This window comes from Amycolatopsis sacchari (assembly GCF_900114035.1).
GTDB classification, from domain to species: domain Bacteria; phylum Actinomycetota; class Actinomycetes; order Mycobacteriales; family Pseudonocardiaceae; genus Amycolatopsis_E; species Amycolatopsis_E sacchari.
Genome location: NZ_FORP01000023.1, coordinates 1 through 111,589, shown reverse-complemented (window position 1 = coordinate 111,589; position 111,589 = coordinate 1). Strand labels below are relative to the sequence as shown.

Below are 111,589 nucleotides of genomic sequence, written 5' to 3'. Positions count from 1 at the left end.
CTCATCGGTCAGGACTTCCTCGCGCACGCCGTGATCCTGGAACATCCTGCACCGCAAGCAAAGCCGACACGCCAGCCCATTCTGAACTGTTCACTTACAGGGTGATCGAAGGCTGGGACATCGACGACTGCCTGGACGAGCTCGCGGACGACCGCGCGTCCGCTTCCGACTGGATCGACTTCGGGCGGCTCTACGTCGCGGAGTTCAAGCCCGAGCACCTGCTGCACAAAGCCGAGTAAGGCGGCACGCGGGCGATCAGCGTGTCCGCGAGCTGAAAGTCCTGATCGCTCCTCCGTCGGCCAAGGTTCCTCATGACCCGCGGGAGTTCGGCCTGTGCGATGCCGTCGAGGCCGGTGGCGTGGGAGCCGGAACGGACGATGATGCCGAAGACCAGTACCAGCCGCTGCGCGAAAGCCCGTGCCCTCGCCCTCGGGCAGGGGGATTAGCTACGCCGAAGCAGACGCGAAGCTGACCACCTCGTCTCCGGCCCTCGTGCCTGAGGACAACATGGCGGCGGCGCAGCGCCAGCATCACTCCCGGATCGTGGACCGCGAGAATCGCGGCTGGCTCGCCGGCGGCGACGGTAAGCGCGAGGGCGCCGGCTCCACCGTGTCGCTCGCCCGGCCGTTGACCGATGAGGCGCTGGAGTAGCTGGGGTGCAGTGGAACAGGTCCATGTCGAGGCCCGCGACCAGATCGTCGAGGTGCTGCGCCGCTGGACCTCCAGCACCGACCGCGACACCGAAGTCCCGAGACGCTGGACGGGCTGGTCCTGGCGTAAGTGGACGTGTTGCACGGACCGTCGAAGGTGTGCGATCGAGTACGCACGTTAAGGGCGACGCCCCGCTCGAAGCCTCGTTGTCGGCGCCAATGTGCCGATATGGCCATTACCGCGCTCGGATCCATCGAGCCGCGGGCGAGGACGATCTGGTTGGGCTGGTCCGACAGCACACCATGCTGAGGCCGCTCGGTGCTGGGCAGGTGCCCGTTCTACCGGTCGCAGGCATTTTGCGTCCGGCCGGCACACGGCACCTATCGCTGCTCGCGCTGCGGTGACGCTGGCGACGCGACGAGGTTCCGTCGCCGGATCAGCGCGACGGGTTGACATCAAGGAGCACCGGCCAGTGCGACGATCACTCCGGCGACGAGATAGGGCGCAAGTGGAAGCACCACTCCCTGAGATCCGCGAGCGCGCACTACCGCGGCGCCTACTGCGGCGAGCGCCCAGCCGGTGATGGTGCCGACCAGCAGGGTGGGCCATCCGTGCCACGCGAGCACGAATCCGAGCTGGCCGGCGAGCTTCACGTCTCCGCCGCCGATGTCGTCGCCTGCCAGAAGGTAGAGGGCAACGAAGAAGGCGGTCAGCGCTGCGGCTCCGGTGACCGCTCGCAGAGGAGAAACGAAGTCGCGGCTTGCGCTTCCGGCGGCCGCTGCCGCGGCGAGCAGTAGGCCGTAGCCGATACCGAGGAGCCAGTTGGGCAGTCGGCGCGTCTTCGCGTCGAGGACCGTCAGTGGTACGGCAGTCGCGAGGAACGAGCTGGGTACGCAGAGCGTCGGACTGAGTCCACAACGGACTGTCAATAGCGCGATGGTGGCGGAGACAAGGCTGACGACCAGAAGCACGTGCCCCGCCTTGATGGCGCGCTCGCGATGGCGAACTGCAGCCATGACGGCCAGAGTGGCAACCGCGCCTGCTGTCACCCAGAACAGAACGAATGTGCCTGTATTCGTTGCTTCCTCCAGCGTGATTCCACAGAGTGACTATGAAGTCATCTCGATCTACGAAAGCTCGGCCGAACGAGTGATTTACGCGGATTCGTCCCGGTTTTTCCTTGAAATGCTCGTGGTCCGGTTGAGGTGACCACGGGGGTGAGAGGTACACGTTATAGACCGCGTCGGGGCGCGGCACAAGACGGGGAGGGACAGGAACGTGAAGGCAGACGGACGGCGAGCAGTCTTCTTTCGAAGAACCTGCGTACTCGTCCTATTCGGAGTGGCTGTCACTTCGTGTACTGGCAACGGGTCAACACCGCCGCCTTCAACCGCTACCACCGTCTCCGCAGCTGCTCCGCCACCGACGACGATCTCACCCGCGCAGGAGGCGGTCCAACAGGCGAGCGCAAGCTATGTGCAGATGTGGCAAGCGATGGCGCGCGCCGGAGAGACATCGGACTGGCAGGCGCCGGAACTGGCCCGTTACGCCACCGGAAACGCCTTGACCACAATCACTCGCAGTCTCTACGCCGACCATTTCAACCACGTCGTGAGCAAGGGAGCTCCGCGGAACAACCCGGCTGTGACGGCCGTGGATCCGCCGGACGCGCCGACGACGATCCGCCTCAGCGACTGCGGTGACTCCACGAACTGGTTGCAGTACAAGGAAGGCACGAACGAACTCGTCGACAACTCGCCAGGCGGCCACAGGCGCATCTACGCGGAGGTCAAGAAGCAGGCCGACGCCACTTGGAAGGTCGAGCAGTTCGCGGTAGAGGGGCTCGGCTCATGTTGACGAAGCTTCTGACCATCGCGAGCCTGGCCTCCGCTGTCGTTCTGACCGCTGCTGGCGCGGCTTACGCCGCAGATCCATGGGGGAACGTCGATTGCGGACAGACCTCGTACACCGGTTGTCAACTCGGTGCCGGCGAAGGGGGATCCTCTGGGCCGGAGCGGCCCGCCCGCCCGAATCACTCGGGGACACAAGGAAACCACGGTAACGACGCGGAGAGCCCGCAGCCCGGCGACCGGATAACCGACGCCCCGAAGGATGCGGCGGACTGCAGCTACGTACGGAGTGACTACCAGCCTCCCGCGTCGGGCACCACCAACGTGTCCCACCGGCCGAATCCGGGTTCTGGCGGCACAACCCTTGTCGCATACCGCCCTGCTGCAGCGCAGTTCATTCAGCAGGGAGGCCAGCCAGGAGGAGCGTGGTACGTGTGGAGGTGCTCCGGCCCGGGAACCGCCGACGCGCTGTATCGGCTGCCGGTCTGGATTCCGGACGGGCAGGCGCCCGGTGCTCCTGCCCTCCCATCGCCTCAAGAGCTGGCGCAACAGGCGTACAACCAGCTTCGACTCCCGTCTCCGGGGATACGGGCGAATCCCGTGGGGGACCAATTGGTCAATCTGCCGACCTGGCTGTGGATCGACGGGAGCACTTTCGGTCCGCAATCGGCAACGGCGTCGGTTCCCGGAGTCTCGGTGACGGCCACCGCGACTCCGCAGACTGTGACGTGGAATCTCGGCGACGGGACCAGCGTGACCTGTCGTGGTGCGGGCACCCCGTTCCCCAGCGGCGGCGATCCAGTGGCGTCGTCCCCGGACTGCGGCCACACCTACAAACGATCGTCCTTGGGGAGACCGGGCAACGCTTTCCCCGTTTATGCCACAGTTCATTGGAGCGTGACCTGGAGCGGTGCCGGACAGGGTGGCACGTTCCCCGGGCTCACCACGGCAGGAACGAGCTCTTTCGTCGTGCTGGAATCACAAGCACTGAACAGGAACTAGAGGTGCGCAGATGTCGGCACCGTTTTCCACGCAAAGCCCAGCGCAGGATCCTCTGTCGTCCAGTCGACTGTGGGTTCGCGGCAAGGCCGCCTCGCCATCGCGACTGACCGGAGTCCGGCGCAGACGAGTGCCGTACCTGGTGCTCGGCGCGCTGCTCGTGGTCCTTTGTGCCGGCGGTGCGGTGATCACGGTGTTGGAAGGCGGTCACCGGCAGTCCGTACTGGCCCTTGTGCACGACGTTGCGGTCGGCGACCTGCTCCACGCACAGGACGTTCGCCAGGTCTCCGTGAGCGTCGACGCGGACATGGATGTCGTCCCGGCGGATCGGGAGGCGGCTGTGCTCGGGCAGCCGCTCGCTTATTCCCTGCCTGCAGGAACGTTGTTGTCTTCCAAGGCTTTCGGTGCCGCTCAGCTTCCCGAGCCGGGTCAGGCACTGGTCGCGGTGTTCGTCAAGCCGGGGCAGTACCCGCCCCAGCTGAACAGCGGTGCTCCTGTGTCGGTGATCTTGTCCGCTGGGACGAACGGATCTGGCCAGCCGTCCTCCGGCGGCCCGTGGCCCGCCACCGTCGTGACCGTGGAACCTTCGACCAGCGATCAGGCGAGCGTCGTCGCGCTGCAGATGCCGGTCGCCTCGGCTCTCCAGGTGGCCGCGCTGCCGGCCGGGGAGGTCTCCCTGGTCGCCTTGCCCATCGGAGGCCGCTGATGCTGATCACCGTGTGCTCCGCGAAGGCATCGCCAGGCGTCACGGTTACCGCGCTGGCATTGGCGGCACGCTGGCCAACGGCGGAAGCCGTGATGGTCGAGGCCGATCCGTCGGGCGGGGACCTCGTCGCCCGCTTCAGGCTCAGCGCGCACCCAGGTCTGGTGTCCCTCGCGGCCGCGGCACGACACGATCCGGCTCCAGGCCTGCTTCTCACACATAGCCAGCAACTTCCCGGGGGTCTGCGTGTCGTGCCGGGTCCGGTCACGGCCGAGCAAGCACGAGGGGCACTGGATGTGCTCGCGTCACGCGGGATCGCCGCGCTCCAGCCAGCGGCGCGTGATCCGAACCTGAACGTGGTGGTCGATGTGGGTCGGCTGGACCGGACCTCGCCGGCGCTGCCCCTGGTCCGGAGTGCGAATGCGGTGCTGATGCTGGCGAGGCCAAGGGCGGATGAGCTGTCCCATCTGATGGGTTTGTTGCCGATGGTGCCGGTCTGGACCGCCGCACCTGCCCTCGTGCTGATCGGCTCCGGCTACCCCAGGGCCGAGATCGAAAGGGAGCTGCGCATACCCGTACTGGGCGTGCTGCCGGACGATCCTCGCGGTGCCCGGACGATGTGCGGCTCCGCACCGGGGCCGGGCCCGGATCGCTCACGGTTGGGACGGGCCGTTGCCGCGTTGGCCGGAGTTCTGCACCGCGAGGTCGAGGCGCGAATGGCGCAGGCGAACGGTCAGAAAGGTGCCTGGCCGGTGCCCAGCTCCGTCCTGAGTTCGAACGGAGGCGGCCCGCGATGACGGCCGTCTCCGCCCTGAAGGACGAGCATCCTGCTGCTGCCGCCTTGCGCGAGCAGGTACGCCGCGCGGTCTCAGCTGGGCTGACGCAGCGAATCCGCGACGACGAGACAGCGAACCGGCCTCCGATGGACTACCGCGGGCGCCGTGCGCTGGCGGAACGGCTGGCAGCGGATGCCGCGAACGCCTACGCCGCCTATCAGCTTGCGCATCCCGGTGGGCCTGGCCTCTTGTCGGATGAGGATGAGGCCAAGCTCCTCACGGCGGTGCTGGATGACATGTTCGGCTTCGGGGGACTGGAGCCGTTGCTCGCCGACGAACGTATCGAGAACATCAACGTCAACGGCTGCGACAACGTCTTCGTCCGGTACTCGGACGGGGAACGCGTCCGAGTCGGGCCGGTCGCCGCGTCCGATTCCGAACTGGTCGATCTCGTCCGTTCGATCGCGGCGAGGGCGAGCGTCGAGGAACGCCGGTTCGACCGCGGTTCTCCCGCCGTGAGCGTGCAGTTGCCGGACGGTTCCCGCCTCTTCGCGGTGATGGCTGTCACCGGGCGGCCGTCCATCTCGATCCGCCGTCACCGCCACCGCACGATCACCCTGGCCCGGCTCCGTGAGCTCGGCACGATCGACGCGGCCTTGGAATCCCTGCTCGGCGCGGTGGTGCGTGCACGGTTGAACGTCCTCATCTGTGGCGGAACGTCGATCGGCAAGACGACCATGTTGCGTGCCCTGGCCTCGGAGATCCCGCCCCACGAACGGTTGGTGACCATCGAGGACGTTCTCGAACTCGGGCTCGACCAGGATCCCGCGCATCCGGATGTGGTCGCGATGCAGAGCCGGCAACCCAACATCGAGGGCAGAGGCGGCATCAGCCAGGCGGAACTCGTGCGGTGGGCACTCAGGATGTCTCCCGACCGGGTCATCGTCGGAGAGGTCCGCGGTCCCGAGGTCGTGCCCATGTGCCTGGCGATGTCCCAGGGCAACGACGGCAGCATGGGAACCTTGCACGCCTCCGACACGCGGGTCGCGTTCCACCGCCTCGCGTCGTATGCGGCGCAGAGTGCCGAGAAGCTCTCCGTTGAGGCGACGAATCGGTTGGTCGCGTCATCGGTCCACCTGGTGCTGCACCTTGCCGAAGCACGCGATGACCGCACACGGGTGGTCTCGTCGATCCGCGAGGTCGTCGACGCGGACGGCCAAGCGGTGATCACCAACGAGATCTTCCGCCCCGGCCTCGATGGCCGGGCCGTGCCGGGCGTGCCGCTGCGGACGGCCACCACCGAGCGACTGATCGAAGCCGGATTCGAACCGCGGTTCCTCGAACGCGCCGACGGGTGGTGGCGAGCATGACCGTCACGAGCCTCACGGCCGGTGCCTGCGGCGCAGGTTTCGCGCTCGGCCTGATTCTGATCGCGGCTGGGCTGCGCCGACGCGAGGTGTCGGCAGCCCCCGCGCCGAGTAGGCAGTGGGCACGGTTCCGCGCGATGGTCTCGTCGCGACGAGCCGCCGTCGCACTGGTTGCCGGCATCGGGGCTGCGTGGCTCACGGGGTGGCTGGTAGGCGGAGTCCTGGTCGCCGTCGCGGTCCTGTCGCTGCCGCGCTTGCTCGGCCGCGACGTCGAACACGCGCATCAGGTCGCTCGCATGGAAGGCATCGCCGGCTGGGCCGAGATGCTCAGAGACACGTTGACCGCGGCCGCCGGCCTGGAACAAGCCATCGTGGCCACGGCCTCCACAGCCCCGGAGGCGATACGACCGGCCGTGCGTGAACTGGCGCTCCGCATCGAGCGCGGCGACCACCTCACTTCGGCGCTGCGCGACCTCGCGGACGACCTCCACGATCCGACCGCGGACCTGGTGGTGGCCGCGTTGGTCCTGGCCAGCGAGCAGCAGACCCGGCAGCTCGCGGACCTGCTCAGCGAGCTCGCCGCCGAAGCCCGTGAACAGGTGACCACCCGTCTCCGGATCGAAGCAGACCGGGCCCGGACCCGTGCTGGTGTCCGGGTGATCGTCGGTACGACCCTCACGTTCGCCCTCGGGCTGGTGATCTTCAACCGGGGCTACCTCCAGCCGTTCGACGACGCCGTAGGTCAGCTGGTCCTGCTGTTGGTCGGTGGGCTCTTCGGATTCGGGTTCTGGTGGCTCCGTCGCATCGCCGAACACGAAGTGCCCGAACGCTTCCTGACCCAGTTCGTACACGACCGGGAGGCGCTGACATGATCCTCACCGCGCTTCTGCTCGGGGTAGGGATGGGCGCGGGCCTCTGGGCGTTAGTGCTCTACGCGCGGCCCCCGCTCCCTCCGCTGTCCCACCTCCGCGCGGTTCTCGAGCCACCGTCAGCTCCCGAACCGGTTCTGCCTGTGCAGGACCAGCGCGGATGGGCCGCACGGTGGGGACGGCCGGCGGCCAAGGGCCTGCGTGCACTCGGCCTGCCGACCCCGCGCACCATCCGGGATCTCCAGGTGATCGGGCGCCCGATCGACGTGCTACTCGCCGAAAAGGCCACCCTCTGCGTCGTCGGGCTCCTGCTGCCGGCCGCCGTGCAAGCCGTGCTCCTTGTCGCGGGACTCGCGTTGCCTTGGCAGCTCCCGCTGGCCGCCGGAGCGCTCTGTGCGGTCGGCGGGTTCTGGTGGCCGGATGCGGACGTACGGCATCAGGCCGCCCGGAAGCGGGCCGCGTTCCGGCATGCCCTGGCTGCCTACCTCGATCTCGTTCGCGTCTCGCTCGCGGGTGGCGCCGGGGTCGACGCCGCTCTCAACCACTCCGTGGCCATCGGGCAGGGCTGGGCCTTCGGCCACATCCGGCGGGCGCTGAACATCGCGCAGCTGACCCGCGGTACTCCGTGGACGACCTTGCGGCAGCTGGGGGAGGAACTCGGGGTGCCGGAGTTGGTCGAGCTGGCAGCGTCGGTCTCGCTCGCCGGAACGGAAGGCGCACCGGTGCGAGCGAGCTTGGCGGCGAAGGCCAGCGCGATGCGCGCGCGTGACCTTGCCGAGTCGCTCGGCAAGGCGCAAGCCGCGACCGAGCGCATGAGCCTCCCGGTGATCTGCCTGATGACGGGTTTCCTCCTTTTCATCGGCTATCCGGCCGCAGCGCACGTTTTTCAGTCCTTGTAGAGAGGAAAGCTCCATGCTCGCGCAGATCCAGACACTGTTGCTCATCGCCCGCGCACAGACGCAGAGGCTGAAGGCCGACGAACGAGGAAGCACCGCGGAGGAGGTCATCCGCATCGCCGTGCTCGCCGCGGCCGCGTTGACGGTCTTGGGCATCATCGTGGCCAAGATCATCGCCAAGGCCCAGAGCATCGACTTGCAGTAGCCGTGCGTCGCCTCCTTGCGGACGAGAGGGGCTCGGCGAGCGTCGAGGTGGTCGTGACCACCCCGCTGCTCATGCTGCTGGTCCTGCTCATCACGCAGTTCGCCCTTGCGCTTCACGCACAGCACGTCGCCCAAACAGCGGCGACGCAAGGCTTGGCCGCCCTGCGTGTCGTCGGCGGCAGCACGGCCGCCGGCAAGGAGGAAGCTGTGGACGTGTTGAGCCAGCTGGGATCTGGTCCACTGAAAGAGCCTACTGTCTCGCTGAGTCGCACCGCCTCCATGTCCACAGTAGACGTTCGAGGGGAAGTCGTGAGCATCGTTCCGTTCCTGCACCTCACGGTGAGCGGGCGAGCTGTCGGTGTCACGGAGCGCTTCCAGCCCGCGGGTCAAGAGCGATGAGAAGCCTCCTGCCTCGCGACGATCGAGGCTCGGCGACCGTCGAGCTGACCCTTCTCACACCCGCGTTGATACTGCTCCTGCTCTTCGTCGTGTACTGCGGGCGGGCGGCAACCTTGCGGGTAAGCGTCAACGACGCCACGCATCAAGCAGCGCGCGCAGCGACCATCGCCCGAAACGAATCGGAAGCTACCCGAAATGCGCGGGCAACGGCCGAAGCCGCGTTGTTGCAGGCAGGTGTGACGTGCCGCGGCTTGAGTGTCGAGACCCAAGCCGGATCGGTGCTGCCCGGCAGCACCGTGACCGTGACGGTGAGCTGCCGCGTCGACAACGCCGACTTGGCGCTGCTCAGGGTTCCGGGAGCGCCGGTCGTCAGCGCTACCGCGAGTTCGGTGGTCGACAGGTGGCGTGGGGACGGCCGAGGGGCGAATGAGCCATGACAGGCAGAGCGAAGCACTGGTTCCGAGATGACGCAGGTTCGGTGACCGCGTTCGTCGTCATCATCGTGACCGCATGCCTGATCCTTGCCGGACTCGTGCTCGACGGGGGACTGGCGCTCTCCACGAAAGCCCGTGCGATCGGCCAGGCCGAAGAAGCAGCACGTGCCGGAGCGCAGGAGCTGGACCTCCAGGCTTACCGAGCCGGCCGCGGGGCCAGGCTGCAGCCCAGCGCGGCTGCCGCTGCTGCCTACCAGTACCTGCGCGCTGCCGGCGCGAACGGCACGGTGACGGTCTCGGGCAACACGGTCACCGTGTTCGTGACCGCCCAGTCCTCGACGCAGCTGCTGGGCCTGGTGGGGGTGCGCGGCTTCACGGTCACCGGCAGCGGGCGCGCCGAGCCGGAGCAAACTCCTGGAGCGGCACCGTGATCACTCTGCCACGCCTCCTGCGTCTCGCCGGTGCGTCTTGTGCGTTCGCCCTGCTCGCGCTACTCCTCGTCGGAGTTCCCTGGGGACTGTGCCACTACATCGGGTGGCCATTACCCGATCACGTCCCGACCCTCGACGAACTGAAGGCGGCGCTGCTGAATCCGCTGTCGGTGACGCTCCTGCTCGACGTCCTCGCGTGTTTTGCGTGGTTGCTCTGGCTCGTCTTTACCGTCGACACGCTCCGCTGCCTACTCGACGCGGTCCGGGGCGTCCATCCCGTCGCTGCCGGCCCCCTGCACGCCCTCGCCGCCGTACTCGTCGCGACTGTTGTCGCAGGGCTGCTCAGCCGTTCCTCACCGCCATCGACCGTGGCGATCAACGAGATGTCGTTCTCAACTCCTGCTCTGGCAAGGATGGAGGAGAGTCCACGCCAACCTGCCGAGGTTGTCGTTCGCCTTCCGGAGCACGGCGTGCACGACAGCCTGTGGCGCATCGCCCGACGTGAACTCGGTGACGGCGCCCGGTGGCCGGAGATCTTCGAAGCGAACAGGGGCAAACCACAACCCGACGGCCGGGCGCTCCGCGACCCGGATCTGATCCGGCCCGGCTGGGTCCTTCGGCTACCCAGCACACCACCAGTCGCGCCCGCCGAACCGATCACACCACCGTCAGCGCCTCCAGCCTCAGTACCTCCGGCACCCGCACCTCCGTCCGAGGGGCAACCGGTGACTAGGCCCACTCCGGGCAAAGGGATGGACCTCGCCACGGGCGCATTCGTCCTGGCGGGACTCGCCGGCACAGTCGCAGCTGCCCTTCTGCTCCTGCATCGTCGTCGACGGCGCGCTTACCGGCCCGGCAGCGATGACCAGGAACCCCTGCCCCCGCTCGCTCCGGTGGTACACGCACTACGACTCGCCGACGACCAGACACGGATGGAGGACGAGGCCGGCTCCGCAGGAGCGTCCGCTCCCGACATCAGGGGCGTGCGCTCGCCCGAGGTGGAGCTGGCCGTGATCGATGGGCACGCTTCCGCCGCGGACGTGGCGGCTCTGCACGGGCTTGGACTGACCGGAGCCGGTGCCGAGGCGGCCGTCCGTGCCTTGCTGATCCATCTGGTCGCCGACACCGGTCCCACCGTCTTCATGCCTCGGCCCGACGCCATACGGTTGCTCGGGCCGGACCTCCCCGAGTCCTCCCGCCTTCGGATCACGCCCGACCTGGACACCGCGATCGCCGCGATCGAGGACTCGCCGCCCGGCTCGACCGCCCTGGTCGCTTCCGTTTCCGGCCCCCACCCTCAGCTTGAGGCTTTGGTCGCCGACGCCGACCGTCACGTCATCGGGGTCCTACTAGGACACTGGCCCGCGGGAGGAACCTTGCGGATCGGTGCCGACGGCATCGTGACGGCTGCCAGTCCGATTCTCGCGAGCTTGGTGGGTGCCCGCATGTTCCACCTCGACGCCCAGGACACCCGGGACCTCATCACGTTGTTCGCCGAGGCCACGGGTCCTACTGAGGAGCCGCCTTCGACTCCGGAAACGACAGAACCGTCTCGCCAGGAACAGTCGGGGCCTGCCCTCGACGACGTGACGGACGACAGCTCCGATCACGCCAGGAAGCCGTTCGCCCTATCGCTACTCGGCCAGGTTTCCCTGTACTACCGGCAGGAAGCAAACGGAGAACAAGACCTGACGGAGCGGCTGGCGCCAAAGCAACGCGCACTGCTCGTCTTCCTCGCACTGCATCCGCAAGGGACCACCCGCGAGGTGGTGCACGAAGCGCTGTGGCCACAGGCTGGAGGACGCCGCCCGTTCAACGCGTACTACGCCACGCTCTCCCAGATTCGCAAGGCGCTGAAGGACACTACGGGAAACGAGGACGACCTACTCATCCAGCACGGCGAGCACATTGGCCTGAACCCTGAAGTCATCGAAGTCGACTACTGGGATTTTGAGGAAGCCAATCACGCTCGGCGTACCGCCAGAACGGATGAGGAACGCGTCGCGGCCTGGGCGAGGCTCGCCGCGCTCTACCACGTAGATCTGGCCGAGGACCTCACCGCGCTCTGGATCGAGGGGCCGCGTGAGGCCGCGCATCGCAGCGCGCTGGACGCGCTCGCGGGTCTCGCCGCGCACTACCGGACCAGCGATCCGCACCGTCGGCTCCAGCTCCTCGAGCACGCCCGACTCCTCAGCCCGGAGAACGAAGAGATCTACCGGGACATCATGCGTGTCCAGGCCGAACTCGGAATGACCGACGCGATCAGCCGGACTCACCATCTACTCGCAAGCATGCTCGCCGAAACCGGTGACCGGCCGGCCGCGGCTACCACGCTGCTGGCCCGTGCCCTGCAGACCGAGGGACAGCGGAGGCGGGCGGAGACCTCGTCAATCCCGAATCACCCGTCGTGACCCGAGCCCTCCTGCCGACGACGGCGAGCCCGTTCGAGCAAGTCCTCGTGCTCGACAGCCCACTCCAGCGCAGCCCAGGAACGCCTACCGAGGAGATCCTTCAACTCCGGGCTCAGCTCGTACCACACCGACCGCGGAACTGACGAGTTGTCTTCGTTTCGCGTCAGGAGGCCGTCAGCCTCCATGCGATGCAGCGTCTCGGAAAACACTTCCCGCGACAATGTGCTGTCCCTGCGCGACCACCGGTGGATGAGCTTCAATTCCCGCGCGCTCACGAATAGGTCGTTGAAGCGTTTAGGCCCGTTCCACAGTGCGACCACGATATCCGGGGCCCATTTTCCCTGGAGCCATTGGATCAGGTCGAAACCTCTGGATAGTTCCTCCGAACCGACTTCCATTCTTCCCCTCCGATGTTCGCGACGGTACGCTGATTGGAGAAGGCATTCGTCCGGTCCCCGCGCCGAGACCAATGCCAACAGCGCCAGCTGAGTGCCCCATGATCGCCGCTCGCGGCCGTGAAGACACGAGTATTTCTACTCAGAGGCGCGAGAATCACCCAGTTGCGTGAGATCTCGACGAACACACTGTCCTCGGCTCGTGCTTCTTCGCTTGCCGGTCCATCTTCCCAGCCTTGTGGCTGTGGACCTGCCGATTAAGCGGGAAGCCCCTCTGCGTGGACAAGACGCAGGTCAGGTAGGACCCGTCCCTCCTATTGTCTCCAAGCCTCGGTATCCCCCGGGAGGGGTATCAGTACTGGGACTAGGTTGGGTGGCGGCAGTCGGCCGGTTCGGCTCGTGTGGGTGTTGATGTCGTGTCGGCCGAGTCGAGCTGGTCTTGTTTTCAACATTCGGTTCGCGTCGGTCTTCCTTTGTGTGCAGACGGAGCTGCCAAGTCCTGACCCTTGTTCATTTCGCTGTTGGTTCTATTTGCCTGCGTAGCGACTTCCGAATTTGCCGTCGTGTGCAGCGCATCTACGATTATGGAGACGTGAGGTTGCCGAAACGAGGCTAAAATACCTGGTAGTAGCCTTGTTTCAGGTTTCCCTTCGGCGCTAGTCTTGGTTTATCGGAAAGATCAGTGATCGAAGAAGGGCTGATCAAATGTCCATGGAGCGTTTCGACGTCGTCCTTGAGGGTTCGGACTTGTCATTCCCAGCTTGGATCGAACCTGGCACTCGGTGGAATGGTTGGATGCGGCCTTGGTTTGATCGAGATGTCGCGGAACGAGTGGTCAACTGGCTGAATACGACCGCAGACGAGCTGCCTCCGGACGACGCTTGGGTTCGCGCTCGCTGGGAGGGCGACACGATTGTGCTCATTGAAAGTGACGGTGTCGAGCAGCAGGAAGTCCGGTGCCCTCCGGACGCATCCGGTCGCTACCCGATCGGTGCGGGCGGTTGGACGTGGAGTCTCGTCGAGGAATGAGAGGTAGGTCTGAAGGGACATGGCGACTCATGCTGACATAGCCGACCGATTTGCGCAGGAAGCCGGGAAGCCCGACGCGAACCTGCTGCTCGCGCGCTCGGGGAATGTGTTCGTCTCCGGTGAGGGGAACCGTACGCTCTACAGCTACGGCAAGCATTTCCCCTTGGTTCACCTGATGCTCGACCGTCAGGGCAACCGATCATGGTGGTTGCTCAACGGGGACACCTACTCCGTGTCCACCGCCAGACATCAGACCATCACACGCAACGCGTGCAAGCGTACGGGACTGCCGATGTTGACAGTACCGTTCAGCTGCCTCACGGAGGCCGGCATTCTGAAGGACACCATCGAACCCGTGGACGTCGAGCCCGAGCGGTGGGACACCTCTGTTCACGTGGTCGACTCGATCGAGAACGTACCGTCCTCTGCGGTGTACACGGCGAAGAAGCTGTCCGACGGCCGGTATGAATACCGCACCTACCGGCATTGGCTTGGTGCTGCGTTGTTCCGTGCGACCTATCGGGTCAGCGAACGTGAGCTTGGCGCCTACTTCCTGTCCGCGTTCGACGAACAGGAGACGACGCCGCACTACTTCCTGTGCGAACTCCCGGGCGACGCAAGACCCCGCACCGTTCGCGATGCGTTCCTAGCTTTGAAGCCACCCGAGGTGGTTGCGGCAGAAGCTGCGGGAGTGATCTGCACCCGCCAGGGCGACGTGTTCGCCGTTCCGACGCGGCTGACTACTCGGGAGCTGGCCAAGCTGACGCCTAAACGCGAACGAGGCGCGCACGTCCTGCACCTGAGCCACAAAGCGACTGAGGTCGCGATCGCCGACGACGGTACAACCTACGCCCGCGGCGTCCTCCATCACGCGCCGTTCGAGTCGTGGCGTCGGCCGGAGCACCGGCGGCGTTTGATGGGAGATCGTCGCACGTGGCACCTTCTCGTCAAGAACACAGTCCCTGTGGACTCTCTCGGTCGGTCCCGCGCGTGGTCGCGCGGCGGTAACGTCGACTGATTCTGAGAAATTAAGTCTTGAATCAATTCAGCCAAAACTCGGCGTTGATTAATCGCGCCTAAAAATTGGAGTAGATCATGTCTACTGAATTCCCCGAGCGGTCTTCGGTCACCTTGTCCGCATTCGACGAAATCGTGGCCGCAGTACCGGCGCTGCTGGGCTTTTATCCGTGTGATTCACTGGTCGTCATAGCTGTGCGCGAGCGGCAGTTGGTGTGCTCGGCTCGGGTGGATCTGTCGGTAGCGCGGTCTTCGGCAACAGAGGTGTGCAAGCGCATGCGGGCCTCTCTTCGCTCGGAACAGCTGACCGGACTGGTCCTGGTCGTGGTGACCTCCGGCAGCGAAACCAGCGAGCCACCGCCAGAGGCTGAGGTGGTCAACGCGGTACGCGACGGTTTCGAACGTCGCGGATTACCGGTGAAACACTGCTTGTGGACGGCAGCGATCCGGCAGGGTACTCAGTGGCGGTGCTACCACCACCCCGACTGCAGCGGGTTCGTTGCTGATCCGGGCAACAGCCCACTTGCGGCCGCCGCGGTCTTGGTCGGCAAAGCCGCCCATGTGAGTCGCGAAGACCTTGCCGCGTCACTCGCACCCGCGGACGAAGGCGTCCTTGTCCGGCGCGGTGCCGAGATCCTGGCCGCGGCTCTGCGGGCTGATGGTCAGCAGCGGGAGCCGGCCGCGCTTCTGCGATTGGTGGACAGCGCGATCGAGGACGCCTGCTCAGACAGGTTGCCTCAATCGGACGCAGAGATCGTAGAGCTGGCTGTCGCCTTGTCGGATCCTGCGGTGCGTGACGCGTGCCTGGTTCAGGCAGACGAGGCTCGCGCGAATGCGGCCGAAGCGCTTTGGGCGCACTTGGTGCGCGAGCTGCCAGCACCCGAACGTGCGGAGCCGGCCTGCCTGCTCGCGGTGGCCGCCTGCCTCGGTGGCAACGGTGCGCTCGCCCGGATCGCCTTGGAGCGGGCAGTGGAAGCCGACCCGGAGCACACGCTCGCCCGACTGCTCACCGCCGCCTCGACCCTGCCGCCGTGGAAGGTGCGCCCCGTCCTCGAACGGACCAGCAGTGAGGCCCGGGCTGCGCTGCAACCCCGAGCAGGGTGCTCGCGATGACCACCAGGGGCGCCTCGGCGACTGCGATGCGTGTCGCCGAGGCGGTTGCCGGTGAGTGGTACGGCGCGGACAGCTCCGGTCGCCTCAATGTCCCTTTCGGGGTGGTGGCCACGCTTGCCCTGGTCAACCTTCCTGTGTCTGATCACGACGTGGCCGGGCAGCTGCGGGCTCTGGGGCAGCGAGATTTCGCGTGCTGGGCCCGGGCGGTCTGGCGGTCAGTACTGAACGCTCGTCCTGACCTCGTGCATCTGGTGTATCCGCTGATGGGATGGCTGTTCGATGCCGACGAGCCTGTCGAGGCCATGGCGAAGACCGTCGGCGACGCCGCACTGACCGCCGGGCAGCTCGACGTGACCGGCACACTCGAACGGTTCGACGTTGACCTGCTCGGGATCGTGCTGACCACTCTGAAGGCCGGCGGTGCGACCAAGGCCCGGGCGCAGATCTACACCTCTACCGACGTCGCCGACGCGGTCGCCGCACTCCAGTTCGCCGACGCCGAGATCCGCTTCGGTCAATCCGTATGCGATCCCGCCGTCGGTACCGGAGGCTTGTTCAGGGCCGCCGCGAAAATCCTTCTGTCCCGAGGCTTCGATCCGGGCGATTTGGTGTGGATGGGGTGTGATGTCGACGAACTCGCCGTCGCGGGAGCAGCAGTCAACAGCCTGTTGTGGGGCCTCGGCACCGATGTGCTGCTCCACGTCGGCAACTCCCTGCAGGGCGACTGGATCAAGGAAGCTCAGGAACGACGGGCGGAAGTCCTGGGAATCGCGTCTTCGACACGCCAGGTTAAGTCGATTCTGGAGATCTTCTCACGTGACGAATTTTGGAGAAAAGTATGACTCGGCCAACTGAGGAGCACTACCAGCATCAGGTTGAGCGTGTCTTCTGGCTGATGGGCCGTATGGAGGCGGAGCAGACCGAACTCGATGATCTCGCTCGCCGTGGCGTGCCGGCCTGAGTCGGGGCAGTTGCGGAGACCGGCTTCGCCGATCGTGTGGCGCTACGCGTACGCGATGCCTGGAGTCGCGGTGTTCTTGTGGTGTGTAGCCGTTAGGTGGTCTTGAGCGGGCACGAGTTGATGCCGTCGGATCGCCACCGGAGTCCAGCCGAAGCTGAGGCACCGGCGGCTGGACACCTGGTGGACTCGGGCCTGCCGACCAGCTGGTGCGCTGACGAGTATCAGGCTTCAGGCGGCGCCCCGGAATCATTCGTAGCATGGCAAGATCAACTATGACCTAGCATGGGTGCAATTGTCCTCTTGTCAATAGAACATCCTCTTCAAGGGTGGTTGACTGATTTAGTCAGCGTGCCTAAGCTTTGCTGTACCTACTGAAGGAGCTGGGGGCTTCAACGAGGTATTGCGGCGATGGGTCCTGCGGCAGGTACCTCGCTTCAAAATCACCCTGTTCCCGCATTCTGGTAGGTCTATTGAAATAGATCACCGTTATCTGATAACGATAGGATGTGGCACAATTGCGAAGATCCGCGTTCGTCGTGTCCCTGGTAGCTGCGGTGCTTGCTCTCACCTTCGCGGCGGCGCCCGCCGGGGCAACCGCCATTACTGCTCCTGGCGGCGTAGTGGCAGTTCCAAGCCACAAGTTCAAAACATTCAAGTCGAGCAGCACGGCGAGAGTGGGAATAAGGCCTGCTCTCTCCACGCTCGACGATCCGCCTAGTGGTGGTTGTCAGGAAGATGTAAATGCAAGTACTACGGGAGAGTATGATGGCACTACGCTAGCACTCATAGCGACTGAGACTTCATATACGGGTACACTTATATGCGAGGTCGGAACGCCGGGCCAGACGATGCGGTACCTGTGGATGCAGTCGTCGATGTTCATCAATGGAGGACTTCGGGAGCCTCAGCCAGGACCGGGGGAATGTTCGCACGAAGTTCCGACTGACGCACCCTGCACGGAGATTGACTCGGTCGGTTCCGCATTTTGCCTGGCGGCGAGTGAACGTTGTGACGGATTCTACGCGGCCACGATAGAATACGACATGCTGTTGCCGGACGGCTGGGTCTACACTGGCTGGCCCTCTAACTGTCAACAGATTGGTCCTCCGGAACTAGCATGTCATGCGGGAACTGAAACTTACACGATACCTCCTGTTTATCCTGCGTAAATCACGTGGCTGTCAGTGTGGCTCGGGGTTATCCTGCTTAGGGATAGGATGACCCCGAGTCATGTTGAGTCCAGGAGGGAAGGATTGAGTGAGATAATGGAATTTTTCGACAGTGTGGAGTTGGAGCCCGCAAATCTTCCAAACCCAAAGTCTCCTCGCTCTAACGCCCTGGCGCCGCGAACTATGTTCATCCCAAAACGGCTTCCTAACGATAGGCTGATCACTGGGAATGAATCAATACGGGTTGCGATAACTTCCTTCGAATGCTGGCCAAATAATATTACTCTGGAGTTCAGTATGTACTTCAGAACTCCGCCGGAAAACTACGCTGATTGTCTTCTCTACGCCGATGGACAATCGGCCATTGGTCATGTGAGAAGCTTGAATCAACCGCGGCTGGCTTGCATCTTTTCTGATGGTAGGTACGCTACGAATCTTCGGGCGCCGGGTTTTCCACGGCCCCACGACCGAGGGTTGTCGGAGATGTACCCTGTCATCTCAGTGGTGAGTTCGGGTGGTGGCGGAGGTGGGAGTTCGACAAGTGGCTATTGGCGGCATGTTCAACGAATCGACATGTGGCCGTTGCCGTCGGGTGGATTGTTCACGATCATTTTTGATTGGCCTGCAAAGAATATCAAACCAGCGCGTTTGGAATTTGACGGTGATCAAATCAGGGAAGCCTGTAAATATTCTGTTGACATCTGGGGGGCGTCAATTGTTGATTGATTAGCGTATCGTGAACGTGGAACTCTGTGGCAAGCATGCATACTGATCGCTGAGCGAGTGTTTGTTTTCGCGCAGTTGTCGGTGCTGCAGGCCCGCTGGCTGAGGTAGGCGAGCGTCGCTCGCGATAGCACTGGAAACCGTGTGCCCCGAAACGGCCCTGTTCACAAGTGCACGTGGAAGCCGCGCACGAAGAGGTGAACGCGGTGCTTGACCGGGACCTGTCTCTAGCCCATGACCTGAAAGTGTCCTTGGTGATCATTCCACGGCCGACTGGCCCCGACAAAGTCACCGAGGGTGTGGAAGTCCTGCTGTACCTGGATGGGCTTGCCGAAGTCCGGCGCATGGATCATGGCGGTGCCGCCGATGAAGATGCCCACATGATGAACCCGGCTCGGGGTGCCGAAGAACAGCAGGTCGCCGGGAGCCAGTGGGGCACCGGCGGGGACGAGCGGTCCGGCGTTGTACTGCTGTTGGGCGGTGCGAGGGAGTTCGATGCCGGCTGCTTCGTAGGCGGCATGCGTGAGCCCTGAGCAGTCGAAGCCAGCGTCCCCCGCAACGGGGCCGTCGCCTCCCCACACGTAGGGGAGGCCGAGCTGGCCTCGGGCGTAGTTGATCGCTGCTTGCGCGGCTGGGGACGACGCCGGCGCGAAGGTCGGTGCGGCTGAGCGGTAGTCCTGCGCCTGGGTGAGGACTTGGTTCACGTACGCATCGGAGTGGTTGTAGGCGAAGATCGCGGCGTGGATGTCTCGGCCGTCGCGGGCGCCTGAGTCGCAGAGGTAGGCCGCGGCGGTGTAGATCGCGTCATGGGGGTTGTAGCGGGAGGGCGGAGTAGCGCCGCCGGGCGGGAGGGGGTGGCGAGCCGTCACCTGGTCCCACGTCGCTTGCAGGAACTGCATGGGGCCGCCCGCGCCGGCGAAGTTTTCTCCGGTGAGGACGCCGGGAAGCTGGCTTCGGCCGTGATCGCTTTCGACCTTCCCGATCGCGGCGAGGATCGTCCAGTCGAGTCCGGGGCAGGTCGCGGCGGCAAGTTGATAGAGCTCGAGGTAGTCGGGCGGGATGTCGGCGAGCGCTGTGGTGCTCGGCTGGCTGCCGCTGCCGGAGCCAAGCACCGCGGACGCGGCCCCGCTGATCGCCGAGGCCGTGAAAGCGGTGAGGCCGACGATGGCGACCGCGGCGGCGAGCAGAGCCTTGATCATCGCGGGTCCGTGGGCTGCTTCCGCCAGGTCAGCTCGGCGGTTTGGTCCCACGGTGGCATGGCGGGTGGTGGCCGCAGGCGCACCGGATCGCCGCTTTCGGCATCGTCGGAGGCCGCTCCCGTCGGCGGGGCGAGATGCGGCCAGGCAGACGCCAGCTCGGATAGCCGCAGTCTGCCGGGGACGTGTCCGTCGATGGGTAGCCAAACCGCGGCGGCGGCCGTGTGCTGCTGATCGATCAGCACCGCGTTCGAGGTGGCCACGGGGACTTCGTCCGGCCGGGGCAAGTCGCGTAGCGCTGCCGCAAGGATGCTCCGGGCGTGGGCCTCGCGCCGGGGGCTGGTGAAGCACATCAGCACGGGTGTGACGATCTTGGTGGCGGACGTCAGCCGTGCGTAGTCATGGAGTTTCGCCGCGAGGCGGGCCAGTTGGTAGTGGCCGGTGTCCCATTCGAGGAACCACTCGATCCCGCGGCGGTCTTCGCGCCACCGGCCGTACGCATCAGGGCGGACAAGGTCGCCGAAGTGACGGGTACAGCGTGTTTCCGGCCACCAGGCATCCAGGTGCGCGGCCGGATTCGAGCGCGCGTGGTGGATGAACGGGGTGAAGAAGCTGTTGACGCCGTGGAGGTGCGCCAGCCTGTGGGAGTGGGAGATGCCCAGTGAGCGTTCCGGGCGGAAGCGGAGTGCGGCCGGGTCCATGCCGTCTTCGTAGGCGAGCATGTGGGCTCCCGCGGCGTCCAGGACGTAGAACATGGGTGCCCGTCCGCGTCCGATGTAGGGCTGGAACCGGTCAAGGACTCGCCAGCGGAACAGCTGGTGCAGGCGGAGGTTCGCGGCTCGGCGTGAAGGGAAGGCGATTTCGGTGATCTGGGTCGAGGTGAGAACCCGGTGCTCGGCGACCATGCGGGCGATCCAGCGATCCCGGACGGTGAGGTGGGCGGAGAGCATCGCGTGGTGACGGGGTGAGACAGCGGCTCGAAGGTCCGCTCGCCGGGGAATCGGCGTACGGAGGTCGTGTTGCGGGGTGCGGGAGTTCAGCATGAGGGTGCTCCGTGAGTTCAGGCGGCACGCCGCGGGTCGGGTGCCCGTTGTGCGGTGCTGCCGGGGTTCGGAGGTGTACGGATGTTGCGCGCGGCGGCGAGACGAACCTGCTTGGCCCGGCCGCGGACGGCAGGCGGCATCCGGTTGGTGATCGCGGTGAAGGCCGGTTTCTCTTCACCGTCGACGACGAGCCGGATGGCGGCGTGGAAGGCTTCGAGGTGAGCGAGGTCGTAGTCGGTCAGCCGGGGCGCGGTGTGGCGGGCGAGTTCCCGGGCATCCTCCGGGGAGGACGAGAAGTAGATCTTGGTTCGCGCGTTGGCGGAGACCCCCTCCCGGAGTTCGCGCGACAGTTGCGCGAGGTTCTGGTGCGCCAGCACCATCGACAGCCGGTAGGCCCGGGCTTCGGCGAGCATGTCGTCGATGGTGTAGGGCAGGTTCAGGAAGTTGTGGGCCTCGTCGACGTAGAGCGCGGCGTCCCGTCGCTCGCGTTGAGGGGTGGCCGATCGCGCCGTGACGGTCTGCCAGACTCGGCCGACGACGAGCGAGCCGATGAGGCGGGCGGTGTCGTCGCCGAGGTTGCCTTTCGGTATGCGGACCAGGCAGAGGCCTCCGTCGAGTACCTGCCGCATGTCGACTGTGGATGGTCCGGCGGCGAGCGCGCGCACGACGAACGGCCGCAGCAGCAGTGCCCGGAGCTTGTTCAGCAGCGGGGCGATCGCGTGCGCGCGACTGCCGTCGGAGAGCTGTTCGTACCACTCCCAGAAGCCACGCAACACGGGATCGTGCCGGACAGCGGCGCGGTGTCGGCTGCTGCCGGCTGGGTTCGTCAGCAACCCGGGTAGTGCCGTCAGCGCGGGGCTTTCGTCCGCCGCGCGGAGCGTGAGACACGCGGCTCGCAGGATGTCCTCGGTCCGTGGTCCCCAGGTCGCGGAGAAGACGCGGGCGAACACGGACACGAGGTTTTCGACGGCGATGTCCTTCGGGCCTTCCAAGGGATTCAGGCACGGGACAGGTCCCGGTGAATCGCTGTCGAAGAGCACGACCCGGTCGATCGCGCGCTCGGGCACGCGCATGAGCAGGTCCGTGATCAAGTCGCCCTTGGGGTCGATGACCACGGCGCCGCGGCCGTGTTCGGCATCGGCGAGGATCAGGTTCGCCAGGAGCGTCGACTTGCCGCTGCCCGTGCTGCCCAGCAGGTGAACGTGGTGGCGGGAATCCGAGACGCGCAGCCCGACCGGGCGGGCATGCCCCACGTCGGAGATGCCGAGGGGCTTGATCGACGGTCCGATGGTCGGGGTTTCCGGTGGCGGTGACACGGCGCGCGCTCCGGCTCGCCGTATGCCGGGTAGGGCCTCGTCGAGCGGGAGGTGAGCGATCGCGGCGAGTTCGGGGATCGACAACAGGTCACCCCCGCGGAACCGACGCAGGTTTAGCGCCTTCAGCGGCGCGCGGAGCCGCCGGCGGCGGTAGTAGTTGTGTCCGGCGAAGCCGGCGAAGGCCGATGCGATCGCATGGGCGCACCCGCGAGCCAGCCGTCGTTCAGTGGCGACGACGACGTAGCGAATTGCCGTGTCGAACATGTTGCCCCGGTGCTTGTCCACGATCGCCCGGTCTTGCGCGTTCGTTTCGAGCCTCACCCGCGGATCTCGTGCCGGCTTCGGGGAGGCGCCGGGCGTGAGACCGTCGAGGATCCGGCCGGTCAGGCTGCTGGACTGACCGCGTTTCGCGCGTCCGACCCGGCGTCCGGTCACTGGCTTGGCGAGTACCTGTACGTAGATGTGCTCGTCGGAACCGAGCCCGGTCGCGGCGCCGAGGAGCGCGCGCAGCGGATCGGCGGGGAAGTCCGTGCGGATGGGCAGGGCCTGCGGTCTCCCGAGCCGAAGTGTGCCTCCGACGACGACAGCGTGGCGAGGGACGGAGAGGTGCGGCGTCGCCGGAGCAGTGGTGGTTCGGGCACCAGGCCACGCCGCTTCGACGGCGCGCTCGACCAGGCCGGGCGGTAGCGATCCAGGCACCCACAGCCGGATCTGCAAGCCGTCATGCCCGAAGCTGAACTCCATGGCGACATGCGGTTGTCGCCCGAGAAACCTCGCCCACCGCGGACGCAGCAGCCCGACGAGGTTGGACCAGAACGCCTGCGCGTCTGCCGGAGCGACGGCCGGTGGCGTGAGGACGGTGATGAGCCGTGCGTTCCGGCGCAGAGCCGCCTGGAAGCGGCGCCACCACCAGAACCGAAGGAGCGTCAGGGCTCCGGCGGACGCGGTGAACACCAGAATCGCGTGAACTGCGGTCCACGGGTCAAAAGGAGGCATGGGCGACCTCAAGAAGGGGGCGGGGCGCATGTCCCGGTCAGGTGTGCTCCTCGGCAGGACCGAGGTCGATGACTGAATCACTCCAGTCGGCCGTGTGCTCAGGCCTCGCGGCGAGTTCGGCGGGGTCGGTGGTGATCAGCGCGTGTTCACCCTCGGAGGCGACTGCCGCGAACGCGACCCGCTGTGTCCCGCCGGCGAGCAGCCCGGTTCCGCGTTCGGCGGCGAGGAGGAACTGCCGTTCGCCCTCGGACAGTACGAAGGTGCGTACGATGTCGTCGATCGCTTGCGGGGCTTGCCGCAGCAAGATCTGGGTGGCCGCGTTGCTGATCACTGCCTTGCCGAGATCGGTGGCCAGGACGTCGGCGACGTCCTGGCTCACGACTGTCAGGCCGGTCCATCGTTTGCGGCTGGACTTGGCCATGCGCCAGAGGTATTCCGCGCCGCTGGGTTCCTGCATCAGGAGCCACGCCTCGTTGACGACGACCAGCCGTGGGCGGCTCAGTGCGGGATTGCTCACCTTGCGCCAGATCGCGTCGAGCGTGAGCAGGGTGCCCACCGGCTTGAGTTCGTCGGCCAGGCGCCGCAGCGACAGCACCAGCAGATGGCCTTCGAGTGCCGTGGTGGTGGGGCCGTGGAAGAGACCTCGGAACGCGCCGTCCACATACGGATGGAGCCGCTCCGCGATCGACGCGCCGGTGTTTCCGTGGTCGGCGAGCGTGTCCCGCAGGTCGCGCAGCAGCGGCGCCGGACGGGTCCAGGTCCGGGAGTCATCGGTGATGCCCGCACTCCGGTAGGTGGCGCTGATCGCCTGGTCCGCCGTGGCGCGCTCTTCCGCCGACAGCTTGTGTCCGAACAGGACTGACAGGAACGTGTGCAGGAACAGGCTGCGCTGGGTGAGAGCGTCGGCCGGGGCGGTTCTGCGCCCGTCCGAACGCGTGTGGACGGGGAGGTCGAGGGGGTTGATCCGGATGCCTTCGGTGCCGATCGGGAGGTAGGTTCCGCCAGCGGCCCGAGCGGTGCGTGCGTACTCGTCTTCCGGATCGATGATCGCGACCTCGACGCCCTGGTACAGGCTTCGGAGGGCTTCGAGCTTGACCAGGTAACTCTTGCCCGATCCGCTTCGTCCCAGGATCACCGAGTTGTAGTTGTCGCACGAGAAACGGTCCCAGTGCACCAAACCCTGTGAACCGAGGTTGTAGCCGTAGAGGACGCCCGACGGCGCGGCGAAGGATGTCGGGTCGGGTGGGGGGAGATCCGGGGAGGTGAAGGGAAAGGCGGCGGCGAGGGCCTGGGTGTCGAAGGTGCGGGCCATACCGATGAGGTCGAGGCCCATGGGCAGGGACGTGACCCACCCTTGCAGGCTCCGGTAGGTCGTCGGTTTCGCGTCCATGAGCAGTGACGCGCACAGCGACCGCACCGCGCTGGTCTCCTCGGCGAGCTCGGCTTCCGTGGCCGCGTGCACCGCGACGTAGAGCCCGAGCCGGAACAGGCGTCCCTCGCCGCGCGCCAGGCGGGAGGACAGGTCGTAGGCGTCCTCGGTCGCGGCTTCGACGTGCGGGTCGAGCAGACGACCGTGCTGTGCGGTGTGCTGGCGGCTCGACTCCAGCCGGGCCAGCTGTTTCTTCAACCGGCCTGCCGCGACGGCGGGGTCGATGGGCTCGATGTGGAGCGACACGTCGAGCCGGGCGGGATACGAGAGCAGCGGCTGCAGCCAGCCGGCGTGGACTTCCCGGGGATAGCCGACCACGGCGAACGAGGCGATCCACTCCCCGCCGACCTGCACGTGCCTCGCGCCGACCTCGACCGCGTCCGGAGTGAACACGCTCGAACGCCCGGACCTCGGACGACTACGTCGAAGCATGCTTCCTCAACCCCTTTCGGGCTCCCAGGGCAGATCCGGCGCAGTGGTGATCACGTCATCGGCTCCTGCAAGGCCGGCGGTGGGGTTCAGCAACCTGTCGGGGTCGCAGGCCGCGGCGAGCACCGCCGTCGCCTGGCCCGCGTCGAGCACGGTGACCGCGACGCCGGCTCCCGACAGCAACTCGGTGGCCTCGTTCACGCGGCGGACAAGCCGTTGCGCAGCGGACCTGCGAGCAGCGTCGCTGATCGCGGCCGGCTTGCGCCGAGGCCGTGTCATGGCGTCGACCTGGAGGGGTTCCCGGACAACGAGCAGGATCTGTCGTCGCAGGAGGTCGGCCTGCTCCCCGAGCTGGGACAGGAACCGCGCATGGTCGCGGGCGGCTTGCTCCAGCGCGGGATGCGGGAGGGTAGGCGCGCGCTGCTCGAGGTTGTCGATCTGCTCGGACAGGTCGAGACGCGCTGCTCGGACGAGGACCTGCACGGGCGCTGCCAAGGAGTCGAGGTAGCGGGCGAAGGCCGCCACCAGTGCCTCTTGCTCAGCGGGCGTCCGCAACGCGAAGTTCACCGTCGAACAGACAGCGATCAAGGCCGCGCCGTCGGACCCCAGGTCGACGATGCCCGTCTCACCGATTCCGGTGGCCGGCAGGTCGAGGCCACCGGTGGCGACCTGCGCGGTCTCGCCCGCGGCGTCGGCCAACCACTCCGGCACCGCCTGGGGCGGTCCTTCGGTGACCCGGCGGCGGGGGCTGAGCCGTTGCCGGACGGCTGCCAGCAGGAGCCGGTCCAGCGGCAGCCCATCGCGTTGCAGGACGACCACGGCGATGACCGCGATGCCGACCGGGACGGCGACGACGAGGTACGCCACGGTGGGAAGGAAGCTCTTCGTCACGAGCCACCCGCCGTAGAGCACGAGCCCGGCCACGGCGAGCACCGCGACCTGGCGGGCCGTGAAGTTGGCGAGGATGTGGTCGTCGCGGTCGACGTCCGACGGAATCCTTACGGGGTGGGTCATGGTCACGGGTCCTCAGGAAGCGTCGTCTGGGCGAGTGCTCGGCCGGGGCGGGTTGAGCTTTGGCAGGTTGAGTGGGGCCGCGACGCGACGGAGCGGCAGCGCGGAGCGAGTGGGCTTCCCGCGCTCGTTGAACAAGGCGGGCTGTCGGGGCGCTACATGCGGGCGGCGGCGTTCTTCGGTGGCCCGAGTCTGCGGCGGCGACTTCGGCTGTCGCAGGGTGAGCGGCAGCATGCCCGGTTCCGGAGGGATCAACGGGCGATCCAGCCGCTGCGGAGGACGAGCCGAGGGATTGATCCGCCCGTTCCGCAGCAGGAGGCCCGGGTCGCGAGGGGACGTGGACGGGCGCCGAGGCTGGGCCAGGTCGTCCGCCAACGAGCGTCGTCCGGGGTTCGCGCGGTAGGGACGCGTCGGGAGGTTCGGGCGCAGGGTGAGGGGGAGCATGCCTGGTTCCGGCGGGATGAGCGCCCCCTCGACGCGGCGCGGCGGCCGGGCGTCCTTGTTGATCCCACCCCGTCGCCCGAACAGTGCGGGGTCACGCGGGTCAGCCGGTCGCTGATACGGCATGACCCGGTTCGGATCGTTCAGCTTGTCCGCGAGTGAACGTCGGGATGGCGAGACCGGCTGGGTGGGGCGACGCAGGCGCAGGGGCAGGGGCAGGGGCAGCATGCCCGGCTCGGGGCGAATCCAGCGGTCGGCCCGCTGTTGCCGCCATCGTCGTGCTGCCGCGACTGGACGAGTCCAAGGCGCGGACGAGCTTTGCGCATCAGCCGGTCCCTTTCCGTGACCGTGCCGGGAGGTGCCTGTCTGTGGGGTCCCGCTCTTCAGCAGGCCGAAAGTCTTGTACGCGAGCCAGGTCCGGGCAACCGATCCGACCAGGGAACGACCGTTGCTGACCCGCAGGGAGGACAGGAGCCAGAACGGGATCTTGTAGAGGATGTACAGGATCGCCAGCGCGATCAGCAGGTTGACCAAGCCGCTGACGGTGGGGCCGAAGATGGTGAAGCCGCCGGGGGCCAGGAACACGCGCAAGGCGGTGATCAAGGTCAGGGACTGGACCACCTGGATCGCCAGGCAGGCGCCCACCGCCTTCCACCAGGTTCTGGCGATTCCCTCGGTCTGCGGCAGGGCGTGGAACATCAGCGCCAGTGGTGCTCCGGCGACCAGGAGCAAGGTCAACGCGACCCGCACGATGTAGGACACCAGCAACGCGACGAGCACTCCGACGAGGGCGATGCCGATGAAAATGACGAAGAACCCGCCGTTGAGCGGACTCACGATGAGGTTCTTCAGAGTCTCACCCGCATCGGATTCGACGCCGTCGGCCACTACCGCCTTCGCCAATGCGTTGGCCATGTCAATGGCCTTGGTGCAAACCCACAGGGACAGTGCGCCGGCCAGGAATCCGACGACAATTCGCGGCGCGATTTCCTTCACCGATGTTCGGGTCTGGAGTGTTTCGTACCCCATGAGCAGAATGCCCGCGATCAGCACCAGCATCCCGTAGACCGCGAGAAGGATCTCCCACGAGGAATTCCACAGCTCGCCGATTCTGGGTAGCTGATCGGGTGTCGGGGTGGTCAGCAGAGTCTTGGACAGCAGGTCCAAGAGCGGGTTCAAGGCGTCAATGACCACGCCTCGAAAGAAGGACGTCAACAGGTTGTTCAGACACCCGGGCCACGAGGACGGGCTCCACAGACTGCAGTCGCTGTCCCCGGAGGTTCCGTTGTCCGGAGCTGGGCCGTTGGTTTGCGGCGGCGGGGTCGCCGAGGGTTGCGGAATACACCCCTCGCCGACGCAACCGGACGGCGGGGCCGTCGGTTTACTCGGCAGATGGCAGAACGAGACCGGCGAGTCCGGCGGGCACGGGTCCGGCGTGGGAGTGGGCGTCAGGACCGGCGGCGAGGCCGGCGCGCAGGCGAGTGGCGGGTTCGGTCCGATGCAGGGGTTCGGCGGTGCTGGCTGAGCCCGCGCAGTCACCGCGGCCACGATGCCGAGCACGACCACCAGGCTCACGAGCAGCATCGTCACGATGCCGCGGCGACCGGGACGAGGTGCCATCTCAGGCCCCCACCAGCTGCTGGAGGATCGTCACGACGACGGGTGCGAGTGCGGCGAGCCCGTAGCCGATGCCCGCGTTCTTGAAGGCGTCCTTGGCCTTCTGCACTTCGCCCGGGTCGCCGCTGGCCATGAGGTAACGGACGCCGCCGATGGTGAGGAACACGGTGGCTATCAGCGCGAGGATGCCCATGAGCCAGTTGCGGATGTTCGTCAGTACGGTGTTGACGTCTGCGGCCAGAGCGAGCACCTGAGCCGGGTCGGCGAACGCCGTGGAGCTCGTGACGACCAGCGTGGCGAGTACGAGTTCCGCGACCATCGCGGACCGGCGGACGATCCGGGGGCGACCTTGCTCCGAGGCGTCGCGACGGGGTGAACGGCGCACGGGAACCTCCTGGCGGTCGAGTGGCGAGCACCACGCGGGTGGCTCACCCGCAACGAAGAAGTCCTGATCGGGTGGCTCGATCAGACCGGCCGCCGTCGTTGTTTCCTGGCGAAGTCGGGGAGCGGGGGATTGGTGACGGCGGCGGTCGCGGTCGGATCGGTCTGATCCGGCTGTTCGCTCGTCTCCGCCAGCCAGATCGCGAGCCGCCGCTCGGCCCGGTGCCGGCCGCGCTGAACCTGGGCGTAGGAGAGGTTGTAGGCGGCAGCCCACTCGGAAAGGGAGACGCCCTGGAGGCGGGTCTCGCCGATCAACTCCGCTTCGGCAGGCCTAAGGACACCCGCTTCGACGGCTCGGGCCAGCACCAGGTCCGGGTGCCCGAACGGCGGCTTGGGCTCGCGCGACCGGAAACCCGGCGGTAGTGGCACCGGGCCGTCCATCGCTTCGAGGAGGGCACGGTGCCCGGCTCGGTAGGTCGCCCAGCGGAGCCGCACCATGATCCGGCCCTGATCCAGGTCGACCGTGGAGAGCGCGTCGAGGAAGCCGCGCAGGACCTCGCCGCAGATGTCGTTCGGGTCGCCGGCGTAGTCGGCGGTCAACCGCATGGATACGTTCGCCAGCATGGGCAGCGCCAGTCCTACGGCGGCCACCGTCCACGTGCCCTTCCGCAATCGGGACTTGATGATCACGTGCGACCACACCTGGTCCCAGACCGCACGGGGGCAGCTCTTGTTCAGCAGCAAGTCCCGCAGCTCGTCGACGGGGATGTCGCGGTCCGGCAAGTGATCGAACAACCGCCCGTCCACGGTGACCGGATGGGGGCCGGCGGTCAGCCAGGCGAAGGCCGCTCCCGCAGCGGCCATCGGTGTGCCCGCCCACTGGTCATCGCGGATGGCGGGCGCCTTGTGATTGGGCATGGGGTGACTCCTTCACGATCGACGGCACGGCCGCCCTCGAGAAGGCCAGACACCGGCTAACCCACCGCACGCTCATGGCACGCCCCGTGCTTACGGGTGGCGCCGCAGGACCGCCCTGAAGATCGATTCATGAGGGCTCGTGCTGGTCGGGCTGGCTGGCCGCAACGGGTCCTGAAGTGCAGATTTAGTGGCTTCTTAGCGCCGCGTTGTGCCGGGCTGGCGGGCGCGCGGAGCGCAAGGGAAAAGATCTTGACGAGTTTTGCGGAGAGCGCCTTGACGTCCTCCGCGCTGCGACGTCGGGTCTGTCTGATCGCGACGCGGTTCCCGGACTTCTTGCGCGTCCTCGTCCCTTCCGACAGCGCCCGGGAGTTCGCCGTGCGACCCACTGATACGCCATCCCCGTACCCCAGCAAGCGAACCCGCTCGCGCGCGATGGTGCGATCCTGTCCCGTCGCCGCTCCGCTGCGTCCCGCCGACGCCACTGCGGCCGCCGTCCGCGCCGTCGTCACCAGCTACAGCAATCCCGGTGACCGCATCCTGCTGACCATCTCCGTCGCCGACAGCCGGGTAGCTGAAACCGTGTTCCGGCTCGGACGCCGAGCCACGACGCCGTCTCGACGAGGAGCGCTCGCCACCGCGGCTGCCGCCGACCGGTTCGACCTCATCATCGGCGACCGTTCGACGGTCTTGGACTGGGCCGATTACCTCGCCCGAACCGGGAGACTGGTCGTCCTCGCTGGCCCAGGTCATCACCCAGGCGCTTCGGGAGGGCGGCCGTTCGCTACCGGGTCGGGTCTCGTCCTGGTCGATCGGCTGGTCCTGGTGCACCTGGCGCCGAGTCCCGCGCCTCCCCGAGGCCGAGGCCGCCTCCGTGTCGTCCTCGGCAGCCATCGCCGCATCCACACCGACGCCCTGATCTTCCGGCCGGCAGGGGGCAGCCGTGCCTGACTCGTTCACGCGGGCCGGAAGCGTGTGGGACACGGGGGCACTCACCGTGCGGCAGCAGCTGAAAGACCGCTACCTCGGTGTCACGATCGCGGACACCTCAGCGCTCACACCCGCCGTCGCCCGCTGGATCATCGCCACCTACACCCGCGCCGGCGACACGGTTCTCGATCCCCAGCCGGGGGCCGGGGTCGCACTGTGCGAAGCACTCCGAGCGCGCCGCCACGCCGTCGGCATCCGACCTGGCTACCGCTGGCAGACCACCTGCGAAGCGAACCTCACGCTCGCCCGCCGGGCTGGCGCAAACTCCAACCACACCCTGCTCGACCACCCCGGTGACACTCGAGTCGCCGAGCTCCCGGCCGCGGTCGACCTCGTCCTTACCAGCCTGCGCCATACACCAGCCGCAGACCCGTCCCGGGCGGTGAGCCGCCTGCAGGGCGCCCTCACACCTGTCGCGAACTGGGTGTGGCCCGGCGGACACGTCGTGATCACCTGCCGCCCCTGGCGACAACGAGACGAACTCGTCGACCTTGCGGGGCGGATCGAGCAGGTCGCCCAGGCATGTGGGCTCGTCCCGGTCGACCAGTGCGTCGCGCTCACCAAACCTCTGCGGACTGCCGCAACGCATCTCGATGTTCTCGTGTTCGCCGCACCAACCGCTGCTGTTCGCAGCGCGGCAGAACCCGCTCCCTCGCAATTGGCGATGGCTGTATGAATGACGCCATCGTTCCGCGAATCGGATCCCTCTGCACTGGTTATGGCGGCCTCGACCTCGCCGTCCTCGCCGCACTGGACGCAGGGGAAATCGTATGGGTCGCGGAAAACGAACCCTACGTTGCAGATCTGCTCGCTGCTCGAGTTTCCGCTCCGAATCTGGGGGACATCACTGCCGTCGACTGGCGCGAGGTGCCGCGCGTTGATGTCATCACCGCCGGTTTCCCATGCCAGGACATTTCCACTGCAGGTAAACGAGTGGGAATAAGGAAGGGTAACCGAAGTGGACTGTTCTACCATGTCCTGGACGCCATTCGCGTTCTACGACCGGCTCTCGTCGTGTTGGAGAACGTGGCCGCACTCCGGTGGAAGAACGGCGGGTTCGACAAGGTTCTCGGCCACCTGGCCGAAGCAGGGTATGACACGCAATGGACAAGCCTTCGCGCCGGTGACATCGGCGCGCCCCACCGCCGGGAAAGGCTTTTCGTACTTGCCCACGCCCGTAGCAGCCGACGCCTCCCGGACTGGCTACGCACCGGCTCGTCGCCGAGCCGGGAATCAGGAAGTCGACCTCTGCGACGCGGTAACTCTGTTCCGCACTCCGACCAGTTCGGATGCCGATCACACCGGCTGCGATCCTGTCCGGCGGAAGGCGCGAGGTCGCCAGGTGAACCTGCGCGACGAGGCCACACTCTTCCCGACGCCGACCGCCAGCAGAGCGGGCAGCAACGGCTCGCCGGGTGGACCACGCAGGCCATCCCTCGACACGCTGGCTCGGCGTTGGCTGCCCACCCTGACGGTGGCGGAAGCGATGCAGGAGCCGCCGAACGGGCCGAGTTCGAGCGGGACGCCCGGTCTCACCGCAACAGCGAACAACCTGCTGCCGACACCACTGGCCTGCGGCAACCGCAAGAGCCGGGACGCAATTCTGCGAACGCACTGCGGGCCGGGTCTGGAACAGGCCGTCGAGATGATCCTGGGCACGATGCCGCGGGAGCTGACGACCTGGACCGAAGCACCCCGATCATGGACTGGGGCGACTACACCACCGCCATCCGTCGATGGGAACTGATCCTCGGCCGCCCAGCCCCGCCACCGACCGAACTTGGCCGCACCGGCCGACCCCGGCTGTCGCCACGATTCGTCGAATGGATGATGGGCCTCCCCGATGGCTTCGTCACCGACCCGGCCCTGGGACTGCCGCGGAACGCCCAGCTTCGAGCGCTGGGCAACGGCGTCGTGCCTCAGCAAGCCGCCCACGCCATCACTCTGCTGATCGACGAGTGGGTCCGTCACTTGGAGTTCGCCCGTGAGGCCAGCGGTCCGACCGAGACTGCTGCGTGAAGTCCGCCGCGCTCAACCTGTTCATCGCAAGGCCGACAAGACAGTCTTATTGCTTACAGGCGCCGCGACGTCGGATCGGCTCCGAGCAGGTGTGTGTCAGAACCGGAGTTCGGGCAAGGAACCTAGATCTATGCCGTACCGCGCGTAGACCTTGATGGTGTTCTCGGCCGTCAGCTGATCTTCGTCGTAGCCGAGCAGTGCGATCGTCCGGACGACCTCTGCGGCGCTGTCGGCTTCGATCTCCAGGTAGGGCGGGATGCGGGGCCACTCGTCGATCTCGAGTCGGGCGCCGTCGAGGTGGAAGCTGGTGCGGCGGTTTTCCTGGTATGACTTGGGGTGGAAGCCGAGGAGGCCGAGGAGTTCGTTGGTGGCAGCGAAGTCGTCGACGGTGACTTCGACTTCGTGGGTGCCGTCGATGGCGTCGCTGCGGATCTCCTTGACGCACAGCGTGATCTCGGTGCCGGTGTCCCGCAGCCGGATCCACTTGGACTGGTCGCCGGGGGTGATGTCGTAGACGTAGCGGCGCATCAGCCGGGTGGGGCTGACCTGCTGGCCGCCCTTGCTGAGGATGAGCGCGGTGGTGGCGGCCGGGTCGATGTCGAGGACTTTGGCTTCGTGCTCGATGGGCACTGCTCGTTCTCCCTTGTCGTGTCGGGCTCGAGGCTAGCGGCTGCTCGTGGTCAGCTGGTCGTGCTCTTGCTGCCGTAGCTGGCGGATTTCTTCGGGCAGGCCGGAGCGGAGGAAGTCGTCCAGGGGCCGGCAGAGGTCCATGCGTTGGATGCAGACGCCGACCTGGTAGTCGCCGCGGCGGTCGCGGTAGAGGCGGACGCCGTAGAAGCCTTCGTGGCAGTCGGTGTCGTTGTTGAACCGGCAGCCGGCGCAGGTGGCGGGGAGGCGAACGCGGCGGATCTGCTTGAAGTACACCCGGCGCCCGTCGGGCAATACCGCTAAGTTTAGGCGAGTTTCCGCAGCTCAGAGGCGTTTGGAGGCGTCGCCCACAGAGCGGTCACACCCCGACAGAACAGTTGCCTCAATTGAAGATTCCCCTCAACCGCAACGGCGACTGTCTCAAGTGGAGAACCGCCTAACCGGCGGGAACGACTGAACAGAGCCTCCGGTAACGCCCTGACCAGGTAAAACGTACTAACTTAGCGGTATTGCCCGTCGGGGAGGCGGTAGGCGGTGCGGGAACCCGAGACGCCCGCGGTGAGGTAGCGGGCTTCCGGCACGGCGCCCCGTTCGGCCAGTGCTTGCTCGATGGCTTGGATCGAGGCGTGGCCGTGGTCGAGGGAGTTGAGCAGGCGCACGGACAGCCGTGGGGAGTACTCGTCCAGGAGCCGGTGGACTCGGGCGATGTGGCCGTGGTCGGGCACGACAAGGTTGGCGTTGACCCCGATGCCGGCCGCGATCGCCGCCTCGATTGAGCTTTTGAGGGCGTCGAGTTTGCGGGTGGCGCGGCCCGGGTGGCGGTAGCGCTCGTGCTGGACCGCCGCGAGTTCGTCCGGGGTGGTGCCGAACACGGAGAAGTTGATCCGCTCGAGGCCGGCCTTGGCGCAGCGGTCCATCTGCTCGGCGCCACGCTCGCCGTTGGAGGTCATGCGAACCGAGTAGCCCGCGTCTCGGGCCAGGGCCACCAACCGAGGCAGGCCGGTGTGCAGGGTGGGCTCCCCGCCGGTCAGGTGGAGTTCAGTGACGTCAAGGGCTTGGCGCAGGGCGACGAGGGCGTCGTGGAAGTCGGTGTCCGGCAGCACGGGGGCGGGCAGAAAGCTGGCTCCGTTGGTAGCGGTGTAGATCGAGACCCGACCGGTGCGGCCGGAACCCGCGAAGCTGCCGGCCTCACGCCCGAGGTTGTCCGCCGTGACTGGTGTTCCCTCGTTGTGGCAGAAAGTGCAGGTCATGCCGCAGGCATCGATGATTTTGACGCGGAGCGTGCGATCGCGGTCGACGTGGACCGGTAAGGCGGCGGTGGCCGTCACGAAGTCCTCCTTCTTCGAACTCAGGACAGGCAGGGGCTAGAGGTTGCGCAGGCCTTGTAAGACGCGGGCCAGGAGGTCCGGGTCAGGCCGCCGGGGTACCGCGACGGTGGCGAACTGGTCCGTGGGCTCGCCGTCCGGGAAGCAGGTGGAGCACCAGGCGCGGCCAGGCTGGGGTCGGGCGGGCACGCAGGCCTTGCCGCAGTCCGCGGCGCCGTAGGTGCGCCCGCCAGCCTTGAACCGGCCGGCGTTTTCCGGCCGAACCCGGTGCAGCTCGTCGTTCCACAGACCCGGCCACAGCTCCGGGGATGCCTGCCGTTGGGCGGGGACGGTCATTGATCCGGACGGTCATGATTCGGCCAGTCCAGGACGCGGGTGAGGAACAGTTCGTCGACGAAGATGCCGCGCTGTGCCCGGTGGCGCAGAGTCTAGGACACGTAGGACATCGGGCTGACGGCGGCAACTTCTGTGGCGAGCCGTGTGGCCAGTGACATCGGGATCTCCGTTTCTGGAAACACGAGGTGCGCAGCGCAGGCGCTGACCGAGGGCGCGCCGCCGAGGACCAGGAGAGGACGGCCCGTCAGCGTGATTCGCCGGCCTGCCTTAGGGGTGAGACGTAGCTTGCGGAGGGGTGGCGTAAGAGCCAATCGCAGCGCCCCATATCGGCGGTCGCGATATTGCTCCGGGCGATATTGGCAGGTCACGCGGCTTGCTCACCCGGTGTAAGCTGATCCGCACCATCAGCGAGGAGAACCGCAGATGCCCAGTCCATTGCCGCCTCGCCGCGCTCGGTGTGCGTCATGTGGGGCGGTGCTGGCAGCGGATAACCGGACCGACCGGTGCGAGGCGTGCGCCCGCAGCAGCCGCCTGCTGGAACCCCCAGCGCCTCCGGAGAATTTCTTCCAGCAGCCGGAGGTCCGGGCCGCGCTGGAGACGCGTCACTTTGGTCGGTTGCTCCGGCTGTACCGCCGGGCGCACCGGCCCGCCATCACGCAGGTCACCCTGGCCGGATGGCTCGACATCACCCAGGGGTGGTTGAGCGAGATCGAGCGTTCAGCCCGGCCGGTCACCGACTTGGCCAATCTCGAGCGCTGGGCGGCGATCTTGCACTTCCCCGAGGAGCACCTGTGGTTCTCCTTGCCGGAGCATCGGACAGAGCGATACGCCGGGCCGGAGACCGGTTCTACGCTGCCGCCGACCGCCCAGGCGACGGGAGACGACGTGCAGCGACGGCAGGTGCTCAAGACCGCGGGAGTCGGTGCTCTCACGGCCGGGAGCGCGCTGTGGCTTGGACCCGCCGCAGGGGCAGCTGCGGTTGCCAGCCGACCTGACGAGGGCTCGGTGGCGGACATCCGCCGGGCCACCGCCGCCTTCCGGCAGGCCGACAACCGCTACGGCGGTGGGCACAGTCGCAGCGCGTTGGACCGGTATCTACGGGAGACGGTGGAACCGCGCTTGAGGAGCGCCGGCAACGTAGGGTCCGCCCGCACGGAGCTGTTCAAAGCAGCCGCGGAGCTGCGCCAGCTCGCCGGGTGGATGGCCTACGACGTCGGCCAAGCCGGCGAAGGGCGGCGCCATCTGCGGGCGGCGCTGAGTTTGGCAGAGGAGGCCGGGGACGACGCCCTGGCGACCGAGGTTCTGGCGGCCATGAGTCATCACGCGGCTTTCCGGGGGATGGTGCCGGAGGCCGGGGGAGTGGTGATGCAGGAGGCGGCCGAGACAGCGGTGGATCTCGCTCTGGCCGCCCGGAGCTCGGCCAAGCGGGCGGGGTTGCCGGCGCTGGGGGCCGAGGTGGCGGTGATGGAGGCGCACGGGTTGGCCCTGCAGGGCGACCACCGCGGTTGCCTGGACGCGCTGCACCGCGCGGAAGCCGCGTTCGAGCGGGCCAACCCGGACAACACGCCGTCGTGGCTGAGCTACTTCGATGGCTCGTACCTGGCGGCCAAGTTCGCCCACGCCTTCCAGGGACTGGGGCGGCCGCAGGAGACCGAGCGGTACGCCCGCCGGTCCTTGGACATGAGCGAGGGCTACCAGCGGGGCAAGCTGTTCAACACCGCGCTGCTGGCCGGCGCCTTGGCCGACCAGCGCCGCGTCGACGAGGCCTGCGCGGCGGGACGAGAAGCTGTGCGGATGGCCGGCAGCGTCCGGTCGGTGCGGGCGGTCGCCTACCTCGGCGACATGGGTCGGCGGTTGGCGCCGTTCTCCACGGGCGAGGTCCAGGCGCTGTACCGGGAGCTCGACGACATCGGGGTGCCGACGCCGCGGCTATGACCGCTCGGGCGGAAAGGCCAGGACGTGAAGGAGGCCGACCTGCGAGGACGCGCCGACGATCTCCCCCTTCGCGATCCGTTCCCGAACCGACGCCAGCGGAACCCACGCCACCCGTTCAGCCTCGTTGATGTCGACGGCGTCGCCGATGTACTCCGCGCCCCGGGACAGAAACAGCAGGGTCTCCGCGTCAGCACTGCCGACCGTGGGCTGGAGCGACACGAGCGGCTCGACGGTGCGGGGCCGCCAGCCGGTCTCTTCTTCGACCTCACGGGCAGCGGTCACGCCGGGCTCCTCACCGGGGTCGACGTAGCCGCCAGGCAGTTCCCAGACCCACCGGTCGATGATGAAGCGGTGCCGCCACATCATCAGGACGTTCTCGAGCGCGTCGTCGAGCACCACCATGATGGCGGACTTCGGCATCCGCAGGACGTACTGCTCGAAGCGCACCCCGTCCGGCAACTCGACTGAGGCGATGCTGAGCTTGAGCCGACGGGTGTCGTCGATGACCCGTTCGCCGTGGATCGTCCACTTCGTCTGCTCGTTGGTGCGCTCTGGATCCATGAGGCGAACTTACCGTGAGCACGATGACGAGACGTTGTCGTTCCCGCAGAGGCGGCGGCGTTACGTGGGTGGAAGTGGATGAGCGGCCTGTTGGGCGGCCCGGAGTTCAAAGTACAGCCGTCCGCGCTCGCCCCAGTAATGCCGAAGGTCGCGCGTGCTGAACCAGCCGGCGGTGGCCTGGCGGGTTTCGGGGGTCGGGGTGATGTAGGCCCAGCCGTCCTCACCCTGACACGAGCTGATCGTTTCGCACACCGCCCACAGCTCCGGCAGGAGGCCGGCCAGTCCGGCGTCGACGCAGGCGGCCTGCCCGTGCGCCGTGATGTGGCGTTGGGGGTGCTGGGCGTGGAGCAGGCCGCTGTTGCGTTTTTGGCAGGCTGGGCAGAGGGCGAAGGGACCGAGGCGGCTCGTCACGGCGTTACCTCCGGCTTTTGCTTGTGGGCTCGAAACTCCCGGCCGACGCCCTCAAGCGCCGGGCCGGGAGCGGTGCGGGCGCAGCTCGGGTGTGGTCGTTCCGGGTGAGCTGACCCGGGTATGAGCATGGCGGCCCGCTGAAGAAGGCTGTTCCCGGGACGCTCCGTGGCGCGCCCAGCCGAGCAGGGCCGTGCCCCGGTCGGTCCCTCAGACATACGTGCTGGGCACGATGTTGAAGAGCGCGGTGAGATTGGCGAAGGCCGAGAGGGTGGTATCCAGCGCCGCTACGACGGCGAGGTACTGGCGGTCCTCCTGCTGGAGCGCGGGGGTGGCCTCGTCGAGGGCGGCTCGGGTGGCGGTGAGTTGGTCGGTCTGGGTGGAGATGAGTTCGGATACTCGGGGGAGAAGTGGCTGGTCGGTCCGGCCCTTGGCCGCGATCGCTGCGGTGGCGACGGCGGCCTCGAGGTCCGGGCGGTAGAGATCGACCTCGCTGAGGACGGCGAGGCCCATTTCCAGGAGGTAGACCCCAAGATCCAGTAGCTCGCGTTCCCTGATCTTGCCCAGGTCTCGCACGCTCGTCAGGGGCCGGAGGGTCTTGTCGAGTTGTTCGTCGAGGTGCTCTCGTAGCCGTTGGTGCGGGCTCCCCACGTCCTCGTTCACGGAAGGCTCAGTCCTCTCTGGCCTCGGGTGCGGGTGGTTGCCGCCGCGGGAGGCGCCGCAGCCCTAGGCCCCGAACGAGTTCGCTGGAGTCCAGCTCCAGGGCGGTGGCGACGAGAACCAGCTTCTCGACGGGCCCGGACTTGAGGCCGCGTTCCAGGAGCCACACCTGGGGCGACCACACGTCGGAGCGCTGGGCCAGCTGACGGCGGCTCAGGCCCAGGGCCTTACGGCGTTGGTGCACGCGGTGGCCGAGTTCGCGCAGGGCTGGCCGTGCATGCCAATACCGGAGCAGCTGGCTCATGCGAGGCCTTCCTTGTCGTCCGGTTCGGGAACGTGGCTTCGTTCGGTAATGACGGTGAGCGTCAGTGGGCCGAGGCGGAGTAGCCGCACGCGGCGGTGCGGTAGGTCTGGTGGGGTGGCGGGCCGGTCGAGGGTGGCCGCGACGACGCCCATTAAGGCGTTGTCCAGCTCGGCCAGGTCAAGATCAGGGGCATGGGAGAGTAGGTCGACCGATAGCTCCAGGAGGCGACGGCCGACGACGACGAGGTCGTCGAGGGCGCGCTCGTTGTGCCGGTGTCGGAGGAGGTCGGCGGTCGCCGCCTCGACGGCCTGGTCGATGCGCCGGAGTCGGGTGTTGAGGTTGTGGTGGGCAGCGTCGTTCACGGCGGTTCAGACCTCTTTGTCAGCTGTAGGGAGTTGGGGCCAGATCCGCCGGTCGGCGACGTAGGTTCCTTTGCTGCGCACGGTGATGACCAGCCCGCGGAAGCGCAGGAGCCGGGTGGCGTGGCGGGCGGTGCCGAGGGAGACACCGTACTCGGAGGCCAGCCGCCGTTCCGATGGCAAGGCGGTGTTCGGTGCCAGCTCGCCGGAGGTGATGCGGGCGGCCAGGTGCGCCGCCACGTGTTCGTAGAGGTAGCCCGGCGGCACGTCCTCAGGGTTGAAGTCGGTCATGACTCGCTCGCTGGTGGCGGGTTCTGACGGTCGGGGGCGCGGGTCGGCCAGCACTAGCCGAGGCTTCACAGTCCGAAGTAGACGAACGCTCACAGCCCGCCCCGTCTCATGGGGTGTCATGGCTTCCCTTACCTGACTCGGGAGCGTCCACGGACACGGGACCCGTGGTCTCCTGGTGGTCGGCCAGTTCCTGGACGTCGGCGGCGAACTCGTGCAGCTGGTCGCCGAACAGCAGCAGCTCACTCGCGAGCCGGCGATGCTGGTTGCCCAGCTCGGTTACGCGCGTGGCGACCTGGTGCAGCCGAGCTACCAGCGCAACGGCCTGTTCCAGCAGGGCGGCCGGGTCAGGAGGTGGTGGTTGCTCGTTGGTGGCCCCGGATTGTTCGCGAACTCGGACGGTCATCGCGTGGGCACCCGGCGCACGTGCGGGTACGGCGGAACAGTTCGGAATGCTGGCGTACTCATAGCTTTCTCCTGCAGACTTTGAGCTCTGGACCAGCGGAGCGGTCCTGAGCAGGAGCGTATGGACGCGGTCAGGCGCGGGTCGAGGAGCTTTCCCGCGCTTTCTCGACGTTCCTCGCACGATGCCGTGAAGATCGAAACTACGAGCCATCTCGCGCAGGATCAGGCGCAAGGTCGTCGATGGCCCGTATGATCAGAGTCCGGGCGCCTCGACCGTAGCTGGCGACCGTAGGTGCGGCCAGTTGTGCGAAGATTTGGCTGTAGAGCTGGATTTCCTGGGGCTGCCGCAGGTTCAGCTCCGCTGAGTAGGTCTCGACTTGCACGAGGTCGTCGTCGAGCAACCAGAAGCCGTGGCGGGGATCGATGCCGTAGGGGGCGTCGAAGCCGATGATGCCGAGCTTGACGTTCGGCAGGGCTGAGAGCGAGATGAGCCGGTCGAGCTGGCCGAGCATGGTTGCGGGCAAGCCAAGGTGGTAGCGCAGCACGGCTTCGGTCAGGATGAAGTGGAACCGCCTGTCTGGGCGGTACAGCACGCCTTGCCGCTGCAGGCGGCTCTGTACGGCCTCGTCGACGTCGGTGACCGTTTGGTAGAGCCGCCGGGCTTGCTCGAACCGGGCACGAGCGTAGGCCGGGGTTTGGAGTAGCCCGGGGACGACGGTGTTCTCGAACGCCCGGTAGAAGTGGGTCTGGTGATCCTGTGTGGACAGCCTGATTTGGTGATGACGCAGGCCGGACTTGAGCACCCGTTGCCACTCGGTATATTGCAACTCAAGGGTGCGGAGCGAGACGAGGAGAGCCTCGGCGAGATCCTCGCGGCCGGTTGCTCGCGTCCACGCCCTCAGGTCGTTCTCGGTCGGGGTCTGCCGAGCGTTCTCGAGCTTGGAGACTTTCGACGGCGGCCATGACAAAAGCTCCGCGAGCTGCTGGCCGGTCAGGCCGGCCTCAATGCGGAGCTCGCGGAGCCGTTGGCCGAGTGCGCGCCGTGCTTCCTGCATGACCGCTGCACTGGCGGTCTTACTCAGGTGCGAACTCATCTCGTTTGGTGGCGTAGTGCCAGGCGGCATCCCGCCAGTAGTTGTGTTGAACGATCACGGCTGGGTCGTCGACGATCTCGGCGCCGAGGAACTCGTCAGCGTCCGTGAATCGCATGAGGGCTAGAAGGCGCGAGTCGAACAGCCAGTAGTCGTGGTCCGGCAGGTCCGCGGCTTCGGCCCGCTCGCGGGTCAGGTAGCGGATGTCGTCGCCGGCTTCGATGGTGAACTGTGAGGCCCAGAAGCCGAACCGGTTGTAGTCCGACAAGGGCAAGCTGACAACGCGGACGCGCGAGAAGCGCCGGCCCGCGGTCGTAGCTTCACGGACCATGTCGAGCCAGCCCTGGTACCAGGCGAGGTCGTCCGGCTCGCCGGCGAGGAACTTGCGGAAGGATTCGGCCTCGCGGGGCGCGTCGTAGCGGTCACGCACCTCAAGGCGGAAGGCGGTGTGCTCGAAAGTCCGGAAAAGGTCGGTGAACTCAGGCCCGGGTTCGATGAAGCGGCTCAGCGGTCTTCCTCCTCGGGGTTACGCGCATAGAACGCGAGGACGTCCTCCGGAATCTCGATGAGGGCTTCGCCCGGAGGGACGGGACCGACGTCGGCCAGCGCGTCCGGGTCGGTCACGACCCAGCCCTGGGCGATATAGGTCTTGCGATCGGAGCGGTCGGTGGCGAACAGGGTCGGTGAGTTGCCCTCCAGCGAGGAGGGGTCTTTACCGAGAAAGTGAGCTCGCATGCTGCTCCCTTCTCGAGGTGGCGCAAAACATGTCACGATGCTGACCTGCGACGATGACGCAGTCAATCGGGCGCACCGATACCGGCCGCTGGAGGACGCGCCAGGAGTTGTCCACAGCCGTGGCAGCTAGAGCTCGACCTTCATTGCCGATCCGCCACTTCAGATGGCGAGCGCCGCGCGACTTTCTGCTGTCTGATCGACCGACTGCTCGCGGACTTCTTGGACATGTTCAGCACACTGGATGCTCGCCCTCCTGACGTCGCCTGGTCGACAGTCCGGATGCGGACTGCGTGATGGCCATGGGCCGGAAACTGACCATCGTGCCCGTGACGTTCCGTGAAGCTGCGGAGTTCATTCAGGCTCACCATCGGCATCACAAGCCACCGCGGGGGATGAAGTTCGCGCTCGGGGTAGCGGCCGGCCACGAGCTGGTCGGGGTCGCCACTGTCGGGCGCCCTGTCGCCCGCCACCTGGATGACGGCCTGACGGTGGAGGTTACTCGCACGTGTACCGACGGCACCCGCAACGCGAACAGCGCGCTCTACGGAGCGGCGTGGCGAACGGCGCGCGCTCTTGGATATCGAAGACTGATTTCCTACACGCAGGACGGAGAAACGGGAGCGAGCCTTCGCGCTGTCGGCATGAAGCCTGTCGCTGTACTCCGGGCCCGCGCGGGGTGGAACACTCGGAGTCGGCCGCGCGAGAGTCGGGATACGGACTGGGTTCCCCGAGTTCGATGGGAGATCGGACTGCGACCGGAGAAGTCGGTCCGGCGGGACACCGGTGTGGAGACGGACGCGGTATAGGAGCGGATCGCTTGCGTGCCAGCTGCTTCAGCTGGTACAGCTGGCAAAGTCCAGCACCGGCCGAAGAAGTTCGACGCCCTGGGCTGGAGATGTACTGATGGCAGGTGAGACCACCCGCCGTGACGAATCGACCGGTCACCTGGCCCGGGATGAGCCGCCTGAGGTCGTTGCGGAGTTGAGGGTCGTCCGAGGCGCCGAGGGAGAACGGCTGGCCGAGGTGCAGGCTCGGGTGCTGTGGGAGGTGATGGAGTGGCAGGCCCGGAACAGGTCCGCAAGTGGACGGGAAAACGCGGCGTAGGCCGTGTTCGGAGTCCATACCGTCACTCCCGGTCACGGGACGGAGCGATCCCTGTCGCGTCAGCGCCGGTCGTCTACAGGTTTGCCTGGCTGGGACGTGTGTCTACAAAGGATATGCAGGATCCTACGTTGTCCTTGCCTCGTCAGCTCGGTGTGTCTCAGCGCGCGTTGCCGGAGAACGCGGTGATTGTCGCGAACTTCTACGACGTCGAGTCGGGACGGATGGACCTGGACGCTCGCGGCGGTGGGCATGCGCACGAGCAGTTCGACATCCCCATTCCTCGCGACGGTGGGATTTCCGATCTTCTCGCCGCGGCTGAACGCACGGACCGGCACTTCGACTACGTCATCTGCGAGTCCATCGACCGCACGGCGCGCCACATGTACTACGGAACCAGCATCGAACACCGGCTTGAGCGCGCCGGAGTGCGCCTGCTGGCTGCCGACGAACCGTTCGAGCTATCCACAGTAGACGGCCGTAAGCCGAAGATCGCCACCCAGTTGCTGACCCGGCGCGTCAAGCAGAGCATCTCCGAGTACTACGTCGTGGACATGCTGGAAAAGGCATGGGATGGCTACGCCGTGCACGCCGAGGCCGGCTTCAACATCGGCAAGCCCTGTCACGGCTATCGGGCCAAGCACGTGCCGCATCCGGTTCCTGCCAAGCGCGCCAAGGGCATCAAGAAGACCTTTCTCGAGCCCGACCCGACGGACAATACCGCTAAGTTAGTACGTTTTACCTGGTCAGGGCGTTACCGGAGGCTCTGTTCAGTCGTTCCCGCCGGTTAGGCGGTTCTCCACTTAAGACAGTCGCCGTTGCGGTTGAGGGGAATCTTCAATTGAGGCAACTGTTCTGTCGGGGTGTGACCGCTCTGTGGGCGACGCCTCCAAACGCCTCTGAGCTGCGGAAACTCGCCTAAACTTAGCGGTATTGACCCGACGGAGACCCCTGCCGTACGCAAGATCTTCGAGTGGCGGATCAACGAGCGCCTCAGCCGCCGGGCTATCGCTGATCGGCTCAACCGAGACCTCGAACGGTATCCGCCTCCCATTCCCGTCGACCCCGGCAGAGCGGTGGGGCACTGGACGGATTCCAATGTCCGGGACATCGAGACCAATCCCAAATACACCGGCTACATGGTCTGGAACCGGCGCGGACGAAAGAACCGCGGGAACCGGATCAACCCCATCGAGGAGTGGATCTGGTCCGCCGAGTCGGTCCACGAACCGCTCGTCGACCTCGAAATCTGGCTGCGGGCCCAGGAAGTCGGCCAGCACCGCTTCGGCTCCCGGAGCACCAGCAACACCAATGTCAGGCACCCGCAGACGAAACGCTCGTACCTGCTCCGCACGTACCTCTTCTGCGACAGCTGCGGCCGCCGGATGAACGGAAAAACCCGGCGCGGCCACGCGTACTACGTTTGCGCGCCGAAGAAGGGCTACGTCCCCGAGGGCCACCCCGCCCCGGGCTCGTTCTGGGTCCGAGAAGACGCTCTGGTCGCCAAGCTCGACGAGTTCCTCTCCGCCCACGTGTTCGGGGCATACCGCCGCAGTCTCCTCGCCTACAACATTCAAGAGCTGGGAGTCAAGGCGCAACGCGAACGCGAAGATCACATCACTGCGCTCCGGCACCGGATCGACGACATCACGGTCAAGATGAAGCGCGTCACGCGCAGTCTGGAACTCTTCGACAACCCCGACCCAGATCTCATCCGAGACATCAACGACCGCCGGACGGAGCTCCGCGAACGCAAGGCCGCCCTGGAGACGCAGCTCACCGAGGCCGAGGAACAGCACGAACAAGCACCCAACGCGGACCTGCTCGACGTCATGCCTGTCGGTGACATCCAGGTAGATCAACTACCGGAGGAACTCGCCCGGCGACTCTTCGAGGCCCTGCGGCTCGAGCTGCACTACGACAAGGACACCAACCGACTCCGAGTCACCGTCACACTCTCCGGCGCAACCGCACTCGCGGCACGTCAGAGGGGCGCAGAAGCCATCAACGTGCCTGGTCAGCAGAGCAGGCACGCTCACGCACAAGTCGAAGACAAGAACGAGGAGGATGTCATGCCGACCATCTCTCCCGTTCCCATCCTTGGAGTGCCCTCGGCAGGATTCGAACCTGCGACACCTGCCTCCGGAGGGATGGGACCGAAGGGGGACGTATCGGCCTTTGACCGGCGAAAACAGCGCGCAGGCCGACGGCTGAGGCGCCCGATGTCCGCGCATTGTCCGTAGCGCAGCGTGTGAGAACGTCTGAGAGCTGGTGGGAGGCGCGCCAGGCCTGTCAGTCGGATACAGGACCGCCGCGGCTTCTGCGGCCATCTCAGGGCTCAACTTCTGACTCGATCGTGCCGCGCCGAGCGCTTCGCGGAGCTCCGACGCCCGATCGGCGGCCAGTGGTCGCTCTTCCAAAGGCGGTACCGTGCAGGACATGGGTCTGATTGAGGATGCGCGCGAGGTGGCCGAACGCTTGATGGCGCCGCTCGGGCGCCGCTGGCAGCACGTGCAGGCAGTAGCCGCGCGGGCTGCCGAGCTGGCTGGAGCAGTGCGTGCCGATGATCGTGAAGTGCTCATCGCCGCTGCCTGGCTGCACGACATCGGCTACTCACCCGAGATCGGCCACACGAAGTTCCATCCGCTCGACGGCGCCCGCTACTTGCAGGAGAACGGTTGGCCGGAGCAGGTCGTCAACCTGGTCGCGCACCATTCCGGCGCGCGCTTCGAAGCTGAGCAACGGGGGCGGGACGAGGAACTGCTACAGGAATTTCCCTTCGAGGACAGCCCCTTGCTGGACGCACTTGTGACCGCCGACTTGACGACGGGTCCGGGTGGCGAACGCCTTTCCTATGACGAGCGGATATCCGAAATCCTCAGCCGTTACGGCAGCGAGGACCCGGTTCATCGAACTTGGGTGAAAGCTGCGCCGGTGGTTCGTGAATGCATCGAGCGTACGGAGGCTCGGTTGCGAGAGCGTCAGCCCAGGTAGGGCTGGGTTCGCGTTTCATCGAGCGCGTGCGCGAGCCGGAGTCGCATTGAGGGATGCATATTGAGCCGGTCCGTGTCGCTCGGTTCTACCCACCGGACAGCTTTCGTCTCCACTCCGTCCTCATGGGGGGTGCCGCCCACAACCCTCGCTTCGAAGCACAGCGAGAACTGCTGACGAACCTCGCCGTCGTCATAGGCCATGACGTGCTTGGGGTTGGTGTACGTTCCGACCAGCCGGACGACCTCGACGTCCAGCCCGGTCTCCTCGCGAACTTCGCGAACCACCGTGTCCGTGATGCTTTCGCCGATATCGTGGCCGCCACCAGGGAGCGCCCAAAGGTCGTTGTCGACCTTATGGATAAGCAGGACCCGTCCCTGGTCGTCTCGGGTTACCACCGAAACGGAGGGGACGACACTGTTTGCCTTGGGTGCGTTCGGGTCGTCCACGTAATCCACGCGAGTCATTTTGGTTCTCCTATGATTCGGGTTGGGCTTCGTTCCACACTCGCTCAAAAGACTTCATGTAGTGCTGCCACATCGGGCCGTTTGGCATGCGCTTTAGGAACAGGACTGGACTTTGTCCGGCCAGTGCACCGTGCGCATGGCCGTTGACCAAGAGTCGGTCATCAAAGCGGTAAATGGAGTTGTAGAGAATGGTGCCGTGAGTTCGCACCTCGACGCCCGGCAGGTGGGTTACCTCGCTGAGATACCGCCGCATCAACTGCACCCGCCCCTCAAGTCCGCCGGGCGTGCCTTCGTCGATCGCGCGCTGGATCACGGCCGGCGCCTTCTCATCGCCGACGAGTAGGCGGAACCGGACGCCCTCTGCGGCCTTGGACTGGATGATCGGCACAAGGTTGTACTGCTCGACCAGGAACGCGCCGGAGAAGACCAGCACGTCCATCTGCTCACGAACGCCATGGATCAGCTCTTCCCACGTCGCGCCAGTGATCGCCGAGCGGGACGGGTACAGGTAGAGGAGTTCGGACTCGGGAGCTGCGGGCCGAGGTCCGGTCCCCAGCGACGGCCAGAGGTCGCCCTCGTTGACGCCGAGCAACTTCGTGAGCTTCTGCCGCGTGCTGCGGTGCGGCACACGCTCTTGGCCGATCCATCGCTCTGCGGTCTTCGGGTCAACCCCGACCTTGGTCGCCATCTCCTCAACGGTCAGGCCCGCCGCGAGCATCGCTGTACGCAGACGATCGTTTGCCACCCCCGTGTCACCTCCGGCCTGGGACGTTTCGGGACGTTTTTGGGACTCCCGCCAGCCAATTCGGGCCGCCAGGACGTCCTAAAAGGTCTTGCGAAGTGCGGTGTTTGTGTCCTCTGACCTGCGGTTTCCTAGATCCATGAGCGCAGCAGCTCAACCCGAGAACACCGAGACAGGAGGCAGTCGTGCCTAGCAAGAACACCATGGTGCCGTTGTCCGCTGGCAGGGGAGGCGTGCTGACGAAGCTGATCGGCACCGCCGTAGTGGTGGCGCTGTTGGTCATCGTTGTGAAGCACCCCGCCGACGCAGCGGCGTGGTTGAAAGACTTGATCGGCTGGGGAACCGGCATCGTGGACGGCATTGCCTCGTTCATCCGACAGGCGGCCGCGTGATGTGCCGCTCTAGATCGGCGACCCGCTCTTCGATCGCAGAGACCGAGGCGCGAAGCTCCGTCAGCGCCCGCCGGAGCCCCGCCATCGACGCCAACGGGCGTTCCTTAGGCGGGGTGTCCGAGACGTACACGCCGACCGAGGCCCGGGACACGAGCCAGCCTTCTTCCTGGAGCAGTGCAACCGCTCGCTGCAAGGTCGGGAGCGAAACGCCGTGCTGCCGAGCGAGTTCGCGGTTGCTCGGCAGCCGAGTACCTGGTGCCAGCTTGCCGGTCAACACGGCTTTCCTGATCGACTCGGCGACTCGCTCGAAGGGTGCCAGACCTGCGGTTTCGCTTCCCATGGTCACGAGCATAGCTAGCTGACCAGGGCTGACCAAGCTTTCACTCGGACGGACTAGCGACAGGACGACCAAGGCTGACTATGGTCGGCATTGGTCAGGAAAACCAACTACGAAGGGGAGACCGATGAGGTCCGCACACATGAGTCGTCGGCAGGCGGAGGCCCTGTTTGGGGAGCTGGATGCCGACTACGACGAGGTTTTCGCGGTTCAGGGCGAGGCGGCCCGGCGCGCGGATGCTGTCGAGTTGGCCGAGCTGGCCGAGCTGTCGGCGTTGCTGGACGAGTTGGACGCCGAGCTGGAAGCCGCCGAGCAGGTGGCAGCGGTGCGGGTGCCGCGGTTTATCGACCCGCAGCGGGCGGGCCGCTCGCGGCGCCGGGTGGAGCGGTCGGTGTTGCGGTCGCTGCCGACGCGGCTGGACCTGGCCGATCTCGCCGAGCTGGGCGAGGCAGCGGAGGGGGAGGCGGCGTGATGGAGGCGTTCGGGATGGACGCGCCGCCGGTGGTGTTGCGGGCGCACGAGCAGGTACGGGATGAGCTGCGCCGGGCGGATACCAAGGCGACGACGTTGCTGTCGGTGGTCGGGGTGGCCCTGGCCGGGGTGGTGGCGCTGGCCAAGACCGGGATGCCGGTTCCGGCGCTCGCGGCGCTGTGGCTGTCGGCCCTGCCGATCTTCGGGGCGGTGCTGGTGTTGCTGGCCACGATCCGGCCGAAGCTCTCGCAGTTCCCCACGCCGGGCACGTGGCTGGACGCCACGCTGCACGGCCCGCAGGTGCTGTTGGAGGTGGGCAGCTACGCCGCCGCGTCCGTCGCGGAGGACGTGTGCCTGCTCGGGCAGCTCGCGGTGGACAAGCACACCCGGGTCAAGCACGCGGTGAACCTGCTCATCCTCGGCACCGGCGCCCTGGCCGTGGCCCTGGTCCTGTCCGTTCTGGCCTGAACCCAACCGTCTGGAAAGGAAATCTGCGATGTCGTTGACGTTGACGAACAAGCCCGCCGGTGACCTGCGAGTCGGGGACTGGGTGGTGCTGCACGACGGGCTGCCTGCCCCGGTGACGAAGCTGACCCACACCGCGGACCGGGTGACCATCCTGACCGACCAGCTGCGGGTGAGCTGGCCCGCAACGGCGCCGGTTCCGGTGATCGGCGGTGGTCGCCGGTGACCCGCTTGCTGCTCGCTGACCCCGGCGCGGCGGCCCACTCCGCCAAGAACGCGCTCGCCGCGCCGGGACTCCCCAACCAGCCACGAAACGACCCGAAGGGAAGGACTGTCATGGTAGGCACGACCACCGAGCCGACGCTGTTTGCGCCGGTGCTGGAGCTGATGGGCCAGCGCCCCTCGGCCGCGGCGCCGAGCGAGGACCGCACCCGCTGGCTGCTGCGGATGGCCGAGGCGCTGGGCGAGGCCGGGCTGATCGAGGCGGCCGACACCGCCCGCGAGGCGGCGGTGGAGATCGTGCGGGAGACCGTCGAGGCCGTGGCCGGGGGTGGCCGGTGATGCTGCCGACGAGCCTGAACCTGCCACTGACGGCCGAATGGGAGGACTCCCGCGGTGCGGTGGTCGTGCTGCGGCCGGTGCCGGTGAAGTTCCGCTACAGCGTGGCCGATCCGTTCGCGGTGGTGCTGGACTTCGCGACCGGCGCCGAGCAGTGGGTGCGCTGGACCTTCGCGCGGGACCTGCTGGCCGAGGGGCTGGCCGATTACGGCGATGGTGTGGGCGAGGGGGATGTGTTCCTCGGCCCGGACGCCACCCTGCCGTGGCGGGTGTGGCTGACGGTGTCCTCGCCCTCGGGGGTCGCGGCCTTCGCCTTCCGCCGCAGCGACCTCACCGCCGCTCTGGGCCAGACCGAAGCCCTGGTCCCGCCCGGCACGGAATCGGAGTTCATCGACTGGAACCGGGAGTTCGCGGTGCTCGGCGGTGAGGCCGCATGAGTGCCCGCCAGTACCCGTGGGACCTGCGGGAGGTGCCGTGGTCGGACCGCCCGGAGTTCACCCGCGGCCTGCTCGATGGGACGCCGTTGCTGTCCTGGGGGATTGGGCCGCGGGACAAGCTGGCCACCCGCCGGCAGTTGCGGGCAATGGGGTTGCGGCCGGGTGGGCAGGACCCGGCGGCGGTGCTGTACTTCCGCTGCCGCAAGGCCGGGAAGAAGGTCTACGCCGAGCTGTTCCTGATCGAGCGCGCCAAGCCGGTGCGGCCGATGACCCCCGGCCGCGCCGCCGCGCTGGACAAGGCGATGACGGCGCGCCGTACCTGCCGTCAGTGCGGCGAGACCGGGTGGGCCGAGTTGCCCAGGGCGCACCGCACCTGCGAGGCCTGCCGCTACAGCCTGGGGCTGCCGCCGGATGACTACCTGCACGACTACCTGTCCGGCACCCCGACCCTGACCGCCGACGAACACGCCGCGCTGGACGCGGTGCCGGACAACGTGATCCCGCTGCGCCGACCCTCCGCTGTGGACGGTTCCTGGACCTCCCGGAAGGGGGTGGCCTGATGAACCACACCGTGCTCTACGCCCTGGGTGGGCTGGCGCTGGTCGGGCTGTTCGCCACCTGGCGCTCGGGCCGCAAGTCCGCCTTGAAGGCCCGGCAGGGGGTGCGGGAGGTGACCCGGATGACCGGCAACGCGGTGCGCACCCTGCTCACCGCCGCGCTGATCGTCGGCATCCAGTGGGCGGTGATCGCGTGGTGGCGCAACACCACCGCCCTGCTGATCGTGCTCATCGTCCCGGCCCTGTTCGCCGGGGCCGCCGTGGCGCGGCTGCTCGCCGTCACCGAGATCGTCACCACCACCCGAGGAGGCCGGTACTGATGACCCGCAACCCCGAAACCGTCTACACCGGACTCTCGCCCTTGCAGGCCGACGGGCTGGCGTGCGTGACCTGCAACCGCAACTACCTGCACTCCCGTGTGGCGCACGTCCCGGTGGGCCGCTCGCACACCGGCTCACAGGTCTTCGCCTGCCTCGGCGCCTGCCTGACCGCCCTGCTCGACGGCGCGGCCTGCGAGTGCAACGGCGGCCCGTCCTGCGCATGCCCGGACTGCGACTGCCTCGACTGCTCCTACCGCCCCGCCCTCCGGCGGGCCGACCACGGGGAGGACGACCAGTGACGAACACCAGGACAACCGGCCAGAGCGTGGCCCTGGCCGCACTGCTCACCGTCGCCGCGGTCGCCGTGACCGGCTGCCACGACCCCGGCAGCCCCGGCCACTCGACACCCGCCCGCACCGCGTCGGCGGGGGCCGTGGTCACCGGTAGCGCCTACAGCGGCCAGCGCGGCCAGGGCACGCACTACGCCGAGTGCACCACCCCGAGCGGGGACCGCTACCGCGTCGCCGTCTCCGCGGCCACCGCGCGCCAGTTGCGGGACGGGCAGCCCTGCCCGGCCGGGCAGCACCTGCCGCTGCCCTCCGACGAGCACCCCGAGCTGTCCCAGGAGATGCAGAAGCGTCTGCCCTACGGCGGCGGGGATCTCGACTCGCCGTGTGGGGAGTGGCAGACCGCCGACCGCGCCGAAGCCCGCCGGTTCGCCGCCCAGTGCCCGCCGTTGAAGTGGGGGACCCTCTGATGACCAACACCGTTGCTGCGCCTCAGGATGCTCGTCACGTGCCGCTGTCCACCGCGGACAAGCTCGCGCAGGACGCGGCCGCGGCCGCGCAGGTACGGGCGCTGTCCAACCACCCCGACGTGGTCGCGCTGCGGGTGGAGAAGGTCCGCACCTTTGTGGACACCCTGGTATGGGTGGGCATCTTCCTCGGGCTGGCGTTCACGATGGTCAACGTCCAGGGCTTCGCCGCCGCCGGTGCCCCGGCGTGGTCGCTGCCCTGGCTGGCCGCATGGCTGCTGGACCCGATGGTCTCGCTCGTGCTCGTGGCGGTGCTGCGCGCCGAGCAGATCACCGCCCGCTACCAGGTCCTCGACGGGATGGCGTGGGCGCACCGCACCAAGTGGTTCGCCTTCCTGGCGACCTACGTGATGAACACCTGGCAGTCCTGGACCCACCTGGACCTGGCCGGGATCGTGCTGCACTCCGTGCCGCCGGTGCTGGTGTTCCTGGCCGCCGAGACCGCCCCCGTGCTGCGGGACCGGCTCACCGAAGCCGTCACCCGCGCCGCCTCCCCCGCGTTCACCGGACACACCCCGGCGCCTGCCGACGCCACCGCCGAGGCCGCCCCGCAGCCCGTTCAGCAGAACGCCCCCGCACCCGAGCGGGAGCGCGCGAGAGAGTCGGTCCCGGCGACCCGGCGCTCGGAGCGGCGGAACCCGAGCCGGGCGGCGGCGAAGCCGCGCCGGAAGTTATTGGCCGACTACCTGGCCGAGGCGCGTACGGCGTGGGCGCCAGGTGTCGAGATCACCCCGGCCTGGGTGCGGTCGGTTGTGCCCGACGTGTCCCGCGGCACGAGCAAGAACGTCGCCGACGCCCTGCGCGACGAGCTGACCCCGACCCCCGCCACTGTCCCGAGCCACCCCGAGCCCGTACCCGCCGAGCGTGAGGAGGCCGCCTGATGAGCGTTCCCGCCGACCACCCCGACCGTGACCGTGAACCCGACAGCAGGGAGACCATGAACACCCCCGAGCACGACCCGGTGAACACCACCCCCGACACCCCCGTGAACCCCGAGCCGAACGACGACGTGAACGGCCGGGTGCTGCCGTTCACGCCCCGCCCCGACTCGGCCGCCACCCCGGACGAGATTCCCGTCCAGGACCGCCGCGAAGTGGCGCCGAGCGAGGTGCTCGACGCCGAGATCGTGGACGACGAGCCCGCCCGCCCGCCGGTGCCGGTCGATCCGCCGGAGGTGCGGCGGTCGTGGTGGGAGGCGGCCGGGGAGGCAACCGCCCGGCCGTTGGTCGCTCAGTGGCTGACCTCGTGGGAGGAATTCCGCTCGCGCGTGCGGTTCCTGGTGCAGTACGCGCTACACGTCAGCGCGTTCCACGCGTTGCGTTTTCCGCTGTACCTGCTCAAGGCGTTCCTGCGGTCGTTCGGCGCGGCCCGGCGTCTGGCGGGGCGGCTGCACGCGTGGGTCTATGACGCGGAGTCCAAGCCGGTACGGCTGGCCGCCCGCGACCGCGCCGACGTGAACGAGTACATGAAGCTGCGCCAGGTCCGCAACGAGACCGTGCGCAAGCGGCTGCTGCCGGTGTGGCTGGGGCTGCTGGCGCTGGCCGCGGTCGTGTACGTGTGCCTGGCCTGCCTGCCCGCGTTCTGGAACTGGACCCTGCTCATCGGCGCGATGGTCGTGCTCGGCTGGTGGGGCGCCCCGGCGGACAAGCCGGTGACCGGGCGTGCCGTGGACCTGGCGAAGGCGCCGAAGCTGACCAGCGACGCGATCGTGGACGCGCTGGGCGCGCTGGGCATCGGAGAGCTCAACAAGAAGCTGGCTAAGAACCCGAACGCCATCGGGTTCCCGTCGCCGATCCATCGGGAAGGCCCGGGGTGGCGGGCCGACATCGACCTGCCGTTGGGGGTGACCGCGGCCGACGTGATCGAGCGGCGCCCGAAGCTCGCCTCGGGGCTGCGTCGCCAGCTCGGCTGTGTGTGGCCGGAGGCGGACCCGGCGGTGCATGAGGGGCGCCTGGTGTTGTGGGTCGGCAACCGTGACATGTCCAGCGCCAAGCAGGCCCCGTGGCCGCTGGCCAAGGCCGGGCGGGTGGACCTGTTCAAGCCCCAACCGTTTGGCACCGACCAGCGTGGCCGCTGGGTTGAGCAGACCCTCATGTACGTCTCGGGGGTCATCGGCGCCATCCCGCGCATGGGCAAGACCGTCACCGTGCGGGAAATCCTGCTCATCGCTGCCCTGGACCCCCGCTCGGAGCTGCACGTCTACGACCTCAAGGGCACCGGCGACCTGTCCCCATTCGAGCCCGTGGCGCACCGCTACGGCGTCGGCGACGACGCCGACCAGATCGAGTCCGCCGTGGTCGCCATGCGGGAGGTGCGGGAGGAGATGCGCCGGCGCACGAAGGTGCTGCGGGAGCTGCCCGACGACGTCTGCCCCGATTCCCGCGTCGAGCCGCACCTGGTCGACAACCCCAAGCTGGGCTTGAAGCCGATCGTGATCGGCGTCGACGAGTGCCAGGTGTGGTTTGAGCACCCCAAGCACGGCGCCGAACTGGAGGACATCTGCACCGACCTGGTCAAGCGTGGCCCCGCCACCGGGATCATGCTGTTCCTGGCCACCCAGCGCCCGGACTCCAAGTCGATCCCGACCGGGATCAGCGCCAACGCCTCGTTCCGCTTCTGCCTCAAGGTCATGGGCCAGGTCGAAAACGACATGGTGCTGGGCACCAGCTCCTACCAGGCAGGCATCCGCGCGACCACCTTCGCCTGGAACGACAAGGGCATCGGCTACCTGCGGGGTGAGGGCTCCGACGCGCGGATCGTGCGCGGCGTCTACACCGACAAGCCCGGCGCCAAGAAGATCGTCGCCCGCGCCCGCGCCATGCGGCAGGAGGTCGGCAACATCACCGGCTACGCCGCCGGGCAGGACATCGACGCCACCCTGATCCGCGGCAGCGCCATCGAGGACGCGATCAGCGTGTTCGCCGACGGCGAGGACCGGCTGTGGTCGGACACGCTCATCGCCCGACTCGCCGAGGTCCGGCCCGAGTACGCCGACTACACCCCCGACACCTTGGCCGCCGCGCTCAAGCCCTACGGCGTCACCCCCAAGCAGGTCGCCATGACCGACGTGGACGGGACGCGCCGCAACCGCCGCGGCTACCGCCTGGCCGACCTCCGCAAGGCCCAGACAACCCACCAGAAATAACAGACCGTAACCGGGGACGGGTGTAGCGCTCGCCGAGGTCTGTAGCGCCCCCAGCCGCTACATGTAGCACCTACCGCTAGCACCCTGCACCCGCCCCGACCAGCGGTGTAGCACCACAGCACCGCCCTGCCGCAGACCCCCACATCCCCGAAAACCGCGCCCTCGCCCCACCCGGGCCGGGTGCTGACCCCAGCACACCACACCCGCGAAATAGACACGAAGAGTAACGAACGGAGCCCGCCTGATGCACCGGCACACCACCGCCGCTCCCGCCATCACCATCCTGCTCGCCGCCACGCTGGCCTCCACCGCAGCGTGCCGCCCCCTGGCCGAGGCCGCCAGCGCCACCCACCCCGCCTCGCCCTCCGCACCATCCGGCAACGTCGGCGCCGCGCGGGGTGAGCTGGCGGCGCTGGCGGTCAAGCCGGAGGACACCGGCGCGCACTACGACCGCGACGACTGGCCGCACTGGGACACCACCCACGGCGCCTGCGACGCCCGCGAGGACGCCCTGATCGCCCAGGGCCGTGACGTGCGCACCGATGCCCGCTGCCACCCGGTCTCCGGCACCTGGGTCAGCCCCTACGACGGGGTCACCGTCACCGACCCGGGCAAGCTCGATATCGACCACCTCGTCCCGTTGGCCGAGGTCGCCCGTTCCGGGGCCCGCGGCTGGAGCCGCGCCCAGCGCGAGCACTACGCCAACGACCCGGCCGTGCTGGTCGTGGTGACCGCGCACGCCAACCGTGCCAAAGGTGACCAGGACCCGGCGAAGTGGTTGCCGGAGCGGGACCGCTGCGGCTACGTCGCCCACTGGATCGAGGTCAAAACCCGCTACCAGCTCACCGTTGACCAGGCCGAGCACGACGCCCTCGCCGCCGTGCTCGCGCACTGCCCGGACGGAGGTGAGCGGTGATGGCCGGTGCCTACTGCCGCTTCTGCGGCCGCCGCTGCTTCGTCGACCGCGTGCTGCCCGATGGCTCCTGGTGGCACCTGGCCACCTGCCCTGAGGGCATGGCCCACGACCGGAAGGTCCTCGGCTACGACCACACCACCGCGATCAACCCGCACGCCGTCAACCACCCCTGAAAGCCGTTGCCGGGCCGTCCGCTCGACTCCCCTCCGGGCGGCCCGGCAACCCGCCACCCCTGTCTCGCTCCCGAAAGGACTGTCTGGAATGGACACGGCGAACCCCTTGCTGGACTGGGCGTTGTACCTGGCCGGGATGGGCTGGCACGTCTTCCCGGTCACCCCCGGCCGCAAGAAGCCGCCGATGGTGCGCGAGTGGGAAACCCGCGCCACCACCGACCCCGAGCGGATCACCCGATGCTGGCGGGCGGGCCGGTTCAACATCGGCATCGCGACCGGGCCCTCGCGGCTGATCGTGGTGGACCTCGACACCGCCAAAGACCCGGCGGCCGGGCCGGACGGCGCGGCCGCGCTGGCTGAGCTGGCCGCCCGCCGCGCCGCTGCCGTACCGGCCACCTATACCGTGACCACGCCCTCCGGCGGGCGGCACCTGTACTTTGCCGCCCCGGCCGGGGTGCACCTGCGCAACACCCGCGGCGACCTCGCCCCGCACATCGACACCCGCGCCGAAGGCGGCTACGTCGTCGCCCCCGGATCGCTGCTCGCCGAAGGCGGGTACGAGCTGGCCGACGACACCGACCCCGCCGAACTTCCGGCCTGGCTCGTGCAAGCCTGCCTCGAACACCCCACCCGGCCTGCCACCACAACCACCGGGGCGGCCCCGGCGCGGCCGGACGCCTACGCCGCCTCCGCGCTGCGGGGCGAATGCGACCGGGTCCGCACCGCCCCGCGCGGACAGCACAACGCCGTGCTCTCGTCGGCGGCCTACCGGCTCGGGCAGCTCGTCGGCGACCGGCTGCTCGCCGAGGCCACCGCGCGCGCCGAGCTGCTCGCCGCCGCCGACGCCCTGCTCACCGGCCGCTGCTCCTGCACCCCCGGCGAGAACGCCCGCGTCATCGACGCCGGACTCGCCGCCGGCGCCCGCCACCCCCGCCACACCCACCGCAAGGAGGCCGCCTGATGCCCACCCCACGGCCGAAAACCACCCTCACCGGCGCCACCCACGGGCGCGGCCGCCCGACCGCGCCGAGCTGGGCCGACGTCGGGCTCACCCCCGAAGCCCTGGCCTGGCACGCCGACGCCGCCTGCCTCGGCACCGACCCCGAAGCGTTCTTCCCCGAACCCGAAGCCGGGTATGCGGTCACCGTCGCCAAGCGGGTGTGCGGCCACTGCCCAGTACGCGCCGCCTGCCTCGACTACGCCCTCGCCCGGCGCGAGCCCTTCGGTATCTGGGGCGGTCACACCACCCAAGACCGCCGCCGCCTGCTCCGCCACCGTCAGCAAGCCGACGCAGCCTGATCAGGAGGCCGCCTCACCATGCCCCAGCCCGCCCGCCCGCTGCGGATGGTGCACCCCGCACCCATCCCGCCCGGGGCCGATGAGTTCGAGGCCAAAGCCGCCGCCGCGGTCGCTCGCGCCCGCGCCTGGCTGCCCACCCTCGACGACGCGGTGTTCGACTGCTACCTCGGACACCTCGTGCGCCAGGTCGAGCCGACCAGCGAGGCCGACCCGGTGGCCATCCTCGCCTCACTGCTGTGTTTCGCCGGGGTGCATCTCGGGCGAGACCCGCATGTACGGGCGGGCGACGACCCGCACCCGCTGCTGGTGTGGCCGCTGCTCATCGGCCACACCAACACCGGCAAGAAGGGCTCGTCCTGGTCGGCGGCCAAGCGACTCATCACCGCCACCGACAGCGACTTCGTGCTGGGCAACATCACCGCCGGGCTCACCTCCGGCGAAGGCCTCGCGCAACGCTTCGCCCTGCCCGACGACGCCGACGACGAGCCCGACTCCGACGGCGGGCCGCGGGACCTGCGGCTGCTCGTGATGGAGCCCGAGTGGGGCGGGGTCATGGCCAAGATGAAGCGCGAGGGCAACAGCCTGTCCCAAGTCCTGCGCGCGGCGTGGGAGGGCGGCGACCTGTCCACCCTCACCGTCAAGGCCCGGGTCGCGCCCGAGTCGCACGTCGGGATCGTCGCCCACATCACCCCCGACGAGTTCCGCGCCAAGCTCTCCGACGCCGACATGGCTGGCGGCACCTACAACCGCTTCCTGCCCCTGGCCGTGGCGTGGTCCAAGGCCCTGCCCGACAGCGTCGGCGCCGACCCGAACCTGGTGTCCTCGCTCGCCGCCGGGCTCGGCGATCGGCTCGACACCGGTGCCCGGCTCGGCGCGCTGGACCTCGCCGAGGACGCGCGGCCGCTGTGGCGGGCGCTCTACCTGGAGTTCAACACCGACACCCACCACCCCAAGGTCGCCCAGTTCGTCTCCCGCGCCCTGCCCTACTGCAAGCGCATCGCCGGAATCCACGCCGCCCTCGACGGCGAACCCGCCATCCGCGCCGCCCACCTCGCCGCCGCGGCCGCGCTCGTGCGCTACTCCATCGACTCCGCCCGCGCCCTGTTCGTCAACACCGTCACCCCCGCCAAGCTCGCCGCCTGGATCGCCGAAGCCGGTGACACCGGCCGCACCAAGACCGAGATCACCAAGGGCTTCTTCGGCGGCAACACCCCCAACGCCGACATCGCCGCCCTGCTCACCCAGCTCACCGACGCCGGGATGATCACACGCGGTAGCCGCCGACCACCCGGCGGGAAGGGCCGCCCGACCGAGATCTACACCGCCCGCGCCCCCGACCTCACGACCTAAACGAAAGAACGAAAGAACTCCCCGACCAGCACAAACACCGCCCGCGGCCCGGCACTTCTTTCGTACGTACGAAAGAAGTGCCATCCGCCAGGACGGCAGAACCGCAGGTCAAGGCACTTACTTCGTTCTTTCGTTTCCGTCGTAGCCCCAAGCCACCCACACCCGATCCGCTCGCCTGAGGAGGCACGCCATGACCAGTGCGACCGTCACCGACCGTCACGCCGACCCGGAGGCACCCGCACCATGGCCACCCCGCGCCAACACCTCACTGTCGAAGAAGTCTGCGAGGAACTAGGCATCGCCCGCTCTACCTTTGATGACTGGCGTGCCAAGGGACGCGCGCCCCGCTGCATCAAGCTTCCCAACCGCCAATTGCGAGTTCGCCGAGTAGATCTTGACCGTTTCCTTGAGTCTTGTTTGGAGGCCGCGTGAACACGAGCTACCAGGTGCAAATCTGGGATATCAAGCCGCGCAAGAACCGCCAAGGCAAGGTCACGAGCTACCGTCTTCGGTGGAAGGTCGGAAAACGCGAGTTCAACGAGTCGTTCAAGGTGCGTGCTCTCGCCGATAGCTTTCGTGCTGACCTTCTCTCGGCGCAGCGTGACGGGGAACGGTTCGACACGGAAACGGGTCTTCCGGTCGAACGCGCCAAGGACATTCCGGTCATGAGCTGGTTTGAGGTCACGAGCAGGTACGTGGCTATGAAATGGCCGGACCTCGCCGCGACTGCACGCCAAACCACCGTCGAAGCGCTGATCCGCGTCTTGCCGGTGTTCGTTCCAAACAAGGCGGGACAGCCGGACGCCAAAGAAGTCCGTTCGGCGGTGCGGCAGTGGGGATACAACCCGCCGCGGCGCAAGTCGGGGGAGATGCCGACAAACGCCCGCCGAGTGCTGGACTGGTTGACGCGCAACACCATGCCCGTCTCGTCGGTGAGTGACCCCGAAATTCTCCGTGCATTGCAGCGCGCGGTTACCCGCCGCCTCGACGGCGGCGTATACGCCCCGACCGTTGCTCGTCGCACGCGCTCGGTTCTGTCCAACGTGCTCGACTACGCGCGAACAGAACTCAAGGTACTTGAGGTCAACCCGCTGCCGGATGCGAAGTGGACGAAGATGCCGAAGGGTCGGCGCAAGCTCGATAGGCGGGCGGTACCGAACCCCATTCAGGCACGCTCATTCCTGCATCAGGTTGGTCAAACCCCGCGGAGCGGACCACACCTCAAGGCGTTCTTTGCGCTGATGTACTTCGCGGCCTTGCGACCGGAAGAAGCCGCGAAGGTCAGCAAGACGAACCTTTCGTTGCCCGAGCCCAGGAAGAACGTCGAAACGGGGGAAACGGAGTACGACTGGGGCACGATCTACCTCGAAGGTGCGCGCCCGTATATCGATGGGCTATGGACCGACACCGGCACGGTGGGGGAGGATCGCCCGCTCAAGTCTCGCGAGAAAGGCGACGTGCGGCCGGTTCCGTGCGCTCCCGAGCTGACCCGCATTCTGTGGACGCACATTGAGCGGTACGGCTTCGGGCCGGACGGCCGGTTGTTCGTCGGGGAACGTGGTGGGCTCGTCTCCAAAGTCACGTACACGAAGGTGTTCCGGGCGGCACGAGCGGCGACCTTCTCTCCGGAGGTTCAGCGCGGGCCGCTGCTCGCCCGGCCGTACGACTTGCGCCACGCGGCGGTGAGTACTTGGCTGGCCGCTGGCCTGGACCCCTCGTTGGTTGCGTTGTGGGCCGGTCAGTCCGTGGCGGTCTTGCTGGAGGTCTACGCGAGCTTCCTGGACGGCGGGGAGGCGGCCGCCAGGCGCTTGATCGAGCATGCGCTCGGGCACCGGCCGAACTGAGGTCGTGTCCGTGCATTGTCCGTAGACCGCCGCAGATGGCCGTGGTTCGCCGTGGCTAGCCGGGAATGACACGACTCGGCCCCTACCGCGTTCTCGCTGGTAGGGGCCGGTTTTCCCTGCTGATGTTGGGTGCCCTCGGCAGGATTCGAACCTGCGACACCTGCCTCCGGAGGGCAGTGCTCTATCCCCTGAGCTACGAGGGCGCCGTCTTGACGACGTGGAGAACTCTAGCGCACCCGATCGCGCGTCCGGCACCCGGGACCCCGTGCGGGTTCGGCCGAAGAGCGGTACGTTCCGGAAGAGGTAAGGCTAGCCTGTATTGCATACATGCGCATATCGCTATATGTTGCCGCCAGGAGCGAGGTGGGACGCGGCAAGGCGAGAGACGCGAGAGGAGGAGGCCGGCATGGGACACGGACACGGCCACGGCGTCCCGAGCGCGTCGGGGCGTCATCTGCCCCGGCTCGTCGTCGCGCTCGGGATCGGCGTCTTGTTCCTCGTGCTCGAGGTCGTCGTCGGTGTGCTGACCGGCTCGCTGGCCCTCATCTCCGACGCCGCGCACATGCTCACCGACGTGTTCGGTCTCGGGATGGCCCTCACGGCCATCGTCCTGGCGCGCCGCAGCGGACCGACCTACCGGCGCACCTTCGGCCTGTACCGCGCCGAGGTGCTGGCCGCCCTGGGCAACGCCGTTCTCCTGTTCGGCGTTGCCGGATACGTACTCGTCGAGGCGATCGGCCGCGTCACCGACCCGCCCGCCGTGCCCGGCCTCCCCGTGCTCCTGACGGCCGTCGCGGGCCTCGTCGCGAACCTCGCCGCCTTCGCCCTCCTGCGCGCGGGCGCCAAGGAGAGCCTCAACGTCCGCGGCGCGTACCTGGAGGTGCTCGCCGACCTCATCGGCTCCGTCGGCGTCCTCGTCAGCGGTGCGATCACGCTCACGACCGGCTGGCGCTACGCCGACCCGATCATCGGTGTCGCGATCGGGCTGTTCGTCCTGCCCCGCACCGTCGCGCTGGCCAGGCGGGCCCTGCGGATCCTCTTCCAGCACGCGCCCGCGGAGGTCGACGTCGAGGGCATCGCCACCGAACTGGCCGCGCTGGCAGGCGTCCGCGACGTGCACGACCTGCACGTCTGGACCCTCACCTCCGGCATGGAGGTCGCCTCGGCGCACCTCGCCGTGGAGCAGCACGCCGAACCCGCGGAAGTGCTGGCGCAGGCCCAGAACCTGCTCGCGAACGACTACCACATCCAGCACGCCACGCTGCAGATCGAGCCGTGCGAGCAGGCGAAGCGCTGCGAGGAACTGTCCTGGTGAACTACAGCGGCTGAGCGCCCCGCGCGGCGAGCAGCTGCTTCATCAGCACCATCTCCGCGCCCTGCGAGTCGAGGATGCTCTGCGTCAGCGTCTTCACCGCGGCCACGGACGTGTGGTCGTGCGCGTACTGCGCCATCTCCGTGCCGCCCTGGTGGTGCCGCAGCATCAGCTGCAGGAAGTAGACGTCCAGGTCCTTGCCGGACAGCGAACGCAGCTTCGCCAGCTCCGCGTTCGTCGCCATGCCCGGCATCGGCGCGTCCCCGGAACTCGTGGACGACATCGACATACCGGCCATGTGGTGGGCGTCCGGCTGGCTCATCCACGACATGTACGCGCCGGTCGTCTGCTCGGGCTGGCCCCACAGCATCAGCCAGCCCTTCATCCGGCCCACCTGCTCCAGCTGCGTGCTCTGGATGTCGAACGCCAGCTGCCGGATCTCCTGGTCGGTGCTGTGGTCACGGGCCCAGTTGGCCATCGTGACGGCCTGCAGGTGGTGCACCGACATGTCCTGCGCGAACCCGACCTCCACCGAACCCGCCGCCGGGGTGGCCTGTTCGGACGAGTCGAGCGCGCGCTGCGTCAGGAACATCCCGATCACCGCGCCCAGCAGCAGGACCGCGACCACCGTCGCGCCGATCACGACCGGGCGCGACCACGAGGGCCGCGCCGGAGCCTCCTCGGTGGGCTCGGTCATCACGGCGTGGGGGACGGGGCGGTCGACGCGCCGGCGCCCATGTCCTGCTGCGTGCCCGTGGAACCCTTGTAGTCCATCGGCTTCGCGTCGGGGCCCGGCGGGGTCGGGTCGAACGCGGGTGGGTTGTCGGGGTCGAACGCGCCCGGCCCGAGCGCGTCGCAGGAGGCGCCGACCTCGGGGTAGGTGTTCTGGTTGGTGCGCAGCGCGGTGATGAACTCGTCGATGCGCTGGTCGTCGGCGCTGTCCACCTTGAGCTGGTGGCCCCAGGACTGCAGCGAGATCGGCTTGTCGAGGCCCGGGTACGGCGACATCATCGTGTACGGCTTGCCCTCGACCTTGGCCTTGAGCTTGTTCACCGCGTCACCGGTGATCTGGTCGGGGTTGTAGGCGATCCAGACCGCGCCGTGCTCGAGCGAGTGGACCATGTTCTCGGTGCGCACGGCCTTCGGGTAGACGATGCCGTTGCACGCCGCCCAGTACCCGTCGTGCGGCCCGCCGAACGGCGGCGAGTGGTCGTACGCGACGCGCTCGGTCGGCAGCACGTGCACGCTGCCCTGGTACTGCACCGTCACGATCCCGGCGAGCTTGAGCGACGGGTCGGGGTTCGACGCGCTGGGCACCCAGTCGGCCAGCGCGCGCTTGGGCGCGGACTGCACGAGGTAGTAGGTGACGACGACGGCGGCGAGCGCCACGACGGCGACGACCGCGATGACCGTGCCCCACGGGAAGCCCCGTTTGGTCACCACCGAGTTCCGCGCCGCCTTGACGGCCTTCTTCGAGGAGGCCTTCTTCTTCGTGCCGCTGGCCATGGCTCCCGCATCCGCTCGAGATCTGAATTGCCCAGGGTGGAGTCTAGGGACTGCGTGTCAGGTGCACGTCAACGGCCACATACACTCGCGTGGTGACTCCCGCCGTGCTCGCCGAACTCGTTCGCTCGTCCGCCGTGCAGGTGCTGACCTCGCGTGGGCTCGACCCCGCCGCCCTGCCCGAGACCGTGACGATCGAGCGACCCCGCAACCCCGACCACGGAGACTACGCCACCAACCTGGCCCTGCAGGTGGCGAAGAAGGTCGGGATGCAGCCGCGTGAGTTCGCGCAGGCCCTCGCCGAGCAGGTCGCCGGTGACGACGGGGTCGCGAGCGCCGAGGTCGCCGGCCCCGGCTTCCTGAACTTCCGCCTGGCCGCCGACGCGCAGGGCGAGCAGGTGCGCCAGGTCCTCTCCGCGGGGGAGCGCTACGGCACCGGTGACGCGCTGACCGGCCGCAAGATCAACCTCGAGTTCGTCTCCGCGAACCCCACGGGCCCGATCCACCTGGGCGGCACGCGCTGGGCCGCCGTCGGTGACGCGCTGGGCCGCATCCTGGCCGCGCAGGGCGCCGACGTCACGCGTGAGTACTACTTCAACGACGCCGGTGCGCAGATCGACCGCTTCGTCCGGTCGCTGATCGCCGCCGCGAAGGGCGAGCCCGCGCCGGAGGACGGGTACGCGGGTGCGTACATCTCCGACATCGCCGCCGAGGTGCTGCGGCAGGAGCCGAGCGCGCTGTCGCAGCCCGAGGCCGAGCGGCACGAGACGTTCCGCCGCATCGGCGTCGACCTGATGTTCGCCGAGATCAAGAAGAGCCTCCACGAGTTCGGCACCGACTTCGACGTGTTCTTCCACGAGGACTCGCTGCACGCCAGTGGCGCGGTGGCCGGTGCGGTGGAGGAGCTGAAGGCCAAGGGCACCCTGTACGAGGCCGACGGCGCGTGGTGGCTGCGCTCCACCGAGTTCGGTGACGACAAGGACCGCGTGGTCATCAAGAGCGACGGCAACCCGGCCTACATCGCGGGCGACATCGCGTACCTGCAGGACAAGATCGGCCGTGGTTTCGACCTGTGCATCTACATGCTGGGCGCCGACCACCACGGCTACATCGCGCGGCTCAAGGCGGCCGCGGCCGCGATGGGGCACGACCCGGCGGTCGTCGAGGTGCTGATCGGCCAGCTGGTGAACCTCGTCAGCGGCGGCAAGCCCGTCCGGATGAGCAAGCGCGCCGGCACGGTGATCACGATGGAGGACCTCGTCGAGGCCGTGGGTGTGGACGCCGCGCGCTACGAGCTGACCCGGTACTCGGTGGACTCCTCGATCGACATCGACCTCGACCTGCTGCGCAAGCACAGCGACGAGAACCCGGTCTACTACGTGCAGTACGCCCACGCGCGCCTGGCGTCGCTGCAGCGCAACGCCGCCGACCTCGGCCTGAAGCCGGACGCCGGGGTGGACCTCGGCCTGCTCACGCTCCCGCAGGAAGGCGACCTGATCCGCACGATCGGCGAGTTCCCGACGATCGTCCGCCGGGCCGCCGAGCTGCGCGAGCCGCACCGCGTCGCCCGGTACCTGGAGAGCCTGGCCGGCGCGTTCCACAAGTTCTACGCCGTCGCGCCCGTGCTGCCCAAGGGCGACGCGGAGGCCACCCCGCTCACCTTCGCGCGCCTCGCCCTGTGCGAGGCCGCGCGGCAGGTGTTCGCGAACGGCCTGGCGCTGCTCGGTGTCTCCGCCCCGGAACGGATGTAACCCATGGCTCACCCCGCAGGACCCCGGCACGCCGATGTGCGCCCGCACGCCGACACGGCCGGTTTCCCCCCGGCCACGGCCGACGAGTTCGACCGGCTGTACCCGAAGGTGTGGCCCCGCAACACCTACCGCGCGCCCGATGGCGTCGTCCGCATCGCCGGTGTCGACGTCCGCGAGCTCGCCGAGACCTACGGCACGCCGCTGTTCGTCGTGGACGAGGCCGACTTCAAGGCGCGCTGCGCCGAGTACGCCGAGGCCTTCGACGACCCGTCGCTGGTGCACTACGCGTCCAAGGCGTTCCTCTGCACGGAGGTCGCCCGCTGGGTCGCCGCGCAGGGCCTGAGCCTGGACGTCGCGAGCGGGGGAGAGCTGGCCGTCGCGCTGCGCGCCGGGTTCCCCGCCGAGCGGATCACGTTCCACGGCAACAACAAGTCCATCGCCGAGCTGGAGGCCGCGGTGGACGCGGGCGTCGGCACGGTGGTGCTCGACTCGTTCTACGAGATCGCCAGGCTCGCCGACGTCGCCGCGCGCCGCGAGGTCGTGCAGAACGTCCTCGTGCGCGTCACGGTCGGTGTCGAGGCCCACACCCACGAGTTCATCGCGACCGCGCACGAGGACCAGAAGTTCGGGTTCTCGCTCGCGGCGGGGGACGCCGCCGAGGCGGTGCGGCGGGTGCTCAACGCGTCCTCGCTGCGGCTCGTCGGGCTGCACAGCCACATCGGTTCGCAGATCTTCGACTCGGACGGTTTCGAGGTCGCCGCGCGGCGCGTCGTCGGGCTGCTCGCGGAGCTGCGCAAGGAGCACGGCGACGAGCTGATCCAGCAACTGTCCGTTGTGGACCTCGGTGGTGGTTTCGGGATCGCCTACACCGACCGGGACAACCCGCCGCCGCCCGCGCAGATGGTGACGCAGATCCGCGAGATCGTCCGCAAGGAGTGCGAGTTCGCCGGGCTGCCGGTGCCGCGCATCGCGGGCGAGCCCGGCCGCGCGATCGCCGGTCCCGGCACGATCACGCTGTACGAGGTCGGCACCATCAAGGACGTGTCGCTGGGCGACAACCTGAGCCGCCGGTACGTCAGCGTCGACGGCGGCATGAGCGACAACATCCGCACCGCGCTCTACGACGCGGTGTACGACTGCCGCCTGGTGTCCCGCTCCGCCGCCGACGGCGACGGTGAGGTCGGCGCCGCGCTGTCGCGCGTGGTGGGCAAGCACTGCGAGTCCGGTGACATCGTCGTCCGCGACTGCTGGCTGCCCGACACCCTCGCGCCCGGTGACCTGCTCGCGCTCGCCGCCACCGGTGCGTACTGCTACTCGATGGCCAGCAACTACAACCGCCAGCCGCGGCCCGCCGTGGTCGCGGTGCGCAACGGCAGCGCTCGGCTGCTGCTGCGCCGGGAGACCGTCGAGGACATGCTGAACCTGGAGGTGTCGTGACACTGTCCACTTCGGACGGCAGGACGGTCCGCGTTGCCCTGCTCGGCTGCGGCACGGTGGGCGGTGAGGTCGCGCGGTTGCTGACCGAGCAGGCCGACGAGCTGGCCGCCCGAGCCGGTGCGCCCGTGCAGCTGGCCGGTATCGCGGTGCGCCGCCCCGACAAGCACCCCGAGCTGCCGCAGCACCTGCTCACCGCCGACGCCGCCGCGCTCGTGGAGTCCGATGTGGACGTCGTCGTCGAGCTGATCGGCGGGATCGAGCCCGTGCGCACGTGGCTGCTCACCGCGCTGCGCAAGGGGAAGTCGGTCGTCACGGCGAACAAGGCGCTGCTGTCGGAGTACTCCGGCGAGCTGTCCGAAGCCGCCGACGCCGCGGGCGCGGACCTGTACTTCGAGGCCGCGGTGGCCGGTGCGATCCCGTTGCTGCGGCCGCTGCGCGAGTCGCTGGCGGGGGACCGCATCACGAAGGTGATGGGCATCGTCAACGGCACCACCAACTTCATCCTGTCCGCGATGGACTCCACGGGTGCCGGGTACGCCGAAACCCTCGACGAGGCAAGCCGTCTCGGGTACGCGGAGGCGGACCCGACGGCCGATGTGGACGGTTACGACGCCGCGTCGAAGGCCGCGATCCTGGCGTCGCTGGCGTTCCACACCCGCGTGACCGCGTCCGACGTGCACCGCGAGGGCATCTCGGGGGTCACGGCGTCCGACATCGCGGCCGCGAAAGCGCTGGGCCGCACGGTGAAGCTGCTCGCGATCTGCGAGCGCGTGACGGCCGACGACGGCACGGAGTCGGTCTCGGCCCGCGTGCACCCGGTGATGATCCCGCGCAGCCACCCGCTCGCGGGCGTCGGCGGCGCGTTCAACGCCGTGTTCGTCGAGGCGGACGCGGCGGGCGAGCTGATGTTCTACGGGCAGGGCGCCGGCGGCGCGCCGACGGCCAGCGCGGTGCTGGGCGACCTCGTCGCGGTGGCGCGCAACCTGGTGCTCGGCGGGCGCGGCCCGCGCGAGTCCGCGCACGCCAACCTGCCCGTGCGCCCGATGGGCCAGACGCCCACGCGCTACCACGTGAGCCTCGACGTGGCCGACCGCCCGGGTGTGCTGGCGCAGGTGGCGCAGGTGTTCGCCGACCACGGCGTGAGCATCGCGGCCGTGCGCCAGCGCGACCGGCTGTCCACCGCGAGCCTGGTCATCGTGACCCACCTCGCTCCTGACGCGGCTCTCGACGCGACGGTCGAGGCGATCGGGAAGATGGACGTCGTGCGCGAAGTGGTCAGCGTGATGCGGGTGGAAGGCGAGGAGTCATGAGCGAAGCTTGCGAGCGAATCATCAGCGCCATGCTGGCCGAGGGCGCTGCCGCGGCTTGCCGCGTCCGAGAGGGGGCCGCATGACGGGGTGGCCGGGGATCATCGAGGCGTACGCCGACCGGGTGCCGATCCCCGCCGGGGCGAAGGTGGTCACCCTCGGCGAGGGCAACACGCCGCTGCTGCCCGCCCCGCACCTGTCCGAGCTGACCGGCGCCGAGGTCTACCTCAAGGTCGAGGGCGCCAACCCGACGGGCTCGTTCAAGGACCGCGGCATGACCGTGGCCATCACGCACGCGCTCGCCAGCGGGCTGCAGGCCGTGATCTGCGCCTCCACCGGCAACACCTCCGCCTCCGCCGCCGCGTACGCCGCGCGGGCCGGCTTGACGTGCGCGGTCCTCGTGCCGCAGGGCAAGATCGCGATGGGCAAGCTTGCCCAGGCCGTCCTGCACGGCGCGCGGATCCTGCAGGTCGACGGCAACTTCGACGACTGCCTCGAACTCGCCCGCAAGACGGCGGCCGACCACCCGGTGACGCTCGTCAACTCCGTCAACCCGGTGCGCCTGATCGGCCAGCGGACCGCCGCGTACGAGGTGTGCGACGTGCTCGGCCGGGCGCCCGACATCCACTGCCTCCCGGTCGGCAACGCGGGCAACATCACCGCGTACTGGGCGGGCTACACGGGTTACGCCGCCGACGGGATCGTCGAGAACACCCCGCGGATGTTCGGTTTCCAGGCCGCGGGTGCCGCGCCGCTCGTGCACGGCGAACCGGTCAAGGAGCCCGAGACGATCGCGACCGCGATCCGGATCGGCAGCCCCGCCTCGTGGGAGGGCGCGGTCAACGCGCGCAACGCTTCCGGTGGCCTGTTCGAGAAGGTCACCGACGAGCAGATCCTCGCCGCGTACCGGCTGCTGGCGAGCAAGGAGGGCGTGTTCGTGGAGCCCTCCTCGGCGACGAGCGTCGCCGGGCTGCTGCTCACCGCGGCGGACGGGCGGCTGCCCAAGGGCGCGACGGTGGTCTGCACCGTCACCGGGCACGGCCTGAAGGACCCGTCTACGGCCCTGGAAGGCAACGTCGAGGTCGAACCCCTGTCGGTGGACCCGAACGCGGTCGCGGCGGCGCTGGACCTGTCGTGACGTCGTTCAAGGTGACCGTGCCGGCGTCGTCGGCGAACCTCGGGCCCGGCTTCGACGCGCTGGGGCTGGCGCTCGGGCTGCACGACGTGGTCGAGGTGCAGGTCATCGAGGCCGGGTTGAAGGTCGAGGTGTTCGACGCGGGCGCGGGCGGCGTCGAGGACGTGCCGACCGACGAAACGCACCTTGTCGTACGTGCGATTCGCCACACCTGCGAGCGGCTCGGGGTGCGTGTGCCGGGCCTGCACCTGCGTTGTTTCAACAAGATCCCGCACGCGCGCGGGCTCGGCTCGTCCGCCGCGGCGGTCGTGTCGGGTGTCGCGGCGGGCTACGCGCTCGCGGACCGCGAGCCGGACGCCGAGGCCGTGCAGCTGGCCGCCGAGTTCGAGGGGCACGCGGACAACGCGGCCGCGAGCCTGCTGGGCGGCCTGGTCATCGCGTGGTGCGAGGACGGGCGGTTTTCGGCCGAGCGGCTGACGGTGCACCCGTCGATCCGCCCGGTCGTCGCGGTACCGGGCGTGAAGTCCTCCACCGCGGCCACCCGCGGGCTGCTGCCGCCGCAGGTCCCGCACCCCGACGCCGCCTTCTCCGCGGGCCGCGCCGCCCTCGCCGTGCACGCGCTGACCTGCGATCCCGCCGTGCTGCTGCCCGCCACCGCGGACCGGCTGCACCAGCACTACCGCGCCTCCGCCTACCCGGCGACCGCGCGGCTCGTGCGTGAGCTGCGTGACGCCGGGGTGGCGGCCACGGTGTCCGGCGCCGGACCGACGGTGCTGGCGCTGACGACCGACGGAATAATTCCCGGTTCGGTCGGTGTTGAAGGGTTCGTCGTCTCCGAACTACCGGTCGATCCGGTCGGAGTCCAGGTCACGCCGCGGTAGCGGGGTCAACCCGATTCGGCGCCACGCCGGGGGTGGTTGTTGCACCTCGACTCCGCTCGGTCTACCCTCGGGGGCGTTCGATCACCGTGCGCAGTTCCGCACCCGGTGACGGTCCCGGGGGATCCTTCCCGGATCGCATCTTCAGTTTGAAGCCGATGATTCCGCACAGCTGATGCAGGGATGGACCTCAGGCGGGTTTCCGGTGGCAACGGTGACGAATTCAGCGTGCTCCCCCGTGGAGCAGGCATCCCGTGTGGCGGCTCCGCCGCTGTGACCTGCCGGTCTCGGGCTGGAGAAGCCGCACCGGGCAGTAGCGAACCGCTGCGCGATCAGACGCGGGCGGTAGTCCGCTGATCCACCTGGAGGCGTGGATCGGTCAGGAAGGACATGTGTGAGCAACACCGATCTTTTGAGCGGTGACCTGGAGACCCAGGCCGCTCCGGTCGCGTCGGGATCAGCAGGGGAACAGGCCAATGGCACGGCGCCGAAGCGCCGCACCGGCGGGCTGTCCGGCATGGTGATCGCTGACCTGCGGGAACTCGCGGCGGAACTGGGTGTCGGGGACACCAAGGGCATGCGCAAGGGCGACCTCATCGCCGCCATCCGCGAGCGTCAGGGCAAGGCACCCCGCAGCAAGCGCGCCGCGGCGGACGACACGCTGCCCTTCGACGCCGTGACCGCCGAGAAGGCGGCCCCCGCCCCGGCCGAGAAGCCGGAAAAGGCGGAGAAGGCGGACAAGCCCGTGGAAAAGCCGGCCGAGCAGCCCGCCGCCGCCAAGGCGCCGCAGGCGGAGAAGACCGCCGAGGAAACCCCCCAGCAGGGGGAGGACGGCGCCCGGCGTGAGGGCGGCAGCCGCCGTCGCCGCGGCTCCAACCGCGCCGCGGGCAGCCCCGACGCGGGCGGCCAGCGTGACGGTGGCCAGCAGCGCGACGGCGGCCAGCGTGACGGTGGTCAGCGCGACGGTGGCCAGCAGCGTGACGGCAAGGGCGACAACGCCCAGCAGCAGCGCGGCGGCGACCAGCAGCAGCGCGAGCGTGGCGGTGAGCAGCGTGACGACCGCCGCCAGCAGAACAACAACCAGTCCCAGAACAACCGCGGCCAGCAGGGTGGCGGTGGCAACGCCGGTGGGTCGGACGACGACGAAGGCGGCCGTCGCGGTCGCCGGTTCCGCGACCGTCGCCGCCGTGGCGGCAGTGGCCGTGGCGAGGGCGGCGGCCCCGACACCGAGATCCGCGAGGACGACGTCCTGCTGCCCGTCGCGGGCATCCTCGACGTCCTCGACAACTACGCGTTCGTGCGCACCTCGGGTTACCTGCCGGGGCCGAACGACGTGTACGTGTCGCTGTCGCTGGTCCGCAAGTACGGCCTGCGCCGCGGTGACGCCATCACCGGCGTCGTCAAGCAGCCGCGCGAGGGCGAGCAGCAGCGCCAGAAGTTCAACCCGCTGGTGCGGGTCGACAGCGTCAACGGGCTCGAGCCGGACCAGGCCAAGAAACGCCCCGAGTTCACCAAGCTCACCCCGCTCTACCCGAACGAGCGGCTGCGCCTGGAGACCGAGTCGCACAAGCTGACCACCCGCGTCATCGACCTGGTGATGCCGGTCGGCAAGGGGCAGCGTGCCCTGATCGTGTCGCCGCCGAAGGCGGGCAAGACCACGATCATGCAGGACATCGCGAACGCGATCACCACGAACAACCCCGAGTGCCACCTGATGGTCGTCCTCGTCGACGAGCGTCCGGAAGAGGTCACCGACATGCAGCGCTCGGTGAAGGGCGAGGTCATCGCCTCGACCTTCGACCGGCCGCCGTCGGACCACACCTCGGTCGCGGAGCTGTCCATCGAGCGGGCCAAGCGCCTCGTGGAGATGGGCATGGACGTGGTGGTCCTGCTCGACTCGATCACCCGCCTCGGCCGTGCGTACAACCTGGCGGCCCCGGCGTCCGGCCGGATCCTGTCCGGTGGTGTCGACTCGACCGCGCTGTTCCCGCCGAAGCGGTTCCTCGGCGCGGCGCGCAACATCGAGAACGGCGGCTCGCTGACCATCTTCGCCACGGCGATGGTGGAGACCGGGTCCACCGGTGACACGGTCATCTTCGAGGAGTTCAAGGGCACCGGTAACGCGGAGCTCAAGCTCGACCGCAAGATCGCCGAGCGCCGCGTGTTCCCGGCCGTGGACGTCAACCCGTCCGGCACCCGCAAGGAGGAGCTGCTGCTCTCGCCGGACGAGCTGGCCATCCACCACCGGCTGCACCGCGTGCTGTCGGCGCTGGACTCCCAGCAGGCCATCGACCTGCTGCTGTCCCGCCTGCGCAAGACGAAGAACAACGTCGAGTTCCTCATGCAGGTCTCCAAGACCGCGCTGGGTGCTGACGAGGACTGACGGTTGCGAGATGGCGACGCCTGCTCGCGCAGGCGCTTCGCCATCTCTCGCCGTCAGGTGTTTTCCGGGGGTCGAACCCCCGGACCCCCGCCGGGGGCAGGCCCCCTGGACCCCCAGGGGAATCCCCGCCCGCGGAATTTCCGTGGGCGGGGGTGCGTTGTGCCAGACGTCAGCTGATCTGGCAAAATCATCCCGCTGAAGTCCGGCTCCGGTTCACCTCCACGCGAGGACCCGGCGGCCACGATGAGAGGACCCCATGAAGAGCGGTATCCACCCCGAGTACGTGCCGACCACGGTCACCTGTGGTTGCGGCAACACCTTCACGACGCGGAGCACGAAGGCGTCCGGCAACATCACGGTCGAAATCTGCTCCAACTGCCACCCGTTCTACACCGGCAAGCAGAAGATCCTGGACACCGGTGGCCGGGTCGCGCGCTTCGAGGCGCGCTACGGCAAGCGTCAGAAGAAGGCCGACGCCAAGTAGCTTGCTCGACGGCGCCCGCACCCGGTCCCGGGGGCGGGCGCCGCTTTCGTGTGTAGGTCTTCTTCCCGCTGAAACCAGAGGTCTTTGAAGTGGAATCGTCGTCACTGCGCGGACTGCTCGACGAGTACGCCGAGCTGGAGAAGCAGCTCGCGGACCCGGCGGTGCACGCCGACCAGGGCCGCGCGCGCAAGCTGGGCCGCCGCTACGCCGAGCTGAGCCCCGTGGTCAAGGCGATCGGTGAGCTGGACGCGGCCCGCGACGACCTCGCCGCGGCGCAGGAGCTGGCCCACGAGGACGCGGCGTTCGCCGCCGAGGCCCAGGAGATCGCGGAGCGCATCCCGGCGCTCGAGTCCCGGCTGACCGAGCTGCTGCTCCCGCGCGACCCGTACGACGGCTCCGACGTGGTCATGGAGATCAAGTCGGGCGAAGGCGGCGAGGAGTCGGCGTTGTTCGCGGGCGACCTGCTGCGCATGTACCTGCGGTACGCCGAGCGGCACGGCTGGAAGGCCGAGGTGCTCGACTCCGTGGAGTCGGACCTGGGCGGCTACAAGGACGTCACGGTGTCGCTGAAGAGCAAGGGCACGGACGCCGACGGCGTGTGGGCCCGGCTGAAGTTCGAAGGCGGCGTGCACCGCGTGCAGCGCGTGCCCGCGACGGAGTCGCAGGGCCGCATCCACACCTCCGCCGCCGGGGTGCTGATCTACCCCGAGCCCGAGGAGGTCGAGGTGGAGATCGACCCCAACGACCTGCGCATCGACGTGTTCCGCTCGTCGGGTCCCGGCGGGCAGAGCGTGAACACCACGGACTCGGCGGTCCGCGTGACCCACCTGCCGACCGGGATCGTCGTGTCGTGCCAGAACGAGAAGTCGCAGATCCAGAACCGGGCGCGGGCCATCCAGGTGCTGCAGGCCCGGCTGCAGGCGCTGGCGGAGGAGGAGGCCGCGAGCAAGGCGGCCGACGCGCGGCGCTCGCAGGTCCGGACGGTCGACCGCTCCGAGCGCGTGCGCACGTACAACTTCCCGGAGAACCGGATCTCCGACCACCGGGTGAACTACAAGGCGTACAACCTCGACCAGGTCCTCGACGGCGACCTGGACGGGGTGCTCGACGCACTGGCGGCCGCCGACCGCGAGGAACGGCTGGCCACCGCCGGTTCGTGAGCTGCGGGGTGCGGCAGGCGGGCGGTTCTCCCGCCCGCGTGCGAGGGTTTTCCGACTGCTTGTGGGAAGGTTGAAGCCGTGAAGCGGCAACCCCTGCGCCTGGCGATCCTCGAGGCGACCCGGATCCTGGAACAGGCCGGCGTCGCGTCACCGAGGACGGACGCCGAGCTGCTCGCCGCGCACGTCCTCGGCGTCGAACGCGGGCGGCTCCCGCTGATCCCGCTGGTCGACCCGCCCGTCATCGACGCGATCGGGCAGCTCGTCGCGCAACGCGCCAAGCGGGTGCCGCTGCAGCACCTGACCGGCTGGGCGGCGCTGGGCAACATCACGGTGAGTGTCGGGCCCGGGGTGTTCATCCCGCGTCCGGAGACCGAGCTGCTCCTCGAATGGGGGTTGCAGCTGCTCAAGGGCCGTGAGCACCCCGTGGTCGTGGACCTGTGCACGGGTTCGGGTGCGCTCGCGCTCGCCGTCGCCCACGAGCGCCCGGACGCCATCGTCTACGCCGTCGACAACGACCCGACGGCGCTGGCGTGGGCGCGCCACAACGCCGACGCCTGCGCGGCCGCGGGGGACACCCCGATCCGGCTGTACTCCGGCGACGTCGGCGACAGCACGATCTTCGCGGAGCTGGACGGGCTCGTGGACCTCGTCCTGTGCAACCCGCCGTACGTGCCGCCGGGCGGTGACCTGCCGCCCGAGGTGATCGACTACGACCCCGCGCAGGCGGTGTTCGCGTCCGAGGGCGGGCTCGCGGTGCTCCGGCTGGCCGTCGCGACGGCCGCGCGCCTGCTCAAGCCCGGCGGGGGCATGGCCATCGAGCACGACGACTCCCACGGCACGGCGGCCCCGTCGGTCGTCTCGGCGCGCAAGGTCCTCACGGACGTGCGGGACCACCAGGACCTCACCGGACGCCCGCGCTTCGTCACGGCCCGCCGAACCTGAGCGACCCTCAACGGAGACGCTACGCGTCACGGAATACGGCCAGCCCCTCGCCCACCACCACCCTCAACGGAGACGCTCCGCGTCACCGAATAGTCTCTTGGGCCATGAGCGCGGTGTACGACTGCAGCCGTCCGGAATCGCGGGCGGAGGGATTGGCGGCGGCCGCGAGCGCGGTGCGTTCGAGCCGCCTGGTCGTGCTGCCGACCGACACGGTCTACGGCATCGGCGCGGACGCCTTCGACGCGGGCGCGGTGCGCGCCCTGCTGCGCGCGAAGCACCGCGGTCCGGACATGCCCGTCGGTGTGCTGGTCGGTTCATGGTCCACAGTGGACGGTCTCGTACTCGGGATGCCGCCCCAGGCAAGGGCTTTGGTCGAGGCCTTCTGGCCGGGCGACCTCTCGATCGTGCTGCCGCACGCGCCCAGCCTGCAGTGGGACCTCGGCACCACGCGCGGCACCGTGATGCTCCGGATGCCGCTGCACCCGGTCGCGCTGGAGCTGCTGCGCGACGTCGGGCCGATGGCCGTGTCCAGCGCGAACGTCTCCGGGCAGCCGCCCGCCGCCACCGCGCAGGAGGCGCAGGAGCAGCTGGGCGACTCGGTCTCGGTGTACCTCGACGGCGGCCCGAGCGGTGAGCCGGTGCCCTCGACGATCGTCGACCTCACCGGCAGCGAGCCGGTGCTGCTGCGGGAGGGTTCCGTGAGCGCGCAGGCCGTGTCCGAGGTGCTCGGCGTGCCGGTGGCGCCCCGCTCCTGATGACTCCCATCGCGACCGCCGGGCTCCCGATCCGGGAGTACATCCTCGTCGGGCTCATCTCGGCGACACTGACCTTCCTGCTGACCGGTCTCGTGCGCCGGTTCGCGATCCGCGCCGGCGCCATCGCCAACCCCCGCGCCCGCGACGTGCACGTCATCCCGATCCCGCGCATGGGCGGGCTGGCGATGTACCTCGGCGTGGCCGGCGGCATGGCGATGGCCCACCAGCTGCCGGTGCTGCGCCGCGCGTTCGAGTACTCGCTCGACCCCGTCGGCGTGCTGCTCGGCGGCGGCGTGATCGTGCTGATCGGCGCGCTCGACGACCGGTTCGAGATCGACGCGTGGACCAAGCTCGCCGGGCAGGTGCTGTGCGCGGGGATCCTGGTGATCTTCGGCGTGCAGTGGAACGTGTTCTGGGTGCCGTGGGGCGGCGAGGGCGACGCTCTGGGCTCGGTCGTCACGCTCGACAGCAACCAGGGCAGCCTGCTGATGGTCGTGCTGGTCGTCCTGCTGGTCAACGCGATGAACTTCGTCGACGGCCTCGACGGGCTCGCCGCGGGGCTGGGGTTCATCGCGGCGACGGCGACGTGCGCGTTCTCGCTGGGCCTGCTCAACTCCGCGGGCGGCGACGTGGGCACGTACCCGCCTGCCCTCATCGCCGCGACGCTCGCCGGCGCGTGCCTCGGCTTCCTGCCGCACAACTTCCAGCCCGCGAAGATCTTCATGGGCGACTCCGGCTCGATGATGATCGGGCTGATGCTCGCCGGTGCCACCACCTCGGCCTCCGGGAAGATCAACTACACCCGGTTCGGCGGTTCGGACGCGCTCGCGCTGCTGTCCCCGCTGCTGGTCGTGGTCGCGGTGCTGTTCCTGCCGGTGCTGGACCTGCTGATGGCCGTCATCCGCCGCACGCGGCGCGGCCAGAGCCCGTTCGCGGCCGACAAGATGCACCTGCACCACCGGCTGCTGGAGATCGGCCATTCCCAGCGCAGGGCCGTGCTGCTCATTTACCTGTGGGCCGGGCTGCTCGGTTTCGGCGCCGTTTCGCTGACGCTGTTCGATACGGCCGCGGTGCTGTGGATCGCGGGTGCGGGGCTGGTGCTCGCGGCGATCGTTTCGGTCATCCCTAGACTGAGGTCGAGGAACCAGCAGGGAGCGACGTGATGACCGAGACCGAAAACCCGCACGCCCAGTCCGTGCTCAAGCTCGCGGACGCGATGTACCGGGGCGCGCTGTGGCCTGGCCTGGCCACCGTCGCCATCGGGGCGGTGGTTTCCGTCGTCCTCGTCGGCCTGCCCGGGCTGTTCGGCGCGCTCGTCGGCGGTGCCGTGGCCTTCGCGTCCTCGCTGGTCACGCTGTGGATGATGCGCAAGACCGCCGCGATGGAGCCGATGGCCGTGATGGCCGTTTCGCTCGGCGGCTACATCCTCAAGATCCTGGTGCTGCTCGGCGTGATGATGCTGCTGCGCCACGTGGGCTTCCTCCACGTGAAAGCGCTGGCGTTCACGATGCTCGCCGTCATTGTCGTGTGGGCCGCGGCCGAGTTCGTCGCATTCCGCCGGACGCGGATTCCGACCATCATTCCCGCGGGCGACCGTTAAGGAGTACGGCCGTACGGCAGCCGGATACCGGCTGGTATCGTCCGCACCGTGGAGGCGGGCCTCGACCGCGCTCCCCGATGGCGGAACCCCGACCAGCACTGTCGCGATCGTGATGGAGCCTCGGGCAACGGTCCTCCCCGGTCCCCGTCCTCGGGAATCGTCGTCGGGTTCCACGGTGGCTGACTGTTCACCGCCAGTTCACCCACGGGAGCCGCTTCCAACTACCTGATACGTATCAGGTACGTTAAGTCCAGATCGTGACGATTCCCCCGGCGGAGTGAACGCCGGCCGGGAGAACCGGAAGGAGCCCAGTTGGGCGCGCTGGTAAAGACCGAGGGCAGCACCTTCACGCCCCCCGGTGCCGGAGACTTCAACCTGCCGCCGATCTTCGGCGGGGTCACCAAGCCGATGATCCTGGTCGTGCTGTCGGTGGTCATCATCGCCGCGTTCTTCCTGATCAGCTCGCGGAAGCTGAAGATCGTCCCGGGCAAGGGGCAGTTCGCCGTCGAGTACATCTACGACTTCGCGCGCAACGGCATCGCCCGCGAGCAGATCGGGTCCAAGGACTTCCGGCCCTTCGTGCCGCTCATCCTGGCGCTGTTCTCGTTCGTGCTCGTGAACAACATCTTCGGGCTCGTCCCGATCCTGCAGTTCCCGACGCTGTCCCACTTCGGCTTCCCGCTCGCGCTGTCCCTGTTCGTGGTCTACCCGGTCTACCACTACGTGGGTTTCAAGCGGCACGGTTTCGTCGGGTACCTCAAGCACGCGACCGTCCCGCCCGGGGCGCCGCTGGCGATCTACTTCCTGCTGACTCCCATCGAGTTCCTGCAGAAGTTCGTGCTCAACCCGCTCACCCTGGCGATCCGAGTCTTCGCCGCGATGTTCGCGGGGCACCTGATCCTGCTGGTGTTCACCGTCGCGGGTGAGTACCTCCTGCTCCACGCGAGCGGTCCGTTCAAGCCGATCTCGGTGGTGTCCTGGGCCTTCGCGATCCTGATGACCTTCGTCGAGGCGCTGATCCAGGTGATCCAGGCCTACGTGTTCGCGGTCCTGTCCGCGAACTACATCGGCGCCGCACTGGCCGAAGACCACTGACAGCAACACCACCAGACGCAAAGCCCCGATCCGCGGTCACCGCGGACCGAATGAAAGGGAATAGCAAGTGAGCAACATCGTTCTCGCCCAGGCCGCCGACGCCGCGTCGAACATCAACCCGGGTCTCGCCGCGATCGGCTACGGGCTGGGTGCCATCGGCCCCGGTATCGGTGTGGGTCTGATCTGGGCCGCGGTCATCAACGGCACCGCCCGCCAGCCGGAGGCGCAGGGCAAGCTGATGGGTATCGCGTGGACCACCTTCGTGCTTACCGAGGTGCTCGCGCTGATCGGCCTGGTCATCTACTTCATCGCCTCCAACGCCTGAGTTTCCCGCTCACGTTTAAGGAGTCGTTGTGGTGAAGACCCAGATCGTCCTCGCGGCGGAAGAGGCGCCGAACCCGGTGCTGCCGCACCCGAGCGAGATCATCCTCGGCCTGGTCGCCTTCCTGATCCTGCTGTGGCTGCTCTGGAAGTTCGCGGTGCCGCGCTTCGAGAAGCTCTACGAGGAGCGGGCCGCCAAGATCGAAGGCGGTATCGAGAAGGCCGAGCAGGCGCAGGCGGAGGCCGAAAAGGCGCTGGCCCAGTACAAGGCCCAGCTCCAGGACGCCTACACCGAGGCCGCCAAGATCCGCGACGACGCCCGGCTGGAGGCCGAGCGGATCAAGGAAGAACTGCGTGCCGAGGCACAGGACGAGGCCGCGCGCATCATCGCGCAGGGTCACGCCGCGCTGCAGGCGCAGAAGGCGCAGATCGTCGCCGAGCTGCGGGCCGAGCTGGGCCGGAACTCGGTCGAGCTGGCCAGCCGCATCGTCGGGGAGTCCCTCGAGGACGAGGCCCGGCGCCGTGGCACGGTCGACCGCTTCCTCGCCGAACTCGGGACCTCCAACGGAGCAGGGAAGTAGACGCTCATGACTAGCCCGGCAACACTGCACGCCGCCAGTCGCGAAGCACTCGACTCGGCCGAGCGCACCCTCGACGAGGTGCTCGGCCAGTCCGGTGCCGAGCCGGAGGCGCTCGGCTCGGAGCTCTTCGCCGTGGTCGACCTGCTGACCAGGGAGATCGGGCTGCGCCGGGCGCTCGGTGACGGTTCCTCCGACCCCGAAGCCCGTCGTCGGCTGGCCACCTCGCTGCTGACCGGCAAGGTGTCCGGGCCCGCGCTGCGCGTGGTCGAGACCGCGGTCGGCCAGCGGTGGTCCAGCCCGCGTGAGCTGCTGGACGGTCTGGAGTCGCTCGGCCGCTCCGCGCTGTTGACCGGCGCGGAAAAGGCCGGGACGCTGGACACCGTCGAGGACGAGTTGTTCCGGATCGCCCGTATCGTGGTGGGTGAACCGGAACTCGACCAGGCGCTGTCCGACCAGGCGGCACCTGCCGAGGCCAAGCGCAAGCTGGTCAAGGACCTGTTCGGGAGCAAGGCCGGTGGCATCAGCCTCGCTCTCGTCGAGCAGGTCGTGTCCCGGCAGACCGGCCGAGGGGTCGGGCACGGGCTCGACCGGCTGGTGCGGCTGACGGCGGAGCGCCGCGAGCGCTCGGTCGCCTACATCACCAGCGCGGCCGCGCTCTCCGGGCAGCAGGAACAGCAGCTGGCCGAGAAGCTGAAGGCCATCTACGGCAGGCCGATCGCCCTGCACGTGGAGGTCGACCCGCGGCTCGTCGGCGGGCTGGTCGTCCGCGTCGGTGACGAGGTCATCGACGGCAGCGCGGCGGGCCGGATCGCGGCACTGCGCAGGCAGCTGGCGTGACGACCGTGATGACACAGACTTTGGACACTGGCAAGAACGAAGCGAGAGCGGGAACGACATGGCGGAGCTGACGATCTCCTCGGACGAGATCCGTAGCGCGATCGAGAACTACGTCTCGAGTTACTCACCCGACGTGAGCCGGGAAGAGGTCGGCGTCGTCGTGGACACCGGTGACGGCGTCGCCCACGTGGAGGGCCTGCCCTCGACCATGGCCAACGAGCTGCTGGAGTTCCCCGGCGGCATCCTCGGCGTCGCGCAGAACCTGGAACCGCGCCAGATCGGCGTCGTGATCCTGGGTAACTACGAGGCCATCGAAGAGGGCCAGGAGGTCAAGCGGACCGGGCAGATCCTGTCCATCCCGGTCGGCGACGGCTTCCTCGGCCGGGTCATCGACCCGCTGGGCAAGCCGATCGACGGCCTCGGCGACATCGAGGCGGACGACCGGCGCGCACTGGAGCTGCAGGCGGCCTCGGTCGTCCAGCGGCAGCCGGTGTCGGAGCCGCTGCAGACCGGTATCACCGCGATCGACGCGATGACCCCGATCGGCCGCGGCCAGCGCCAGCTGATCATCGGTGACCGCAAGACCGGCAAGACCGCGGTCTGCGTCGACACGATCATCAACCAGAAGGCCAACTGGGAGAGCGGCGACCCGAGCAAGCAGGTCCGCTGCATCTACGTCGCGGTCGGCCAGAAGGGCTCCACGATCGCGGGTGTGAAGAAGGCGCTCGAGGACCACGGCGCGATGGAGTACACCACCATCGTCGCGGCCCCCGCGTCCGACTCGGCCGGCTTCAAGTGGCTCGCCCCCTACACCGGTTCGGCGCTGGGCCAGCACTGGATGTACCAGGGCAAGCACGTGCTGATCGTGTTCGACGACCTGTCCAAGCAGGCCGACGCCTACCGCGCGATCTCGCTGCTGCTGCGCCGCCCGCCGGGCCGCGAGGCCTTCCCCGGCGACGTCTTCTACTTGCACTCGCGGCTGCTCGAGCGGTGCGCGAAGCTGTCGGACGAGCTGGGTGGCGGCTCGCTGACCGGGCTGCCGGTCATCGAGACCAAGGCCAACGACATCTCGGCCTACATCCCGACCAACGTCATCTCGATCACCGACGGGCAGTGCTTCTTCCAGTCCGACCTGTTCAACTCGGGTCAGCGCCCGGCGGTCGACGTCACCACCTCGGTCTCCCGCGTCGGTGGTGACGCGCAGATCAAGGCGATGAAGAAGGTCTCGGGTTCGCTGCGCATCGACCTGTCGCAGTACCAGGAGCTGCAGGCGTTCGCCGCCTTCGCCTCCGACCTGGACGCGACGTCGCGTGCCCAGCTGGACCGCGGTGTCCGCCTGTACGAGGTGCTCAAGCAGCCGCAGTACTCGCCGGTCCCGGTCGAGCAGCAGGTCGTCACCGTGTTCCTCGGCACCAACGGGCACTTCGACGAGGTCCCGGTGGAGGACGTGGCGCGGTTCAACACCGAGCTGCTGCAGAACCTGCGGCACAAGCACGACGACATCCTCGCCGAGATCCGCGACAAGGGTCAGTGGACCGACGAGCTGGCCGAGCGCGTCATCGCCGCCACCGCCGAGTTCAAGAAGGGCTTCACCACCTCCGAGGGTGGCCGCCTGGTGAACGAGGCCGAGGCCGAGGCGATGGACGCCGACAAGGTCGGGCAGGAGACCGTCAAGGTCAACAAGCCGGCCCCGACGAAGTGACCGGATAGCTGATGGCGCAACTTCGCGAGCTCCGGGCAAAGATCCGGGCGACCAAATCGATCGGCAAGATCACCAAGGCGATGGAACTGATCGCCACCTCGCGCATCGGCCGTGCGCAGGCGCGGGTGGAGGCCTCCCGGCCCTACTCGACCGAGATCACGAAGGTGCTCTCGGCGCTCGCGAGCGCGGCGTCCAACCTGGACGACCCGTTCCTCGTCGAGCGGCCGAACCCGAAGCGCGCCGCGGTGCTGGTGGTGACCAGTGACAAGGGTCTGTGCGGTGGCTACAACGCCAACGTGCTGCGGACCACCGAGGAGCTGCTGTCGCTGCTCCGCTCGGAGGGCAAGGAGCCGTCGGTCTACGTCATCGGCGGCAAGGGCCTGAACTACTACCGGTTCCGGGGCCGCGAGGTCGCGGACAGCTGGACCGGGTTCTCCGACCAGCCGCACTACGAGAACGCGGCCGAGGCCGGCCGGGCGCTGACCGAGGCGTTCCTGGCCGAGGACGGCGTGGACGAGGTGCACATCGTGTACACCGAGTTCCGCTCGATGCTCAGCCAGGTGCCCACGGCCAAGCGGATGGCCCCGCTGGAGGTCGAGTACACCGAGGAGGACGAGCAGCAGCAGCCCCAGTCCGGGGACCTGCTGCCCTCCTACGAGTTCGAGCCCAGCGCGGACCGGCTGTTGTCGGCCCTGCTGCCGAAGTACATCAACACGCGGATCTTCTCGGCGTTGCTGGAGTCGGCGGCCTCCGAGCTGGCAGCCCGGCGGACCGCCATGAAGTCGGCCTCGGACAACGCCAACGACCTGGTGAACACCTACACCCGGCTGGCGAACCAGGCCCGGCAGGCCCAGATCACCCAGGAGATCAGCGAAATCGTCGGTGGGGCCGATGCGCTCGCCGCTGTAGGAAGTGATGAGTAGATGACCACCACTGAAACCCGGACCAAGGGACGGATCGTCTCCGTCGCCGGTCCCGTCGTCGACGTCGAGTTCCCCCGCGGCGCGGTGCCCGAGCTGTACAACGCGCTCAAGGTCGAGATCGAGTTCGAGCAGCTGCGCAAGACCGTCACCCTCGAGGTGGCGCAGCACCTGGGTGACAACCTGGTCCGCACGATCTCGCTGGCCCCGCAGGACGGGCTCGTCCGCGGCGCCGAGGTGCTCGACACCGGTGCCCCGATCTCGGTCCCGGTCGGCGACGAGGTCAAGGGCCACGTCTACAACGCGCTGGGCGACTGCCTCGACCAGCCGGGCTACGGCGAGGACCTCGAGCACTGGAGCATCCACCGCAAGCCCCCGCCGTTCGACCAGCTCGAGGGCAAGACCGAGATGCTGGAGACCGGCCTCAAGGTCATCGACCTGCTCACCCCGTACGTGCAGGGTGGCAAGATCGGCCTGTTCGGCGGTGCCGGCGTCGGCAAGACGGTGCTCATCAAGGAGATGATCACCCGTGTCGCCCGGAACTTCGGTGGCACCTCGGTGTTCGCCGGCGTCGGCGAGCGCACCCGTGAGGGCACGGACCTGTTCCTGGAGATGAGCGAGGACGGCGTCATCAACGACACCGCGCTCGTGTTCGGCCAGATGGACGAGCCGCCGGGCACCCGTATGCGGGTCGCGCTGTCCGCGCTGACGATGGCGGAGTACTTCCGCGACGTCAAGAACCAGGACGTGCTGCTGTTCATCGACAACATCTTCCGGTTCACCCAGGCCGGTTCCGAGGTGTCGACCCTGCTGGGCCGCATGCCTTCGGCCGTGGGTTACCAGCCGACGCTGGCCGACGAGATGGGTGAGCTGCAGGAGCGGATCACCTCGACCAAGGGCCGTTCGATCACCTCGATGCAGGCGATCTACGTGCCCGCGGACGACTACACCGACCCGGCGCCCGCGACGACGTTCGCGCACCTGGACGCCACCACCGAGCTTTCGCGGTCGGTGTTCCAGAAGGGCATCTTCCCGGCGGTGGACCCGCTGGCCTCCACGTCGACGATCCTCGACCCGGCGATCGTCGGTGAGGAGCACTACCGCGTGGCCTCCGAGGTCATCCGGATCCTGCAGAAGTACAAGGAGCTGCAGGACATCATCGCGATCCTCGGTATGGACGAGCTGTCCGAAGAGGACAAGCTGACGGTGCAGCGCGCCCGCCGCATCGAGCGGTTCCTGTCGCAGAACATGCTGGTCGCCGAGCAGTTCACCGGCCAGCCGGGCTCGACGGTGCCGCGGTCGGAGACCGTCGAGGCGTTCGACAAGATCGCCAAGGGCGAGTTCGACCACTACCCGGAGCAGGCGTTCCTGGGCATCGGTGGTCTGGACGACCTCGAGAAGAAGTACCGCGAGATCACCAAGAAGTGACCCGACCGGGAGCGGCGGGGCAGGTGTCCTTTGAGGACGCGGGCCCCGCCGTTCTCGTCAGCCGATCCGGGCGTATTAGACTCGGGTACGACGCCCGAGGTGAAGGAGAGCTACGTGGCTGAGATTTCCGTCGAGCTTGTCGCCGTCGAGCGCCGCCTCTGGTCGGGCCAGGCCACGTTCGTGGTCGCGCAGACGACCGAGGGTGAGATCGGCATCATGCCCGGCCACGAACCGGTACTCGGGCAGCTCGTCGAGGGCGGCATCGTCAAGATCGAGACCACCGACGGCGAGACGGTGCACGCGGCCGTGCACGGCGGCTTCCTCTCCGTGACGCACGAGCGCGTCAGCGTGCTCGCCGAGTCGGCCGAGCTCGCCGAGGAGATCGACGTCGAGCAGGCGAGGGCCGCGCTCAACGCCGAGGACGAGGCGGAGAGGGCGAGGGCGAGCGCCCGCCTGCGAGCGGCCGGCCAGCCGGCCTGACCGGGGCGACGAGCGGGAGCCGGCCGTGGAGATCGCCGTGGTTGTCCTGGTTCTCCTGCTGGCTCTTGTCGTTCTGGCGGCCTGGTACGGGCTGCGCTGGGTGCGGATGCGCCGTGGCGGTGGCGTGAGCGTCGCGCTGCGGTGGGATCCGGACAACGCCCGTGCGGGCTGGCACCTGGGCATGGCGCGGTACGAGGCCGAGGTGTTCGCCTGGTACCGCGTGTGGAGCCTGCGGACCGGGCCGGACCGCGTGTTCGAGCGGGAAACCCTGATGATCGCCGACCGGCGGGATCCCGCGGGCACGGAGGCGTACGCCGTCCCGGCGGACGCGACGGTGCTGCGGTGCGAGTCCGAGGGGCACGAGCCCATCGAGATCGCGATGGGGCCCGGTGCGCTGACGGGCTTCCTGTCCTGGCTGGAGTCGGCCCCACCGGGGCGGCGGCTGCCACGGGCGAGTTGAGCTTTTCGAAGAGCCATCCCTTGCGGGATGGCTCTTCGTGTTTCCGCCGGACAGGTTAGGAAGCCCCGCCCGGCTGCCAGAGCACGTCACCGTCGGGGTTGGCGGCACGGGCGAGGATGAAGAGCAGGTCGGACAGGCGGTTGAGGTACTTCACGGCCAGGGCGTTGGTGTGCTCGGCGTCGGCCTCGACGAGGGCCCAGCCGCTGCGTTCGGCGCGGCGGGCGACCGTGCGGGCCTGGTGGAGGAAGGCGGCGCCCGGGGTGCCGCCGGGCAGGATGAACGACGTCAGCTTCGGCAGGCGCTCGTTGAACTCGTCGCACCAGCCTTCGAGGCGCGTGATGTAGTCCTCGGTGATCCGGAGAGGTGGATACGGAGGATTTTCGACGACCGGCGCGCACAGGTCGGCACCCACGTCGAACAGGTCGTTCTGCACCCGCCGCAGCACGCCCGCGATCTCCTCGCCGAGGTTGCCCATCGCGATCGCGAGACCGATGACGGAGTTGGTCTCGTCGACGTCCGCGTACGCGGCCAGGCGCGGATCGGTCTTCGGGACGCGGCTGCCGTCACCGAGCGCCGTCGTGCCGTTGTCGCCGACCTTGGTGTAGACGCGGTTGATGCGTACGGGCATGCCTCGAATGTAGCTGTCACGCGGAGCGTGTCCGTTGAGGGTGGTGGTGGGGAAGCGGCTGGCCTTAGGACTGTTCGAACAGCCGCATCGCGTCCGGCGCGTCGAAGCGGACCTCCTCGGGGAACCGCGACAGCAGCTCGCGCACGAGCGCCCTGCCGCCGCGCCAGTCGCCGGGGCGCACGGTGATCATGCCGCCGTGCAGGCCGGACACGTGCAGGATCGGCAGCTGCCCGTCGGTGTGCTCGACGCCCACCCCCGCGACGTCGTCGAAGCGGATCACGGCGACCGGCACCGGGCTGCCGCCGTAGTACGACGTCAGGCCCTCCTCGCCGACCACGAGCCGCAGGCCGCGCGGCGCGGTGGACCCGACGAACGCCCGCTTGACCTCGCGGCCCTGCGGCGGCGTCAGCGGGCTGCCGGGCAGCTCCGGCAGGTCACGCGGAACGCGGCCCTCCGGCGCGCACAGCACGAGGTTCGCGGCGAGTTCCCGTGCCGCGGCCGCGACCGCGTCCGGATCAACGCCGGCGAGGACCTCCTTCTGGTGCCCCGCGGCCGACGACCAGCCCGTGAGCTCGCTCATCGCCTCGTCGAACACGCGGTACTCGGCGAACTCGCGCTCGGTGAGCTGCTCCACCAGGTTGTCGCGGTCCGCGGCCAGCTCCTCGTCCCTGGGCCCGGCCTCGCCCAGCACGAGCAGCTCCCCGCGGATCGCCTCGACGACGCGGGAGGCGTGCTTGTCGGGCACGTCCGTGCCGAAACCGAGCACCGCGCGCCGGTCGTCGACCATCTGGTGGTCGAAACCGAGGTCGTAGACGAGGCCTTCCCCGTGCCGCAGCCGGTCGGTCAGGCGGGTGATCAGCACGCCGGTGGCGCAGCCCATCGCGGCCGTCCAGTCCACCAGCGCGCAGCCGACGACGCCGTTGGGCACGGTGGTCGTGGCCGGGGTGGGCAGCGTGAACGGCGGGGCCACGGGCGGCCGGCCGCGAGGCCCGTCCGGCAGCGGGAGCCGCAGGTCCTCCGGCGGCGGGCCGGAGAGCACGAGCGCGGCGTTGCCGCGGTGGAACCAGCGGGCGCACCAGGCGCGCACGTCCTCGGCGCTGGCGCGGACGGTGGCGACCTGGACGTTGCCCGCGAGGCCGTAGGCGCGGTTGCCGAACCACAGCGACGCGGGGAGCCACGACGTGACGCCCGGGCCCTCGCTCGTCCGCTCCTCGGCCATCAGGATGCCGCGCTCCAGGTCGAGCGGGCCGGTGTCGAGATCGCTCAGCGAGTCGCAGATCCGGCGCAGGTGCTGGACGACGGTGGCGGGGTTGCTGCCGACGTCGAAGCTGGTGTGCAGCATCTCGGTCGAGGCGTTGTTGTCGTAGCGGCTGGTGCGCAGCGGGCGCATCGCCAGGTGCTCGACGAGGTGCGTGATGCCCGTTTCGAGGAACGTCTCGTGCGCGAGGCCCACGCCGAAGATCAGACTCGCGTTCAGCCGACCGGGTTGGTCGTGCCAGAAGACCGGTACGCCGTCGATCTCGGTGCGGTGCACCGTCGGTAGCTCGGGGGTCGTGGGACGGGCCACCATCTCGCGCTTCGCTCCCTCGGGCGGGTTACACAGCAGGCGTTTATCGCTCGTGAAGCGCGTAGTGTTTCACACTTTCGCCTGAATCTTGTCGCGGTGTGTTATCGCGTGCCCTCCCGATCGGGTGGCATCCGGGGGAGGCATGATGACGGCCATGAGCGAGCACTGGGACGTGCATGGCGGGGCCCGCCTGGAGGGCGAGGTCGAGGTCGTCGGGGCCAAGAACAGCGTTCTCAAGCTGATGGCCGCGGCGCTGCTCGCCGAGGGCACCACGACGATCACCAACTGCCCGCAGATCCTCGACGTCCCCCTGATGGCGGACGTCCTGCGGAGCGTCGGCTGCGAGGTGGAGCTCGACGGCGACACGGCGCGGATCACGACGCCGTCCGAGCTGTCGCACCGCGCCGATTCGCCGGCGATGGGCAAGCTGCGGGCGTCGGTGTGCGTGCTCGGGCCGCTGGTGGGCAGGCTGAAGCGGGCCGTCGTGGCGCTGCCGGGCGGGGACGCGATCGGTTCGCGGCCGCTGGACATGCACCAGAACGGGCTGCGTGCGCTGGGCGCGACGAGCACGATCGAGCACGGCTGCGTCGTGGCGAAGGCCGACGAGCTGCAGGGCGCCCAGATCTGGCTGGACTTCCCGAGCGTCGGGGCGACCGAGAACATCCTGATGGCCGCGGTGCTGGCCGAGGGCACGACGGTGATCGACAACGCGGCCCGCGAGCCGGAGATCGCCGACATCTGCACGATGCTGATCGAGATGGGCGCGAAGATCGAGGGCGCCGGCACGTCGACCCTGACCGTGCACGGCGTGGACGCGCTGCACCCCACGGAACACCGCGTGATCGGCGACCGGATCGTGGGTGCCACGTGGGCGTTCGCGGCGGCGATGACGCGGGGCGACATCACCGTGCGCGGGGTGAACCCGCACCACCTCGACCTGGTGCTGGACAAGCTGCGCATGGCCGGCGCCGAGGTGACGACGTTCGACGGCACGGGTTTCCGCGTGGTGCAGGCGGAACGGCCGAAGGCGGTGGACTTCGTGACGCTGCCGTACCCGGGTTTCGCGACCGACCTGCAGCCGTTCGCCGTGGCGCTGTCCGCGATCTCGGAGGGCACGTCGATGATCACGGAGAACGTGTACGAGGCGCGGTTCCGGTTCATCGAGGAGATGCAGCGCCTCGGCGCGGACGCCCGGACGGACGGGCACCACGCGGTCGTGCGCGGGGTGGATTCGCTGTCCAGCGCGCCGGTGTGGGCGTCGGACATCCGCGCCGGAGCGGGCCTCGTGCTCGCCGGCCTGTGCGCCGACGGTGTGACGGAGGTGTGGGACGTCTTCCACATCGACCGCGGCTACCCGCACTTCGTCGAGAACCTGAACCGGCTGGGGGCGCGCATCGAGCGGGTTTCGGGGGCGCCGGAGCGCTCCTGACCGCGTCCCGCGGTCGGGGTGGTGCCGGGTGAGGTTGCGGAAGCGGCCTGGTGGACCTGGACGAGGGCGCGGTCATGGCACCGCGCCCTCTGCTAGCCCTCCGCGGCGAGTGCGATGCCGAAGCCGATGAGGGCGCTGCCGGTCACCGCGTCGAGGGAGCGGCGGACACGGCGGCGTTGCAGCCAGGCCCGCACGCGGTGCACGAGCGCCATCAGCACCAGCAGCCACAGTGCACCCAGCACCGCGACCGTGTAGGCCAGCAGCAGCGCGTCCCACGCCGTGGAGCGCACGGGGTCGAGGAACTGCGGCAGCACGGACAGGTACAGCGCCAGCACCTTCGGGTTGGTGATGTTCGACAGGAAACCCTCACGCCAGCGCCGGAACCCGCTGGCACGGGAACCGATCGCGTCGAGCATGCGGTAGTCGCCTCGGCGGGCGCTGCGCAGCGCCTGCACCCCGAGGTAACACAGGTACACCACGCCCGCCCAGCGCAACGTCGTGAACAGCGGCTGCGAGCGCACGATCAGCGTCCCGAGCCCCAGCGCGACCGCCGTGCCCTGCGCCAGGTTGCCCACCGCGATCCCGAACACGTCACGCAGCTCGTCGAGCGTGACGCGGGCGGCGTTCGCGGAGACGTTGAGCGCCGCCAGCACCTGCCCGCCCGAGCCGCGGACCGGGGCGGCCGCCGAGCGCACGCCCTCCTCGCGCTCGCCGTCCACGACGGCGTAGCCCTGCTCGCGCACCCGCCGCAGCTCCGCGCGCAGCTTCCCGGCGTCGGTCGTGGTGTGCGGGGTGAGCCGGCGCAGTTCCGCGGTGTCCAGATAGGACCGCAGCTCGTCGTCGGGCAGGGCGGCGAGCAGCACGCGGCCCATCGACGTCGGGTACGCGGGCAGGCGCGAACCCACGTTCAGCGTGATGCTCATCGAGCGGGGCGCCGGGACCCTGGCCACGTAGACGATCTCGCCACCGTCCAAAGTGGCCATCGAGCTGGCTTCCCGCAGCTCGTCGGACAACGCGCGCATGTGGGGCTGGGCGTGCTCCCAGAACGGCAGCGCCGCGAGGTAGCCGTACCCCAGCCGCAGCACCCCGGCGGTGAGCCGGAACTCGCGGCCGTCCGTCTCGGCGAAGCCCAGCCGCTGCAGGGTGAGCAGGATCCGGCGGGCCGTCGCGCGGGTCAGTCCCGTCGCGGCGGCCGCGCTGCTCACCGTCATCGCGGGGCGCTCGGCCGAGAAACTCTGCAACAGCCGGAAGGCCTTCTCGACCGAGTCGATGACGTCGGGGTCTTCTCTCGACACCGGAAAGACGGTACCCGATGACCGAAGGACTGCTGTTCGTTCTCGCCGAGCCCGGCCGGGTGCCGGAGGCGGAGTTTCACGACTGGTACGACACCGAGCACGCGCCCGCGCGCGTGGGGGTGCCCGGCATCCGCAGCGGCTACCGGTACCGCGCGCTCGACGGCCGGCGCCCCGGCTGGCTGGCGTGGTACGAGCTGGACACCGAGGTGCTGCGCGGCGAGGCGTACCAGGCGATCCGACGCCGCAGCCCCCGCGAGCAGTCCGTCGTCGAGCGGCTGGAGACCCTGGACCGGCGCGTGTACGAGCTGATCGACGACCAGGGCACCCCCGTGGTGGAGTCACCCGTCGTCGTGTCGGTCGCCCTGTCCAGCGGCGACGAGCGCGGGCTGGACGCGTGGTACCGCGAGGAGCACGTGCCGCTGCTGCTGGCGATCCCCGGCTGGCGCCGCGTGCGGCGGTACCGGCGGGTCGAGGGCTCGGGCCCGGACCTGCTGGCGTTCCACGAGATCGACGACGTGGCCCTGTTCGACCGAACGGCCTACCGCGCCGCGACGAGCACGCCGTGGCGCAGCGAGGTGATGGCCCGCGTGACCGCCCGGGAACGCCGGGTTTTCGGCTACCACAACACCGCACGTCCTTGCCCGCCCGGCGAAGGGTGAGGTAGACCGGAGAGGTGACGCTCGCGCAGCTGCCGTCGGTTTTCGCCGGGCGGGCGCGGGAACTCGCCGAACTCGACGCCCATCGCGAGGGGCTGGTGATCCTGACCGGCCCGGCGGGCGCTGGCAAGACGACGCTGGCGCTCCACTGGCTCCACCGCGTACGCGCCGACTATCCCGACGGGCAGCTGTACGCGGACCTCGCGGCTTTCGACCCGGCGGGTCCGACAACGCCGGAAACGGTGTTGCACCGGTTTCTCACGGCGTTGGGCGTTCAGGCCGACGAAGTGCCAGAAACGCGTGAAGAGCGCGAAGCGGTGTACCGGTCGTTGACGGCTGGGCGCGCTGTCGCGGTGTTGCTCGACAACGCTGTCTCGGCCGCGCAGGTGCGTCCTTTGCTGCCTGCCGGTGGCATCGCCGTGGTGACCAGCCGGTGGCGGCTTGCCGGTCTGGCGAACTACGTCGAAGTCGGTCCGCTCGACGGTGACGAGGCCGTCGAGCTGCTGGCGGAACTGGTGGGGCGGGAGCGTGTCGAGGCGGAACCCGAGGCGGCGGGGACGCTGGCGACGTTGTGCGGTGGATTGCCGCTCGCCCTGGCGGTCGTCGCCGCGCGGCTGCGCGCCCGGCCGCGACGGAGTCTGCGACGCGAGGCGGATTCGCTTACCCGGCGGTTCGCTTTGCGGGACGGGGTGTTCGACGCGTCTGTCGTGCGCCTTTCCCCGGCAGCGGCGCGGCTGTACCGCCTCGGCGGGCTGCACCCGGGCGGCGGTTTCGACGCCGGGATGCTGATCGACGTGAGCGGCGTCGAGCCCGAGGAGGTCGACGACGGGCTGGAGGAGTTGCTCGACGCGAATCTGATCGAGGAGGACGAGTACGGCCGCTTCCGCTTCCACGACCTCATCCGCGCGCACGCCGCCGCCAGCGCGGAGCAGGAGCCCGATGCGCTCAGGCGCGCGATCGTCGAGTGGTACCTGAAGGCGCTGGTGCGGGCTGACGCCGTGGTGCACCCGCACCGCTGGCGGCTGAGCCCGCTCTACGCCGAGGTCGGGCCGATGTCCGCCGACGAGGCCTGGCGCTGGCTGGACCGGGAGCAGGCGGCGGTGCGAGGCGCGCTGCTGGAGGCGGAGCGTCAGGGCTGGTCGGAGCTGGTCTGGCAGTTCTGCGAGGCGTTGTGGGGCTTCTTCGTCCACCGCCGCGACTACGCGGAGTGGATCGAGCTGCAGCGGCTGGGCATCGCCGCCGCGCAGCGGTGCGGGCACCGGCTCGCGGAGGCGCGGCTGCGGTCGCAGCTCGGGTTCGCCTACGCCAAGGTCGGCCGGTACCGCGAGGCCGTCGCGGAGAACGAGCTCGCCTTGCGGCTCGGCCGGGCGGAGAAGCACGACCTGACGATGGCGACGGCACTGTCGCATCTCGGCCGCGCGGCGAGGGGTTCCGGTGACCTGCTCGCCGCGCTGGACCACTTCCGCGACGCGGCGGGCGTCCAGGCGCGGATGGGGGTGCCGCGCGGGGTCGCGTTGTGCCGCCGGCGCGCGGGGGAGGTGCTCGCCGACCTGGGCAGGCTGGAAGAGGCCGCGGCCGAGCTGACCGCGGCCGCCAGGGCGATGGCGGAGCTGGACGACCCGGTCCAGTACGCGCGGACCCTCACGGCGCTGGCGTCCCTGCACGCCCGCCGCGGCCGCGCGGAGGAAGGGCTCGCCCTGATGCGCGAAGCACTGGCGATGACACGCGAGGCCGGTTCACCCGCGTCCCTCGCGGAGGTCCTGCTCGCCTTCGGTGAGCTGGAGACCGCGTCCGGTCGCGTCGAGTCGGCGCGGAAGCACCTCGCGGAGGCCAGAGCGCTCGGCGAGGCGCGGAGCCGAGTTCCCATCGAGGAGTCCGGGACGTAAGTTCGGGGGCATGGGCGAGTACGAGCACATCCTGGTCAAGCGCGAGAACGACACCGTCACGATCACGATGAACCGGGCCGCGCGGCGGAACTCGTTGTCGGAGGAGCACCTCCGTGAGCTGCACGCGGCGTTCCAGGCGGCGGGGCAGAGCGACGCCACCGGGATCGTGCTCGCGGGGGCGGGGCCGGTGTTCTCCGCCGGACACGACTTCGGTGACGTGGCCGCGCGCGACCTCGAAGGCGTGCGCTCGCTGCTGCGGCTGTGCACGGACCTGATGCACACCATCCAGTCGGTGCCCCAGGTCGTCATCGCGCGCGTGCACGGCCTCGCGACCGCTGCGGGCTGCCAGCTCGTCGCGTCGTGCGATCTCGCTGTCGCCGCCGAATCGGCCGGTTTCGCGCTGCCCGGCGGCAAGGGCGGCTGGTTCTGCCACACCCCGGCGGTGCCGGTGGCGCGCGCGGTCGGCCGGAAGCGGTTGATGGAGCTGGCCCTCACCGGCGACCCGATCGACGCAGCGACCGCGCTCGACTGGGGGCTGGTGAACCGCGTGGTCCCGGACGAGCAGCTCGACGAGGCCGTCGCGGAGCTCCTCGGCCGGGCGACGCGCGGCAGCCGGGCGAGCAAGGCGCTGGGCAAGACCACCCTGTACGCCCAGCTCGACCGCCCGGAAGCCGACGCGTACGCCATCGCGGTCGAGGTGATGGCGGCCGCTTCGCAGACCCCCGACGCTCGCGAGGGCATGGCCGCCTTCCTCGAGAAGCGCAAGCCGAACTGGGGTTAGGGGCTGTCGGCCAAGGTGAAGTGGCCGAGCTCCGCGTACACCTCCGGCTTGCGGCGGCGCAGCACGAGTGCGATCACCACACCGATCGCGAACATGCCTGCCGCGATTTCGGGCAGGAACCGGATGAACCACGCGTCGCCGGCGCCGGAGAGCGCGCTGCGGTTCGCCACCAGCAGGAAACACGCCCCGGCCATCGCCGCGCCGCCGAGCACCGGTGCCACCAGCGTGGACCACCAGTGGAAGCCGTCGCGGGCCTTCGTCAGGAAGTACCGGATGATCGCGACCGACGCGAGCGCCTGCACCCCGAGGATGCCGAACACCCCGAGCAGTGGCGCCCACGTGCCGAGCTTGAGCAGCGCGCCTTCGGTGCTGGGGTCGTAGAGCACGAAACCCAGCCCGCACAACGCCACGAGGATCGTGACCGTCATGGCCGCCGTCGCGGGGCTGTGCCGCTTCGACGTCTTCGCCAGCTTCGCGGGCAACACGCCTTCACGGCCGAGCGAGAACAGGTACCGCGCGCCGGTGTTGTAGAACGCCATGGCGCACGCGAAGGAGCTCGTGATCGCGAGTACCTGCATGACCGTCGTGAGCGGTGTGCCGACGTAGCGGTCCGCCAGCGGGAAGAACGCCGACGCGAAGGCGCCCTCGAACTGGTCCTTCACCGCCTGCACCGACTCCGGCAGGCCCCAGCCCGAGACGAACAGGTACGACACGAACATGTAGAAGAGGCCGAGCCCGATCACCGAGGCGTAGGTCGCGGAGCGGGCTATGCGGTGCGGGTCGCGGGACTCCTCGGCGTAGTTGGGTGCCATCTCGAAGCCCACCCAGGACCAGAACGCGGCGAACAACGCCACGCCCGCCGCGGCCCCGCCGAACACCGAAATCGCACTGCCGTTGCCGAAGATCTCGGCCGGGTTGAACGGTTTCGCCGAAAACCCGTGCGCCCCACCGTGCACGAGCACGCCGATCCCGAGCACGAGCAGCGCCAGCACCTCGGAGATCAGCAGCACGCCGAGCACCTTCGACGTGAGCTCGATGTGGAACCACGCGAGCAGCGTCATCACCGCCAGCCCGGCGATCATGTAACCCCACGCGGGAATGCGCACGCCGGTCCACGATTCGACCCCGGTGGCGGCGAAGTACCCCATCACGCCGATCACCGAGGCGGCGAACACGATGTAGCACAAGGCGATCAGCACCCCGGAGCCCACGCCGACGACGCGGCCGAGCCCGCGGGTGACGAACGTGTAGAACCCGCCGGCGGACGTCACGCGGCGGCTCATCGCGATGTAGCCGACGGAGAACACCGTCAGCGCGACGGTCGCGAGCAGGAACGCGGCGGGGGCCGCGTAGCCGCCGCCCTGCACGGCGACGGGCACGTTGAACAGCATCGCCGTCAGCGGCGCGGCGCCGGTGACGATGCAGAACAGGACGGAGGGCAGCCCCAGCGCGCCCGCCGCGAGGCGGCCGTGGTGCGGGGCGGGTTCGGCGACGGCGACGGGACGGGCGGTCAGTTCGGTCATCCGGTGCCTCCGGAACGGGGGAGGGGGCGAATTCCCGAACGCTAGGACCGCGGTGTTGCCTGGGCGTTGCGCTGCGGAGAAATCACCGTTCCCGCTCGCGGAGCAGCAACAGGGCGTACGCCGCGATGGACTGCGCGTCGGTGATCTCGCCGCGCTTCACGAGCTGTTCGAACTCGGCGCGAGTGAACCAGGCCGTGCGCATGTCCTGTTCCTCGTGCTCGCGTTCGTGCGGGCCTTCGGTGAGGTCGGTGGCGAGGTAGACGCGGCCGCGCTGGCTCGACATGCCGGGTGCGACGTCGAGCAGGCCGAGGTCCTCCAGCTTGCCCGCGATCAGCCCGGTCTCCTCACGCAGTTCGCGTGCGGCGAGTTCGAGGGGGTCGACCTCGGCGAGGTCGGGTGCCGTGCCCTGCGGGAACTCCCAGCGGCGCAGCCCGACGGGGTAGCGGAACTGCTCGACGAGGTGCAGCCGGTCGCCGTCGAGGGGGATGACCAGCGCGTACCGCGGCTTGTCGACGACGCCGTAGATGCCGTCGGAGCCGTCGGGGCGGCGGATGGCGTCTTCGCGCACGGTCATCCAGTTGTTGCGGTACACCTCGCGGGAGCTCAGCTGTCGAATGGGATCCACCCGAACAGTGTGCCCAAGGCGTCTTCTACCCTCCTCGGGTGCGCCTCGTCATCGCTCGTTGCCAGGTCGACTACGCCGGCCGCCTGACCGCCCACCTGCCGATGGCCACCCGGCTGCTGCTCATCAAGGCCGACGGCTCGGTTTCCATCCACTCGGACGACCGGGCCTACAAGCCGCTGAACTGGATGAGCCCGCCGTGCTGGCTCATCGAGGACGGCGACATCTGGACGGTGCAGAACAAGGCGGGCGAGAAGCTCGTGATCACGATCGAGGAGCGCCTGCACGAGCTGAAGCAGGACCTCGGCGCCGAGCCCGGTCTGGTGAAGGACGGCGTGGAGGCGCACCTGCAGGAGCTGCTGGCCGAGCACATCACCACGCTGGGGGAGGGCTACTCGCTCATCCGCCGCGAGTACCCCACGGCGATCGGCCCGGTCGACATCCTCTGCCGTGACGCCTCGGGCAGCACGGTCGCGGTGGAGATCAAGCGCCGCGGTGAGATCGACGGGGTGGAGCAGCTGACGCGGTACCTGGAACTGCTCAACCGGGACCCGCTGCTGGCGCCCGTGCAGGGCGTGTTCGCGGCGCAGCTGATCAAGCCGCAGGCGCGCACCCTCGCGGAGGACCGGGGCATCCGCTGCCTGACCCTGGACTACGACAAGCTCCGCGGCACGGAAAGCGACGAGTTCCGGCTTTTCTGACGGCAGAATTGCCGCCTTCGGGCCCGCGCGATCGATCGCGTCCGAATTGTTTCCGGTCGCTTCGGCGCTGACCTCCTCAAGATCGGTTAGGGTCATGATCGTTTGTGCGACTTGGGGAGTTGGGCATGAGCAGACCGGACGACTACGAGGCGGCGGCCACGAAGGCCGGACTGGGGAAAAGGCTCGCGGTGCACCGGCGGTACCGGCCGGTGCCGCTGGCGATGCAGGCGTGGCTCGGCGGTGCGGCGCTGGCCATCGGCATGGCCGTCGGGGTGGGCGTCGGCACGTGGTGGCCGCTGGCGGTGGCCGTCGTCGTGGCGATCGCGGCCGGGATCGCGTACGGGCGCCTGGTGCCGGTCCAGGGCCTGCAGGCCGTGCTGGTGTACGAGGAGGGCCTGCTCCTCGCTGACGAGGCCGGGCCGGGGCGCATCGTCCACTGGGACGACGTCCGCGCCACCGAGTACGTCCCGGAGAGCTACCGGGACGAGCGGCTGGGGGCCGGGCAGACCAGGACCACCCGCACCTACGAGCGGGGCACGATCTGGGTCCCGGGCGCCCCGATCGACCTGCAGCACGTGCGGCGGATGGCGCGGCTGTTCGAGGAGATCGACGACCGGATCATCCCCGCCATCCAGGTCGATCTCGAAGAGGCGCTGCGTACGGAGGGGAGCGTCCAGTTCGACGAGGGCGGTCTCGTCGTGACGCCCGCCGGGCTGGTCCACAACCCGCGGTACGGCGAGGGCGGGGAGTTCCCGTGGTCGCAGGTGCGGTCGGTGAAGGCACCGAGCCACGGCGAACTGGAGATCAAGGTGACGAACGGTCCGCCGATCAGGCTCCGGCTGATGAACGCGAGGGCGGTCGTGGAATTCATCGAGGAACTGCGCTCGGCGGCCGGCAGCGGCCAGCCCTGAGAACGGCGCGGGATCGTCACGAAGTACCACTTGCCGCCCCGCTGCCCGTTGTCGGTCATCGCCTTTCGTTCCTCCACAAGAACGCCCGGGGATTGCCGGTCTGGCCACAGCGCTGCCGAGGTGGCATTCAGGCATGAGCTTCACCGGGACGCTGAACCGGGATCGTCCTGGCCGCGATGACGAGGTATTTCGATCGCGAGTTGTTGCGGCGTTTCAAGCCCCTTCCCCCTCAACCGGCGATTACGCCAAACGGCCTACCCCCCACCGCCATTCGACCAAAACCGATAACAGGACAATTCGGATCTGCGGAAAAACCTCGTAACACCGCGCGCCCGGGGATCGATCAGCAGGCATGACGATCTCCTGGGGGTTGTCGTCGTCGGTGGCTCGCCCGACGCGGCGGGCCGGGCATTCCCTTGCGCTGGACGGACTTCGCGGGCTCGCGGTGCTGGCGGTGGTGGCGTTCCACACCGGGGTGCTGCCGTTCGGCTGGCTCGGGGTTCCGGTGTTCTTCGTGCTGAGCGGGCATTTCATCACGCGCATCCTGCTGGAGCGCCGCACCGGGAACAGAAGCACCGACCTCGGGAATTTCCTGCGCAATCGCGCGCTGCGGTTGGCCCCTTTGTACCTGCTGGCGTGTGTGGCGCTGACGGTGCTCGCGGTGGTGAAGCACGGGCCGAAGAACCTGGCGGGGGACCTGCCGTTCCTGTGGACCTGGACCTACGACTTCCGCCCGGTCACGGCCGGGTATGTCGACAACAACCTCTACGACCACTTGTGGTCGCTGGGGGTGGAGGTGCAGCTGTACCTGGTGTGGGCGGCGCTGGCGTTGCTGCTGCCGCGGCGCTGGTTCACCCGCGTGCTCGTCGCGCTCGCCGTGGGTGGGCCGGTGGTGCGGGTGCTGGTGTGGCTGGCGATGGTCGGGTTCGGCCCGGATCAGCGGGTGATCGCCACCTACGAGCTGCCCACGACCTACCTGGACGCGTTCGCGATCGGGGCGTTGACCGCGTTGCCCGAGGTGCGGGCGCGCCTGCCGCGCCCGGCCCGGGTCGTGTGGGTGGTCGCCGGGCTCACGGCCGTCATCTGCGTGGTGGAGCTGGTCGGGGTGTTGCGCCGCGAGGGTCCGATCACGGGCAACCTGCATTTCCCGATCGCGTTCCCGCGGCAGCTGGCCTGGATCTGGGGGTATTCGCTGATCGCCGCGCTCACCGGCGCGATCGTGCTCGTCGCGCTGGGCGGGTCGCGGCCGTTGTCGTGGCGGCCGCTGGCGTGGGTCGGGCTGATCTCCTACGGCGTCTACGTCGGACACCGCCCCGTGCTCGAACTGGGCAAGCGCCTGCTGCCGGGGGAGCCCAGCATGGTGCTCCTGGCCGGGCTGGCCGTGGCCGTCGTCCTCGTCAGCCTGGGACTCGCCGCGGTCAGCTACCGCTGGTTCGAGCGCCCCTTCATGAGCCGCAAGCGCAACGCCCTCAGCACCACTGCGTAGGGATTTCCGGCCCGGGGTCGAAACGCGGCCGGGTGGGCAGCCACGGCTGCTCCGTCTCCTGCGTCTCCACGAGGTCCTCCCGACGCGGCCGGGGCGGTAGCTCTCCGAAGCGCGCGTAACGGAGAAACGCCAGCTCTTCCTCGGTGAACTTCTCGGCGCCGTCCACGGGACACCTCCTTGCCGGAAGGCCCCTGATCGTACTCGCGCGGCGCTCTCGAGTTGCCGATCCTCACTCGACGCGGTTGGCTGCTCACAGCGTCGGTCTCAACATGGTCAACGCGCACCGGCGAAGTTCACATGTCGGAAGCCCAGGTAGTAATGTGCGCTCGTCAGCTTGATCCTGGTGTTTCTTGTTGAATGGTGTTGACTCGTGGAGGTGCACCGGTGCATGTCCTAGCCGCAGCGAACCTGCGACTTGATGCGAGCGCGATCGACTACGTGTTGCTCGCGTTCTACTTCGTGCTGGTGCTCGGCATCGGCTACCTGGCCCGGAGGCAGGTTTCGACCAGCCTCGACTTCTTCCTCTCCGGGCGTTCCCTGCCGGCCTGGGTCACCGGTCTCGCCTTCATCTCCGCGAACCTCGGCGCCATCGAGGTCATGGGCATGTCGGCGAACGGCGCCCAGTACGGTCTGCCGACCGCGCACTACTTCTGGATCGGCGCCATCCCGGCGATGCTGTTCCTCGGCGTCGTGATGATGCCCTTCTACTACGGCTCCAAGGTCCGCAGCGTCCCGGAGTTCATGCTCCGCCGCTTCGGTCCGGCCGCGCACTGGGTCAACGGCGCGAGCTTCGCGCTGGCCCAGATCCTCATCGCGGGTGCGAACCTGTACCTGCTGGCGAGCGTCGTGAACCTGCTGCTCGGCTGGAGCATCTGGGTCTCGATCATCGTCGCCGCGCTGATCGTGCTGGTCTACACCGCGCTGGGTGGTCTCTCGGCCGCCATCTACAACGAGGTGCTGCAGTTCTTCGTCATCCTCGCCGCCCTGATCCCGCTCACGATCGTCGGCCTGTACAAGGTCGGCGGCTGGAGCGGCCTGATGGACAAGGTCGGCGCGGGCCCCGGCGGCACGCCGCAGCTGCACTCCTGGCCCGGTAACCAGCTGACCGGTTTCGGCAGCAACTTCCTGTCGGTGCTCGGCCTGGTGTTCGGTCTCGGCTTCGTGCTCTCGTTCGGTTACTGGACCACGAACTTCGTCGAGGTCCAGCGCGCGATGGCGTCGAAGAGCATGTCGGCCGCGCGCCGCACACCGATCATCGGCGCGTTCCCGAAGATGTTCATCCCGTTCATCGTGATCATCCCCGGCATGATCGCCGCGGTCACCGTCACCGAGCTCATGGGCGACAACAAGCAGGCCCTGCTCGACGGCAAGGCCGCGCCCAGCGGCGCGAAGTTCAACGACGCGCTGCTCCTGCTCATGCGGGACGTGCTGCCGAACGGCATCCTCGGTGTCGCGATCGCCGGTCTGCTGGCCTCGTTCATGGCCGGGATGGCGGCGAACCTCAGCTCGTTCAACACGGTGTTCACCTACGACATCTTCCAGACCTACATCAAGAAGAACCGGCCCGACGCGTACTACCTCACGACGGGCCGCGTCGTCACCGTGATCGCCACGCTCCTGGCGATCGGCACCGCCGCCATCGCTTCGACCTACTCGAACCTGATGGACTACCTGCAGACGCTGTTCTCCTTCTTCAACGCGCCGCTGTTCGCCACGTTCATCCTCGGGATGTTCTGGAAGCGCATGACGAAGGCCGCGGGCTGGTCCGGTCTGGTGTTCGGCACGCTCGCCGCGATCGTGATCTTCGTGCTGAGCGAGATGGGTGTGCTCGACCTGCCCGGCCAGGGCACGAGCTTCGTCGCGGCGATCGCGGCCTTCGTGGTCGACATCGTCGTCAGCGTCGGGGTCACCATGGTCACCAAGCCCAAGCCCGAGGAGGAGCTGGTCGGCCTGGTGTACTCGCTGACGCCGCGCGACACGCTCAAGCACGAGACCACGGGCGAGGACGCGGGCTGGTACCGCAAGCCGGTGCTGCTGGCCGGTATCGCCGCCGTCATCACCATCGTGCTGAACATCGCGTTCTAGGAGGACGACAGCCATGGCAACCCCCACTCCGAACCGGACGCGCCGGGCGGGCGCGTTCGACATCCGGCTGGTCATCGCCCTGCTGACCGGCGTGTACGGCATCGTGCTGACGATCATGGGCATCGGGTTCACCGACGACGCGGACATCGCGAAGTCCGGTGGCATCAACATCAACCTGTGGGGCGGCATCGGCATGCTGGTCTTCACGGCGCTGTTCGTGCTGTGGGCGCTGGTGCGGCCGCTGCGCGTGCCCGAGGAGCCGCCCGCGGGCGAATGACGCGGTTCGGTGCGACCCGGCGGGGCCGGGCGGTTACGGTGCAGGCGTGCGTCTGCCTGCCCGTTCCGCCCGGCCCCGTCTTTTCGTCCCCGTCCTGCTGGGGGCGCTGCTGACCACCGCGTGCGGAGGTCCGGACCTGAGCAAGCAGAACTTCCCGCGCACCACCGTCACCGCCTCGGCCGCGCCCGACAGCCCGGTCGCCGACCCCGCCGTATCGCTCGCGGCGCTGCGCACCGTCGACCCATGTGCGCTGCTCGACAGCTCCACCCTCGCCGACGTCGGCACTCCGCGCGGCGACGCGCCGGACTCCTCCTCGCTCGGGGAGTGCGCCGTCGAGCTGACCGACGTCGGGGGCAAGAACGTCAGGCTGAACCTGAAGCTGGACGACATCACCATCAACCCCGGGGCGGCGACCGGGACCGTCGAGGGGCTGCCGCTGCTGGTCCGCGGTCCGGACGGCAAGTCGTGTTCCGTCACGGCCGTGACCTCGCGCAGCCCCGGCTACGGCGTCAACCTCGACGTCTCCTACCAGGGTGGCGACCCGTGCGGCGCGGGGCAGCTCGCCCTGCGGAACGTGGTGCGGCGCCTGCACAGCTCCCCGGCGAAGCTGTCGAAACCCGCCGGTTCGCTGATCGACGTCGACTTCTGCACGATCCTCGACGAAACGACCATCACGAACGTCCTCGGCCGCGGGTCCGATCCCACGCCCTACGGCATGCACGGCTGTTCCTGGAACGGCGGCGCGGCGACCGGCTACCTCGACTACGACGAGAAGCGCGTGCCGACCGTGGGCGAGGGCGAGACCCAGGTGGACCTCGGCGGCGGGCTCACCGGCGTCCAGGAACTCCGCAGCGGTTCGGGCAAGACCTGCTCGATCGACTGGCTGCACCGCCCCACCGCCGACGGCGAGGGCGAGGTCGTGTCCTTCGAGTACAACAACTTCCACGACGACGCCGCGAACGACGACGCCTGCGGCAAGGCGCTCACCGTCGTGAAGGCCCTGCTGGCGAAACTCCCGCGCGCGTAGCGCCGGAGCCCTCCGGGAGGTAGACAGGGGGCGGGAGATCGAGAGCCAACGGAGGCGGGCATGAAAAAGATCATCAACGATCCGGCGGACGTGGTCACCGAATCCCTGCGCGGGTTCGCCGCGGCGCACGCGGACCTCGTGCGCGTGCAGTACGAACCGGACGTGGTGGTCCGAGCCGACGCCCCCGTGGCGGGCAAGGTCGCGATCATCTCGGGCGGTGGCTCCGGGCACGAGCCGCTGCACGCCGGGTTCGTCGGGCCGGGGATGCTCGACGCCGCCGTGCCGGGTGCGGTGTTCACCTCGCCGACGCCGGACGCCGTGCAGGCCGCCGTCACCGCGACCACCGGCGAGGCCGGCGCCCTGCTGATCGTCAAGAACTACACCGGCGACGTGCTCAACTTCGAGACCGCCGGCGAGCTGGCCGCCGCCGAGGGGCTGGACGTGCGCAGCGTCGTGATCGACGACGACGTGGCCGTGGCGGATTCGACGTTCACCGCGGGGCGGCGCGGCGTCGGTGGCACGGTGCTGCTGGAGAAGATCACGGGTGCCGCGGCCGCGAGAGGGGACTCGCTGGACGCCGTGGAAGCGTTGGCGCGCAAGGTGATCGGGCAGGTTCGCTCGATCGGCGTCGCGCTCACCGCACCCACCGTCCCGCACGCGGGAGAGCCGAGCTTCGAGCTGGCCGACGACGAGATCGAGTTCGGCATCGGCATCCACGGCGAGCCCGGCCGCGAACGGATCAAGCTCGAACCGGCCGACGCGCTGGTGGCCAGGATGGTCGACGCCGTCGTGGAGGACCTGCCGTTCACCAGTGGGGACCGGGTGCTGCTGTTCACGAACTCGATGGGCGGGACGCCGCAGCTGGAGCTGTACCTCGCGCACGGCATCGCGGAACGGCTGCTGGCCGAGCGCGGGATCACCGTGGCGCGGCGGCTCGTCGGCCCGTACATCACGAGCCTGGAGATGCAGGGCATCAGCCTGACACTGCTCAAACTGGACGATGAACTGGCGGAGCTGTGGGATGCTCCCGTCGAAACCGCCGCACTGCGTTGGAGGGCCTGACATGAGTTGCACCGCGAACGGGGTCGCGGATGCGCTGCGCGCCGCCGCGAGCGCCATCGCCGAGCACCGCGTGGAACTGATCGAACTCGACAGGGCCATCGGCGACGCCGACCATGGCGAGAACCTCAACCGCGGTTTGGCGGCCATCGTGTCCGCACTGGACCCGGCGGTGCCGGACACCCCGGGCGCGGTGCTCAAACTCGCCGCGACCACGCTGATTTCGAAGGTGGGCGGTGCCGCCGGGCCGTTGTACGGAACCGCATTCCTGCGGGCCGCGACCAAGGTCGGCGCGGTGTCCGAACTGGACGCCGCAGCGGTCGCGGAAGCGCTGCGTGCCGCTGTGGAAGGCGTGCAGGCGCGAGGAAAGGCCGTCGAGGGCGACAAGACGATGGTGGACGCGCTGCTGCCCGCCGCCGCTGCCGCCGAGGAGGCCGCCGGCGTGGAAGGGGCCGACGTCGCGGCCGTGCTCACCGCGGCCGCGGACGCGGCGGCCAAGGGTGCGGAGTCCACTGTGGACCTGGTGGCGCGCAAGGGGCGCGCGTCGTACCTGGGGGAGCGCAGCGCGGGTCACCTGGACCCGGGCGCGCGCTCCTCGGCGTTGCTGCTCCGCGCGCTCGCGGAGGCGGCCCGGTGAGCCGCGTCGGACTGGTGCTGGTGTCCCACAGCGCGAAGCTCGCGGAAGGGCTGGCCGAGGTCGCCGGGCAGATGGCGCCCGACGTGTCGATCGAACCCGCCGGCGGCCTCGAGGGCGGTGGCATCGGCACGGACTACGACAAGGTGGTCGCGGCGGTGCAGCGCGCCGACGGCGGTGCCGGGGTCGTGCTGCTCTACGACCTGGGCAGCGCGCAGATGACCGCCGAGCTGGCGGTCGAGTCGCTGGCCGACCCGGAGGCCGCCGTGGTCGTCGACGCACCCTTCGTCGAGGGCACCGTCGCCGCCGCGGTCGCGGCGCAGGGCGGGGCGAGCCGGGCGGACGTGCTGTCCGCCGCGGCGGCCGCCGGCGCGCCGGACGCCCCGCAGGCGACGGCTGGTGCCGGCGCCGACCGCGTGGAACTGGTGCTGCACAACGAGGTCGGCCTGCACGCGCGGCCCGCGGCCGTGCTGGCGCGCAGCCTGGCGGGCATCGAGGCGGACGTCAGCGTCGTGCTCGGCGAGCAGGAAGCCGACGCGCACAGCGTGCTGGCGCTGATGTCGCTCGGCGCGCGCAAGGGCGACCGGATCGAGGTGCGGGCGCGGGGCGCACAGGCGGCCGAGGCGCTGCGGACCGTGCGGGACCTGGTGGAGCACAACTTCGGCGAGGAGTGACGCCGTTCAGTTGGCGCAGCCGCGGCGGGCGCTGGTGGCCGGTGCTCCGGCGGCGCCGGTCAGCGCCGTGGCGGAGTTCGGCTGTGTCGGCGTGCCTTTGCGGGCAGGGCGGCGAGGAGTGACCCCCGTTCAGTTGGCGCAGCCGCGGCGGGCGCTGGTGGCCAGGCTCCGGCGGCGCCGGTCAGCGCCGTGGCGGAGTTCGGCTGTGTCGGCGTGCCTTTGCGGGCAGGGCGGCAAGGAGTGACCCCCGTTCAGTTGGCGCAGCCGCGGCAGGCGCTGGTGGCCAGGCTCCGGCGGCGCCGGTCAGCGCCACGGTGGAGTTCGGCTGTGTCGGCGTGCCTTTGCGGGCAGGGCGGCGAGGAGTGACCCCGTTCAGTTGGCGCAGCCGCAGGCTCCGCCGCAGCAGCCGCCGGTGGCCGGTGCTCCGGCGGCACCCGTCAGCGCCACGGTGGTGAGCAGTTTGACCGTGTCGGCGTGCCCTTCCGGGCAGGTCGCGGGCGCCGCGGATTCGCTCATCGGGCGGTTGACCTCGAAGGTCTCCGTGCACTCGCGGCAGCGGTAGGCGTAGGTCGGCATGGCCCCATTATCAGCTGGACATGCGGAGGTGGGGTAGTCCCTGCCAAGCTGGGCCGCGTGGATCTGCCGACGGCGGGAAGCACCCCGCACCTGGCCGAGGTCGTGCCCTCCGCGCTCGCGGTGCTCGGGGTTCCCGGGTTCGAGAACTCCCTCGGCCTGCCGCCGTGCTCCGCCGCCTGCGTGCTGCTCGTCGACGGGCTGGGCTGGGAGCTGCTGGAGACCCACGCGGCCGATGCCCCCGTGCTGGCGTCGCTGCCCCGGCGCCCGCTGACGGTCGGCTTCCCGTCGACGACGGCGGGCGGGCTGGCGGCCATCGGCACCGGCGTGCAGTCGGGCGAGCACGGGCTGACCGGCTACACCTTCGAGGTGCCCGGCGTCGCGGTGCTGAACGCGTTGCGCTGGCGGGAGCACCCCGGTGGTCCGGACCTGCGGGAGCGGCTGCGCCCGGAAGAGGTCCAGCCGCTGCCGACGACGTTCATGCGTTCGGCGGCGGCGGGAGTGCACGCGTGCGTGGTGTCGGACGCGCAGTTCGCGAAGTCCTCGTTGACGGCGGCGGTGCAGCGGGGCGGGGAGTACGTGGGCGTGCACGCGCTCGGCGATCTCGCGGCGTCGGTGCAGCGGGCGCTGGCGGCGCCCGGGTTCTGCTACGCCTACCACAGCCAGCTCGACCAGCTCGGTCATCTGTACGGTCCGGGGACGCCGGCGTGGCGCATGCAGCTGCGGCAGGTGGACCGGCTGGTGGAGTCCATTGTGGATGATCTGCCGCCGGGGGCGCTGCTGGCGGTGGTGGCCGACCACGGGATGGTGGCGGTGGACGCCACGGCGCTCGACCTCGACGCGACCCCGGGCTTGATGGACGGCGTACGCGTGGTGGCGGGCGAGGTGCGGGCGCGGCACGTGTACGCGCGGCCGGGCGCCCTGTCCGACGTGCTCGCCACGTGGGGCGCGGAGCTGGGCGAACACGCGTGGGTGGCAACCCGCGAGGAGGCGATCGAGGCGGGCTGGTTCGGCCCGCGCGTGAGCGACCGCGTGCGCCCGAGGATCGGCGACGTCGTCGTGGCGGCGCGGGACCGCTTCGGCCTGCTACGCCGCCGCGCCGAGCCGATCGAGTCCGCGCTGATCGGGCAGCACGGGTCACTCACGCCGGCGGAGCAGCTGGTGCCGCTGGTGGTGGCACACCGGGAGTAGCGGTCACCGGAGCGGGGCCGGAGGTGGGTTTGGCGTCGCGGCCCGCGCGGCCACGCGCCCCGGCGGCCGCGCCCCGTCGCGACGATCCACCGCCCCGCCGAGGCGGCTCCGCTGTCGCTCCCGCCCCCAGAGAGGGTGGCGAGTCGCCACCGGCCGCCACGAGCAGCCACCGCTGTCCTGCCGCCTGGCAGCCACCGCAGCCCCGCAGCCGCTGCCCGGCTGCACCGTCCGCGTCCGCACCGCAGCGACCGCCGTTCCGGCCAGCGCCCCGCAGCCACCGTCGTCCCGGCCGCCTCCCGGCCGGGTCACCAGCCACTGCCCCGCGGCCGCTCGCCACCCTGCGGCCGCCGCCTGGCAGCCACCGCAGTCACCGCAGTCACCGCCCGGCAGCCACCGCCGTTCCGGCCCGCACCCCGCAACCACCGCCCGGCAGCCACCGCCCCCCCGGGCGCGCGCCCGGGATCAGCTCCCCCGCAGGCCGTCGAGCATCACCTGGAGCAGGCGGTCCGCCGTCTCCGGCGTCTTCTCCGACGCGACACCGATCCCGTGCGCCATGAGCAGCACGTCCCTCGGCTCGATGTCCCACCGGACGGCACCGGCCTGCTGCGCGGCCCACACCAGCATCTCGGCCGCGGCGTTGAGCTCGACCTTGCACGCGGCGAACACCTCGGAATCCCGGTCCATCGCCGCCTTGAGCGCGCCCGCCAGCGCCCGCTTGCGGACGCCGAAGTCCACGTGCACGCGCAGCCACCTGGCCAGCGCCTCACCCGGCTCGTAGCGCTCCGCCAGCTCGTGCGCCTGCCTTGCCAGGTTCTCGATGTCCGCCCGGTACACCGCCGCGATCAGCGCCTCGCGGTTGGGGAAGTGCCGGTAGAGCGTCCCGGGACCCACACCGGCGCGGCGGGCGATGTCGTCCAGCGGCGCTTCGGGGCCCAGCTCGGCGAAGACCTGGCGCGCGACCTCGACGAGCCGCTCGTAGTTGCGCCGGGCGTCGGCACGCATCGGCCGTGGTGTCGTCGGTGATGCCACGGGCCCTCCTTCGAAAAAAGCGGACGCGATCTCCGAATCCGGTTGCGAAACCGGAGACAACCTCCATATGATAGCTCCTGAGAAGCGGAGAGTTCGTCCGCTTGTTTTCGCGCATCCGATGGAGCACTTCTTGACTGAAAGAACGCTGTCCGCGACCGCTCCGGCGCTCGCCCGGGAGGTCCGGGCGCACCGGCCCGGCATCGTCCTGGCCACCCTGCTCACCTGTCAGCTGATGATCGTCCTCGACGCCACGGTGATGAACGTGGCGCTGCCGCGCATCCAGTCCGACCTGCACTTCAGCGCCACCGGCCTGTCGTGGGTGATCAACGCGTACACCCTCGTCTTCGGCGGCCTGCTGCTGCTCGGCGGCCGCGCCGGGGACCTGTTCGGCCGCCGCCGGGTCTTCCTCGGCGGGCTGACCCTGTTCACACTCGCCTCGCTCGCCGGCGGGTTCGCCGACTCCGCGACGTGGCTGCTCGTCGCCCGCGTCGTGCAGGGGCTCGGCGCCGCGGCCGCGGGGCCCAGCACGCTCGCGCTGCTGACCACCACGTTCACCGAGCCGAAGGCCCGGCTGCGGGCGCTGGCCCTGTTCTCCGGCATGGCCAGTGCCGGGTTCGCGGTCGGCCTCATCCTCGGCGGCCTGCTCACCGAATGGCTGTCGTGGCGCGCGGTGCTGTTCATCAACGTCCCGTTCGGCGTCGCCGCCGTGGCGCTCGCCGCCCGCTACCTGCGGGAACCGGAGCGGCACCCGGCGAAGCTCGACCTGCCCGGCGCGATCACCGCGACCGGCGGCGTGGCCGCGCTCGTCTACGGCTTCATCCGCGCCGCCACGGACGGCTGGGGCGATTCGACGACGTTGCTCGCCCTCGGTGTCGGTGTCGTCCTGCTCGCGGCCTTCTTCGCGATCGAGGTCCGCACCGCCCAGCCGCTGCTGCCGCTGCGCCTGTTCGCCGACCGCAACCGCGCGGCGGCGTACGCGAACTTCTTCCTCGGGCCGATGGCCGGCATGTCGATGTTCTTCTTCCTCGCGCAGTACCTGCAGGAGGTGCACGGCTACGGCGCGCTCGCGACCGGGTTCGCGTTCCTGCCGATGGCGCTGCTGGTGTTCGGCACGAGCAGGCTCATCCCGCGGCTGCTGCCCAGGTTCGGCCCGAAGCCGGTCGCGCTCGTCGGCACCACGCTGATGGCGTCCGGGCTCGCGCTGCTGACCCAGCTCACGACGACCACCGGGTACTTCCCGCTGCTGTTCCTGCCGATGCTGCTGATGGGCCTCGGCATGGGGCTGGCCTTCTCGCCGCTCAACGTGATCATCATGGGCACGGTGCCCCCGCGGGACGCGGGTGCGGCGGGCGGCGTGCTGCAGACCATGCAGCAGATCGGCGCCACGGTCGGCCTGGCGATCCTCGTCACGATCTTCGGCACCACGACGCGGCACGCGACCGGTTCGGCGCACGAGGTCCTGGTCACCGGCATGACGCACGCGTTCGTCGCCTCCGCGGTGATCGCCGCGCTGAGCTTCGTCGTCGCGCTGACCTTCAAGCGCAGATCATGATCTCTCCTAATCGGAAGTTGAACTCCGGTTCCTATTTGAACCGTAGCGGAAGCGGAACTACGATTCAAGTTATGTCCGCCCCCGACCGCGCCCTCCGTGCCGATGCCCGACGCAGCCGTGACGCGATCGTCGCGGCCGCCAGTGAGCTGTTCGCGCAGCGCGGCAGCGAAGTCCAGATGGACGAGATCGCCGAGCGCGCCGGAGTGGGCATGGGCACGCTGTACCGCCACTTCGCCACCAAGCAGGCCCTGCTCGCCGCCATCGTCGGACTGCGGTTCGCGGCGATGACCGAGCAGGCCCGCGCCGCCGAAGAGGTCGACGACCCCCGTGCGTCGTTCCGGGAGCTGCTGCTCGGCTACCTGGAGGCGGCGGCACGGGACGCCGCGTTCCGGTACGCCATCCTCGGCCCCGAGAAGAAGGAGTGGGCGGGGATCGCCGACCAGAAGGCGCGGTTCGCCGACATCGCACGGCGGATCATCCGGCGCGCCGTCGACGCCGGCCACGTCCGCAGCGACCTGACCTTCACCGACTTCGTCCTCATCACCCGCGGAGCCATGGCCAACATGAACCCGGACGACGATGACTGGCGCCGCCACCTGACGCTCGTGTTCGAAGGCATCGGCGCGGGGGAGCGCTAGTCCCGGCGCAGGTGGCGCGTGAGGGCTCCCTCGTACAGCGTCTCCAAGTACGTGCGGAAGCCCAGCCGTTTGGCGACGTTCATCGACGGCTGGTTCACCACGTTGACGCTGATCTGCACCGGGTACCGCGGCAGCGTCCGGTCGGCCCAGCCGATCACCGCCGCGGCCATCTCCGTCGCGTAGCCGTGGCCCCACGCCTCAGGCAGGAACCGGTAGTACACATTCAAAATCTTCTCGTCGCCGAACGTCCGCAGCTGCAGCCCGCCGACGCCGAGCACCTCTCCCGTCGCCAGTGTACGCACGGGCAGGTAGCCGAAGCCGTGCACCGCCCAGTCCTCCAGCCACGAGTCGAACTTCGCGTCGCTCTCCGCGGCGTCCGGCGGCTCGGGGTGGTACCGGTTCGTGCGCGGGTCGGTCTGGATCCGCACCACGACCACGCGGTCGGCCTCCGTGAGCGGGCGCAGCAGCAGCCGCTCGGTGCGGATCTCGGGGAACTCGACGGCCACGGCAGTACACAATAGGGACCCATGTCGGAACTCCCGCTCGTCCTGCTGCACGCCTTCCCCGTCGACGCCCGGATGTGGCAACCGGTGCGGGCACCCCTGTCCGCCGCGGGCCGGTTGATCACCCCCGACCAGCGGGGCCTCGGCCGCACCGCGCTGCCCGAGACCGACCGCGCGCCCAGCCTCGAGGACGCCGCACGGGACGTCGTGGCGCTGCTGGACAAGCTCGAACTCGACCGCGTGGTGCTCGGGGGCTGCTCGATGGGCGGCTACGTGACCATGGCCGTGCTGCGCCTGGCCCCGGAACGGGTGGGCGGCTTGGTGCTGATCGACACCAAGGCGGCCGCCGACACGCCCGAAGCGGCGGAGAACCGCGAGCGCGTCGCCGCGCGGGCCGAGGCCGAGGGCATCTCGTGGCTCGCCGAGTCGATGCTGCCGAACCTCCTGGCCGAGCGCACCCGCACCGAGCGGCCCGACGTCGTGGAGACCGTGCGCGACCTGATCGGCTCGCAACCCCCGGCCGGGGTGGCGTGGGCGGCGCGGGCGATGGCGGCCCGCCCGGACTCCTTCGACGTGCTCGCTTCGGCCGACGTCCCGGCCCTCGTCGTCGTGGGCGAGGAAGACGGCCTGACCCCGCCGGACGCGGCCCGCGCGATGGCGGACGCCCTGCCGAAGGGGGAGCTGGTGGTCCTGCCGGGTGCCGGTCACCTCACCCCGCTGGAGGTTCCGGACGCGCTGGCCGAGGCGATCGTGGGCTGGTGGCGCTAGGCGAAATACCGGTCGGCGGCGGCTCGCGCCTCGGGTAGCCGTTCCGGGAACCGGCGGGCGATGACGAACCGCCAGCACACCGCGTACAGCTCACGCAGCCGCAGGTACGCGGACAGCCCTTCGACTTCGCCGGGATAGGCGGCCACGGCGCCGGGGCCGTCCGAACGGGCGAGGCAGGCGAGGTCCCACGTCACCGGCCCGCGCCAGGTGTCCTCGAAGTCCAGCCACTTCGGACCGTCCGGGGTGCGCACGAGGTTCCCGGTGTGGGCGTCGCCGTGGAGCGGTTGCGCGGGCAGGTCCGGCAGGGCGGCGAGGCTGCGCGCCACCTCGTCGGGCAGCCGGGGGTCGTCCGAGGACGCCAGCATCGCCGGAAGATCCGTCGCCGGGCCCGAATCGCTGTAGTCGCCCGGAAAGTCCGCCAGTGCGGCGTGCACCTCCGCGAGCAGAACGGCCGCTTCGCCCGGTTCGAACACCGCCCCGGGCTCGTGACGTGTGAAACGCCACAGCGTCACCGGAAGCCCCAGCTCGACGTGTGGTCCGGGGTCTTCGAAGGGCGGGATGACCGGTGCGTCCCGCTCCGCGAGGAACGCCGACAACGCGACGTCCCGCGCCATCCTGGCGGTCGGATCGGGCCACGCGAGGAGGGTCGTCGCGGGCACCCTCGCGACCACCGGACCCAGCCTGACCAGCACGTTCGACCGGGACGCGAGCACCTCGGGCTCGCCGGCGGGTAGCCCGAGCCGCCGGCCGACGGCGACCGCCGCGGCAACGGCCGAGGTCAGCCACGGGTCTTCCATCGCGTGATCTTCCCAGCCGGTGCGCAGGCTCGTCGGACCCGGGGGATACGATCCGATCGGCTGCCCCGGCGGCCGCAGACAGACATCGAGGCAAGTCTTGGAGGCAGGAGTGACAGCCGTAGCCCCGCAGCCGATCGCTACGCGGCCGTACCCGGCGCGTGAGGCGGCCAAGGGTTCGTTCCTGCTGCGGTTGTTCCGCACGACGGACCACAAGCAGATCGGCGTGATGTACCTGGTCACGTCGTTCGCCTTCTTCATGATCGGTGGCGCGATGGCGATGCTCATCCGCACCGAGCTGGCGCGTCCGGGGCAGCAGTTCCTCTCGAACGAGCAGTACAACCAGCTGTTCACGATGCACGGCACGATCATGCTGCTGATGTACGCGACCCCGATCCTGTTCGGGTTCGCGAACTTCGTGATGCCGCTGCAGATCGGTTCGCCGGACGTCGCGTTCCCGCGGCTCAACGCGTTCTCGTACTGGCTGTACCTGTTCGGCAGCACGATCGCGGTGTCGGGCTTCCTGACGCCGGGCGGCGCGGCCGACTTCGGCTGGTTCGCCTACACGCCGCTGTCCGACGCGATCCACTCGCCCGGTGTCGGCGCCGACATGTGGATCGCGGGCCTCGCGGTCTCCGGTCTGGGCACCATCCTCGGTGCGGTCAACATGGTCACCACGATCGTCTGCCTGCGCGCGCCCGGCATGACGATGTACCGGATGCCGATCTTCACCTGGAACATCCTGGTCACGTCGCTGCTGGTGCTGATCGCGTTCCCGATCCTGACCGCCGCGCTGATGGGCCTGCTGGCCGACCGGCACATCGGGGCCCACGTGTTCGACCCCGCCAACGGCGGCGTGATCCTGTGGCAGCACCTGTTCTGGTTCTTCGGCCACCCCGAGGTGTACATCGTCGCGCTGCCGTTCTTCGGCATCGTGTCGGAGATCTTCCCGGTCTTCTCCCGCAAGCCGATCTTCGGTTACAAGGGCCTGGTCTGGGCGACGCTGGGCATCGCGGCGCTGTCGGTCGCGGTGTGGGCGCACCACATGTACGCCACCGGCGCGGTGCTGCTGCCCTTCTTCTCCTTCATGACCTTCCTGATCGCGGTGCCGACCGGTGTGAAGTTCTTCAACTGGATCGGCACGATGTGGAAGGGGCACCTGACCTTCGAGACGCCGATGATCTTCTCGATCGGCTTCCTGGTCACGTTCCTCTT

122 protein-coding genes, 1 tRNA gene and 2 pseudogenes are annotated in these 111,589 nt (G+C 69.0%); 84 read left to right on the top strand and 41 right to left on the bottom strand.

The features are described from left to right. The first annotated feature begins 101 nt into the window (after positions 1-101). The 3 genes from BMZ92_RS37605 (at position 102) to BMZ92_RS38880 (ending at position 1,104) form a co-directional block, all read left to right on the top strand. Positions 102-239, top strand: a complete 138-nt coding sequence (locus BMZ92_RS37605; protein WP_177228919.1) for a hypothetical protein — start codon at positions 102-104, stop codon at positions 237-239. A gap of 253 nt (positions 240-492) precedes the next feature. Then, on the top strand, positions 493-651 hold the full coding sequence (locus tag BMZ92_RS37600; RefSeq protein WP_177228918.1) for a hypothetical protein: 159 nt from the start codon (positions 493-495) through the stop codon (positions 649-651). Positions 652-969: 318 nt separating this feature from the next. Then, the gene (locus BMZ92_RS38880) at positions 970-1,104 is read left to right on the top strand and encodes a CHC2 zinc finger domain-containing protein (RefSeq protein WP_091514078.1); all 135 of its coding nucleotides are present in this window, start codon (positions 970-972) and stop codon (positions 1,102-1,104) included. Positions 1,105-1,106: 2 nt separating this feature from the next. On the opposite strand, the gene BMZ92_RS29255 is transcribed toward BMZ92_RS38880, so the two are convergent. Next, positions 1,107-1,667, bottom strand: a complete 561-nt coding sequence (locus BMZ92_RS29255) for a prepilin peptidase (RefSeq protein WP_143249972.1) — start codon at positions 1,665-1,667, stop codon at positions 1,107-1,109. Between the two features lie 466 nt (positions 1,668-2,133). Here BMZ92_RS29255 and BMZ92_RS29250 point away from each other — a divergent pair, with 466 nt between their 5' ends. The 11 genes from BMZ92_RS29250 (at position 2,134) to BMZ92_RS37055 (ending at position 11,990) form a co-directional block, all read left to right on the top strand. After that, positions 2,134-2,508 (top strand): hypothetical protein, encoded by a 375-nt coding sequence (locus BMZ92_RS29250; protein ID WP_091514116.1) that lies wholly within the window; start codon positions 2,134-2,136, stop codon positions 2,506-2,508. Positions 2,509-3,513: 1,005 nt separating this feature from the next. Then, a complete protein-coding gene (locus tag BMZ92_RS29240) occupies positions 3,514-4,206 on the top strand; it encodes a flagellar biosynthesis protein FlgA (protein WP_143249971.1) in 693 nt (230 codons plus the stop codon). Beyond that, positions 4,206-5,000 carry a CpaE/TadZ family protein gene (locus BMZ92_RS29235; protein ID WP_091514071.1) on the top strand — a complete coding sequence of 265 codons (795 nt, stop codon included), beginning with the start codon at positions 4,206-4,208 and terminating at the stop codon, positions 4,998-5,000. Before BMZ92_RS29240 ends, BMZ92_RS29235 begins: the two co-directional genes overlap by 1 nt. Further along, a complete protein-coding gene (locus tag BMZ92_RS29230) occupies positions 4,997-6,349 on the top strand; it encodes a TadA family conjugal transfer-associated ATPase (RefSeq protein WP_091514070.1) in 1,353 nt (450 codons plus the stop codon). Before BMZ92_RS29235 ends, BMZ92_RS29230 begins: the two co-directional genes overlap by 4 nt. Next, a complete protein-coding gene (locus BMZ92_RS29225; protein WP_091514115.1) occupies positions 6,346-7,218 on the top strand; it encodes a type II secretion system F family protein in 873 nt (290 codons plus the stop codon). The genes BMZ92_RS29230 and BMZ92_RS29225 overlap by 4 nt, the downstream gene beginning before the upstream one ends. Next, entirely contained in the window at positions 7,215-8,114 is a 900-nt protein-coding gene (locus BMZ92_RS29220; protein WP_177228917.1) for a secretion system protein, read from the top strand. The genes BMZ92_RS29225 and BMZ92_RS29220 overlap by 4 nt, the downstream gene beginning before the upstream one ends. Before the next feature lie 13 nt (positions 8,115-8,127). Next, positions 8,128-8,316 carry a hypothetical protein gene (locus BMZ92_RS29215; protein WP_091514068.1) on the top strand — a complete coding sequence of 63 codons (189 nt, stop codon included), beginning with the start codon at positions 8,128-8,130 and terminating at the stop codon, positions 8,314-8,316. Between the two features lie 2 nt (positions 8,317-8,318). Further along, a complete protein-coding gene (locus BMZ92_RS29210) occupies positions 8,319-8,714 on the top strand; it encodes a TadE/TadG family type IV pilus assembly protein (protein ID WP_281245235.1) in 396 nt (131 codons plus the stop codon). Continuing rightward, positions 8,711-9,151 (top strand): TadE/TadG family type IV pilus assembly protein, encoded by a 441-nt coding sequence (locus BMZ92_RS29205; RefSeq protein ID WP_091514066.1) that lies wholly within the window; start codon positions 8,711-8,713, stop codon positions 9,149-9,151. Before BMZ92_RS29210 ends, BMZ92_RS29205 begins: the two co-directional genes overlap by 4 nt. 41 nt (positions 9,152-9,192) lie before the next feature. After that, positions 9,193-9,579, top strand: a complete 387-nt coding sequence (locus BMZ92_RS29200; protein ID WP_245783319.1) for a pilus assembly protein TadG-related protein — start codon at positions 9,193-9,195, stop codon at positions 9,577-9,579. Continuing rightward, the gene (locus BMZ92_RS37055) at positions 9,576-11,990 is read left to right on the top strand and encodes an AfsR/SARP family transcriptional regulator (RefSeq protein WP_143249970.1); all 2,415 of its coding nucleotides are present in this window, start codon (positions 9,576-9,578) and stop codon (positions 11,988-11,990) included. The genes BMZ92_RS29200 and BMZ92_RS37055 overlap by 4 nt, the downstream gene beginning before the upstream one ends. On the opposite strand, the gene BMZ92_RS29190 is transcribed toward BMZ92_RS37055, so the two are convergent. Next, the gene (locus BMZ92_RS29190; protein WP_091514059.1) at positions 11,978-12,388 is read right to left on the bottom strand and encodes a winged helix-turn-helix transcriptional regulator; all 411 of its coding nucleotides are present in this window, start codon (positions 12,386-12,388) and stop codon (positions 11,978-11,980) included. The two genes, BMZ92_RS37055 and BMZ92_RS29190, sit on opposite strands and share 13 nt — an antisense overlap. Before the next feature lie 1,045 nt (positions 12,389-13,433). Between BMZ92_RS29190 and BMZ92_RS29185 the strand changes: the two genes are divergently transcribed. The 3 genes from BMZ92_RS29185 (at position 13,434) to BMZ92_RS29175 (ending at position 16,386) form a co-directional block, all read left to right on the top strand. Beyond that, positions 13,434-14,432 carry a hypothetical protein gene (locus BMZ92_RS29185; protein ID WP_091514056.1) on the top strand — a complete coding sequence of 333 codons (999 nt, stop codon included), beginning with the start codon at positions 13,434-13,436 and terminating at the stop codon, positions 14,430-14,432. Positions 14,433-14,509: 77 nt separating this feature from the next. Next, positions 14,510-15,544, top strand: a complete 1,035-nt coding sequence (locus tag BMZ92_RS29180; protein ID WP_091514054.1) for a DUF4192 domain-containing protein — start codon at positions 14,510-14,512, stop codon at positions 15,542-15,544. Then, on the top strand, positions 15,541-16,386 hold the full coding sequence (locus tag BMZ92_RS29175) for an N-6 DNA methylase (RefSeq protein WP_143249969.1): 846 nt from the start codon (positions 15,541-15,543) through the stop codon (positions 16,384-16,386). The genes BMZ92_RS29180 and BMZ92_RS29175 overlap by 4 nt, the downstream gene beginning before the upstream one ends. Before the next feature lie 2,238 nt (positions 16,387-18,624). On the opposite strand, the gene BMZ92_RS29170 is transcribed toward BMZ92_RS29175, so the two are convergent. The 8 genes from BMZ92_RS29170 to BMZ92_RS29135 form a co-directional block, all read right to left on the bottom strand. Beyond that, positions 18,625-19,596: a C40 family peptidase gene (locus BMZ92_RS29170; RefSeq protein WP_091514049.1), complete on the bottom strand. Its 972-nt coding sequence runs from the start codon at positions 19,594-19,596 to the stop codon at positions 18,625-18,627. Next, positions 19,593-20,636, bottom strand: coding sequence for a replication-relaxation family protein (locus BMZ92_RS29165; RefSeq protein ID WP_091514047.1), 1,044 nt, complete (start codon positions 20,634-20,636; stop codon positions 19,593-19,595). The genes BMZ92_RS29170 and BMZ92_RS29165 overlap by 4 nt, the downstream gene beginning before the upstream one ends. A gap of 17 nt (positions 20,637-20,653) precedes the next feature. Then, on the bottom strand, positions 20,654-22,948 hold the full coding sequence (locus BMZ92_RS29160) for a type IV secretory system conjugative DNA transfer family protein (protein WP_245783318.1): 2,295 nt from the start codon (positions 22,946-22,948) through the stop codon (positions 20,654-20,656). 37 nt (positions 22,949-22,985) lie between these two features. After that, positions 22,986-24,809: a VirB4 family type IV secretion system protein gene (locus tag BMZ92_RS29155; protein ID WP_143249968.1), complete on the bottom strand. Its 1,824-nt coding sequence runs from the start codon at positions 24,807-24,809 to the stop codon at positions 22,986-22,988. Between the two features lie 6 nt (positions 24,810-24,815). Continuing rightward, on the bottom strand, positions 24,816-25,820 hold the full coding sequence (locus BMZ92_RS29150) for a PrgI family protein (RefSeq protein ID WP_091514110.1): 1,005 nt from the start codon (positions 25,818-25,820) through the stop codon (positions 24,816-24,818). A gap of 12 nt (positions 25,821-25,832) precedes the next feature. Beyond that, positions 25,833-27,842, bottom strand: a complete 2,010-nt coding sequence (locus BMZ92_RS29145) for a TrbL/VirB6 family protein (protein ID WP_483860457.1) — start codon at positions 27,840-27,842, stop codon at positions 25,833-25,835. Positions 27,843-27,879: 37 nt separating this feature from the next. Continuing rightward, positions 27,880-28,194 carry a pilin gene (locus BMZ92_RS29140; protein WP_091514042.1) on the bottom strand — a complete coding sequence of 105 codons (315 nt, stop codon included), beginning with the start codon at positions 28,192-28,194 and terminating at the stop codon, positions 27,880-27,882. Positions 28,195-28,340: 146 nt separating this feature from the next. Continuing rightward, complete coding sequence (locus BMZ92_RS29135; protein WP_091514039.1) at positions 28,341-29,174, bottom strand: sigma-70 RNA polymerase sigma factor region 4 domain-containing protein; 834 nt, start codon at positions 29,172-29,174, stop codon at positions 28,341-28,343. A gap of 249 nt (positions 29,175-29,423) precedes the next feature. Here BMZ92_RS29135 and BMZ92_RS37050 point away from each other — a divergent pair, with 249 nt between their 5' ends. From BMZ92_RS37050 to BMZ92_RS29125, 3 genes are read left to right on the top strand one after another with little or no spacing between them, the layout of a single operon-like run. Further along, on the top strand, positions 29,424-30,122 hold the full coding sequence (locus BMZ92_RS37050) for a hypothetical protein (protein WP_143249967.1): 699 nt from the start codon (positions 29,424-29,426) through the stop codon (positions 30,120-30,122). Then, positions 30,115-30,837 (top strand): TRM11 family methyltransferase, encoded by a 723-nt coding sequence (locus tag BMZ92_RS29130; RefSeq protein WP_143249966.1) that lies wholly within the window; start codon positions 30,115-30,117, stop codon positions 30,835-30,837. Before BMZ92_RS37050 ends, BMZ92_RS29130 begins: the two co-directional genes overlap by 8 nt. Further along, positions 30,834-32,180 (top strand): DNA cytosine methyltransferase, encoded by a 1,347-nt coding sequence (locus BMZ92_RS29125; protein WP_091514035.1) that lies wholly within the window; start codon positions 30,834-30,836, stop codon positions 32,178-32,180. The genes BMZ92_RS29130 and BMZ92_RS29125 overlap by 4 nt, the downstream gene beginning before the upstream one ends. 96 nt (positions 32,181-32,276) lie before the next feature. On the opposite strand, the gene BMZ92_RS29120 is transcribed toward BMZ92_RS29125, so the two are convergent. The 4 genes from BMZ92_RS29120 to BMZ92_RS29105 form a co-directional block, all read right to left on the bottom strand. Then, on the bottom strand, positions 32,277-32,810 hold the full coding sequence (locus tag BMZ92_RS29120) for a class IV adenylate cyclase (RefSeq protein ID WP_091514032.1): 534 nt from the start codon (positions 32,808-32,810) through the stop codon (positions 32,277-32,279). Positions 32,811-32,843: 33 nt separating this feature from the next. Continuing rightward, positions 32,844-33,122, bottom strand: a complete 279-nt coding sequence (locus BMZ92_RS29115) for a hypothetical protein (protein WP_177228915.1) — start codon at positions 33,120-33,122, stop codon at positions 32,844-32,846. Between the two features lie 206 nt (positions 33,123-33,328). Next, the gene (locus BMZ92_RS29110) at positions 33,329-34,156 is read right to left on the bottom strand and encodes a radical SAM protein (RefSeq protein ID WP_245783317.1); all 828 of its coding nucleotides are present in this window, start codon (positions 34,154-34,156) and stop codon (positions 33,329-33,331) included. Between the two features lie 36 nt (positions 34,157-34,192). After that, positions 34,193-34,489, bottom strand: a complete 297-nt coding sequence (locus BMZ92_RS29105) for a hypothetical protein (RefSeq protein ID WP_091514030.1) — start codon at positions 34,487-34,489, stop codon at positions 34,193-34,195. A 474-nt stretch (positions 34,490-34,963) separates the two neighbouring features. Between BMZ92_RS29105 and BMZ92_RS29100 the strand changes: the two genes are divergently transcribed. Further along, on the top strand, positions 34,964-36,424 hold the full coding sequence (locus tag BMZ92_RS29100) for a helix-turn-helix domain-containing protein (RefSeq protein WP_245783316.1): 1,461 nt from the start codon (positions 34,964-34,966) through the stop codon (positions 36,422-36,424). Here the strand turns inward: BMZ92_RS29100 and BMZ92_RS29095 are convergent. The 10 genes from BMZ92_RS29095 to BMZ92_RS29050 form a co-directional block, all read right to left on the bottom strand. Continuing rightward, positions 36,419-36,985 (bottom strand): NUDIX domain-containing protein, encoded by a 567-nt coding sequence (locus BMZ92_RS29095; RefSeq protein WP_091514028.1) that lies wholly within the window; start codon positions 36,983-36,985, stop codon positions 36,419-36,421. The genes BMZ92_RS29100 and BMZ92_RS29095 overlap by 6 nt on opposite strands. Before the next feature lie 60 nt (positions 36,986-37,045). Further along, a complete protein-coding gene (locus tag BMZ92_RS29090) occupies positions 37,046-37,396 on the bottom strand; it encodes a hypothetical protein (RefSeq protein WP_091514026.1) in 351 nt (116 codons plus the stop codon). A gap of 207 nt (positions 37,397-37,603) precedes the next feature. Beyond that, complete coding sequence (locus BMZ92_RS29085) at positions 37,604-38,056, bottom strand: hypothetical protein (protein WP_091514023.1); 453 nt, start codon at positions 38,054-38,056, stop codon at positions 37,604-37,606. 7 nt (positions 38,057-38,063) lie between these two features. After that, on the bottom strand, positions 38,064-38,357 hold the full coding sequence (locus BMZ92_RS29080; RefSeq protein ID WP_091514021.1) for a helix-turn-helix domain-containing protein: 294 nt from the start codon (positions 38,355-38,357) through the stop codon (positions 38,064-38,066). Next, on the bottom strand, positions 38,354-38,719 hold the full coding sequence (locus tag BMZ92_RS29075) for a hypothetical protein (protein ID WP_091514018.1): 366 nt from the start codon (positions 38,717-38,719) through the stop codon (positions 38,354-38,356). Before BMZ92_RS29075 ends, BMZ92_RS29080 begins: the two co-directional genes overlap by 4 nt. Positions 38,720-38,725: 6 nt before the next feature. Then, positions 38,726-39,007 (bottom strand): winged helix-turn-helix domain-containing protein, encoded by a 282-nt coding sequence (locus tag BMZ92_RS29070; RefSeq protein ID WP_091514016.1) that lies wholly within the window; start codon positions 39,005-39,007, stop codon positions 38,726-38,728. Between the two features lie 106 nt (positions 39,008-39,113). Next, on the bottom strand, positions 39,114-39,410 hold the full coding sequence (locus tag BMZ92_RS37045; protein WP_143249964.1) for a hypothetical protein: 297 nt from the start codon (positions 39,408-39,410) through the stop codon (positions 39,114-39,116). 199 nt (positions 39,411-39,609) lie between these two features. Beyond that, entirely contained in the window at positions 39,610-40,464 is an 855-nt protein-coding gene (locus BMZ92_RS29060; RefSeq protein WP_091514011.1) for a helix-turn-helix domain-containing protein, read from the bottom strand. Positions 40,465-40,483: 19 nt separating this feature from the next. Then, the gene (locus BMZ92_RS29055; protein WP_342743526.1) at positions 40,484-40,996 is read right to left on the bottom strand and encodes a DUF6879 family protein; all 513 of its coding nucleotides are present in this window, start codon (positions 40,994-40,996) and stop codon (positions 40,484-40,486) included. An 8-nt stretch (positions 40,997-41,004) separates the two neighbouring features. Further along, complete coding sequence (locus BMZ92_RS29050) at positions 41,005-41,235, bottom strand: hypothetical protein (RefSeq protein WP_091514005.1); 231 nt, start codon at positions 41,233-41,235, stop codon at positions 41,005-41,007. Between the two features lie 293 nt (positions 41,236-41,528). Between BMZ92_RS29050 and BMZ92_RS38715 the strand changes: the two genes are divergently transcribed. From BMZ92_RS38715 to BMZ92_RS29025, 4 genes are all read left to right on the top strand, one after another. Beyond that, on the top strand, positions 41,529-42,041 hold the full coding sequence (locus BMZ92_RS38715) for an XF1762 family protein (RefSeq protein WP_342743525.1): 513 nt from the start codon (positions 41,529-41,531) through the stop codon (positions 42,039-42,041). Positions 42,042-42,467: 426 nt separating this feature from the next. After that, positions 42,468-43,127 (top strand): serine integrase family protein, encoded by a 660-nt coding sequence (locus tag BMZ92_RS29035; RefSeq protein WP_177228914.1) that lies wholly within the window; start codon positions 42,468-42,470, stop codon positions 43,125-43,127. Positions 43,128-43,235: 108 nt separating this feature from the next. Further along, complete coding sequence (locus tag BMZ92_RS29030; RefSeq protein WP_091513998.1) at positions 43,236-44,579, top strand: recombinase family protein; 1,344 nt, start codon at positions 43,236-43,238, stop codon at positions 44,577-44,579. 196 nt (positions 44,580-44,775) lie between these two features. After that, complete coding sequence (locus BMZ92_RS29025) at positions 44,776-45,330, top strand: HD domain-containing protein (RefSeq protein ID WP_091514103.1); 555 nt, start codon at positions 44,776-44,778, stop codon at positions 45,328-45,330. Here the strand turns inward: BMZ92_RS29025 and BMZ92_RS29020 are convergent. Next, complete coding sequence (locus BMZ92_RS29020) at positions 45,318-45,794, bottom strand: NUDIX hydrolase (RefSeq protein WP_091513995.1); 477 nt, start codon at positions 45,792-45,794, stop codon at positions 45,318-45,320. The two genes, BMZ92_RS29025 and BMZ92_RS29020, sit on opposite strands and share 13 nt — an antisense overlap. Before the next feature lie 10 nt (positions 45,795-45,804). Beyond that, positions 45,805-46,539, bottom strand: a complete 735-nt coding sequence (locus tag BMZ92_RS29015) for a helix-turn-helix domain-containing protein (protein WP_091513992.1) — start codon at positions 46,537-46,539, stop codon at positions 45,805-45,807. A 182-nt stretch (positions 46,540-46,721) separates the two neighbouring features. On the opposite strand from BMZ92_RS29015, the gene BMZ92_RS29010 reads away from it, so the two are divergent. Beyond that, complete coding sequence (locus tag BMZ92_RS29010) at positions 46,722-46,928, top strand: hypothetical protein (protein ID WP_245783314.1); 207 nt, start codon at positions 46,722-46,724, stop codon at positions 46,926-46,928. Here the strand turns inward: BMZ92_RS29010 and BMZ92_RS29005 are convergent. Then, positions 46,906-47,268, bottom strand: coding sequence for a GntR family transcriptional regulator (locus tag BMZ92_RS29005; RefSeq protein ID WP_091514101.1), 363 nt, complete (start codon positions 47,266-47,268; stop codon positions 46,906-46,908). The two genes, BMZ92_RS29010 and BMZ92_RS29005, sit on opposite strands and share 23 nt — an antisense overlap. A 139-nt stretch (positions 47,269-47,407) precedes the next feature. On the opposite strand from BMZ92_RS29005, the gene BMZ92_RS29000 reads away from it, so the two are divergent. From BMZ92_RS29000 to BMZ92_RS28920, 18 genes are all read left to right on the top strand, one after another. After that, positions 47,408-47,737, top strand: a complete 330-nt coding sequence (locus BMZ92_RS29000) for a hypothetical protein (RefSeq protein ID WP_143249962.1) — start codon at positions 47,408-47,410, stop codon at positions 47,735-47,737. Next, positions 47,737-48,204: a Pycsar system effector family protein gene (locus tag BMZ92_RS28995; protein ID WP_091513985.1), complete on the top strand. Its 468-nt coding sequence runs from the start codon at positions 47,737-47,739 to the stop codon at positions 48,202-48,204. Before BMZ92_RS29000 ends, BMZ92_RS28995 begins: the two co-directional genes overlap by 1 nt. A 28-nt stretch (positions 48,205-48,232) precedes the next feature. Then, on the top strand, positions 48,233-48,427 hold the full coding sequence (locus BMZ92_RS28990) for a hypothetical protein (protein ID WP_091513983.1): 195 nt from the start codon (positions 48,233-48,235) through the stop codon (positions 48,425-48,427). A gap of 110 nt (positions 48,428-48,537) precedes the next feature. Continuing rightward, the gene (locus tag BMZ92_RS28985; RefSeq protein ID WP_091513981.1) at positions 48,538-48,762 is read left to right on the top strand and encodes a hypothetical protein; all 225 of its coding nucleotides are present in this window, start codon (positions 48,538-48,540) and stop codon (positions 48,760-48,762) included. Further along, complete coding sequence (locus tag BMZ92_RS28980; protein ID WP_091513978.1) at positions 48,762-49,196, top strand: SsgA family sporulation/cell division regulator; 435 nt, start codon at positions 48,762-48,764, stop codon at positions 49,194-49,196. Before BMZ92_RS28985 ends, BMZ92_RS28980 begins: the two co-directional genes overlap by 1 nt. Then, a complete protein-coding gene (locus BMZ92_RS28975) occupies positions 49,193-49,756 on the top strand; it encodes an RRQRL motif-containing zinc-binding protein (RefSeq protein ID WP_245783313.1) in 564 nt (187 codons plus the stop codon). Before BMZ92_RS28980 ends, BMZ92_RS28975 begins: the two co-directional genes overlap by 4 nt. Then, positions 49,756-50,073, top strand: coding sequence for a hypothetical protein (locus BMZ92_RS28970; RefSeq protein WP_091513977.1), 318 nt, complete (start codon positions 49,756-49,758; stop codon positions 50,071-50,073). The genes BMZ92_RS28975 and BMZ92_RS28970 overlap by 1 nt, the downstream gene beginning before the upstream one ends. Next, a complete protein-coding gene (locus tag BMZ92_RS28965; protein ID WP_091513974.1) occupies positions 50,073-50,372 on the top strand; it encodes a hypothetical protein in 300 nt (99 codons plus the stop codon). Before BMZ92_RS28970 ends, BMZ92_RS28965 begins: the two co-directional genes overlap by 1 nt. Next, entirely contained in the window at positions 50,369-50,830 is a 462-nt protein-coding gene (locus BMZ92_RS28960) for a hypothetical protein (protein WP_091513972.1), read from the top strand. Before BMZ92_RS28965 ends, BMZ92_RS28960 begins: the two co-directional genes overlap by 4 nt. Next, positions 50,830-51,768 carry a hypothetical protein gene (locus tag BMZ92_RS28955; protein ID WP_091513970.1) on the top strand — a complete coding sequence of 313 codons (939 nt, stop codon included), beginning with the start codon at positions 50,830-50,832 and terminating at the stop codon, positions 51,766-51,768. Before BMZ92_RS28960 ends, BMZ92_RS28955 begins: the two co-directional genes overlap by 1 nt. Then, positions 51,768-54,032, top strand: coding sequence for a cell division protein FtsK (locus BMZ92_RS28950; protein ID WP_245783312.1), 2,265 nt, complete (start codon positions 51,768-51,770; stop codon positions 54,030-54,032). The genes BMZ92_RS28955 and BMZ92_RS28950 overlap by 1 nt, the downstream gene beginning before the upstream one ends. Positions 54,033-54,276: 244 nt before the next feature. Next, positions 54,277-54,948, top strand: a complete 672-nt coding sequence (locus BMZ92_RS28945) for an HNH endonuclease family protein (RefSeq protein WP_091513968.1) — start codon at positions 54,277-54,279, stop codon at positions 54,946-54,948. Continuing rightward, positions 54,948-55,121 (top strand): hypothetical protein, encoded by a 174-nt coding sequence (locus BMZ92_RS37595; RefSeq protein ID WP_177228913.1) that lies wholly within the window; start codon positions 54,948-54,950, stop codon positions 55,119-55,121. The genes BMZ92_RS28945 and BMZ92_RS37595 overlap by 1 nt, the downstream gene beginning before the upstream one ends. 88 nt (positions 55,122-55,209) lie before the next feature. Then, on the top strand, positions 55,210-56,082 hold the full coding sequence (locus BMZ92_RS28940) for a bifunctional DNA primase/polymerase (protein ID WP_091513965.1): 873 nt from the start codon (positions 55,210-55,212) through the stop codon (positions 56,080-56,082). Continuing rightward, positions 56,082-56,420 (top strand): WhiB family transcriptional regulator, encoded by a 339-nt coding sequence (locus BMZ92_RS28935; protein WP_091513963.1) that lies wholly within the window; start codon positions 56,082-56,084, stop codon positions 56,418-56,420. The genes BMZ92_RS28940 and BMZ92_RS28935 overlap by 1 nt, the downstream gene beginning before the upstream one ends. 18 nt (positions 56,421-56,438) lie before the next feature. Beyond that, positions 56,439-57,770: a DUF3987 domain-containing protein gene (locus tag BMZ92_RS28930; protein ID WP_245783311.1), complete on the top strand. Its 1,332-nt coding sequence runs from the start codon at positions 56,439-56,441 to the stop codon at positions 57,768-57,770. A 243-nt stretch (positions 57,771-58,013) separates the two neighbouring features. Then, positions 58,014-58,202, top strand: coding sequence for a helix-turn-helix transcriptional regulator (locus tag BMZ92_RS28925; RefSeq protein WP_091513961.1), 189 nt, complete (start codon positions 58,014-58,016; stop codon positions 58,200-58,202). Then, positions 58,199-59,614 carry a tyrosine-type recombinase/integrase gene (locus BMZ92_RS28920; RefSeq protein WP_091513958.1) on the top strand — a complete coding sequence of 472 codons (1,416 nt, stop codon included), beginning with the start codon at positions 58,199-58,201 and terminating at the stop codon, positions 59,612-59,614. The genes BMZ92_RS28925 and BMZ92_RS28920 overlap by 4 nt, the downstream gene beginning before the upstream one ends. A gap of 130 nt (positions 59,615-59,744) precedes the next feature. Here BMZ92_RS28920 and BMZ92_RS28915 read toward each other — a convergent pair. Next, positions 59,745-59,817 (bottom strand) — tRNA-Arg (locus BMZ92_RS28915). 203 nt (positions 59,818-60,020) lie between these two features. On the opposite strand from BMZ92_RS28915, the gene BMZ92_RS28910 reads away from it, so the two are divergent. Next, a complete protein-coding gene (locus BMZ92_RS28910) occupies positions 60,021-60,929 on the top strand; it encodes a cation diffusion facilitator family transporter (RefSeq protein ID WP_091513957.1) in 909 nt (302 codons plus the stop codon). Position 60,930: 1 nt separating this feature from the next. Here the strand turns inward: BMZ92_RS28910 and BMZ92_RS28905 are convergent, their stop codons facing one another. After that, positions 60,931-61,623 (bottom strand): DUF305 domain-containing protein, encoded by a 693-nt coding sequence (locus BMZ92_RS28905; RefSeq protein ID WP_091513954.1) that lies wholly within the window; start codon positions 61,621-61,623, stop codon positions 60,931-60,933. Next, positions 61,623-62,432 carry a thioredoxin-like domain-containing protein gene (locus BMZ92_RS28900; protein ID WP_091513952.1) on the bottom strand — a complete coding sequence of 270 codons (810 nt, stop codon included), beginning with the start codon at positions 62,430-62,432 and terminating at the stop codon, positions 61,623-61,625. The genes BMZ92_RS28905 and BMZ92_RS28900 overlap by 1 nt, the downstream gene beginning before the upstream one ends. A gap of 92 nt (positions 62,433-62,524) precedes the next feature. Between BMZ92_RS28900 and argS the strand changes: the two genes are divergently transcribed. From argS to BMZ92_RS28795, 21 genes are all read left to right on the top strand, one after another. After that, the gene (argS, locus tag BMZ92_RS28895) at positions 62,525-64,180 is read left to right on the top strand and encodes an arginine--tRNA ligase (protein WP_091514096.1); all 1,656 of its coding nucleotides are present in this window, start codon (positions 62,525-62,527) and stop codon (positions 64,178-64,180) included. Positions 64,181-64,183: 3 nt separating this feature from the next. Beyond that, on the top strand, positions 64,184-65,617 hold the full coding sequence (gene lysA / locus BMZ92_RS28890; RefSeq protein ID WP_091513949.1) for a diaminopimelate decarboxylase: 1,434 nt from the start codon (positions 64,184-64,186) through the stop codon (positions 65,615-65,617). Positions 65,618-65,619: 2 nt separating this feature from the next. Then, positions 65,620-66,927, top strand: a complete 1,308-nt coding sequence (locus BMZ92_RS28885; protein ID WP_091514092.1) for a homoserine dehydrogenase — start codon at positions 65,620-65,622, stop codon at positions 66,925-66,927. Between the two features lie 79 nt (positions 66,928-67,006). Continuing rightward, entirely contained in the window at positions 67,007-68,062 is a 1,056-nt protein-coding gene (gene thrC / locus BMZ92_RS28880) for a threonine synthase (RefSeq protein WP_091513946.1), read from the top strand. Further along, positions 68,059-68,940, top strand: a complete 882-nt coding sequence (gene thrB / locus BMZ92_RS28875) for a homoserine kinase (protein ID WP_091513943.1) — start codon at positions 68,059-68,061, stop codon at positions 68,938-68,940. Before thrC ends, thrB begins: the two co-directional genes overlap by 4 nt. A gap of 391 nt (positions 68,941-69,331) precedes the next feature. Next, positions 69,332-71,320: a transcription termination factor Rho gene (gene rho, locus BMZ92_RS28870; RefSeq protein WP_177228912.1), complete on the top strand. Its 1,989-nt coding sequence runs from the start codon at positions 69,332-69,334 to the stop codon at positions 71,318-71,320. A gap of 256 nt (positions 71,321-71,576) precedes the next feature. Next, the gene (rpmE, locus tag BMZ92_RS28865; RefSeq protein ID WP_091513941.1) at positions 71,577-71,804 is read left to right on the top strand and encodes a 50S ribosomal protein L31; all 228 of its coding nucleotides are present in this window, start codon (positions 71,577-71,579) and stop codon (positions 71,802-71,804) included. A gap of 89 nt (positions 71,805-71,893) precedes the next feature. Continuing rightward, a complete protein-coding gene (prfA, locus tag BMZ92_RS28860) occupies positions 71,894-72,964 on the top strand; it encodes a peptide chain release factor 1 (protein WP_091513938.1) in 1,071 nt (356 codons plus the stop codon). 78 nt (positions 72,965-73,042) lie between these two features. Next, a complete protein-coding gene (gene prmC / locus BMZ92_RS28855; protein WP_091513936.1) occupies positions 73,043-73,906 on the top strand; it encodes a peptide chain release factor N(5)-glutamine methyltransferase in 864 nt (287 codons plus the stop codon). 104 nt (positions 73,907-74,010) lie between these two features. Further along, the gene (locus tag BMZ92_RS28850; RefSeq protein ID WP_091513934.1) at positions 74,011-74,661 is read left to right on the top strand and encodes an L-threonylcarbamoyladenylate synthase; all 651 of its coding nucleotides are present in this window, start codon (positions 74,011-74,013) and stop codon (positions 74,659-74,661) included. Beyond that, on the top strand, positions 74,661-75,824 hold the full coding sequence (locus tag BMZ92_RS28845; RefSeq protein WP_091513932.1) for a glycosyltransferase family 4 protein: 1,164 nt from the start codon (positions 74,661-74,663) through the stop codon (positions 75,822-75,824). The genes BMZ92_RS28850 and BMZ92_RS28845 overlap by 1 nt, the downstream gene beginning before the upstream one ends. Further along, positions 75,824-76,261 (top strand): Cg1360 family ATP-synthase-associated protein, encoded by a 438-nt coding sequence (locus BMZ92_RS28840; protein WP_091513930.1) that lies wholly within the window; start codon positions 75,824-75,826, stop codon positions 76,259-76,261. Before BMZ92_RS28845 ends, BMZ92_RS28840 begins: the two co-directional genes overlap by 1 nt. A gap of 312 nt (positions 76,262-76,573) precedes the next feature. Beyond that, a complete protein-coding gene (atpB, locus tag BMZ92_RS28835) occupies positions 76,574-77,356 on the top strand; it encodes a F0F1 ATP synthase subunit A (RefSeq protein ID WP_091513927.1) in 783 nt (260 codons plus the stop codon). A 67-nt stretch (positions 77,357-77,423) separates the two neighbouring features. Continuing rightward, positions 77,424-77,681 (top strand): ATP synthase subunit c family protein, encoded by a 258-nt coding sequence (locus BMZ92_RS28830; RefSeq protein WP_091513925.1) that lies wholly within the window; start codon positions 77,424-77,426, stop codon positions 77,679-77,681. A gap of 28 nt (positions 77,682-77,709) precedes the next feature. Next, entirely contained in the window at positions 77,710-78,258 is a 549-nt protein-coding gene (locus tag BMZ92_RS28825; protein WP_091513922.1) for a F0F1 ATP synthase subunit B, read from the top strand. 6 nt (positions 78,259-78,264) lie between these two features. Further along, positions 78,265-79,095: a F0F1 ATP synthase subunit delta gene (locus BMZ92_RS28820; protein WP_091513920.1), complete on the top strand. Its 831-nt coding sequence runs from the start codon at positions 78,265-78,267 to the stop codon at positions 79,093-79,095. A 58-nt stretch (positions 79,096-79,153) separates the two neighbouring features. Next, positions 79,154-80,797 (top strand): F0F1 ATP synthase subunit alpha, encoded by a 1,644-nt coding sequence (atpA, locus tag BMZ92_RS28815; RefSeq protein WP_091513918.1) that lies wholly within the window; start codon positions 79,154-79,156, stop codon positions 80,795-80,797. A gap of 8 nt (positions 80,798-80,805) precedes the next feature. After that, positions 80,806-81,720: a F0F1 ATP synthase subunit gamma gene (locus tag BMZ92_RS28810; RefSeq protein WP_091513916.1), complete on the top strand. Its 915-nt coding sequence runs from the start codon at positions 80,806-80,808 to the stop codon at positions 81,718-81,720. After that, positions 81,721-83,145 carry a F0F1 ATP synthase subunit beta gene (atpD, locus tag BMZ92_RS28805; protein ID WP_091513913.1) on the top strand — a complete coding sequence of 475 codons (1,425 nt, stop codon included), beginning with the start codon at positions 81,721-81,723 and terminating at the stop codon, positions 83,143-83,145. It begins immediately after the preceding gene. A 114-nt stretch (positions 83,146-83,259) separates the two neighbouring features. Further along, the gene (locus BMZ92_RS28800) at positions 83,260-83,625 is read left to right on the top strand and encodes a F0F1 ATP synthase subunit epsilon (RefSeq protein WP_091514088.1); all 366 of its coding nucleotides are present in this window, start codon (positions 83,260-83,262) and stop codon (positions 83,623-83,625) included. Between the two features lie 25 nt (positions 83,626-83,650). Further along, on the top strand, positions 83,651-84,085 hold the full coding sequence (locus tag BMZ92_RS28795; protein WP_091513911.1) for a DUF2550 domain-containing protein: 435 nt from the start codon (positions 83,651-83,653) through the stop codon (positions 84,083-84,085). A gap of 55 nt (positions 84,086-84,140) precedes the next feature. Here BMZ92_RS28795 and BMZ92_RS28790 read toward each other — a convergent pair whose 3' ends face one another. Next, positions 84,141-84,713, bottom strand: coding sequence for a cob(I)yrinic acid a,c-diamide adenosyltransferase (locus BMZ92_RS28790; protein ID WP_091513908.1), 573 nt, complete (start codon positions 84,711-84,713; stop codon positions 84,141-84,143). A 64-nt stretch (positions 84,714-84,777) separates the two neighbouring features. Beyond that, positions 84,778-86,283: a peptidase M16 family protein gene (locus BMZ92_RS28785; RefSeq protein WP_091513905.1), complete on the bottom strand. Its 1,506-nt coding sequence runs from the start codon at positions 86,281-86,283 to the stop codon at positions 84,778-84,780. Positions 86,284-86,434: 151 nt separating this feature from the next. Here BMZ92_RS28785 and murA point away from each other — a divergent pair, with 151 nt between their 5' ends. Then, positions 86,435-87,709 (top strand): UDP-N-acetylglucosamine 1-carboxyvinyltransferase, encoded by a 1,275-nt coding sequence (gene murA, locus BMZ92_RS28780; protein ID WP_091514086.1) that lies wholly within the window; start codon positions 86,435-86,437, stop codon positions 87,707-87,709. A gap of 92 nt (positions 87,710-87,801) precedes the next feature. On the opposite strand, the pseudogene BMZ92_RS38960 reads toward murA, so the two are convergent. Together BMZ92_RS38960 and BMZ92_RS38955 are read right to left on the bottom strand one after the other, a co-directional pair. Next, positions 87,802-88,308: pseudogene (locus tag BMZ92_RS38960) on the bottom strand (LysE family translocator); the annotation flags it as partial. A 3-nt stretch (positions 88,309-88,311) separates the two neighbouring features. Then, positions 88,312-89,004, bottom strand: a pseudogene (locus tag BMZ92_RS38955) (IclR family transcriptional regulator domain-containing protein); the annotation flags it as partial. Positions 89,005-89,021: 17 nt separating this feature from the next. On the opposite strand from BMZ92_RS38955, the gene BMZ92_RS28770 reads away from it, so the two are divergent. Genes BMZ92_RS28770 through BMZ92_RS28760 form a run of 3 tightly spaced genes read left to right on the top strand, consistent with a single transcriptional unit; the run spans position 89,022 to position 92,327 of the window. Continuing rightward, complete coding sequence (locus BMZ92_RS28770; protein WP_091513900.1) at positions 89,022-89,663, top strand: hypothetical protein; 642 nt, start codon at positions 89,022-89,024, stop codon at positions 89,661-89,663. Positions 89,664-89,677: 14 nt separating this feature from the next. Beyond that, positions 89,678-91,546, top strand: coding sequence for a tetratricopeptide repeat protein (locus BMZ92_RS28765; protein WP_091513898.1), 1,869 nt, complete (start codon positions 89,678-89,680; stop codon positions 91,544-91,546). Positions 91,547-91,556: 10 nt separating this feature from the next. Beyond that, complete coding sequence (locus tag BMZ92_RS28760) at positions 91,557-92,327, top strand: enoyl-CoA hydratase-related protein (protein WP_091513895.1); 771 nt, start codon at positions 91,557-91,559, stop codon at positions 92,325-92,327. Here the strand turns inward: BMZ92_RS28760 and BMZ92_RS28755 are convergent. After that, positions 92,324-93,850 carry an APC family permease gene (locus BMZ92_RS28755; RefSeq protein WP_091513893.1) on the bottom strand — a complete coding sequence of 509 codons (1,527 nt, stop codon included), beginning with the start codon at positions 93,848-93,850 and terminating at the stop codon, positions 92,324-92,326. The genes BMZ92_RS28760 and BMZ92_RS28755 overlap by 4 nt on opposite strands. An 82-nt stretch (positions 93,851-93,932) precedes the next feature. After that, entirely contained in the window at positions 93,933-94,466 is a 534-nt protein-coding gene (locus BMZ92_RS28750; RefSeq protein WP_218153566.1) for an NUDIX domain-containing protein, read from the bottom strand. 47 nt (positions 94,467-94,513) lie between these two features. Here BMZ92_RS28750 and nucS point away from each other — a divergent pair, with 47 nt between their 5' ends. The 3 genes from nucS to BMZ92_RS28735 all read left to right on the top strand — a co-directional run bounded on the left by nucS (position 94,514) and on the right by BMZ92_RS28735 (position 97,570). Continuing rightward, on the top strand, positions 94,514-95,173 hold the full coding sequence (gene nucS, locus BMZ92_RS28745) for an endonuclease NucS (protein WP_091513888.1): 660 nt from the start codon (positions 94,514-94,516) through the stop codon (positions 95,171-95,173). Positions 95,174-95,298: 125 nt separating this feature from the next. Further along, positions 95,299-96,084, top strand: a complete 786-nt coding sequence (locus BMZ92_RS28740; protein ID WP_091513885.1) for a hypothetical protein — start codon at positions 95,299-95,301, stop codon at positions 96,082-96,084. A 352-nt stretch (positions 96,085-96,436) separates the two neighbouring features. Continuing rightward, complete coding sequence (locus BMZ92_RS28735) at positions 96,437-97,570, top strand: acyltransferase family protein (protein WP_091513884.1); 1,134 nt, start codon at positions 96,437-96,439, stop codon at positions 97,568-97,570. On the opposite strand, the gene BMZ92_RS28730 is transcribed toward BMZ92_RS28735, so the two are convergent. Beyond that, entirely contained in the window at positions 97,554-97,736 is a 183-nt protein-coding gene (locus BMZ92_RS28730; protein ID WP_091513881.1) for a hypothetical protein, read from the bottom strand. The two genes, BMZ92_RS28735 and BMZ92_RS28730, sit on opposite strands and share 17 nt — an antisense overlap. Before the next feature lie 218 nt (positions 97,737-97,954). On the opposite strand from BMZ92_RS28730, the gene BMZ92_RS28725 reads away from it, so the two are divergent. Genes BMZ92_RS28725 through dhaM form a run of 6 tightly spaced genes read left to right on the top strand, consistent with a single transcriptional unit; the run spans position 97,955 to position 103,326 of the window. Further along, on the top strand, positions 97,955-99,655 hold the full coding sequence (locus tag BMZ92_RS28725) for a sodium:solute symporter family protein (protein WP_091513878.1): 1,701 nt from the start codon (positions 97,955-97,957) through the stop codon (positions 99,653-99,655). 13 nt (positions 99,656-99,668) lie between these two features. Beyond that, positions 99,669-99,932, top strand: a complete 264-nt coding sequence (locus BMZ92_RS28720) for a hypothetical protein (RefSeq protein ID WP_091513876.1) — start codon at positions 99,669-99,671, stop codon at positions 99,930-99,932. Between the two features lie 46 nt (positions 99,933-99,978). Beyond that, the gene (locus BMZ92_RS28715) at positions 99,979-100,959 is read left to right on the top strand and encodes a DUF3558 domain-containing protein (protein WP_245783310.1); all 981 of its coding nucleotides are present in this window, start codon (positions 99,979-99,981) and stop codon (positions 100,957-100,959) included. A gap of 60 nt (positions 100,960-101,019) precedes the next feature. Then, positions 101,020-102,021, top strand: coding sequence for a dihydroxyacetone kinase subunit DhaK (dhaK, locus tag BMZ92_RS28710; protein ID WP_091513874.1), 1,002 nt, complete (start codon positions 101,020-101,022; stop codon positions 102,019-102,021). A gap of 1 nt (position 102,022) precedes the next feature. After that, a complete protein-coding gene (dhaL, locus tag BMZ92_RS28705; RefSeq protein WP_091513871.1) occupies positions 102,023-102,655 on the top strand; it encodes a dihydroxyacetone kinase subunit DhaL in 633 nt (210 codons plus the stop codon). After that, positions 102,652-103,326, top strand: a complete 675-nt coding sequence (gene dhaM / locus BMZ92_RS28700; protein ID WP_091513870.1) for a dihydroxyacetone kinase phosphoryl donor subunit DhaM — start codon at positions 102,652-102,654, stop codon at positions 103,324-103,326. Before dhaL ends, dhaM begins: the two co-directional genes overlap by 4 nt. Positions 103,327-103,698: 372 nt before the next feature. Here dhaM and BMZ92_RS28695 read toward each other — a convergent pair whose 3' ends face one another. After that, positions 103,699-103,902, bottom strand: a complete 204-nt coding sequence (locus BMZ92_RS28695; RefSeq protein WP_091513867.1) for an FmdB family zinc ribbon protein — start codon at positions 103,900-103,902, stop codon at positions 103,699-103,701. 57 nt (positions 103,903-103,959) lie between these two features. Between BMZ92_RS28695 and BMZ92_RS28690 the strand changes: the two genes are divergently transcribed. Then, positions 103,960-105,090: an alkaline phosphatase family protein gene (locus tag BMZ92_RS28690; RefSeq protein WP_091513865.1), complete on the top strand. Its 1,131-nt coding sequence runs from the start codon at positions 103,960-103,962 to the stop codon at positions 105,088-105,090. Between the two features lie 462 nt (positions 105,091-105,552). Here BMZ92_RS28690 and BMZ92_RS28685 read toward each other — a convergent pair whose 3' ends face one another. Continuing rightward, entirely contained in the window at positions 105,553-106,119 is a 567-nt protein-coding gene (locus BMZ92_RS28685; RefSeq protein ID WP_245783309.1) for a TetR/AcrR family transcriptional regulator, read from the bottom strand. 130 nt (positions 106,120-106,249) lie between these two features. Between BMZ92_RS28685 and BMZ92_RS28680 the strand changes: the two genes are divergently transcribed. Both BMZ92_RS28680 and BMZ92_RS28675 read left to right on the top strand, forming a co-directional pair. After that, a complete protein-coding gene (locus BMZ92_RS28680; protein ID WP_245783308.1) occupies positions 106,250-107,671 on the top strand; it encodes an MFS transporter in 1,422 nt (473 codons plus the stop codon). 71 nt (positions 107,672-107,742) lie between these two features. Further along, complete coding sequence (locus tag BMZ92_RS28675) at positions 107,743-108,309, top strand: TetR/AcrR family transcriptional regulator (RefSeq protein ID WP_091513857.1); 567 nt, start codon at positions 107,743-107,745, stop codon at positions 108,307-108,309. Here BMZ92_RS28675 and BMZ92_RS28670 read toward each other — a convergent pair. After that, complete coding sequence (locus tag BMZ92_RS28670) at positions 108,306-108,815, bottom strand: GNAT family N-acetyltransferase (protein WP_091513855.1); 510 nt, start codon at positions 108,813-108,815, stop codon at positions 108,306-108,308. The two genes, BMZ92_RS28675 and BMZ92_RS28670, sit on opposite strands and share 4 nt — an antisense overlap. Positions 108,816-108,836: 21 nt before the next feature. Between BMZ92_RS28670 and BMZ92_RS28665 the strand changes: the two genes are divergently transcribed. Continuing rightward, on the top strand, positions 108,837-109,580 hold the full coding sequence (locus BMZ92_RS28665) for an alpha/beta fold hydrolase (protein ID WP_091513852.1): 744 nt from the start codon (positions 108,837-108,839) through the stop codon (positions 109,578-109,580). Here BMZ92_RS28665 and BMZ92_RS28660 read toward each other — a convergent pair. Next, entirely contained in the window at positions 109,577-110,377 is an 801-nt protein-coding gene (locus BMZ92_RS28660) for a phosphotransferase (protein WP_091513850.1), read from the bottom strand. The two genes, BMZ92_RS28665 and BMZ92_RS28660, sit on opposite strands and share 4 nt — an antisense overlap. 109 nt (positions 110,378-110,486) lie before the next feature. Here BMZ92_RS28660 and BMZ92_RS28655 point away from each other — a divergent pair. After that, positions 110,487-111,589 (top strand): cbb3-type cytochrome c oxidase subunit I (locus BMZ92_RS28655; RefSeq protein ID WP_177228911.1); only part of this gene is annotated, 1,103 nt, incomplete at its 3' end.

Coding starts and splice junctions, on each gene's coding strand:
- BMZ92_RS29125 (WP_091514035.1), top strand. CDS start 30,834: ATGAATGACGCCATCGTTCCGCGAATCGGATCCCTCTGCACTGGTTAT.
- BMZ92_RS28975 (WP_245783313.1), top strand. CDS start 49,193: ATGAGTGCCCGCCAGTACCCGTGGGACCTGCGGGAGGTGCCGTGGTCG.
- BMZ92_RS28760 (WP_091513895.1), top strand. CDS start 91,557: ATGGGCGAGTACGAGCACATCCTGGTCAAGCGCGAGAACGACACCGTC.
- BMZ92_RS28735 (WP_091513884.1), top strand. CDS start 96,437: ATGACGATCTCCTGGGGGTTGTCGTCGTCGGTGGCTCGCCCGACGCGG.
- BMZ92_RS29070 (WP_091514016.1), bottom strand. CDS start 39,007: ATGACCGACTTCAACCCTGAGGACGTGCCGCCGGGCTACCTCTACGAA.
- BMZ92_RS29105 (WP_091514030.1), bottom strand. CDS start 34,489: ATGACCGTCCCCGCCCAACGGCAGGCATCCCCGGAGCTGTGGCCGGGT.
- BMZ92_RS28900 (WP_091513952.1), bottom strand. CDS start 62,432: ATGGCCAGCGGCACGAAGAAGAAGGCCTCCTCGAAGAAGGCCGTCAAG.
- BMZ92_RS29170 (WP_091514049.1), bottom strand. CDS start 19,596: ATGATCAAGGCTCTGCTCGCCGCCGCGGTCGCCATCGTCGGCCTCACC.
- BMZ92_RS28910 (WP_091513957.1), top strand. CDS start 60,021: ATGGGACACGGACACGGCCACGGCGTCCCGAGCGCGTCGGGGCGTCAT.
- BMZ92_RS29235 (WP_091514071.1), top strand. CDS start 4,206: ATGCTGATCACCGTGTGCTCCGCGAAGGCATCGCCAGGCGTCACGGTT.
- BMZ92_RS28845 (WP_091513932.1), top strand. CDS start 74,661: ATGACTCCCATCGCGACCGCCGGGCTCCCGATCCGGGAGTACATCCTC.
- BMZ92_RS29160 (WP_245783318.1), bottom strand. CDS start 22,948: ATGCCTCCTTTTGACCCGTGGACCGCAGTTCACGCGATTCTGGTGTTC.
- BMZ92_RS28850 (WP_091513934.1), top strand. CDS start 74,011: ATGAGCGCGGTGTACGACTGCAGCCGTCCGGAATCGCGGGCGGAGGGA.
- BMZ92_RS29255 (WP_143249972.1), bottom strand. CDS start 1,667: ATGGCTGCAGTTCGCCATCGCGAGCGCGCCATCAAGGCGGGGCACGTG.
- BMZ92_RS29205 (WP_091514066.1), top strand. CDS start 8,711: ATGAGAAGCCTCCTGCCTCGCGACGATCGAGGCTCGGCGACCGTCGAG.
- BMZ92_RS37045 (WP_143249964.1), bottom strand. CDS start 39,410: ATGACCGTCCGAGTTCGCGAACAATCCGGGGCCACCAACGAGCAACCA.
- BMZ92_RS28970 (WP_091513977.1), top strand. CDS start 49,756: ATGAACCACACCGTGCTCTACGCCCTGGGTGGGCTGGCGCTGGTCGGG.
- rpmE (WP_091513941.1), top strand. CDS start 71,577: ATGAAGAGCGGTATCCACCCCGAGTACGTGCCGACCACGGTCACCTGT.
- BMZ92_RS29165 (WP_091514047.1), bottom strand. CDS start 20,636: ATGCTGAACTCCCGCACCCCGCAACACGACCTCCGTACGCCGATTCCC.
- BMZ92_RS28660 (WP_091513850.1), bottom strand. CDS start 110,377: ATGGAAGACCCGTGGCTGACCTCGGCCGTTGCCGCGGCGGTCGCCGTC.
- BMZ92_RS29000 (WP_143249962.1), top strand. CDS start 47,408: ATGAGTCGTCGGCAGGCGGAGGCCCTGTTTGGGGAGCTGGATGCCGAC.
- BMZ92_RS29135 (WP_091514039.1), bottom strand. CDS start 29,174: ATGCCCAATCACAAGGCGCCCGCCATCCGCGATGACCAGTGGGCGGGC.
- BMZ92_RS28940 (WP_091513965.1), top strand. CDS start 55,210: ATGGACACGGCGAACCCCTTGCTGGACTGGGCGTTGTACCTGGCCGGG.
- lysA (WP_091513949.1), top strand. CDS start 64,184: ATGGCTCACCCCGCAGGACCCCGGCACGCCGATGTGCGCCCGCACGCC.
- BMZ92_RS29230 (WP_091514070.1), top strand. CDS start 4,997: ATGACGGCCGTCTCCGCCCTGAAGGACGAGCATCCTGCTGCTGCCGCC.
- BMZ92_RS29190 (WP_091514059.1), bottom strand. CDS start 12,388: ATGGAAGTCGGTTCGGAGGAACTATCCAGAGGTTTCGACCTGATCCAA.
- BMZ92_RS28985 (WP_091513981.1), top strand. CDS start 48,538: ATGGTAGGCACGACCACCGAGCCGACGCTGTTTGCGCCGGTGCTGGAG.
- BMZ92_RS28945 (WP_091513968.1), top strand. CDS start 54,277: ATGCACCGGCACACCACCGCCGCTCCCGCCATCACCATCCTGCTCGCC.
- BMZ92_RS28905 (WP_091513954.1), bottom strand. CDS start 61,623: ATGACCGAGCCCACCGAGGAGGCTCCGGCGCGGCCCTCGTGGTCGCGC.
- BMZ92_RS29140 (WP_091514042.1), bottom strand. CDS start 28,194: ATGGTCGCGGAACTCGTACTCGCCACGCTGGTCGTCACGAGCTCCACG.
- BMZ92_RS29080 (WP_091514021.1), bottom strand. CDS start 38,357: ATGAGCCAGCTGCTCCGGTATTGGCATGCACGGCCAGCCCTGCGCGAA.
- BMZ92_RS28755 (WP_091513893.1), bottom strand. CDS start 93,850: ATGACCGAACTGACCGCCCGTCCCGTCGCCGTCGCCGAACCCGCCCCG.
- BMZ92_RS28740 (WP_091513885.1), top strand. CDS start 95,299: ATGAGCAGACCGGACGACTACGAGGCGGCGGCCACGAAGGCCGGACTG.
- BMZ92_RS28950 (WP_245783312.1), top strand. CDS start 51,768: ATGAGCGTTCCCGCCGACCACCCCGACCGTGACCGTGAACCCGACAGC.
- thrC (WP_091513946.1), top strand. CDS start 67,007: ATGACGGGGTGGCCGGGGATCATCGAGGCGTACGCCGACCGGGTGCCG.
- BMZ92_RS29220 (WP_177228917.1), top strand. CDS start 7,215: ATGATCCTCACCGCGCTTCTGCTCGGGGTAGGGATGGGCGCGGGCCTC.
- BMZ92_RS28665 (WP_091513852.1), top strand. CDS start 108,837: ATGTCGGAACTCCCGCTCGTCCTGCTGCACGCCTTCCCCGTCGACGCC.
- BMZ92_RS28820 (WP_091513920.1), top strand. CDS start 78,265: ATGACTAGCCCGGCAACACTGCACGCCGCCAGTCGCGAAGCACTCGAC.
- BMZ92_RS29185 (WP_091514056.1), top strand. CDS start 13,434: ATGGCGACTCATGCTGACATAGCCGACCGATTTGCGCAGGAAGCCGGG.
- BMZ92_RS37595 (WP_177228913.1), top strand. CDS start 54,948: ATGGCCGGTGCCTACTGCCGCTTCTGCGGCCGCCGCTGCTTCGTCGAC.
- BMZ92_RS29155 (WP_143249968.1), bottom strand. CDS start 24,809: ATGCTTCGACGTAGTCGTCCGAGGTCCGGGCGTTCGAGCGTGTTCACT.
- BMZ92_RS29175 (WP_143249969.1), top strand. CDS start 15,541: ATGACCACCAGGGGCGCCTCGGCGACTGCGATGCGTGTCGCCGAGGCG.
- BMZ92_RS29215 (WP_091514068.1), top strand. CDS start 8,128: ATGCTCGCGCAGATCCAGACACTGTTGCTCATCGCCCGCGCACAGACG.
- BMZ92_RS28720 (WP_091513876.1), top strand. CDS start 99,669: ATGGCAACCCCCACTCCGAACCGGACGCGCCGGGCGGGCGCGTTCGAC.
- BMZ92_RS28930 (WP_245783311.1), top strand. CDS start 56,439: ATGCCCCAGCCCGCCCGCCCGCTGCGGATGGTGCACCCCGCACCCATC.
- BMZ92_RS29005 (WP_091514101.1), bottom strand. CDS start 47,268: ATGGGAAGCGAAACCGCAGGTCTGGCACCCTTCGAGCGAGTCGCCGAG.
- murA (WP_091514086.1), top strand. CDS start 86,435: ATGAGCGAGCACTGGGACGTGCATGGCGGGGCCCGCCTGGAGGGCGAG.
- BMZ92_RS29150 (WP_091514110.1), bottom strand. CDS start 25,820: ATGACCCACCCCGTAAGGATTCCGTCGGACGTCGACCGCGACGACCAC.
- BMZ92_RS28840 (WP_091513930.1), top strand. CDS start 75,824: ATGACCGAGACCGAAAACCCGCACGCCCAGTCCGTGCTCAAGCTCGCG.
- BMZ92_RS29240 (WP_143249971.1), top strand. CDS start 3,514: ATGTCGGCACCGTTTTCCACGCAAAGCCCAGCGCAGGATCCTCTGTCG.
- BMZ92_RS29050 (WP_091514005.1), bottom strand. CDS start 41,235: ATGCGAGCTCACTTTCTCGGTAAAGACCCCTCCTCGCTGGAGGGCAAC.
- BMZ92_RS28790 (WP_091513908.1), bottom strand. CDS start 84,713: ATGCCCGTACGCATCAACCGCGTCTACACCAAGGTCGGCGACAACGGC.
- BMZ92_RS29025 (WP_091514103.1), top strand. CDS start 44,776: ATGGGTCTGATTGAGGATGCGCGCGAGGTGGCCGAACGCTTGATGGCG.
- BMZ92_RS29095 (WP_091514028.1), bottom strand. CDS start 36,985: ATGGATCCAGAGCGCACCAACGAGCAGACGAAGTGGACGATCCACGGC.
- BMZ92_RS28980 (WP_091513978.1), top strand. CDS start 48,762: ATGCTGCCGACGAGCCTGAACCTGCCACTGACGGCCGAATGGGAGGAC.
- BMZ92_RS28965 (WP_091513974.1), top strand. CDS start 50,073: ATGACCCGCAACCCCGAAACCGTCTACACCGGACTCTCGCCCTTGCAG.
- BMZ92_RS29250 (WP_091514116.1), top strand. CDS start 2,134: ATGTGGCAAGCGATGGCGCGCGCCGGAGAGACATCGGACTGGCAGGCG.
- BMZ92_RS38715 (WP_342743525.1), top strand. CDS start 41,529: ATGGCCATGGGCCGGAAACTGACCATCGTGCCCGTGACGTTCCGTGAA.
- BMZ92_RS28675 (WP_091513857.1), top strand. CDS start 107,743: ATGTCCGCCCCCGACCGCGCCCTCCGTGCCGATGCCCGACGCAGCCGT.
- BMZ92_RS28935 (WP_091513963.1), top strand. CDS start 56,082: ATGCCCACCCCACGGCCGAAAACCACCCTCACCGGCGCCACCCACGGG.
- atpD (WP_091513913.1), top strand. CDS start 81,721: ATGACCACCACTGAAACCCGGACCAAGGGACGGATCGTCTCCGTCGCC.
- BMZ92_RS28785 (WP_091513905.1), bottom strand. CDS start 86,283: ATGGTGGCCCGTCCCACGACCCCCGAGCTACCGACGGTGCACCGCACC.
- BMZ92_RS28695 (WP_091513867.1), bottom strand. CDS start 103,902: ATGCCGACCTACGCCTACCGCTGCCGCGAGTGCACGGAGACCTTCGAG.
- dhaL (WP_091513871.1), top strand. CDS start 102,023: ATGAGTTGCACCGCGAACGGGGTCGCGGATGCGCTGCGCGCCGCCGCG.
- BMZ92_RS29020 (WP_091513995.1), bottom strand. CDS start 45,794: ATGACTCGCGTGGATTACGTGGACGACCCGAACGCACCCAAGGCAAAC.
- BMZ92_RS28990 (WP_091513983.1), top strand. CDS start 48,233: ATGTCGTTGACGTTGACGAACAAGCCCGCCGGTGACCTGCGAGTCGGG.
- BMZ92_RS29060 (WP_091514011.1), bottom strand. CDS start 40,464: ATGCAGGAAGCACGGCGCGCACTCGGCCAACGGCTCCGCGAGCTCCGC.
- BMZ92_RS28925 (WP_091513961.1), top strand. CDS start 58,014: ATGGCCACCCCGCGCCAACACCTCACTGTCGAAGAAGTCTGCGAGGAA.
- BMZ92_RS29180 (WP_091514054.1), top strand. CDS start 14,510: ATGTCTACTGAATTCCCCGAGCGGTCTTCGGTCACCTTGTCCGCATTC.
- atpA (WP_091513918.1), top strand. CDS start 79,154: ATGGCGGAGCTGACGATCTCCTCGGACGAGATCCGTAGCGCGATCGAG.
- BMZ92_RS28995 (WP_091513985.1), top strand. CDS start 47,737: ATGGAGGCGTTCGGGATGGACGCGCCGCCGGTGGTGTTGCGGGCGCAC.
- BMZ92_RS29225 (WP_091514115.1), top strand. CDS start 6,346: ATGACCGTCACGAGCCTCACGGCCGGTGCCTGCGGCGCAGGTTTCGCG.
- BMZ92_RS28770 (WP_091513900.1), top strand. CDS start 89,022: ATGACCGAAGGACTGCTGTTCGTTCTCGCCGAGCCCGGCCGGGTGCCG.
- BMZ92_RS29145 (WP_483860457.1), bottom strand. CDS start 27,842: ATGCTGCTCGTGAGCCTGGTGGTCGTGCTCGGCATCGTGGCCGCGGTG.
- dhaK (WP_091513874.1), top strand. CDS start 101,020: ATGAAAAAGATCATCAACGATCCGGCGGACGTGGTCACCGAATCCCTG.
- BMZ92_RS28955 (WP_091513970.1), top strand. CDS start 50,830: ATGACCAACACCGTTGCTGCGCCTCAGGATGCTCGTCACGTGCCGCTG.